The organism is Hymenobacter rubidus, assembly GCF_016734815.1.
In the GTDB taxonomy this organism is placed as follows: domain Bacteria; phylum Bacteroidota; class Bacteroidia; order Cytophagales; family Hymenobacteraceae; genus Hymenobacter; species Hymenobacter rubidus.
The window spans coordinates 1-91,139 of record NZ_JAERQF010000024.1 but is presented as its reverse complement, the minus strand read 5'-3'; the positions used below and the strand labels follow the sequence as shown (position 1 = coordinate 91,139).

Annotated in this window: 72 protein-coding genes and 1 pseudogene; 39 read left to right on the top strand and 34 right to left on the bottom strand. The window is 60.7% G+C overall.

Features of this window, described 5'->3' with window-relative positions:
- Positions 1–1,475: pseudogene (locus JKL48_RS15890) on the bottom strand (hypothetical protein); the annotation flags it as partial.
- A 411-nt stretch (positions 1,476–1,886) separates the two neighbouring features.
- Positions 1,887–2,909, bottom strand: a complete 1,023-nt coding sequence (locus tag JKL48_RS15885) for a T9SS type A sorting domain-containing protein (RefSeq protein ID WP_201984213.1) — start codon at positions 2,907–2,909, stop codon at positions 1,887–1,889.
- 458 nt (positions 2,910–3,367) lie between these two features.
- On the opposite strand from JKL48_RS15885, the gene JKL48_RS15880 reads away from it, so the two are divergent.
- From JKL48_RS15880 to fbp, 17 genes are all read left to right on the top strand, one after another.
- Entirely contained in the window at positions 3,368–5,071 is a 1,704-nt protein-coding gene (locus JKL48_RS15880; protein WP_201984211.1) for a glycoside hydrolase family 28 protein, read from the top strand.
- A 161-nt stretch (positions 5,072–5,232) separates the two neighbouring features.
- The gene (locus JKL48_RS15875; RefSeq protein ID WP_236668844.1) at positions 5,233–7,161 is read left to right on the top strand and encodes a glycoside hydrolase family 88/105 protein; all 1,929 of its coding nucleotides are present in this window, start codon (positions 5,233–5,235) and stop codon (positions 7,159–7,161) included.
- A gap of 387 nt (positions 7,162–7,548) precedes the next feature.
- Positions 7,549–9,234: a sodium/sugar symporter gene (locus JKL48_RS15870; RefSeq protein ID WP_201984209.1), complete on the top strand. Its 1,686-nt coding sequence runs from the start codon at positions 7,549–7,551 to the stop codon at positions 9,232–9,234.
- Positions 9,235–9,725: 491 nt separating this feature from the next.
- Positions 9,726–10,682: a pectinesterase family protein gene (locus JKL48_RS15865; RefSeq protein WP_201984207.1), complete on the top strand. Its 957-nt coding sequence runs from the start codon at positions 9,726–9,728 to the stop codon at positions 10,680–10,682.
- 357 nt (positions 10,683–11,039) lie between these two features.
- Positions 11,040–11,810 carry a 2-dehydro-3-deoxy-D-gluconate 5-dehydrogenase KduD gene (gene kduD / locus JKL48_RS15860; protein ID WP_201984204.1) on the top strand — a complete coding sequence of 257 codons (771 nt, stop codon included), beginning with the start codon at positions 11,040–11,042 and terminating at the stop codon, positions 11,808–11,810.
- 100 nt (positions 11,811–11,910) lie between these two features.
- Positions 11,911–12,741: a 5-dehydro-4-deoxy-D-glucuronate isomerase gene (kduI, locus tag JKL48_RS15855; protein WP_201984203.1), complete on the top strand. Its 831-nt coding sequence runs from the start codon at positions 11,911–11,913 to the stop codon at positions 12,739–12,741.
- Between the two features lie 39 nt (positions 12,742–12,780).
- Positions 12,781–16,011 (top strand): SusC/RagA family TonB-linked outer membrane protein, encoded by a 3,231-nt coding sequence (locus JKL48_RS15850; RefSeq protein WP_201984193.1) that lies wholly within the window; start codon positions 12,781–12,783, stop codon positions 16,009–16,011.
- 14 nt (positions 16,012–16,025) lie between these two features.
- Positions 16,026–17,825, top strand: a complete 1,800-nt coding sequence (locus tag JKL48_RS15845) for a RagB/SusD family nutrient uptake outer membrane protein (RefSeq protein WP_201984192.1) — start codon at positions 16,026–16,028, stop codon at positions 17,823–17,825.
- Between the two features lie 47 nt (positions 17,826–17,872).
- Positions 17,873–18,994, top strand: a complete 1,122-nt coding sequence (pelA, locus tag JKL48_RS15840; RefSeq protein ID WP_236668843.1) for a pectate lyase — start codon at positions 17,873–17,875, stop codon at positions 18,992–18,994.
- 51 nt (positions 18,995–19,045) lie between these two features.
- Positions 19,046–20,575, top strand: coding sequence for a tagaturonate reductase (locus tag JKL48_RS15835; protein WP_201984191.1), 1,530 nt, complete (start codon positions 19,046–19,048; stop codon positions 20,573–20,575).
- A 161-nt stretch (positions 20,576–20,736) separates the two neighbouring features.
- On the top strand, positions 20,737–22,389 hold the full coding sequence (locus JKL48_RS15830; RefSeq protein ID WP_201984189.1) for a UxaA family hydrolase: 1,653 nt from the start codon (positions 20,737–20,739) through the stop codon (positions 22,387–22,389).
- Between the two features lie 264 nt (positions 22,390–22,653).
- Positions 22,654–24,087, top strand: coding sequence for a glucuronate isomerase (gene uxaC / locus JKL48_RS15825; protein ID WP_201984187.1), 1,434 nt, complete (start codon positions 22,654–22,656; stop codon positions 24,085–24,087).
- Positions 24,088–24,229: 142 nt separating this feature from the next.
- On the top strand, positions 24,230–25,240 hold the full coding sequence (locus JKL48_RS15820; RefSeq protein ID WP_201984184.1) for a sugar kinase: 1,011 nt from the start codon (positions 24,230–24,232) through the stop codon (positions 25,238–25,240).
- Positions 25,241–25,337: 97 nt separating this feature from the next.
- The gene (locus tag JKL48_RS15815) at positions 25,338–25,976 is read left to right on the top strand and encodes a beta/alpha barrel domain-containing protein (protein ID WP_236668842.1); all 639 of its coding nucleotides are present in this window, start codon (positions 25,338–25,340) and stop codon (positions 25,974–25,976) included.
- Positions 25,977–26,054: 78 nt separating this feature from the next.
- On the top strand, positions 26,055–27,422 hold the full coding sequence (locus JKL48_RS15810; RefSeq protein WP_317191954.1) for an MFS transporter: 1,368 nt from the start codon (positions 26,055–26,057) through the stop codon (positions 27,420–27,422).
- A gap of 96 nt (positions 27,423–27,518) precedes the next feature.
- Positions 27,519–27,908, top strand: coding sequence for a nuclear transport factor 2 family protein (locus tag JKL48_RS15805; protein ID WP_201984178.1), 390 nt, complete (start codon positions 27,519–27,521; stop codon positions 27,906–27,908).
- 242 nt (positions 27,909–28,150) lie between these two features.
- Positions 28,151–29,158 carry a class 1 fructose-bisphosphatase gene (gene fbp / locus JKL48_RS15800; protein WP_201984176.1) on the top strand — a complete coding sequence of 336 codons (1,008 nt, stop codon included), beginning with the start codon at positions 28,151–28,153 and terminating at the stop codon, positions 29,156–29,158.
- Positions 29,159–29,246: 88 nt separating this feature from the next.
- On the opposite strand, the gene JKL48_RS15795 is transcribed toward fbp, so the two are convergent.
- Positions 29,247–30,278: a Gfo/Idh/MocA family oxidoreductase gene (locus JKL48_RS15795; RefSeq protein ID WP_201984173.1), complete on the bottom strand. Its 1,032-nt coding sequence runs from the start codon at positions 30,276–30,278 to the stop codon at positions 29,247–29,249.
- A gap of 389 nt (positions 30,279–30,667) precedes the next feature.
- Here JKL48_RS15795 and JKL48_RS15790 point away from each other — a divergent pair, with 389 nt between their 5' ends.
- Complete coding sequence (locus tag JKL48_RS15790; protein ID WP_201984171.1) at positions 30,668–36,322, top strand: hypothetical protein; 5,655 nt, start codon at positions 30,668–30,670, stop codon at positions 36,320–36,322.
- Between the two features lie 96 nt (positions 36,323–36,418).
- Complete coding sequence (gene plsY / locus JKL48_RS15785; RefSeq protein WP_201984169.1) at positions 36,419–37,066, top strand: glycerol-3-phosphate 1-O-acyltransferase PlsY; 648 nt, start codon at positions 36,419–36,421, stop codon at positions 37,064–37,066.
- A 12-nt stretch (positions 37,067–37,078) separates the two neighbouring features.
- Here the strand turns inward: plsY and JKL48_RS15780 are convergent, their stop codons facing one another.
- Entirely contained in the window at positions 37,079–37,705 is a 627-nt protein-coding gene (locus JKL48_RS15780; protein ID WP_201984167.1) for a hypothetical protein, read from the bottom strand.
- A gap of 44 nt (positions 37,706–37,749) precedes the next feature.
- On the opposite strand from JKL48_RS15780, the gene JKL48_RS15775 reads away from it, so the two are divergent.
- The 3 genes from JKL48_RS15775 to JKL48_RS15765 all read left to right on the top strand — a co-directional run bounded on the left by JKL48_RS15775 (position 37,750) and on the right by JKL48_RS15765 (position 40,048).
- On the top strand, positions 37,750–37,917 hold the full coding sequence (locus JKL48_RS15775; protein WP_201984165.1) for a hypothetical protein: 168 nt from the start codon (positions 37,750–37,752) through the stop codon (positions 37,915–37,917).
- 44 nt (positions 37,918–37,961) lie between these two features.
- Positions 37,962–38,537 carry a hypothetical protein gene (locus JKL48_RS15770; protein WP_201984162.1) on the top strand — a complete coding sequence of 192 codons (576 nt, stop codon included), beginning with the start codon at positions 37,962–37,964 and terminating at the stop codon, positions 38,535–38,537.
- 146 nt (positions 38,538–38,683) lie between these two features.
- The gene (locus tag JKL48_RS15765) at positions 38,684–40,048 is read left to right on the top strand and encodes a dipeptidase (protein ID WP_201984160.1); all 1,365 of its coding nucleotides are present in this window, start codon (positions 38,684–38,686) and stop codon (positions 40,046–40,048) included.
- A gap of 80 nt (positions 40,049–40,128) precedes the next feature.
- Here JKL48_RS15765 and JKL48_RS15760 read toward each other — a convergent pair whose 3' ends face one another.
- The 4 genes from JKL48_RS15760 to JKL48_RS15745 all read right to left on the bottom strand — a co-directional run bounded on the left by JKL48_RS15760 (position 40,129) and on the right by JKL48_RS15745 (position 43,359).
- Positions 40,129–40,782: a porin family protein gene (locus JKL48_RS15760; RefSeq protein ID WP_201984159.1), complete on the bottom strand. Its 654-nt coding sequence runs from the start codon at positions 40,780–40,782 to the stop codon at positions 40,129–40,131.
- Positions 40,783–40,951: 169 nt separating this feature from the next.
- The gene (locus JKL48_RS15755; RefSeq protein WP_201984158.1) at positions 40,952–41,536 is read right to left on the bottom strand and encodes an outer membrane beta-barrel protein; all 585 of its coding nucleotides are present in this window, start codon (positions 41,534–41,536) and stop codon (positions 40,952–40,954) included.
- Positions 41,537–41,778: 242 nt separating this feature from the next.
- Positions 41,779–42,423: a porin family protein gene (locus tag JKL48_RS15750; protein WP_201984157.1), complete on the bottom strand. Its 645-nt coding sequence runs from the start codon at positions 42,421–42,423 to the stop codon at positions 41,779–41,781.
- Between the two features lie 792 nt (positions 42,424–43,215).
- Positions 43,216–43,359 (bottom strand): hypothetical protein, encoded by a 144-nt coding sequence (locus JKL48_RS15745; RefSeq protein WP_201984156.1) that lies wholly within the window; start codon positions 43,357–43,359, stop codon positions 43,216–43,218.
- Between the two features lie 225 nt (positions 43,360–43,584).
- Here JKL48_RS15745 and JKL48_RS15740 point away from each other — a divergent pair, with 225 nt between their 5' ends.
- Positions 43,585–43,764 carry a hypothetical protein gene (locus JKL48_RS15740; RefSeq protein ID WP_201984154.1) on the top strand — a complete coding sequence of 60 codons (180 nt, stop codon included), beginning with the start codon at positions 43,585–43,587 and terminating at the stop codon, positions 43,762–43,764.
- An 80-nt stretch (positions 43,765–43,844) separates the two neighbouring features.
- Here JKL48_RS15740 and JKL48_RS15735 read toward each other — a convergent pair whose 3' ends face one another.
- From JKL48_RS15735 to JKL48_RS15715, 5 genes are all read right to left on the bottom strand, one after another.
- Positions 43,845–44,519, bottom strand: coding sequence for a sterol desaturase family protein (locus tag JKL48_RS15735; RefSeq protein ID WP_201984152.1), 675 nt, complete (start codon positions 44,517–44,519; stop codon positions 43,845–43,847).
- 33 nt (positions 44,520–44,552) lie between these two features.
- Positions 44,553–45,152, bottom strand: coding sequence for a shikimate kinase (locus JKL48_RS15730; protein ID WP_201984148.1), 600 nt, complete (start codon positions 45,150–45,152; stop codon positions 44,553–44,555).
- A 112-nt stretch (positions 45,153–45,264) separates the two neighbouring features.
- Positions 45,265–46,323, bottom strand: coding sequence for an ABC transporter permease (locus JKL48_RS15725; RefSeq protein ID WP_201984146.1), 1,059 nt, complete (start codon positions 46,321–46,323; stop codon positions 45,265–45,267).
- Between the two features lie 138 nt (positions 46,324–46,461).
- Positions 46,462–47,619, bottom strand: coding sequence for a BT_3928 family protein (locus JKL48_RS15720; RefSeq protein WP_236668841.1), 1,158 nt, complete (start codon positions 47,617–47,619; stop codon positions 46,462–46,464).
- Between the two features lie 215 nt (positions 47,620–47,834).
- A complete protein-coding gene (locus JKL48_RS15715; protein ID WP_201984145.1) occupies positions 47,835–48,371 on the bottom strand; it encodes a DUF1599 domain-containing protein in 537 nt (178 codons plus the stop codon).
- A 113-nt stretch (positions 48,372–48,484) separates the two neighbouring features.
- Here JKL48_RS15715 and folP point away from each other — a divergent pair, with 113 nt between their 5' ends.
- The 3 genes from folP to JKL48_RS15700 all read left to right on the top strand — a co-directional run bounded on the left by folP (position 48,485) and on the right by JKL48_RS15700 (position 55,202).
- Positions 48,485–49,381 (top strand): dihydropteroate synthase, encoded by an 897-nt coding sequence (folP, locus tag JKL48_RS15710; RefSeq protein ID WP_236668840.1) that lies wholly within the window; start codon positions 48,485–48,487, stop codon positions 49,379–49,381.
- A 187-nt stretch (positions 49,382–49,568) separates the two neighbouring features.
- Positions 49,569–50,399, top strand: a complete 831-nt coding sequence (gene cdaA / locus JKL48_RS15705; protein WP_201984144.1) for a diadenylate cyclase CdaA — start codon at positions 49,569–49,571, stop codon at positions 50,397–50,399.
- A gap of 396 nt (positions 50,400–50,795) precedes the next feature.
- Positions 50,796–55,202, top strand: a complete 4,407-nt coding sequence (locus tag JKL48_RS15700; RefSeq protein WP_201984143.1) for a beta strand repeat-containing protein — start codon at positions 50,796–50,798, stop codon at positions 55,200–55,202.
- A gap of 91 nt (positions 55,203–55,293) precedes the next feature.
- Here the strand turns inward: JKL48_RS15700 and kbl are convergent, their stop codons facing one another.
- The 3 genes from kbl to JKL48_RS15685 form a co-directional block, all read right to left on the bottom strand.
- The gene (gene kbl, locus JKL48_RS15695; RefSeq protein WP_201984136.1) at positions 55,294–56,541 is read right to left on the bottom strand and encodes a glycine C-acetyltransferase; all 1,248 of its coding nucleotides are present in this window, start codon (positions 56,539–56,541) and stop codon (positions 55,294–55,296) included.
- Positions 56,542–56,710: 169 nt separating this feature from the next.
- Complete coding sequence (locus JKL48_RS15690; protein WP_201984135.1) at positions 56,711–57,787, bottom strand: patatin-like phospholipase family protein; 1,077 nt, start codon at positions 57,785–57,787, stop codon at positions 56,711–56,713.
- 40 nt (positions 57,788–57,827) lie between these two features.
- Positions 57,828–58,265: a BLUF domain-containing protein gene (locus JKL48_RS15685; RefSeq protein WP_201984134.1), complete on the bottom strand. Its 438-nt coding sequence runs from the start codon at positions 58,263–58,265 to the stop codon at positions 57,828–57,830.
- Between the two features lie 133 nt (positions 58,266–58,398).
- Here JKL48_RS15685 and JKL48_RS15680 point away from each other — a divergent pair, with 133 nt between their 5' ends.
- Positions 58,399–59,391, top strand: coding sequence for an NAD-dependent epimerase/dehydratase family protein (locus JKL48_RS15680; protein WP_201984133.1), 993 nt, complete (start codon positions 58,399–58,401; stop codon positions 59,389–59,391).
- Between the two features lie 151 nt (positions 59,392–59,542).
- On the opposite strand, the gene JKL48_RS15675 is transcribed toward JKL48_RS15680, so the two are convergent.
- The 3 genes from JKL48_RS15675 to JKL48_RS15665 form a co-directional block, all read right to left on the bottom strand.
- Positions 59,543–60,409, bottom strand: a complete 867-nt coding sequence (locus JKL48_RS15675; RefSeq protein WP_201984132.1) for a TerC family protein — start codon at positions 60,407–60,409, stop codon at positions 59,543–59,545.
- 155 nt (positions 60,410–60,564) lie between these two features.
- Positions 60,565–61,914, bottom strand: a complete 1,350-nt coding sequence (locus JKL48_RS15670; RefSeq protein WP_201984131.1) for a CitMHS family transporter — start codon at positions 61,912–61,914, stop codon at positions 60,565–60,567.
- Positions 61,915–62,186: 272 nt separating this feature from the next.
- The gene (locus tag JKL48_RS15665) at positions 62,187–64,916 is read right to left on the bottom strand and encodes a TonB-dependent receptor (protein WP_201984129.1); all 2,730 of its coding nucleotides are present in this window, start codon (positions 64,914–64,916) and stop codon (positions 62,187–62,189) included.
- Positions 64,917–65,216: 300 nt separating this feature from the next.
- On the opposite strand from JKL48_RS15665, the gene JKL48_RS15660 reads away from it, so the two are divergent.
- Positions 65,217–65,897 (top strand): response regulator transcription factor, encoded by a 681-nt coding sequence (locus tag JKL48_RS15660; RefSeq protein ID WP_201984128.1) that lies wholly within the window; start codon positions 65,217–65,219, stop codon positions 65,895–65,897.
- Between the two features lie 159 nt (positions 65,898–66,056).
- Positions 66,057–67,331 (top strand): PorY family sensor histidine kinase, encoded by a 1,275-nt coding sequence (gene porY, locus JKL48_RS15655; RefSeq protein ID WP_201984126.1) that lies wholly within the window; start codon positions 66,057–66,059, stop codon positions 67,329–67,331.
- Between the two features lie 98 nt (positions 67,332–67,429).
- On the opposite strand, the gene JKL48_RS15650 is transcribed toward porY, so the two are convergent.
- The 5 genes from JKL48_RS15650 to JKL48_RS15630 all read right to left on the bottom strand — a co-directional run bounded on the left by JKL48_RS15650 (position 67,430) and on the right by JKL48_RS15630 (position 72,137).
- Complete coding sequence (locus JKL48_RS15650) at positions 67,430–68,338, bottom strand: alpha/beta fold hydrolase (RefSeq protein WP_201984124.1); 909 nt, start codon at positions 68,336–68,338, stop codon at positions 67,430–67,432.
- Positions 68,339–68,397: 59 nt separating this feature from the next.
- On the bottom strand, positions 68,398–69,996 hold the full coding sequence (locus JKL48_RS23600) for a T9SS type B sorting domain-containing protein (protein ID WP_201984123.1): 1,599 nt from the start codon (positions 69,994–69,996) through the stop codon (positions 68,398–68,400).
- A gap of 230 nt (positions 69,997–70,226) precedes the next feature.
- On the bottom strand, positions 70,227–70,388 hold the full coding sequence (locus JKL48_RS15640) for a T9SS type A sorting domain-containing protein (protein WP_201984121.1): 162 nt from the start codon (positions 70,386–70,388) through the stop codon (positions 70,227–70,229).
- On the bottom strand, positions 70,389–70,676 hold the full coding sequence (locus JKL48_RS15635; protein WP_201984120.1) for a hypothetical protein: 288 nt from the start codon (positions 70,674–70,676) through the stop codon (positions 70,389–70,391).
- Positions 70,677–71,045: 369 nt separating this feature from the next.
- Positions 71,046–72,137: a hypothetical protein gene (locus tag JKL48_RS15630; RefSeq protein ID WP_201984119.1), complete on the bottom strand. Its 1,092-nt coding sequence runs from the start codon at positions 72,135–72,137 to the stop codon at positions 71,046–71,048.
- A gap of 339 nt (positions 72,138–72,476) precedes the next feature.
- Here JKL48_RS15630 and JKL48_RS15625 point away from each other — a divergent pair, with 339 nt between their 5' ends.
- The 4 genes from JKL48_RS15625 (at position 72,477) to JKL48_RS15610 (ending at position 75,968) form a co-directional block, all read left to right on the top strand.
- Positions 72,477–73,217, top strand: coding sequence for a DUF3891 family protein (locus tag JKL48_RS15625; protein ID WP_201984118.1), 741 nt, complete (start codon positions 72,477–72,479; stop codon positions 73,215–73,217).
- An 81-nt stretch (positions 73,218–73,298) separates the two neighbouring features.
- On the top strand, positions 73,299–74,270 hold the full coding sequence (locus JKL48_RS15620; protein ID WP_201984117.1) for a YihY/virulence factor BrkB family protein: 972 nt from the start codon (positions 73,299–73,301) through the stop codon (positions 74,268–74,270).
- 65 nt (positions 74,271–74,335) lie between these two features.
- Positions 74,336–75,100, top strand: a complete 765-nt coding sequence (locus JKL48_RS15615) for a hypothetical protein (protein ID WP_201984116.1) — start codon at positions 74,336–74,338, stop codon at positions 75,098–75,100.
- 115 nt (positions 75,101–75,215) lie between these two features.
- The gene (locus JKL48_RS15610; RefSeq protein WP_201984114.1) at positions 75,216–75,968 is read left to right on the top strand and encodes a hypothetical protein; all 753 of its coding nucleotides are present in this window, start codon (positions 75,216–75,218) and stop codon (positions 75,966–75,968) included.
- A gap of 23 nt (positions 75,969–75,991) precedes the next feature.
- Here JKL48_RS15610 and rlmN read toward each other — a convergent pair whose 3' ends face one another.
- Both rlmN and JKL48_RS15600 read right to left on the bottom strand, forming a co-directional pair.
- On the bottom strand, positions 75,992–77,068 hold the full coding sequence (gene rlmN / locus JKL48_RS15605; RefSeq protein ID WP_201984112.1) for a 23S rRNA (adenine(2503)-C(2))-methyltransferase RlmN: 1,077 nt from the start codon (positions 77,066–77,068) through the stop codon (positions 75,992–75,994).
- A gap of 119 nt (positions 77,069–77,187) precedes the next feature.
- Positions 77,188–77,607, bottom strand: a complete 420-nt coding sequence (locus JKL48_RS15600) for a thioesterase family protein (RefSeq protein WP_201984109.1) — start codon at positions 77,605–77,607, stop codon at positions 77,188–77,190.
- A gap of 127 nt (positions 77,608–77,734) precedes the next feature.
- Between JKL48_RS15600 and mnmD the strand changes: the two genes are divergently transcribed.
- The 3 genes from mnmD (at position 77,735) to JKL48_RS15585 (ending at position 80,531) form a co-directional block, all read left to right on the top strand.
- Positions 77,735–78,370 (top strand): tRNA (5-methylaminomethyl-2-thiouridine)(34)-methyltransferase MnmD, encoded by a 636-nt coding sequence (gene mnmD / locus JKL48_RS15595; protein ID WP_317191953.1) that lies wholly within the window; start codon positions 77,735–77,737, stop codon positions 78,368–78,370.
- 306 nt (positions 78,371–78,676) lie between these two features.
- Positions 78,677–79,960 (top strand): DUF2157 domain-containing protein, encoded by a 1,284-nt coding sequence (locus JKL48_RS15590; protein ID WP_201984106.1) that lies wholly within the window; start codon positions 78,677–78,679, stop codon positions 79,958–79,960.
- Between the two features lie 22 nt (positions 79,961–79,982).
- A complete protein-coding gene (locus JKL48_RS15585; protein WP_201984104.1) occupies positions 79,983–80,531 on the top strand; it encodes a GDYXXLXY domain-containing protein in 549 nt (182 codons plus the stop codon).
- 159 nt (positions 80,532–80,690) lie between these two features.
- On the opposite strand, the gene JKL48_RS15580 is transcribed toward JKL48_RS15585, so the two are convergent.
- The 8 genes from JKL48_RS15580 to pheS all read right to left on the bottom strand — a co-directional run bounded on the left by JKL48_RS15580 (position 80,691) and on the right by pheS (position 89,153).
- The gene (locus JKL48_RS15580; RefSeq protein ID WP_201984103.1) at positions 80,691–81,518 is read right to left on the bottom strand and encodes an energy transducer TonB; all 828 of its coding nucleotides are present in this window, start codon (positions 81,516–81,518) and stop codon (positions 80,691–80,693) included.
- Positions 81,515–82,042, bottom strand: coding sequence for an ExbD/TolR family protein (locus tag JKL48_RS15575; protein WP_317191951.1), 528 nt, complete (start codon positions 82,040–82,042; stop codon positions 81,515–81,517). The genes JKL48_RS15580 and JKL48_RS15575 overlap by 4 nt, the downstream gene beginning before the upstream one ends.
- Before the next feature lie 155 nt (positions 82,043–82,197).
- Complete coding sequence (locus JKL48_RS15570) at positions 82,198–82,803, bottom strand: 5-formyltetrahydrofolate cyclo-ligase (protein WP_201984102.1); 606 nt, start codon at positions 82,801–82,803, stop codon at positions 82,198–82,200.
- Positions 82,804–83,027: 224 nt separating this feature from the next.
- Complete coding sequence (gene bshC, locus JKL48_RS15565; protein ID WP_201984100.1) at positions 83,028–84,629, bottom strand: bacillithiol biosynthesis cysteine-adding enzyme BshC; 1,602 nt, start codon at positions 84,627–84,629, stop codon at positions 83,028–83,030.
- Between the two features lie 104 nt (positions 84,630–84,733).
- Positions 84,734–86,047 carry a 30S ribosomal protein S12 methylthiotransferase RimO gene (gene rimO, locus JKL48_RS15560; protein ID WP_201984098.1) on the bottom strand — a complete coding sequence of 438 codons (1,314 nt, stop codon included), beginning with the start codon at positions 86,045–86,047 and terminating at the stop codon, positions 84,734–84,736.
- A 126-nt stretch (positions 86,048–86,173) separates the two neighbouring features.
- Positions 86,174–87,331, bottom strand: a complete 1,158-nt coding sequence (locus JKL48_RS15555; RefSeq protein ID WP_201984094.1) for an acyltransferase family protein — start codon at positions 87,329–87,331, stop codon at positions 86,174–86,176.
- Positions 87,332–87,393: 62 nt separating this feature from the next.
- Positions 87,394–88,014, bottom strand: a complete 621-nt coding sequence (locus JKL48_RS15550) for a Uma2 family endonuclease (protein ID WP_201984092.1) — start codon at positions 88,012–88,014, stop codon at positions 87,394–87,396.
- A gap of 47 nt (positions 88,015–88,061) precedes the next feature.
- Positions 88,062–89,153 (bottom strand): phenylalanine--tRNA ligase subunit alpha, encoded by a 1,092-nt coding sequence (pheS, locus tag JKL48_RS15545; protein WP_201984091.1) that lies wholly within the window; start codon positions 89,151–89,153, stop codon positions 88,062–88,064.
- Between the two features lie 97 nt (positions 89,154–89,250).
- Between pheS and JKL48_RS15540 the strand changes: the two genes are divergently transcribed.
- From JKL48_RS15540 to JKL48_RS15530, 3 genes are all read left to right on the top strand, one after another.
- Positions 89,251–89,919 carry a hypothetical protein gene (locus JKL48_RS15540; RefSeq protein ID WP_201984089.1) on the top strand — a complete coding sequence of 223 codons (669 nt, stop codon included), beginning with the start codon at positions 89,251–89,253 and terminating at the stop codon, positions 89,917–89,919.
- Positions 89,920–90,165: 246 nt separating this feature from the next.
- Entirely contained in the window at positions 90,166–90,489 is a 324-nt protein-coding gene (locus JKL48_RS15535; protein ID WP_201984088.1) for a hypothetical protein, read from the top strand.
- Positions 90,490–90,657: 168 nt separating this feature from the next.
- Positions 90,658–91,074, top strand: coding sequence for a hypothetical protein (locus tag JKL48_RS15530; RefSeq protein ID WP_201984086.1), 417 nt, complete (start codon positions 90,658–90,660; stop codon positions 91,072–91,074).
- The last annotated feature ends 65 nt before the right edge of the window (positions 91,075–91,139 follow it).

The following is a 91,139-nucleotide window of genomic DNA, read 5'->3' as shown; positions in this document are numbered from 1 at the left end:
GTGCCGGGCGTCGAGGTCGAGGGCGTGATGGCGCCGGTGGCATCGATGGTCAGGCCCGTGGCCGGGTTCACCGTGATGGTGCCCAGCGTGCTGCCCGTGCCAATGCCCAGAGCCACCGTGCCGGTAGTGGTGGTGCAGTAGCTCGAAGCCGCGTAGCCAATGTTGGCCAACGGGGGCGCTGTGATGGTCACCGTAGCGGTCGAGGAAGCTGCCGCGCAGCCGCCCGAGGCCGCGACCGTATTGGTAACAGTATAAGTGCCAGCGGTAGAGGTCGACGGAACAATGGCGCCGGTGGCGGCATCCAGCGTCAGGCCGGTGGTCGAGGTGAAGGTACCGGCCGTAGCGCCTGTGGCTAGTACGACAGGCTGGCTGGCTGTAACGGTCTTGCAATACGGCGTGCCGCCGTAGCTGAACGCGGCCGACTGCGAACCCGATATCGTAACCGAAGCCGTGCTGCTGCACGTTGAACTCAGGGTATAGGTCACGGTGTACGTGCCCGGCGTAGAGGTAGCAAGGGTGATGGTACCGGTAGTAGCGCTGAGGGCCAGGCCCGTGGTCGAACTGAACGTGCCGCCGGCCGTGCCCGTGATAGTAGGCGTGGGGTTGGTGCCGCTGGCGCAATACGAGGCGCTGCCGTAGCTGAAAGCGGCATTGCAGGGAATAGCGGAAGTAGCCGTTACCGAAAAGTCGTCAATGGCCAGGCCGTCATCGGCTCCGGCCGCATCGAAGTCAACGTAGCGGATGTAGAACGTGGCGCCAGCCGGAATGCTCAGCCCCGTAATGTTGCCCGTCACCACGGTGCGGTTGGCGGGGTCGTTGCCATCGTAGCCCGTGCTGGACGTCAAAGTGTTCACCGGGCCCGTGTAGTCCAGCGGGTCCACATCTACATAAGTGCCAGTGGTGAGCGAAGAGGCAGTGGTGCTGTACTGAAAATCCAGCCGGTCGGAAGCATTGCGCGGGGTGGTGGAGCCCGCCAGGCGGTAGGTCTCGCCCGTATAGCTCACCGCCAGACTGGTAATGGTGCCGCCCGTATTATTGGTGAACGCAAAGCCGTACTGCTCGGCCAAAGACCCGCTGCGTACGCTGCCAAAGGCCCGGTCGGTGGTGGCAGTGGCGCCGGCCCCATAGCTGTAGGTATCGCCCGTGCCTGAACTGCCTAACCCCGTGGAACTGATGGTGATGGGCGTGTAGGTGCTGTTGGCGGTGGTGCCGGTACCCACGTTTATTTCAACAAAGCCAAAGCCTGCCGGCAGCACCGAGCTGGCAGCGGCATTGTCCAAAACGTTGAAGTTCTGCGTGTACGCCGTGGTGCCTAGGTTGATAGGCGTAAGGGTAGTAGGAGTCTGAATTTGGCCCCACGCCAGCCCGGGTAGCAGCAGCGAGAGACAGGTGAGCACCCGGGGAGCATTTCTCCGGAAAAAGCCGGGCCGGGTCGATACTTCGGCCCCAGAGGGAGCGGGTATTTTTTGTAGCATGTACGGTGGGTTTTGAAAGGATGGAAAAGTTAAAGAAAGTGAAATGATAACGAAGTATCGAATTATCGGCCCGTAAAAAAAGGAACATGCATTTTATACTTGCGCAATCGTTCCCGGCAACGTTGCCAGCAGCGAATCTACAGAAATAATCAGGGAGATTCAATCGCGCAAACGTCTTGATTTGTTGAGTATTTCTTCCGCAATCAACGTGTGCGCCACGCGAACTGAGTTAAGAGCCCAATTCGGGTAGCGAAATACGGGGTTGCTATTCGGACACCATCGAAGAGCATTCGTTTAATATAAAGAAAAAGGAGGCATGGTCCGGCACCATTCGGGTAACCGTTGAGCCGTAAAAACAGAAAGCGCCCCCGGCATAACCGAAGGCGCTTTTGCTAGCAGAACAATGAAGAACTATTCTTTTACGATGCGCGCGCTGCTGCGCTGCGAACCGTCCGTGTACTCAACCAGGTACAGGCCTTTGGCCAAGGCACCCAGGTTAACCGTCGTTTCGGTAGTGCCGGGCTGGGCGGCGAAGGTGGTCACTTGGGCACCGGTGGTGCTGAATACCGTTACGCGGGCATCGCGGCTAGCGGCAGCGTGGGGCACGTTGAGGACGTTCTGAGCCGGGTTGGGGTACACAGCCAGGTTGGTAGCCACCGCATTGCGGGCGGCCAGCGCCACTTGCTTGCTCTTCAGGGTCACGTTGCGCAGTAGCACATAACGACCAATGCCGGTGCTGCCTACTCCAAAGTAGATGCGTACAGTCAGCGTTTGCCCCGAAGGAACAGCTAAGCCAGTGGCACCGTTGAGTGCCAAGCGGAACGTAGTAGCTGAGTTTGGAGCGCCGGCAACGTACTGAGGAACCAATGCCCCGTTGACGGCGGTATTGACGCCGCCGCCAGTGGAACTCAGGCCAAACGTAGCATTTGCGGTGCTTGGTAGTACCCCGGTAGGCCCTTTGCCACCCGTTACATCAGTCGAGTCAGTCGCGAAGTTGCTACGGGAATACACCGCTGCGACTTTACCATTTGCCGAACTGGCTACCGAAGCACTGAATAGAAGTGAGTCAACTTGCACGGCGGCTGTGGCCGTGAACGAGAATTGCTCATAGTAAATACGCTTGGGGGCACTGCCAGGGCCAGTTGATGGGGCCGTCGAACTCCAGCCGCTACCATCAGCCAGCACGCCAAATGCCTGACCAGCGCTTGAGTAAGGAGCGAATGCCGCCGCACCCGTTGGCACCTGCCCGTTGGAAATGACGTAGCGCTTAAATACCGGAGTACCCGGCGTAACGCCGGTTGAGCGCACGGCGGTACTGTCAGCATTGTTGCGTTTCAAGGGCCACTGCACAAATACCTGGGTTTGTGCGCTGGCCACTTCTGCCGTGCCTAAACCAGCCAGTAGCAGAAGAGCCGAAAGTAGATTGTTTTTCATCTAAAAAGTAAACTAAGGGTGAGAAATGGAATAGGGAAAACGGTTGAAAACCTTTGGTTGAGGCATCACCACAAGTATAAGCAAGGCATTACTCATACAATACTCATGCAAGCTGCCACCCTTTTACCGAAAAACAGTAAGTTTGGGTTTTTTTAGTTGCGCAATCGTTGCCGGGAACGTTATCAGAAAGGCCTCTATTTAGTACCTGCGTGGCATTATAGCGGGCTTTTCGGCAAATGATGAGCCTATGGAGCAGGCCGGTTTATAAGGTGTGCTGAATGCCGTTGAAAGGGCGATGCGAGAACGTTCCCGGCAACGATTGCACAAAAAAAGGTGTCTGCTCTTATCAGTACAGGAAAGTTCCGGTTCGGAACACGCCTAATATTGTATGGGGTAATAAAGCCCTTTCTCACATCAGGTGGCTGCGTTGGCGGGCGCAGTCTTATTCATCCCACCCAATGAAACAAACCTTGGCACTGCTGCTGGCAGGTTCGGCGGCCTTTGCCGCCTCCGCTTTTCGACCGGCCGATACTTCTAAAAGCCAGCTTTCGCTGGTTGGCAACTCCACGATGGCCGATATGCCCGACCTGCCCCCGGTGCTGCAAACCTCGTTCAAGAAAGACACCTTCAACCTCGCGAAGTACGGCGCGGTGGCCGACGGCCAAACGCTGAACACCGAGGCGTTCCGCAAAGCTATTGATGCCTGCGCCGTGGGCGGCGGCACAGTGCTGGTGCCGCGCGGCCTGTGGCTGACCGGGCCCATTGTGCTGAAAAGCAACGTGAACCTGCACCTGGCTACCGGCGCGCTCGTGCAGTTCACGGCCGACCGTAGCCAGTTTCCGCTCATCAAAACCAGCTGGGAAGGGGAGGATGCCATTCGAAGCCAGGCCCCGATTTCGGGCGTGAACCTGACCAACATTGGCATCACCGGCAACGGCACCTTCGATGGCGCCGGCGATGCCTGGCGGCCCGTGAAGAAGAGCAAGCTCAACGAAACGCAGTGGCAGAAGCTGGTGGGCTCGGGCGGCGTGCTCAACGACAAGAAAGACTACTGGTACCCCTCGGCGGCCTCGCTGAAGGGCAACCTGCTGGCTGCCGCCGGCACGCCCCGCAAGAGCCTCAACCCGGCCGATTTCGATGATATCCGGGACTTTCTGCGGCCCAACATGCTCAGCCTCACGCGCTGCAAGCAGGTGCTGCTCGAAGGCTTCACCATTCAGAATTCGCCGGCCTGGACCATTCACCCGCTGCTGTGCGAAAACCTGACCGTGCGCAACGTGACGGCCCGCAACCCCTGGTACGGCCAGAACACCGACGCCATCGACGTGGAATCGTGCCGCAACGGTTTGATTGAAGGCTGCACCTTCGACGTGGGCGACGACGGCCTGTGCATCAAATCGGGCCGCGACGCCGAGGGGCGCAAGCGCGGCGTGCCCACCGAAAACTTCACCATCCGCAACTGCCGGGTGTACCACGCCCACGGCGGCTTCGTGATTGGCTCCGAGATGTCGGGCGGCGTGCGCAACCTGTACGTGAGCAACTGCACCTTTATTGGCACCGACGTGGGCCTGCGCTTCAAAACCGCCCGGGGCCGCGGCGGCGTGGTCGAGAACATCTTCGTGGATGGCGTCGACATGACCGACATTGCCGGCGAGGCCGTGCTGTTCGATATGTACTACGCCGCCAAAGACCCCGTGCCCATGGCCGGCGAAAGCACGGCCCCGCCCGTCATTGCGCCCATGCCGCTGAATGAAGGCACGCCGCAGTTCCAGCACTTCCAGATTCGCAACATCACCTGCAAAGGCGCGACCACCGGCATCCTGGTGCGTGGCCTGCCCGAGATGAGCATCAAGGACATCAGCATCGAAAACGCGGTGCTGGAAAGCAAAAAAGGCTTGGTTTGCCAGGAAGCTGAGAATATTCGCCTGAAAAACGTGACCCTGCTCTCTACCGATACCGCGCCGGTAATGGAAGTGCAAAACAGCCACAACATCACCCTGGACGGCATCCGCTTTACCAACGGCGCCGACCTGCTCCTGCGCGTAACCGGCGACCGCAGCAAGGACATCCGCCTGACCAACACCAACACTAAGCTGGCCAAAAAGGACGTGCAGCTAGGCGACAAAGTGGCTAAGAAAACGGTGACCGTGGCGCAGCGCTAATTCAATTTCTTTACAAAAAAGGACGTCATGCTGAGCGCAGTCGAAGCATCTCTGCCGCGGTAGCAATCCAATCGAAAGGGTTTACTATTGCGGTAGAGATGCTTCGACTGCGCTCAGCATGACGTTCTGCTCTACACGATGACGCTCCATTAATGTTCGATATGAAACAACCCACCCGCTTTCTTGTGCCCTTGCTGGGCCTGTCGCTGCTCACCGAAACCGCTTCGGCCCAAACGGCCCCGAAGCCCTACTCGCAGCGCATGGCTGATGCCTTTATCTCGTGGAACCCTGATTCCATCGTAATCGGCAACGCGAAGGTCAGCCGCTGGAACTACGAGCAGGGACTGATGTACACCGCCCTGGAGCGCGTGTGGCAGCGCACCGGCGATGCCCGCTACTACACCTACATTCAGAAGGACCTCAACCGCTTCGTGCAGAAGGACGGTAGCATCCGCACCTATCGGGCCGACGAGTTTCAGCTCGACCACATCACGCCCGGGCGCGGGCTGCTGCTGCTGAGCCAGTTGTCGTCGGTGCCCGAGCAGGACAAGTACATCAAGGCCGCGCAGGTGCTGCGTAAGCAGCTCAGTGAGCAGCCGCGCACCAAGGAAGGCGGCTTCTGGCACAAGAAAACCTACCCCAACCAAATGTGGCTCGACGGCCTGTACATGGCCGAGCCGTTCTACGCCGAGTATAGCCGCCTGTTCAACCAGCCCGCCGGCCTCGATGACGTAGCCAAGCAGTTTGCCCTGATTGAGAAGAACCTCGTCGACCCCAAAACCGGCCTGCTCTACCACGGCTTCGACGAAAGCCGCGAACAGCCCTGGGCCAATAAAGCCACCGGCCAGAGCCCCAGCTTCTGGGACCGCGCCATTGGCTGGTACGCCATGGCGCTGGTCGACGTGCTCGACTACTTCCCTGCCAACCACCCGCAGCGGCCCGCCCTCGTCAAAGCCCTGCAACGGCTGGCGCCCGTGCTGGAAAAGTACCAGGACCCCAAAACCGGCACCTGGAGCCTCGTAATGGGCCAGGAGGGCCGCAAAGGCAACTACGCCGAGGCCTCCGGCAGCAGCATGTTTGTGTACGCGCTGGCCAAGGGCGTGCGGCTGGGCTACCTCGATAAGAAGTATGCTGCCGTAGCCAAAAACGGCTACGACGGCATCCTGAAAACCTTCGTGGCCACCGAGGCCGGCGGTGCGCTGGCTTTCAACGGGACGGTGAGCGTGGGCGGCCTGGGCGGCAAGCCCTACCGCGACGGCACGTTCGACTACTACCTCACCGAGCCGCTGCGCAAAAACGACTACAAGGGCGTCGGACCTTTCATCCTGGCCAGCACCGAGATGGAAATTGCGGCGGAAGATGCGCTGGGCCAGGGCAAAACCGTGGGACTGGACTACTATTTCAACCACGAAATGCGGAAAAACGCCCTCACCGGCGAGCCGGAGCAGTGGCATTATACCTGGGAAGAGCGCACGCACGGCGGCTTCTGGTTGTGGGGCAATCAGTTTCGCGAGCTGGGTGCCAAAACCGTGGCCGTGCCCACTGCGCCTACCGCGGCCACCCTCAAGTCTCTGAGCGTCTACATCATCGTCGACCCGGACTCGCGGAAGGAGTCGCCCAAGCCCAACTACGTGCAGCCCGCCGACAGCAAAGCCATTACCGAATGGGTAAAGGGTGGCGGCACCCTCGTGCTGCTGGCCAACGACACCGCCAACTGCGAAATCAAGCACTTCAACGAACTGGCCAAAAACTTCGGCGTGCAGTTCACCGACCAAAGCGTGAACATGGTGCAGGGCTCGCAGTTCGAGCAAGGCAAAGTGGATTTGACCTCCGGCAAAACCGTGTTCAAAAACGCTAAAACCGCTTACGTGAAGGAATTGTCGGTGCTGTCGGTGGCCACGCCGGCCCAGCCGCTGGTCACCAACAACGGCAAAGTCATTATGGCCACGGCCCGGCTGGGCAAGGGCAAGGTATTTATCCTCGGCGACCCGTGGTTGTATAACGAATACACCGACGGCCGTAAGATTCCCGCCACTTTCGAGAACTTCCAGGCCGGCAAAGATTTGGCCGGCTGGCTGTTGTCGAAGTAAAACGAAGCTGTTTAGAAAGTCAAAATCGTTGTCATCCTGAGCGCAGCGAAGGACCTTATCCCGTCAGAATAGGCGTTGTTCTGACGGGATAAGGTCCTTCGCTGCGCTCAGGATGACAGACGTGCAGGCAAATCAGACTTTCTAAACAGCTTCAACCTAACGCGAAACAAGTAAACAAAGCCGGCCGGGAAGAATCCCGGCCGGCTTTGTTTTGGGTGGCTGCGGAGGCGACTATCGGCAACGGTTCCGAGAACGTTTACGGCGGAAAACAAAGATTTTCCTTTCAGAAACGGTTTTTTTGCCGGAACATTACTTTCCCATAGCCTCGCCACTCTGCGCCTGCCGGCGTTTCGAATAGGCAGCTTTTAATTCCCACTTACTCGTTCAATGAACAAGCTCTCTACGATTGATTACATCGTTTTTTTCGTCTACTTCATCATAGTAGCCGGTTACGGCATCTGGATTTACCGCCGCAAAACAGGCCACGACGGCACCGTGGAGGGCGATTCGAAAGATTACTTTTTGGCGGAGGGCTCCCTGACGTGGTGGGCCATCGGTTCCTCGCTCATCGCCTCCAACATCTCGGCCGAGCAGTTTGTGGGCATGTCGGGCTCGGGTTTCAAGATGGGCCTGGCCATTGCCACCTACGAGTGGATGGCCGCCATTACGCTGGTAGTGGTGGCCACGTTCTTCATCCCGGTGTACCTGAAGAACCACATTTTCACCATGCCGCAGTTTCTCAGCCAGCGGTATAACGGCACGGTGGCTATGATTATGGCGCTGTTCTGGCTGGCCCTCTACGTGGTCGTGAACCTGACTTCGATTCTCTACCTCGGCGCCATTGCCATCAGCAGCATCGCGGGCCTGAACCTGAATTTCTGCATGTACATGCTGGCCGGCTTTGCCGTCCTCATCACACTGGGCGGTATGAAAGTAATTGGCTTCACCGACGTTATTCAGGTGTTCTTCCTGATTCTCGGTGGTCTGGCTACCACCTACCTGGCCCTGAATCTGGTGGCGGAGCACAACGGAACCACGGGCGTCATCAACGGCTTCAACTTGATGACCCACAACGCCGGCGACCACTTCCAGATGATTTTCAAGCGCGACAACCCCAACTATATCGATTTGCCGGGCCTCACGGTGCTGCTCGGCGGTATGTGGATTGTGAACCTGAACTACTGGGGCTGTAACCAATACATCACCCAGCGGGCCCTGGGCGCCGACCTGCCCACGGCCCGCGCCGGCATCCTGTTCGCTGCATTCCTCAAGCTGTTGATGCCCGTGATTGTGGTGCTGCCCGGCATTGCCGCCTACGTGCTGTATAAGCAGGACGTGTTTGGGTCCGCTGAGTTTGGCGCCGGCGCCAATTTGAACCCCGACCGCGCCTACCCGGTGCTGCTCAATATCCTGCCCACGGGCCTGAAGGGCCTGTCCTTCGCGGCCCTTACGGCCGCTGTGGTAGCCTCGCTGGCCGGCAAAGCCAATTCCATTGCCACCATCTTCACCCTCGATATTTACAAGAAAGTCATCAACCCCGGAGCCTCGGAAAAGACGCTGGTGAGCACCGGCAAAATTGCCGTAGTGGTGGCCATGATTTTGGGCGTGCTCATCGCACCGCACCTGGGCATCGACAAAAAAGGTGGTTTCCAGTACATTCAGGAGTACACGGGCTTTGTGTCGCCGGGTATTTTCGCCATGTTCATCCTGGGTTTCTTCTGGAAGAAAACCACCTCAAGCGCCGCCCTTTTCGCCACCATCGGTGGTTTCATGATGTCGTTGCTACTCAAGTTCCTGCCCGGCATGATGAATCTGTCGTTCCTCGCGCCCTTTGGCTTCGCTATCAAAAATGCCGAGGGCATCTACGAAATCCCCTTCCTCGACCGGATGGGTTTCGTCTTCATCTTCTGCGTTATTGCCATGATTTTCATCAGCCTGTTTGAAACCAGCCGGGGCAAGAAAACCAACGGCCTGGAAGTTGACAGCAGCATGTTCCGGCCGCAGCCCAGCTTCGTTATCGGCGCGGCCGCTATTGTGGTCATTCTCACCACGCTGTACACCATCTACTGGTAGTATATCCTTTCTGACTAACCATCCGCAAAAGCCCGTCTGCACTCGCTGACGGGCTTTTTGATGCAGATGCCTCGGCTAATTGATGCAGATGCCTCGGCTAAGTCGGGGCAAGGTTGATGGCAGTTGTCGATTTCGCGCCTTTGGTTTGTCCCCACCCTGTGCTCTCACATGGGGGCTGGCTTGGGCACGGCCACCTGATGGGCCTGGCGTTGTAAGGCCACCGGCATGATTCGGCATGTAGCAAACAGGGGCTCTGCCAAGCTCCTCTACGGCCAAGCTTCGATTGCATGATGAGCACTTGATTCCAATATTTTAATGCGGTAATTCGCGGGTTGCTTATTGAGGCGAAAGTTGGCTTATTCTGTAGTGGAATTGGTAAAACCAATGATGCAGGCGATGTAGATTTGGACTGATGGCGAATTAATCCGTAAGTTCGCAGTAGCTGGCCCAGCCAAGGGCGCCGGCTACTTCTTTTCCAATCCCACCCGTTTATGTATAAAGTTTTACTCTTCGTATTGCTGGTCAGCAGCCTCAGTGGCTTTGCCCAAACCAAGCAAATAGTCGTGGCCCAGGACGGCAGCGGAGCCTTTCGCACCGTGCAGGCCGCCCTCGATGCGGTACCAAAAAACAGCCGCGTCCTCACCACCATCGTCATCAAAAAGGGAATCTACAAAGAGAAGCTGAACCTAGCCAAAAAGCAGAACTTCGTGCGCTTGGTGGGCGAAGATGCCAACACCACCATCCTCACCTACGACGACTACAACGGCCGCACCCCCGCCAGCGGCGAGCCCCTGGGCACGTCCGAAGCCGCCAGCTTCCGGGTGTTTGGCAATGACTTTTCGGCCGAAAATCTCACCTTCGAAAACACCGCCGGCACGGTAGGGCAGGGGCCCGCTATGTGGGTGTACGGCGACAAGGCCCGTTTCGTGAACTGCCGCTTTCTGGGCTTCCGCGACACGCTGTATCCGTATGGGTACGGCAGCCGGCAGTATTATAAAAATTGCTACATCGAAGGCACCACCGATTACATTCTGGGCTCTGCAACGGCCTATTTCGAGGATTGCACCTTATTCTGCAAAGCGGGCGGTACCGTTATCATGGCTGCTTCCACCCCCGACAGCATCCGCTACGGATTTGTGCTCCAGCGCTGCAAGATTGTGGGCGATGCACCCGCCGACTCCTATTTCCTGGCCCGGCCTTGGAAGCCCTTTGCCAAAACCGTGCTACTCAACTGCGAATTAAGTGCCGCCATCCATCCCAAAGGCTGGGACCATTGGGGCAAGGAAAGCAACAAGCAGGACGCATTTTTTGGAGAATTCAAGTCCATCGGACCCGGTGCCGCGCCCAAGGCCCGCATCTTGTGGTCGCACCAGCTCACGCCTCAGCAGGCGGCTTTCTATACCCGCGAAGCCGTGCTCGGGGGGTGGGACCCTACGTTGGTTGAGTAAAGCTCCGTGGCAGTGTCGCCAAGGGATATTGCGAGCCTAAGGGCGCTATTTTTATAGAAAGCAGAAAATTATTTGAAAGGCGTATTTATTAGAAAAGTACAAATTATGATATGGGCTTCAAGTAGCGGTAGCGAAAATCGATTTTTTGCGTTTTCAAGCATTGAGGCCAAATAAATGCCCATGTAGTGGGCTGAGTTAGGACTATGGCATCGTTCCCGGCAACGATTGCACAAAAAAATATTGTCCAACTCTTGTTTTTGGATGATGCTTCAGGAAATCTTTATGAAGCAATGCTAGCTCCAAAGCAAGCATTGTGCACAAAATAGAGTTTCTAACGTCTTCGCATCATCCCTTTTTATGACTGCATTTTCTTCTGCTTTTAGTTTAGCTGGTAAGCGCGCCCTCGTTACGGGTTGCGACCGGGGTATCGGGCAAGCCATTGCCCTGGGGTTGGCCGAAGCCGGTGCCGATATCATTGGCGTATCGATACACATGCCCCCCGGAGGCGAAACCGAAACCGCTGTGCAGGCCCTGGGCCGCGAGTACAAGGGCTACCAGGCCGATTTCGGCAAGCTGGAAGAATTGCAAGGCTTTATCAAGCAGGTGCAGGCCGATTTTCCGGTGATTGACATCCTGTTCAACAACGCCGGCATCATTCGCCGCGCTCCGGCTGCCGAGCATTCTGATGAGGACTGGGACGCCGTGCTCAGTATCAACCTCGACGCTCCGTTTCGCCTGGCCCGTGCCATTGGCGGCCAGATGCTGAAGAACGGCTCGGGCAAAATCGTCTTCACGGCCTCGCTGCTCACCTTCCAGGGCGGCATCAATGTGCCCAGCTATGCAGCCAGCAAAGGCGGTGTGGGCAGCCTGGTAAAGGCCCTGGCCAACGAGTGGGCCGGCCGCGGGGTGAACGTGAACGCCATTGCCCCCGGCTACGTGGCCACCGACAACACCGCCGCCCTGCGCCAGGACGAGGAGCGGAGCGCCGCCATCCTGAGCCGCATTCCGGCCGGCCGCTGGGCGCTGCCCACCGACTACCAAGGCCCGGCTGTGTTCCTGGCCTCGGCCGCCAGCGACTACGTGCACGGCACCATCCTCACCGTCGACGGCGGCTGGATGGGGCGGTAGCTTTGCTATGAGGAATGAAGGATGAGGAATGAAGAATTGCTTCGCCTGATTCGTCCGCAACAATTCCTCATTCTTCATTCCTCATTCTTCATTAAAAAAGATGACCCAACGCTTTGCCATTGGTCCCCGCGAAACGGCTACCCTCAACACTGCCGGCATCCGGGAACACTTCCTGATTGAGAACATTTTCACGGCCGGCGAAATCGAGCTGACCTACACGCACTACGACCGCATGATTGTGGGAGGCGCGCAGCCCACAGAAATGCCTCTGACGCTGCCCTGCCCGGAGTCGCTCAAAGCCAATTTTTTCTTGGAGCGCCGCGAGCTGGGCGCCCTGAACGTGGGCGGTGCGGGAACTATCACGGTGGATGGGACGGTCTATGAACTGAACTACCAGGACTGCCTCTACGTGGGCATGGGGGCGCAAAACGTCACCTTTGCCAGCGCCGATGCGGCCCAGCCGGCAAAGTTTTACCTGCTGTCGGCACCGGCCCACCACACGCACCCCACCGCCCTGCGCACCCAGGCCGAAGCCACGCCCGTGGAAATGGGCGCGAAGGAAACCGCCAACGAGCGCACCATCTATAAATACATCTACCAGGAGGGCATTCAGAGCTGCCAATTGGTAATGGGCCTCACGCAACTCAAGCCCGGTTCGGTATGGAACACCATGCCCAGCCACACCCACGACCGGCGCATGGAGGCCTACCTCTACTTCAACGTGCCGCAGGGCCAGCGCGTGCTGCACCTGCTGGGCGAGCCCACCGAAACCCGCCCGCTGTGGGTGAACAACGAACAGGCCATTCTCTCGCCGCCGTGGTCCATTCACACCGGCTGTGGCTCGGCCGCTTATGCCTTCATCTGGGGCATGGCCGGCGAAAACCGCGAATACACCGACATGGACGCCGTGCCCTTGGACACGCTGCGCTAGCATAAGATTTTAAAAAACTCCCACCCAAATTTTTCACTCATGAAAAAACATTTTCTTCTGCTTTTGCTGCTGCTTCTTGGAAGCATCGGCTTGGCGGCGGCCCAGAGTCGTCAGATTAAGGGCACTGTGAAGTCGGCTGAAGGCGAAACCCTGCCCGGCGTAACAGTGCTGGTAGAAGGCACCACCAACGGCGCCTCGACGGGCGCTGACGGCGATTACAGCATCACGCTGCCCACCGGTAGCAACAATGCGACCATCCGCTTCAGCTACGTGGGCTATGTATCGCAGGCTATCAAAGTGGGTAGCCAGTCTACCATCAACGTAACGTTGGCTTCCGACAGCAAGCAACTCGATGACGTTGTGGTTATTGGCTTCCAAGCTGTTGAACGCAAAGATGTTACCGGTTCCGTGTCTTCGGTAGGCGCTCAGCAAATCAAGGATATACCCGTCAACTCGGCAGCAGAAGCATTGGCTGGCCGCCTGGCCGGTGTGCAGGTAACGGCATCAGAAGGCTCGCCGGGTGCCGATATCCGCATTCGGGTGCGGGGCGGTGGTTCCGTAACGCAAGACAACTCGCCGCTTTACGTAGTGGATGGGGTGCAGGTAGAAAACGCTTTGTCGGTGCTTTCTCCCCAGGATATTCAGTCAATCGACGTGCTGAAAGATGCATCGGCCACCGCCATCTACGGTGCCCGCGGTGCCAATGGGGTGGTCATCATCACCACGAAAAACGGCCGTGAAGGCAAAACCACAGTTGCCTACAACGGCTTCATGGGCATTCGCAAAATCGCCCGCACCCTCGATGTCCTCAAGCCGGCCGACTATCTGGATTACGCTTATGAGCGTTCGGCCCAGGCTGGTAGCGCTGGTCTGAGTACATTCAAGTCACGGTACGGAACGTCCAACTTCTACAGCGATACCCTGAACCAGTACAAGAACGCGCCTTTCATCAACTGGCAGGACCGGGTGTTTGGCCGTAACGCCTTGTACCAGACGCACAACGTTTCGGTGTCGGGCGGTACCAAAGGCACCACCTACAACCTGAGCCTGACCAATAACCAGGAAGAAGGCATTCAGCAAAGCTCGGCCTTCGTGCGCAACCTGGTGAGCTTCCGTTTCGACCATCAGGCAAGCGAAAAATTCCGTCTGGGCTTCAATTCCCGTTTTAATGACCAGGTAATCAGCGGCAACGGTACTTCCAGCTCGGGCTCGACCACCACGTCGCGCCTGCGGAGCGCGGTGCAGTATTTGCCCATCAATGCTACGCTGGCCAATGGCATATCGCCCGGCGATGACGTAGTAGACAACGACTTTTTCAGCACATCGGCCCAGCTCATCAACCCGCTGGTCGCCATCGAAAACGAGTACAAGCGCGACCGCCGCCGGCTGTTCAACATCAGCGGGTACGCAAGCTACAATTTTACCAAAAACCTGGCCTTCCGTTCCACTGCCGGTTTCGACAACAACAACAACCGGGTCGAAACCTTTTATGGCTCGCAGTCGCCCAACGTGTTCGGTAACCTCGGCGGGCAGCCTTCGGCTTCCATCGCCTTCTCGGCCCCGATTACCTTCAACAACTCCAACGTCCTGACTTACCGCTACTCCAAGGGGCAGCACAAGTTTGATGGGGTAATTGGCCAGGAGCTTTACATCCAGAACACCCAGACGCTGAGCATTCAAACCAACTACCTGCCGTCGAACATCACGCCCGAAAAGGCCATCAACAACATCAACCAAGGCGTACTGCCGTCAGCTACGGCCCTGCAGCCCAACCCCACTACCGGCCGGCCCATCGACTCGCGCTTGCTGTCGGGCTTTGGCCGCGTCAACTATTCGTTTGCTGACAAATACCTGTTCACGGCTACGTTCCGGGCCGATGGCTCGTCGAAATTTGCCGAGGGCCAGCGGGTAGGGTACTTCCCGGCTGCATCGGTGGCCTGGCGTGTTTCGAGCGAGGAGTTTATGAAGTCCTTTAAGCAGATTACGGACCTGAAGCTGCGCGCCAGCTACGGCCTGTCGGGCAACAACCGCATCAGCGACTTCCTCTACGATACGTACTTCACGTCGGGAGCCCAGTACGCTATGAACCATACCATCGTCAACGGGGTATCGGCAGTTGCCTTGGCCAACCCCAACCTGAAATGGGAAACCACGGCCTCCACCAACTTGGGCTTGGACATTGCCTTGTTCGACAACCGGTTGCAACTGACCGCCGATGCTTACTACAACAAAACGTCGGACCTGCTGCTGAACCTAAGCATTCCTTCTACCTCCGGCTACACCACGCAGCTGGCCAACGTGGGGTCTACTTCCAACCGGGGCATCGAGTTGCAAGCTACCGGCACCATCATTCGCACGCCAGACTTCAGCTGGACGGCCAACGCCAACATCTCGTTCAACCGCAACCGCGTCGAGAACCTGGGCGGCGGCACTTACCCGCTACAGTACTCGGGCTGGGCCAGCACGGCCATTTCGTCTGACTACGCTGTGCGGGTAGGCGAGCCAGTGGGACTGATGTACGGCTATGTGACCGACGGTTTTTACACCACGGCTGATTTCAAGGGGTACGATACCACGACGAAAACCTGGATTTTGAAGGATGGGGTGGCCAACGACGCAACGGTTATCGGAACGGCCGTATCGCCGGGACAACTCAAGTTGAAGGACCTGGATGGCAGCGGCACCGTGAACGAAACCGACCGTCAGGTGATTGGCAATGCCAACCCAAAGAATACGGGGGGCCTGAACCAGCAATTTTCCTATAAAGGGTTCGATGCCAGCATCTTCATGAACTGGAGCTACGGCAATAACGTTTGGAACGACAACAAAATCGAGTACACGACCTACCTGGCAAACTCGCAGTTTGCCAACGGTTTGGAAATTATGAAAGACCGGTACCGGACCATTGACCTCAAAACCGGTCAGGCCATCACCGACATAGCACAGCTCGACGCCCTCAATCAGAACGCCACGATTTGGGCGGCCCCGCGTCAGCTCATTCCGCACTCCTGGGCGGTGGAAGATGCTTCTTTCCTGCGCATCAACAACGTAACGATAGGCTATACGCTGCCCAAAGCCTTGATTCAGCACGCGAAGCTTTCCCAGTTCCGCATCTATGCCACCGTGAACAACATCTACACGTTCACCAAATACACCGGTTTCGACCCGGAAGTGAACACGCGCCGCGGTTCGCCGCTGACTCCCGGTGTGGATTATGCCGGCTACCCGCGCAGCAAAGCGTACCTGGTGGGTGTAAATCTTTCCTTCTAAGCCTTCGAATTCCCATGAAAAAAGCATTTATCCGGCCGGCTATTGCCGCCCTGCTGCTCATCAGCGGCGCCAGCTTGTTGTCGTGTAAGGATTACCTGAACGTGACTCCTACGGCCTACAGCACTTCCGAAGAAACCTTCAGCACCGTCGACGGGGCTACCACCGCCGTTATTGGCGCCTACGACATGTTGTCCGGCGATACGGGCTACGGTAACCGCCTGAGCAGCTATTTCCCCTTCGACTCCGACGAGATGGTGGGTTCTATTGGTGCTTCCGACGCCGGGCGTCGGGGCATTGCCCGCTACTCAGCCATTCCCAGCAACTCCGAGGTGAACAACCCGTGGGTTAACCTGTATCAGGGCATTGAGCGCGCCAATATCTGCCTCAAGTTTATTCCACAGTCATCCAAATACACGGGCGGGTCGTCCGCTGAGCAGGCATCCATGAAGCGCCTCTATGGCGAAATGCTGGCCTTGCGCGCGCAGTATTACTTTGAACTGGTACGGAACTGGGGCGACGTGCCCGAGCCCCGCACGGCCTCCGTGACGGGCCAGGATTTTAACCTGTACCGTACCGACCGTGACTCGATATACGCCCATCTCGTCAAAGACTTGGCAGTAGCGGAGAACCTCGTGCCGTGGCGCAGCGACAACGGTGCCATCAGCAACGAGCGGTTTAGCAAAGGGGCTATCAAAGGGCTGCGGGCTCGCATTGCCTTGTTCCGCGGCGGCTGGTCGATGGGCGTTGATGGGCAGGAGCGTCGGGCTGCTGATTACCTCGACTACTACCGCATCGCCCGCACCGAGTGCCTGGACCTGATGAACAACCGCACCCAGCACACGCTCAATGCAAAGTTCGATGCGCCTTTCCGGAGCATTGCCAACATTGACGGAGCGGCTGCCAATGCCGCCGACAATGCCCACGAAGTCATTTTTGCAATCGGCGCAGGGGGCGCCAGCGCCCAGTCCGACTCCAAGCTGGGCTACTACAACGGCCCGCGCCTGACCGGCTCGCCCACGTTCGGCCAGTCGAGTGGTGCCATCACCATCGTACCCACCTACTTCTATGCTTTCGACTCGACCGACACCCGCCGCGATGTGACTGTCACGCCCTACGTGATAGACGCTACCGACACCCAGAAAGGCGCTACGCTGCTGTCCACGACCGATGGCAAGTACCGTCGCGACTGGCGTTCACCGGCGTTGAGCAGCACCACGCTGCAATCGCTGAGCTTCGACTGGATTGTATTGCGCTTCTCCGATGTGTTGTTGATGTATGCCGAAGCCGAAAACGAGCTCAATGGCCCCAGCAGCAGCGCCGTAGCGGCGCTGATGGAGGTGCGTCGTCGGGGCTATGGAACGGCTACTGCCCCGGCAGTATCGACGGCTTCCAAAGCAGCATTCTTTGATGAGCTCACGAAAGAGCGGTTTGTTGAGTTCGGTGGGGAGGGCATTCGCAAATACGACCTGATTCGCTGGAACTTGCTTACGGCTAAAATCGCGCAGACCCGGCTCGACGTGACGGCTATGGCCGACCAAACGACGGCCAGCCGCTACTCCTACGTGCCGTTGAAAATGTACTTTACGTCTGTTACCGGCTCTACGTCGGGACTTCGCTGGGCGCGCTCGTTTTACAAGCCGGCGCCTGCCACCGCGCCTACCGGCACCACCGCGGTTAACTGGCGTTCGAGCATTACCACGGCATTTGTGACCACCAACTGGGCGGCCGGCTACACCCCGCTCAAGCAAGTATTGCCCATCCCGCAGACTGCACGGGACAACAACCCTAATCTGACGCAGAACGCCGGTTACTAACATAAACAGCCTTCGGTATCGGCGTCCGGCGCCTCAAATCACAGCACATGACTACATCACGCGGCTCGCTTTTGCTACTACTGGGCTTGGCAATGGGCAGCTCTTGCACCGCCCGGCCCCCGCAGGAAAAACCAGCCAGCCAGCCTGCAGCGGCTGCAGCCCCTGCGATTTCTGTGACCGAGCAGGCAGCCATGCAGGACAGCACCGCCGAAAAGATGCTGGTGTTCCAGCGCGCGATAGGTGGCTGGCCCAAGGCGGTAGGCAGTAAAAAAGTCGACTACAAGCACCCGCTAAGCCCGGCTGAGCGGGCTGCTACGCTGGCCGACAAAAACCGCAACGACGCCACCATCGACAACAACGCCACAAGCCGCGAAATCATCTACCTGGCCCAGGCGTACCAAAAAACCAACAACCCGGCCTACCGCCAGGGCGCCGAAAACGGCATCCGCTTTTTGCTGAAAATGCAGTACGCCAACGGCGGCTTTCCGCAGTATTACCCCGATTTCAGCAACTACCGCCACCAAATTACCTACAACGACAACGCCATGATTCGGGTGTTGGAAGTGCTGCGCAGCGTGGCCCGGCAAAAAGCGCCATTTACTGGCCTCGATGCCGCGCTGCCGGCGCAGGCGCAGGCTGCCGTTGACAAAGGCGTTGACTGCATCCTGAAAACGCAATACAAGCGCAAGGGCGTGCTGACTGCCTGGTGCGCGCAATACGACGAAAAAACGCTGCAGCCGGCTAAGGCCCGTGCCTTTGAACTGGCCTCGCTGAGTGGCGACGAATCGGTGGAAATTGTGCGGTTTCTGATGGGCGTAGAGAACCCATCGCCGGCCGTGAAAACGGCTATTGAAAGCGCCGTGGCCTGGTTCGAAAAGGTGGCCATCAAGGGCATGACCGTGAAGGAAATTGCCGCTCCGCAGGAGAAGTCGGGCCGCGACCGGGTGATGGTGCCCGAAGCGGGCTCCACCATCTGGGCGCGCTTTTACGAGCTGGATACCGACCGGCCCATTTACGTGGGCCGCGACAGCCAAGTGCATTACCAGCTCAGCGAGATTGAGAACGAGCGCCGCGCCGGCTATCTCTACGCCGGTACTTGGCCCGAAAAATTATTGACCAAAGATTACCCAGCCTGGCAAAAGCGGGTGAGTACGGGAGAGAAGAAGTAAGCCCCGACTCTAGTTTCGCCCAAGCACTAACCATTAGTCTCATTGTGATACATGGACACTCTGAATAAACAACGGGCCTTGGCCGCGCCCAGCACGACGGCCCCAGTGTCCTGGCCCACGGCCGAGCTACTGGCCCTCCCCGAGAAGGTACTGCAATTTGGCACCGGCGTGCTGCTGCGCGGCCTGCCCGATTTCATGATTGACGAAGCCAACCGCAAGGGCGTGTTCAACGGCCGCATTGTGGTGGTGAAGAGCACCGATGGCGGCGACGCCACCGCCTTCGAGCGCCAGGATGGCCTGTACACGGTGTGCATCCGCGGCGTTGACGACGGCAAGCCCGTGGAAGAAAACGTGGTGTGCAGCTGCATCAGCCGCGTGCTGTCGGCCAAAAGCCAGTGGGCCGAGGTACTGGAATTCGCCAAAAGCCCCGACCTGCAAGTCGTCATTTCCAACACGACTGAGGTTGGGATTCAGCTGGTGAACGAGGACATTCACCTCACGCCGCCGTCCTCGTTTCCGGGCAAGCTGCTGGCCGTGCTCTACGCACGCTTTGAAGCCTTTAAGGGCGACCCCAACCGCGGTTTGGTGGTGGTGCCTACCGAACTAATTCCCGACAACGGCCGCAAGCTCGAAGCCATTGTGCTGGAGCTGGCGCACCGCAACGACCTTGGCAGCGCCTTCATCGACTGGCTCGAATCGGCCAACTCGTTCTGCAATACGCTGGTCGACCGCATTGTGCCGGGCAAGCCCGACGATGCGACCTATGCGCAATTGCAAGCCGACCTCGGCTATAAAGACGACCTGCTGACCGTGGCCGAAGCCTACTCGCTCTGGGCCATTGAGGGCAATGACCGGGTGAAGGAAGTCCTGTCGTTTCATCCGGCTGCCGGCGTAGTGATTCGGCCCGATATCACATTGTTTCGCGAGTTGAAGCTGCGCCTGCTCAACGGCACGCATACTTTGAGCTTTGCCTTGGCCCACCTCATGGGCTGCACCACCGTGCGCGAGGCGCTGGAGGACGAGGGCCTAGCGCGCTTTATCCACAACCTGATGCTGGCCGATTTGCTGCCCGGCATCCCGTATAATGTGGATGAGAAAGTAGGCCAGCGCTTTGGCATGCAGGTGCTCGACCGCTTCCGAAACCCCTTTCTGGAGCACCGCTGGCTGTCCATTGCCATGCAGGGCACCATGAAAATGCAGATGCGCAACGTGCCCACACTGCTGCATTATTACCAGCAGCACAGCGCCGTGCCGCACTACATTGCTTTGGGCTTTGCGGCCTACCTGCTGTTCATGCGCAACACGGCCACCGGTCCAAGCACGGGCGAGGGCGAAGCCAACGGCAAGTCCTACACCATTCAGGACGACCGCGCCGGCTACTTTGCCGACCTCTGGGCCCGCTTTTCGCCGGAGGAACTGGCCACGGCCGCACTGCGCAATACCGCGCTCTGGGGCACCGACCTCACCCGCCTGCCTGGTTTTGCCGAGAAGGTGAGCCAGTACCTGACGCAGTTGTTGGAAGAGGGCGCCCCGGCTACCTTGGCGGCGTTTTTCACCAAAAAAACAGCTCTGGCCAATTAATTTCAACCAACCGGTCAACGTGCACATCTGCCGTCGGCGCAAAAGAAACGCCTGTCTGAGGAGTAATTCGACTGATTGAATTAGTTATGGTAGGAGCGACGCTTGCCTACGGCGACCGATGGTTCAACTTCGCTCCGCATAACGTTTTAAAGTAGAAAACTGTGAAACATCAAGTTGCCCGCATTCACCCCGCCGATAACGTACTGGTTGCCTTAGTCGACCTGCCGATTGGCACCGAAGTGCCTTGGGAAAATGGTTTTGTGACCACTAGCGAAGCCATCCCGGCCAAGCACAAGCTTGCACCCCTGGGCCTGACCGCTGGCCAGACCGTCACCATGTATGGCGTACTGGTGGGTACCGCCCGCGAGGACATCCGCCCCGGCGGCCGCCTCACCACTGCCAACATCAAGCACGCCACCAATAGCTACGACGAGCACGCGCAGAAGCGCGCCGCCTGGCAGGCCCCCGATGTAAGCGCCTGGCAGGAACGCACGTTCCAGGGCTACCACCGCGCCGATGGCCGCGTGGGCACAGCTAATTACTGGCTGGTGATTCCGCTAGTGTTCTGCGAGAACCGCAATATCCAAGTGCTGCAGGATGCCTTGATAACCGACCTTGGCTATGCCCGCCGCAAGAACTACCAGCCCGAAACCCGGAAGCTGGTGGAGCTGATGCAGGCCGGCCGCTCGGTAGAGGAAATTCTGAGCGCCGACCTGGCCGCTGGCGAAGACGCGGCTCGCAGCACGCGCCCGTTCCCGAACGTGGATGGAATTCGCTTCCTTTCGCACGAAGGCGGCTGCGGCGGCATCCGTCAGGACGCCCAAACGCTTTGTGGCCTGTTGGCTGGCTACATCACGCACCCCAACGTGGCCGGTGCCACGGTGCTCAGCCTCGGCTGCCAGAACGCGCAGGCCAGCATGCTCCAGGACGAAATTGCGAAGCGTGACCCGAACTTCTCGAAGCCGCTCTACATCCTCGACCAGCAGAAGCTTGGTACGGAGGAGAATCTCATTAGCACAGCCCTGCGCCAAACGTTTGCGGGGCTGATGATTGCCAACCAGGCCCGCCGTGAGCCTGCTCCGCTGAAGGCCCTCAACATTGGCTTGGAATGCGGCGGCTCCGACGGCTTCTCCGGCATCTCGGCCAACCCGGCCCTGGGCCACGTTTCCGATATGCTGGTGGCGCTGGGCGGCTCCGTCATCCTGGCTGAGTTCCCGGAGCTGTGCGGCGTGGAGCAAGAGTTGGTGGACCGCAGCGTAGAACCTGCCATTGCCGAGCGGTTCAGCAGCCTAATGAAGGCGTATGGCGACAGCGCCATTGCCGTGGGCTCGGGCTTCGACATGAACCCTTCGCCGGGCAACATTCGCGACGGTTTGATTACCGACGCCATGAAGTCGGCCGGTGCAGCCCGTAAGGGCGGTTCGTCGCCCGTAGTGGCCGTGCTCGACTACCCGGAACTGGTAACCAAGCCCGGGCTGAACCTGCTCTGCACGCCCGGCAACGATGTAGAATCGACCACGGCCGAAGTAGGCTCAGGGGCGAACATCGTATTGTTCACCACGGGCTTGGGCACGCCCACCGGCAACCCCATTGCTCCGGTTATCAAAGTAGCCAGCAACACAGCCCTCGCCAAGCGCATGCCCGACATCATTGACCTGAACACCGGAACGGTGATTGACGGCGAAGAAACCATCGAGCAAGCCGGCGAGCGCATTCTCGATTACGTCATCCGGGTAGCCAGCGGCGAAGAAGTAGCTGCCGTACGCCACGACCAGACCGACTTCATTCCGTGGAAGCGGGGGGTAAGCTTGTAATCAATTCGTGTCTGTCATCCTGAGCAGCGCGAAGGACCTTCTTGCCGAGGTACAGGTGGCAGTAATTATTTGCTACTGCTACCGTGATAAGGTCCTTCGCTGCGCTCAGGATGACAAATGCTACTTATTTGCGCAACCGTTTTCGTTAATAAATCCCGAAAGCAAGAGCCTTTAAAACCAATACGGCCCTAGCGGAGGCCTACCTTCGGGTCCCGAAGCATCTGCACTATCAGGGTTCCCACCCATCCTAAATTCTCGTTGCTTATGAAGCCTTTCCTCTCCGACGATTTTCTGCTGCAAACCGCTACGGCCAGCACACTCTACCACGAGTATGCCAAGCAGATGCCCATCATCGACTATCATAACCACCTGCTGCCCGACCAGATTGCGGAGGACAAGCAATTCGAGAATATCACCCAAATCTGGCTCTACGGCGACCATTACAAATGGCGCGCCATGCGGGCCAACGGCATTCCCGAGCGTTACATCACCGGCGATGCTTCGGACTGGGAAAAGTTTGAGAAGTGGGCCGAAACGGTGCCCTACACGCTGCGCAACCCCTTGTACCACTGGACGCACCTGGAGCTGCGCCGTTATTTCGGCATCACCGAGCTGCTGAATAAGGACAGCGCCCGCCGCATCTACGACGAGTGCAACGCCAAGCTGCAAACGCCGGAATACTCGGTGCAAAACCTGCTGAAAATGATGCAGGTGGAAACCCTTTGCACCACCGACGACCCTGCCGACTCGCTGGAGTACCACAAGGCGCTGGCCGCCTCCGGCTTTGCCGTGAACGTGCTGCCCACTTTCCGCGCCGACAAGGCAATGGCTCCGGAATCTGCCGCAGCATATAACCAATACCTCGATAAGCTGGGTGCAACTGCCGAAGTGGAAATCCGCACGTTCGCCGACCTCGAAAAGGCCTTGCGTCTGCGCCACGATTTTTTCGCTAGCGTGGGTTGCCGCTTGTCGGACCACGGCCTGGAGCAGATTTACGCTGCCGGCTACACCGATGCGGAAATTGACGCCATCTTCGCGAAAGTGCGCGGCGGCGCGGAGTTGACTGCTGATGAGTTGCTGAAATTCAAATCGGCCATGCTGGTGCTGCTGGCCGTGCTGGACTGGGAAAAGGGCTGGACGCAGCAGTACCACATCGGCGCGCTGCGCAACAACAACTCCCGCATGCTCCGTGAGCTGGGCCCCGACACGGGCTGGGACAGCATCGGCGACTTCTCGCAGGGCCGCGCCCTTTCCACCTTCCTCGACCGCCTCGACGGCCAGGACAAGCTGGCGAAAACCATCATCTACAACCTGAACCCGGCCGATAATGAACTGATTGCCACGATGATTGGCAATTTCAACGACGGCTCGGTGGCCGGTAAGATTCAGTTCGGCTCCGGCTGGTGGTTCCTCGACCAGAAGGATGGCATGGAGAAGCAGATGAATGCTTTGAGCAACATGGGCTTGCTTTCGCGCTTTGTGGGCATGCTCACCGATTCGCGCAGCTTCCTCTCGTACCCGCGCCACGAGTATTTCCGCCGCGTGCTCTGCAATCTGCTCGGCAACGACGTGGAGAACGGTGAATTACCCGCCGACCTGGAACTGCTGGGCACGATGGTGCAGAACATCTGCTACGGCAATGCCAGCGAGTATTTCGGCTTTGGCAAAGTGGCCGAAGCAGCGGCCGTAACGGCGTAATTAAGGCGTAATTAATTTATAAAAGCACGTCATGCTGAGCGTAGTCGAAGCATCTCGCGTGTGGTAGTAACTCAATCGTTGAACGATGCGAGCGAGATGCTTCGGCTACGCTCAGCATGACGTTCTTCTAAGTCCCCAAAGCATGAAGCAAGTTGTCACGTTCGGCGAAATCATGATGCGGCTGTCGCCGCCGCTGAACTACCGGTTCGCGCAAACCCAAAGCCTGGAAATCGTTTACGGGGGCGGCGACGCCAATGTGGGCGCCTCGCTGGCCAGCTTGGGCGTGCCTGCCGCTCACGTTACCTGCTTCCCGGCCAATGACCTGGGCCATGCGGCCGCCCAGCATTTCCGCGCCCTGGGCGTGAACATGGATGCCACCGTTTACAAGGGGGACCGTCTGGGGCTGTATTTTTTGGAAGTAGGCGCAGGCATGCGCGCCAGCAAAGTGGTGTACGACCGGGCCAATTCGGCCTTCGCGCACCTCGACCCGGCTGCGTTTAACTGGGATGAAATCCTGAAAGATGCCGGTTGGCTGCACTGGACGGGCATCACGCCCGCCATCTCGGCCACCACGGCCGAGGCCACGCGCCAGGCCATTGCCGCCGCGCGCCGCTTGGGCATCACCGTTTCGGCTGATGTAAACTATCGCCGCAACCTGTGGCAGTATGGCCAAACGGCGCAGGCCGTGATGTCGGAGCTGGTGGAAGGCTGCGACGTGGTGGTGTGCTCCGAAAACGACGCCGAGGACCTGTTTGGCATTGTCCCGCTGCCGGGTACCGACAACAAGTTCGTATCCGTGGCGCAGCAGGTGATGGCGCGGTTCCCACAAATCAAGCAGGTAGTGACTACCCGCCGCAAAACCCACAGCGCTTCGCACAACGGGCTGAAAGGTGTTTTTTACGACGGCCAGCAGTTCCTCGAAACCGTCACCTACGACATCAACCCTATTGTGGACCGCATTGGCGGGGGCGATGCCTTCATGGCCGGTTTTATCTACGGCTCGCTCACGTACAATAACCCGCAGCAAGCCCTTACCTTCGGGGTAGCTGCATCGGCCCTCAAGCACACCATCCACGGCGACATCAACCTGGTAACGGTGGCTGAAGTCGAAGAAATCATGAAAGGCAACACAAGCGGCCGACTACTTAGATAGTTAGCTATTGGCTGATGGCAGTTAGCTGTTAGCTTTTTCCGTTATTTCAATTATGCAGAACACTAACAGCCAACAGCTAACAGCTAACAGCTCAAAATTGGATACCCTTGCCACGCTGTTGCGCTACCCGGTAGTGCCGGTGTTTTACCACGCCGATGTGGCCTATGCGCAGCGCATGTTGCAGGCTTGCTACGCGGGGGGCATTCGGGTGTTTGAATTTACCAACCGGGGCGAGAATGCATTGGCCGTTTTCAGTGAGCTGCAAGCCTTTGTGCAGGAAAATTGCCCGGACATGGTGCTGGGCATTGGCACGCTTTTCACGGCCCAGCAGGCCGAGCAGTTCATTGCGGCCGGTGCGGCGTTTGTGGTGCAGCCCTGCGCCACGGCCGAAGTAGCCGAAGTGTGCCGCGCCCACGACATTCCGTGGCTACCCGGCGCCCTCACCCCCACCGAAATCTACCAGGCCAGCAAAATGGGCGCAGCCGTGGTGAAAATATTCCCCGGCAACATTGTAGGCCCAGACTATGTGAAAGCTCTGCGCGGCCCCATTCCCCACATCAAGCTCATGGTGACGGGCGGCGTGGAGCCTACCGAAGCCAGCGTCAGTGCCTGGTTTGGTGCGGGCGTGAATGCGGTCGGGATGGGCTCGCAGCTCTTTAAAAACGCCGACGATACCGATGCCTTATCCGCCAGCATCAGTGAGCTGATGCAGTTTGTCGAAACCCTGAAGAAATAAGACGTACCGGGCCGGGGCTTGCGCCCTGGTCTGTTTCCCGCCGCGAGTATTGCCCCTGGCTTAAAATTCCCGAACTCGATGATGCCTTCGCCCACCCAATTGCCGCCCGCTTCCCCGCTGGCGACGGCAAATGCCGCCATCGGCAAATACCGCTGGACTATTTGTTCGCTGGTATTTTTCGCCACCACCATCAACTACCTCGACCGGGCAGTTATCTCGCTGCTGAAGCCCTACCTGGAGAAGGAATTCCACTGGAATTCGGGCGACTACGCCAATATCGAGCTGGCGTTCAAAGTGGCTTATGCATTTGGCATGATGGGCGTGGGGCGCATCATCGACAAGCTCGGCACCAAAATGGGCTACGCCCTCTCTACCTTCCTGTGGAGCTTGGCGGCCATGGGCCATGCCTTGGTAACCACCACGTTAGGCTTTAGTGTGGCGCGGGCTTTTCTGGGCATCACGGAGGCCGGCAATTTCCCCGCCGCCATCAAAACCACCGCCGAGTGGTTCCCGCAGAAGGAGCGGGCGCTGGCCACGGGCATCTTCAATTCGGGTTCGAACGTGGGGGCCATCGTGGCTCCTATTGCGGTACCCTTTATCGCGGAAAATTACGGGTGGCAGTGGGCTTTCATCATCACGGGGGCACTGGGCTTTGTCTGGCTGGTATTGTGGTTTGTGGTGTACGAAGTGCCCGCCCGGCATGCCAAGCTCAGCAAAGCCGAGTTCGACTACATCCACACCGACGTGGACGATATGGCCGCCGTGGCGGTCGAAAACGAGGCTAAAATCACTTGGACCCAATTGTTGAAAGTCCGGCAGACCTACGCCTTCATTTTCGGCAAATTCCTGACGGACCCCATCTGGTGGTTCTACCTGTTCTGGTTGCCCGATTTCCTGACCAAGCAGTACGGGCTGAAAGGCACCCAGATTTCGCTGCCGGTGGCCATTGTGTACATTCTGTCGAGTGTGGGCAGTATTGGCGGCGGCTGGTTGCCGATGCGATTCATCAAGAGCGGTATGCCAGCTTTCCGGGCCCGCAAAATGGCCATGCTGTTCATTGCCTTCTGTGTGCTGCCCATTGTGTTTGTGCAGTACCTGGGGCAGATTGACATGTGGCTGGCCGTGCTGGTTATCGGCATTGCGGCGGCGGCGCACCAGGCGTGGAGCGCCAATATCTTCTCCACGGCATCCGATATGTTTCCCAAGCGGGCCGTGGCTTCGGTCACGGGTTTGGGCGGCATGGCCGGCGGACTCGGGGGCATCCTGCTCACGGCCTTGGTGCAGAAGCGCATGTTTGTGTACTACGAAAGCATCGGGCAGCTCAACAAGGCCTATTTCATCATGTTCCTCATCTGCGGCGGGGCCTACCTGCTGGCGTGGTTGCTGATGCAATTCTTTGCGCCCCACATGAAAATGGTGCGCTTCGACGAGTCGGATAATGCCTAGCCGCCGACCTTATTCTGGTAGTTAAAAACGGTTTGTCTCTGCCGTTGCCCTCCAGCAGCGCGGGACGCTACATGCCTCCTTCAGCCCATCACCCTTATGAGCAGCGTTGAGAATGACATCAAAGCATTGGAGCGGCAGCGCTTTGATGCTCAAGTAAGTAAAGACCTCGGAGTACTGGATAAGATATTTGCCGACGACTTGGTTTATACCCATTCCAACGGCTTGGAGCACAACAAGGCCGAATACCTGCAAAGCATTCGGGACGGCAGTAGCGAGTACCTGCATGTCGACATTGAAGCCCTGGCCGTGCGCCCCTATAATGACGGCAACACGGCGGTGGTGAACGGAACAGTCCTCATCACGCTGCCTGCCAAGCCCGACGGCAGTACCAATTCCACCCACATCAAGTATGCGGTGGTGTACATCAACAAGCCATCCCACGGCTGGCAGTTGGTGCTGTGGCATGCTCAGAAACAAGCTTTTTAGAGCGGTTGTCGGGTTGGTGTATAGTAGCGCGAACTGTGCAGTTCGCGTCCTAGAACGAGCTAGCGGCGCGGGGACGCGAACTACACAGTTCGCGCTACTGACTGTCGTCTGTATACCAACTTGAGAACCGCTTTAAATTAAGCGGTTGCGGAAATGAGCGGTGCATTTCGTGGCACGAGCTGCGCACCGGCTCATCCGTCACTTATTCTCATTTGATTATCGAAAAATTCTTACCCAACCCTATGTCTCCGTCTAAGGAAAATACATTGGCCACCCCGGTCGGTACCACGCTGGAACGCTACATCAACCGCAAACAGTCAGAATTCGCCTATGCGACCGGCGAGCTGAGCCAATTATTGCGCGACATTGCCCTGGCTGGCAAAATCGTAAACCGGGAAGTAAATCGGGCGGGTCTTTCGCGCATCACAGGTGCCATGGGCGAGAAAAACGTGCAGGGCGAGCAACAGCAGAAGCTTGACGTGGAAGCCAACATTCGCTTCGTGCGGGCCCTCACCAACGGCGGCGAAGCCTGCGCTGTGCTCTCGGAAGAAGACGAGGAGATTATTCAGACCGGCAACCATTACGGCAAGTACGTGGTGGCCATCGACCCGCTTGATGGCTCCTCGAATATTGACGTGAACGTCAGCATCGGGACTATTTTCAGCATTTACCGCCGGGTGTCACGCATTGGCGGGCCGGCCCGTAAGGAAGACTTTCTGCAGGGCGGCCGGGCCCAGGTAGCCGCTGGGTACATTTTGTACGGGTCCAGCACCATGCTGGTGTACACCACCGGGCACGGCGTGACGGGCTTTACCTACGAAAACTCGTTGGGTGAATTCTTTCTCTCGCACCCCGATATCAAAATTCCCCGTCAGGGCCCGGTATTTTCCTGCAACGAAGGCAACTGGTTTGATTACCCCGAGTTTGTCCGCACCTTCCTGACTACCTGCAAGGAGCGCCGCCTTTCGGCTCGCTACGTAGGCTCTCTCGTGGCCGATTACCACCGCAACCTGTTCACGGGTGGCATCTACCTCTACCCGCCCACCGTGGCCAAGCCCAGCGGCAAGCTGCGCCTGCTCTACGAAGGCTACCCCCTAGCTTTCCTCATTGAGCAAGCCGGCGGCATGGCCGTGACCGGAGCCGATGTGGTGCTTGACGTGCACCCCACCGCCGACCTGCACCAACGGGCTCCGCTCTTCGTGGGCTCGGCTGAGCTGGTGCAGGAGTTGCAGGCCGTGGCTGCGCTGTAGGACCCTATTGCTGCACCTAAGTAGTCAGCCTGACGGCCTTATTGAATTAGAGCCCTTCTGCACGAGAGCTTCAAAGCCCGAATCAGCTTTACTGCACCGGTGGCTGCTCCAGTACTTCGTTCTGCCACAGCAGCTGTTCGTTGCTGATGGGGTAGGGGACGCCGTTGCGAATGGCTTGGAATACGGCCTCGAACAGGCCCATGTAGTTGCCGGGAATGGATGGGTCGGGGGTGGTCGTCAGCGTGCCATCGGCTTGCGCCAGGGTGAGCTGGCCCTGTTGGCCGGGCTTTTCGTGGCCGTATTCGGGAGCGGTGGGGCCGATGCCTTGCTGCAACTGGGCTTCCTGCACGTCGGTGCGGCCTTTTTGGTAGCTGCCCAGGGTGCCGTGCAGCACGTAGGCCGGGCCGGGGGCTGCCACCAGCAGGCTGGATGTCAGCCACACGTGGAGGTTGTTGGGGTAGCGCAGGTGGAAATTGAAGAAGTCATCAACCCGGGTATGGGGCCGGTAGTGGCCACTGGTTTTCTCGGCGCCGAGCGGGCGGCCAAACAGGCTGATGGCCTGGTCGAGGATGTGCGGGCCCAGGTCGTAGAGCAGGCCGCTGCCGGGCAAAGGGTCTTCCTTGAACTTCTTAGGGTTCAGCGTGGGCTTGTACCGGTCGTAGCGAATGTGCACTTCGATGAGCTGGCCCAACTGCCCGCTTTCCACCACGCGGCGCACGGCGCCGAAGTCGCTGTCCCAGCGGCGGTTCTGGTAGGCCAGCAGGTGGCGGCCGGTATCCTGGGCCAGCGCCAACAGCTCCTGAAGCTGCGCGAGCGAGGCGGCCACCGGCTTTTCCAGCAGAACGTGCTTACCGGCGCGCAGGGCCTGGCTGGCCAGGTCGAAGTGGGTGTAGCTGGGCGTATTCACCACCACCAACTCGATGGCCGGGTCGGCCAGCAGCTCGGCAACGCTGCCGTAACTGCGAATGTGCGTGTAGTCGTGGTGCATGCGCTGCTCGGTGCGCTCCACCACGGCCTGCATGTCGAAGCCGGGGTGCGCGGCGAGAAACGGAGCCTGAAACAGCTTGCCCGACATGCCATAGGCAAGCAGCGCGGTGCGGATAGGAGAGGTCGGGGTCATGGCTCAAATGTAAAGCCGCGGGCCTTACTACAGCTGGCAAAACCTGGCTTGTGGCACGGGTGCGGTCCTCCCGGTTATTGGTAAATAGGCTGTAGTTCCGGGAATGCAAATGGAAAAGCGGCTGATAATCAGCGGCTGCGGCACAGTTTTTTCAAGGTACAGTAAATTGCTTTTTTGATTGTGCCTAACTTGTACCGGGTTTTTAGCGCAATGTTGGGCACTATCCTTCGTGCCAGGCGTTTGCGGTAGAAAAGCAGCCCGTCCGGCCGGGTACGTGTCGTTGCCTGCTAACGCACGCCTGAGGGACGGGTTGGGTGTGGCGATATTTACAAGATTGGGGCGGCCCGCGGCTTGCTGAGCAAGCCAAACTTCCAGGATAAACTGAGTCTATGAAGCGAATAGTTGTTCTCCTTACTGCCTGGTTAGGCGTGTTGCTCAGCAACACGGCAATGGTCCAGGCCCAGACGAAACCGGCGCCTCCGCCCGGCGACGCGGCCCCGCGCTACCAGCCGGGCAAGCTCTCCACCGACCCGGCCCAGTACATCAACGATGTGCAGAGCATGATGATTAGCACCAACAATGCCGCGGCCCGTGCCCTCGCCGTGCGCCTGAAGGAATTGTGGGCGTCGAACCGGCTTACTTCTTCGCAGCAGGCCCGCATTGTGGCGCTCTCGCAAACCATGCTGGCCAAGAAGTTTCGGCCCCGGCCGCACTTTGAGGCCCTGTTTGGCGCGATAGTGGGCGGCAAGCTGACCAGCAAGCTCAGCGACCAGCAGATGGACCAGTACCTCGACGTGCTGGGCCAGACGCTGGAAAAAGAAGCTCCGACCGAAACGGAGAAATTCATGTTCAGCACCAACCGTTTTCTCAACGGCGGCTACCTCTACCGTTCGGGCTACAACTCGCTGCGCGTGATGGGCGGCACCATTTCGTTTGCGTACTCGCCCAATACCGCGCCGGCGCCTTCCAACCTGGAATTTGGCGCCCCCGAGCCAGCCCCCAAGGAGGAGCCGCTGCCGGCCGCGCCCAAGCCCACCGCCAAAAAACCGGTAGCGGCCAAACCGGCCGCAAAACCTGCTCCCAAGCCCGCCCCCAAGAAAAAACCCAGCAGCGGCTGGGACACGGCCGATATGTGGTCATCGCCTTCGGCAAGCGGCTGGGGCGACTCCGACGACGGCTGGGGCACGCCCGTTAAGAAAAAAGCGCCGGCCAAAAAGCCCGCCGCTACCGCCGCCAAACCCACGCCCGGCGCGCCGGCTGCCAAGGACGCTGCGCCGGTGGCCAAAGCCTCCGATTTTGATGCGCCCGCGCCTTCCTTCACGCCAGCCCCAACGTATGACGAGTACTTGGCGCCGCCTGCCCGCGGCGCCGTGCTCGTGGTGAAGGATGCCGACTTGTCGATGTCCACAGCCGGCGACTCGGTGGTGCTGAAAAAGGTGAGCGGCACGGCCGTGCCCAGTTCCAACCGCTTCATTGCCACCAGTGGCCAGCTAGCCTGGACCATTAAAACCAACCCGGTCACGGCCGACATGACGGGGTTTGATTTCGATATCACGAAGCCGGAATTTAAAGCCCAGCCGGTGATGCTTACCTACCCGGCCGTGCTGGAAGCCCCGGTGAAAGGCGCGCTTAGCTACAAGAGCGTGCGGCGCAAGCCCGGTGCGCCCGACACGGGCTACCCGCGTTTTATCTCGCTCACCAACGATGCCCGCATCAAAAACCTCGGCGACAATATTCAGTACCGGGGCGGGCTTTCGATGGCCGGTGGCCGCATTCTCAGCGCCGCGCTCGATGGTTCGCTGTCCAACCTGATGGTGAGCCTCGACGGGAAGCCAAAATTCAAAGCCGCTTCGCGGGCCTATGTGCTGAGCGATACGGTGATTACGGCTACGCGGGCCGCGGTGACCATTTACGAAGGCGCCAAAGACTCGGTGACGCACCCCGGCGCCGAGCTGAAGTACTCCAAAACCAAGCAGCAGCTCAAGCTGGTGCGGGAGGAAGGCCTGTACAAGAACACGCCCTACAGCGACTCCTACCACCAGATGGACATTCGCACCGAAGCCCTGACCTGGAACCTGCGGCAGCCCGTTATCGACTTCGCGGTGCTGTCGTCGAAAAACCAGCGCAGCGCCGATTTTGAAAGCAAGGAGTTTTTCACCAACACGCGCTACCAGCAGCTCAAAAGCATCAACCGGCTGCACCCGCTGCAAATGGTGGTGGGCTACAGCCTGACCCACGGCGGCGTGCGCACCATCAACGTGGCTACGCTGGCTGAGGAGCTGAAAACGTCGGTGGCCAACATGCGTACCGACATGGCCGGCTTGGCCCGCGACGGCTACGTGGCCTGGAACTCGCAAACCGGCGACGTGACCATTCTGCCCAAAGGGCTGCACTACGTAGGCTCGGCCCGCGATAAGAAGGACTTCGACCACATTGCCATCAAGTCGCTGTCGGGCACGGGCCGCAACGCCACGCTCAACCTCAACACCAACGAGCTGCTGGTGCGTGGGGTGAACCGGTTCAACTTTTCCGACGACTCGGCCACGGTGTTTGTGCAGCCGGACAGCTCCATTATCCGCATCGGCAAAAACCGAAACATTGCCTTCAACGGCACGGTGGTGGCATCGTCGATGCGCTTCCGGGGCCGGGAGTTCAAGTTTGACTACGATGGGTTCTTCATCGACATGGCCAAAATTGACTCCATCGTCATTCGCAGCGAAACCAAAGATGCCAAGGGCAAGCCCACCGGCAAGCACGCCGACTTCGCTCTTACCAATAAAGGCAAGGTCTCAACCGGCCGCTTGTTCATCAACGACCCCAAAAACAAATCGGGCCGCAAGAAAAAGCCGCAGTACCCGGCCTTTGACTCCAAGAGCGGCGCCAACGTGTACTTCGGCAAGCAGGACGTGCTGGGCGGCGCCTACGACTCCACGATGGTGTTCGATATTCCGCCTTTCAAGCTCGACTCGCTCAACAAGCTAAGCAAGGCGGCGTCGGGCTTCGATGGGACCTTCCGCAGTGGGGGGATTATCCCCGACTTAAAAACCAAGCTCACCATGCAGCCCGATGGCTCGCTGGGCTTCAGCTACGATGTGCCCAAGGAAGGCTTCCCGCTTTACAAAGGCCGGGGCCGCGTGTACAACAAGGTGAAGATGGACGGCAAAGGCCTGCAGGCCGATGGTACCATCACTTACCAGTCGGGCACGTTCACCTCGAACCAGTTCGTGTTCTATCGCGACTCGGTGGTGACGGTGGGCAAAACCGGCGCCATAGCCGCCAAAAAAGCCGACGGCGTAGACGTGCCGAAGATGACGCTGCCCACTGGTTACCTCATGAACTGGAACGTGCGCCAGGATTCCATGTACCTGACCACGCCGCGCTCCGGCGACCCCATTCACCTCTACGGCGCCGCGCCCGACCCCAAAAGCAAAACGCCAGCGGCCGGCTATACCTTCAAAGGCACGGCTTTGCTCACGTCCAAGGGGGCGGGCGGCAACGGCCGCTTAGATGGCCCGCAGTCCTTTATCAAGTCGCCGGAATTCACCTTCAAGTCTGACAGCTACTCCGGGCGTCGGGCGGCGCTTAGCGTGAAGTCGGCCGAAACCAACAAGCCCGCGCTCACGGCCAACGACGTGGCGTTTGAGTATGACATGAAGCGCGGCTTTGCCGATTTCAAGCGCGAGGAAGGCAGCACGGCCAGCATCGACTTGCCCTACTCGAAGTTTAAAACCACGCTGAGCGGCGGGCGCTGGGACTTCAAGAAGAAGCTGGTGAAGCTGCGCGTGGCGGCCAATGCCGACTCCACCAAGTCGTACTTCTACTCCACCAATCCCGACCAGTACGGGCTGAAGTTCAAGGCTTCTACCGGCGTGTACGACTTGGCCAAATACCAGATGAAAGTGGGCGGCGTGCCCTACATCGCCTCGGCCGATGCCTGGGTGGTTCCCGATTCGGGCAAGGTGAGCATCGGGGCCAATGGCCGCCTGGGGCAACTCAAGCGGGCCGGCCTGCTGCTCGATTCGCTGGCCAAATTCCACAAGCTCTACAACGGCAACATCCAGGTGCTGTCGAAGGCGGCGTTTAGCGGCAACGCGCTCTACGGGTTTAAAACCGCGCGCGACTCGGTGGCCTTGAAGTTTAGCAACTTCCAGTCCGACTCAACTTCTTTGCTGGCCGTGAAAGGTAAAAAAGGGTTTCTGAAGAAGAAAGAGGACGTGGAAGGAGCCACGCCCACCGGTCCGCCCACCATTGCGGTGGCCAACGTCGATGCCAGTCTGAAGTTCAAAATCACGCCGCGCATCGGTTACCGGGGCGGCGTGCAGCTGAACTCCCAGCGGCGCGGCTTCGTGTTTGATGGCCAGGTGCAGCTGCAGTTTGGCAAGAACACCAACGCCGAATGGATTGCGGTGAAGGACTCCATCGACCCCAAAAACTTCAGCATGAACCTGGCGGGCATCAAAGCCGAGGACGGTACCCCGCTCATGACCGGCCTGTTCATGTCGGACCAAAGCAATAAGGTGTACCCGCTTTACGCGTCCACCGTGCCCAACCCGACCGATGTGCCCATTTTCAGAGTGGAAGGCAAGCTGCGCTTCGACAACAAGAAAGGCATCTACAGCATCTCGAGCACCGACCCGACCGACGTGAATGCCTACGAGGGCGCCGTGCTGACCTACCGCGATACCACCAACTCGCTGAGCTTCCGCGGGCCCATGAGCTTCATCAACTCCAGCAAGGACTACAAGATGATGGGCAGTGGCGTGGGCACGGCCAACCCCGACAGCGCCCGCTACAACATCAACGCGCTGATGGGCCTCGACATCGTGATGCCCGCCAAAGCCATCGACGCCATGGGCACCGAACTGGCCACCGTAACCAAAAATTCGCCCGAAGCCCTGGACGGTGGCACCGACGAGCTGTACAAGCTGGCCCAGTTCATCGGCGACAAAGGCGTGGAATCGTACACCATGCACAAAGGAGCGGCCGAGCCGCTGGCCAAGCTCTCGCCCAAGCTAGCGGGCCACACCATCTTGCTGAGCAAGGTGAACCTGCGCTGGAATGATAAAAAGCGGGCCTGGTACTCGGTGGGCCAGCTGGGCCTGGCGGGCGTGGGCAAGCAGAGCATGAACGCGCTGATTAACGGCTATGTGGAAATCCGGCGCGAAAATTCGACCGACCTGGTCGAAATCTACCTGGAGCCCGAGCCCCAGGTGTGGTACTACTTCAAGTACAACAACAACGTGCTGCTGACCAAGTCGCAAAACGAAACCTTCGATGCCGAAGTCGGCAGCAAAGCCAAAGGCGACTTCAACACCGCGACCAGCTACGGCGTCTTCCTGGGCGATTATTCGGACGTCGATGCATTCCGTGCGCACTTCCTGAGAGACTACCTGGGCCAGAGCGGCAAACTGGCCGCCCGCCCCGCTGCCCCCGCACCTACCGGCAATTTCGACGTGCTGGAGACCAAGGGCAAGAAGAAGAAAAAAAGCAAGAGCGACGATGCGTTTGGCGGCAGCGAAGCCGATGCCAATGCCAACCCCGGCAGCGCCCCGGCCGATGCTCCCGAACCCGTCGTGACCAAGAAAAAGAAGAAAAGCAAGAGCGACGACCCCTTCGGCGATGCTCCGGCCGACGAGCCTGCCCCCGCTCCGGTGGTGAAGAAGGAAAAAGTGAAAGAGAAGGAGAAAACAGCGGATGCGCCCGCTCTAACCAACACCCCGGCCGCCGCAGCCCCCACCACTCCCACCCCGACGCCCCCTGCCCCGGCCGCTACCTCAACGCCTGCCGCTACTCCCGCCGCTTCTTCGCCTGCCGCTGCCGACGCCACTCCTGCGGCTACTCCTGCGGCTACGCCGCCCGTTGCAGCACCAACGCCTGCAGCCGAGCCAACTCCCGACCCGGCACAGACCAAAAAAGAGGCCGACCGCCAAGCGAAGGAGGCTGAAAAGGAAGCCGAGCGGCTGAAAAAGGAAGAAGAGAAAAAGAAGAAGGAAGAAGAAAAGAAGAAAAAGAAGGCGGCCGACGACCCCTTCGGCGACAGCTAAGCGACTTGGTTAGCCAGCCACTGAAAAAAAAGAACGTCATGCTTCGACCAGCGCAGCATGACGTTCTTTTGTGCGATTCCTGCCTCAATGCTTTCCATGAACATCCTCTACATTGCTTTTGCCCTCCTCGTCGCCTACCTGCTCGGCTCCATCCCCACGGCCCTGTGGGTGGGCCGCCGCTTTTTTAATCTGGCCGACATCCGGGAGCACGGCTCCGGCAATGCCGGCGCCACCAACACCTTCCGGGTGCTCGGCCCCAAGGCGGGCTCGGCCGTGCTGCTCATTGATGCGCTGAAGGGCTTTGTGGCGGCTTATTTCCTGCCGCAGTGGCTGGTGGCGCAGGGCGCCATCGCACCCGAGCACGAACTGTACTACCGCTTGGTCTGCGGCGCGCTGGCCGTTGTGGGGCACATCTACCCGGTGTTTGCGCAGTTTCGGGGCGGCAAGGGTGTGGCCACCATTCTGGGCATGATGCTGGGCGTGGCCCCGGCTACGGTGGGGGTGTGCATCCTGGCTTTCATCGCGATGCTGCTGCTGTTCCGCTTCGTGTCGCTGGCCTCGATGACGGCCGGCGTGTGTTTCGCGCTGCTGCAGCTGCTGCCCCAGTTCCGGCCGCAACAGCCGTTTCTGGTGTGGGTGGGGTTCGGGCTGGCGGCGCTGCTGATATACACCCACCGGGCCAATATCGGCCGGCTCAGGAGCGGGACCGAGAGCCGCGTGCCGCTGCCGTGGGCGAAGAAGTAGGGCGGTAGCGGTCTATTCTTTCTCCAACTGATGGTATAGCTCAGTCAAATCGACCGGCTCGTCCTTGAGCATTAAGGAGGCTGCTGTAGCTGCTAGTAGCGCTTTGGCTTGCGGGACTTCGGTAGCTTTCATAATAGGGCAGTTGAGCACCAGCGCCTGGTTATAGCAGATGGAAACCATGTAAAGCTGCTTCACCACTTTGCCTTTGCCCCGGAATGGCGTATCAAATTCCCAAGCCATAAACAGGTGATTGCCAGGATGCGTGAAAGCCGTCTTTTCATTAGCAACCGGCACTTTCAACTCGTTTTTAAAGTAGCCGGATTCGTGTTGCTGGTAGCTTATTAGAAACTTCTTCATGGTCTCTTCGGGCAAGTCCGTCACGTCGCCGTTGCTTCCATAGGCAATGGTAGTGGCCTGCAGAATCTGGCCATCTACTGTGATAAAATTGGGCGCTTTTTCCGTGGGCGGTACGACGTTTTTGCCCACGACGCGTACGGTGAAAGCGTGGCGCGTGCCATTATACACTAGGATGGCGCCCGTTTTGGTTTGCAGCAAAGCGGGCTTGAAGTCTTCGCCTCCATCCTGGGCAAACAGCGTAGCGGGCGATAGCAAAAGGAGGAAGCAAAAGAGGGATTTCATAACGATAGATGAGGCTAAATGGACAGCAAGTTAGCGTTATAAAGTTGGCTTATGGTTCTGATACCGATGAGCGTAATGCCGGCGCCAACGCCAAAATCATTCAGCAATGGGCCATTGCCACCACCACCAACACCTTTTACCTACACCTCTTCGAGAGCCCCGAGAAAGGCTGGGCTTTGGCCTTGAAATTCGGCGAGGAGATGATAAAGTAGCTGCGGCTTGGTGCCAAAGTGTAGTGAGCGCTAGCTTCGTGGGCATGGTTCGTTTCTTGCTCGTGGGGCTGGTGTTGCTACTGGCCCGGCCCGTCGCTGCCCAGCGCTACAACGTCAAGCTAGTCGCCCCACCCGCGGGCTTCACCTGGCAGCCGCTGCCCGAAAGCAAGGCCGCGGCGCTGCTGCCCGCCGGCTGGTACTACAAAGCCGAGGGCCAGAAAGGCGGCACCACCTACTACCTCACGCAGGAAGAAATAGGGGAGAGCGGCGAATTCCAGACCGGCCTCTCGTTGCAGGTGGTGCGCAAGGCCAAAGCCAAAACCGGCCGCCCCGCCGCCGAATACGCCGAGCTGCTGATGATGCGCACCGGCTTCGGTCCCGGCAAGCAGTTGCTGGAAAAGTCGTCGGTAGCCGACGGCCCTTTCTACAAGCGCACTGTGCGCTACCGCGACGCCCCGCCCGAAGCCGAGCCCCGCGTGGTGTATCAAATGGCCCTGGCCAACGCCAAAACCGACACGCTCTACCTGCTCACCTTCGAAAGCCCCGAAAAAGAGTGGCCCGACGCCTGGAAGCTGGGCGAGGCGATGGTGCGCGAGTTGGTACTTGATTCGCGGCTGTAACGGCCCAAACGTATGTACCCCGAAGCTGCGCTTCGGCCCGCGTGGCCATCGTTCAGCGGGCCGAAGCGCAGCTTCGGGAGACTCGTTCCGGCCCAGCCCGCTACTTTTACCCCCGCATTCCCAACCATCCCAAACTTCGCTTCCATATGGCTAATTACCTCGCCGATAACCAAACCCGCTTCCTCAATGAGCTGATGGACTGGCTCCGCATCCCGTCCGTGTCGGCCGACCCCAAGTTCCACGCCGACGTGCTGCGGGCCGCCGACTACCTCAAAACCCGCCTCGAAGAAGCCGGCGCACAGAACGTCGAAATCTGCCCCACGGCCGGCAACCCCATTGTTTACGGCGACTACCTCGTGAGCCCCGAGGCCAAAACCGTGCTGGTGTACGGCCACTACGACGTGCAGCCCGCCGACCCCTACGAGCTGTGGACCTCGCCGCCCTTCGAGCCGGTGATTAAGGACGAGAATATCTACGCCCGCGGCGCCTGCGACGACAAAGGCCAGGTCTACATGCACGTCAAAGCCTTCGAAATGATGATGCGCGACGGCCAGGGCGGCGTGCCCTGCAACATCAAGTTCATGTTCGAAGGCGAGGAGGAAATTGGCTCCAACAACCTCGAAATCTTCGTAAAAGCGAACAAAGAGAAGCTCAAAGCCGACGTCATCCTCATCTCCGATACCGGTATGCTGGCCAACGACGTGCCCAGCATCGAAGTGGGCCTGCGCGGCCTGAGCTACCACGAAGTGACCGTGACCGGTCCCAACCGCGACCTGCACTCCGGCCTCTACGGCGGGGCCGTGCAAAACCCCATCAACGCCCTGTGCGAGATGATTGCCAGCCTGCACGACGCCAACGGCCACATCACCATCCCCGGCTTCTACGACAACGTGGACGAGCTCAGCGCCGACGAGCGCGCCGAAATGGCCAAGGCCCCGTTCTCGGAAGAGGAGTTCAAGCAAAGCATTGGCCTGCCCGATAGCTACGGCGAAAAAGGCTACAGCAGCATGGAACGCACCAGCATTCGCCCCACGCTCGACGTGAACGGCATTTGGGGCGGCTACACCGGTGAGGGCGCAAAAACCGTCATCGCTTCGCAGGCCCACGCCAAAATATCGATGCGCCTGGTGCCCCACCAAACCTCAGCCGAAATCACCGAGAAATTCCAGCAGCACTTCAGCAGCATCGCGCCCCAGGGCGTGACCGTGGAAGTGCGCCCCCACCACGGCGGCGAGCCCGTGGTGACGCCCACCAACTCCTTGGCCTACAAAGCCGCGGCTGATGCCATGGAAACCACCTTCGGCAAGCGCCCGGTGCCCACGCGTGGCGGCGGCTCCATCCCCATTGTGGCCATGTTCAAGTCGGAGCTGGGCCTCGATACCGTTCTGCTTGGCTTTGGGCTCGATAGCGACGCCATCCACTCGCCCAACGAGCATTTCGGCGTTTTCAACTTCCTGAAGGGCATCGAAACCATTCCGCATTTCTACCGCAACTACGCGGCGGCGCAATAGCATTACGCAGTTTCCAGCAAAGGCAACGCCCGGCATCTGTGCAGGTGCCGGGCGTTGCCTTTGCTGGATGTATTTCGCTGTTAATAGGCCCTGTTGAAAGAGTAAGTGAGGTATAATTGGAAGGCGCTGTTGCGCGCGTGGGGCTGAATGGTAGTTGAGCCGACGACGTTTGCATCCCGAACTTCCGTGAATGAGCCATTATAGCGAAAGCCAAAGCCCAAACCAGTCTTGCGCTCGAAGCCCAGGCCGGCCACGTAGCCTAAATCGGTTGTTCTGAGATTGTCGCGGTAGGTGGTGGAGGTGCTGGCGCTACTCTTGTCTTTTGCATACACCAAAAAGCCAATTTGCGGGCCCGCTTCCAGAAAGAACCCGTTGGCGGTGAGGTGAAAGGCCAGGGGAATATCCGCGTAGTGCAAACGGGGGGTTGTACCTAACGGGGCAAACGGTGGTTGCACCGCAGTGTAGTCGGCACCCTTTTGTGAGTAAAGTAATTCGGGCTGAAAGGCGAGCCGCTCATTGAGGGTAATGTTGAGGAAGCCCCCGGCGTGAACCCCGTAAATGCTTTCGTAGTCGGTAGCATTCACTCCAACCAAATCAGACAATGTACCGCCGACCTTCACACCATAGGACAAAGTGCCACTCGAACCTTGGCTGCGCTTGCGAATACTGCGTTGCGCATTGGCCGCTCCGGTAAGCCCCGTGACTAAGGCAAGAATGAGAATAATTTTTTGCATAAGCGGGAGTAGTTAAAGTAGCAGCGCAAAGCTACTGCCCAGTTGTCGTTGTATTAGCAGGCTTTTTGTCGTCTTTTTAGAAACAACAAGCCCGACCTCTGCACGAGAAGCCGGGCTTGTGATGCAATCAAGGCATGTTTGGGCTGATTAACGGCCTCGTCGCTACGCCTTAGCCACCAAACGAGTACCCCAGCGACAGCCAGAAAGAACTGGACTTGAAAGCGCCTCGTCCCAAAACCGTGCTCGCATCGCTTTTAAAGACATTGGATGCCCCGCCGTCGTAGCGTACTCCAATCGACGGGCCGTGGTTGAGTTGATAGCCTAGGCCCACCACGTAGTCGAGCACCACCGGGTTTACCTGCGTTTTTACGTTTTCTCCGCCTTCGTTCACGGCTTTCAGAGCAAAGTTGACTTCCGGACCAGCTTCAAAAAACAGGCCGCCGGCGTGGTAACGGGCCAGCAGTGGCACGTTGAGGTAGGTGACGTCGCGGCTGAGTAGGTCAAGGGCCGTGGCGTCAAAGTATTGCAGCGTGTAAAGCACTTCGGGGTGGAAAGAAACGGCCTCCGACAAGTAGGCATCGGCTGTCAGGCCGGCCTGGTAGGCCGAGTGATTGACGGGTGTGTACTCGTTGTTGCCAAGCAGGCTGGTGCGGCCGTAGGCCGCCGTGATGCCAATGGTGCTGGCGGGCTTCTGGGCATTAGCGGTGCCGACGGTGGCCACTGTCAGAGTCAGAACAGTTAGGATTTTTTTCATGGCAATTGCGATAGCTACTGAGAGGATAATGGATGAAAATGCTGGCCTTTTAGGCGAAGGCTGAGCTTTATACTACCTTCCACAACGGTGGGTTGCCTACACAGACGAGTTTCAACTGTTATCTCAAATGGCCTTTTCTGCCCTTCACGAACCCTTCATGTTGCGCCATATACAAAACCACCCGGCTTTTAACTGAGAAGCCGGGTGGTATAATGGAAAACGCAGCAGAAAGTAAAGCAGCCCTAGCGGACGCCCTTGCTCTTTTTGTATTTATGGTATTTCTGCGCCGAATAGGTCAGGTACACCTGAAAAACACCGTTATGTACTTCGGGGGGGGCCGTACCGTCAATCGGGTCTTTGTATACGCTCGTAAAGCCGGCATTGTAGCGCCCGCCAACGCCCAGGCCACCTTTTTTGGGCTGGTAACCAACTCCCAGCAGGTAGCCAAAGTCAAAGGTGCGGAATGCATCCCGTGAATTCAGCGTCCCGGCAGGAGTCGTCGACTTGGCCGTGAGCAGGTAGCCCAGTTGGGGCCCAGCTTCGGCAAACAAGTCATTCCAGCTGGCCCGAAATGCCACGGGCACGTCGATATAGTTCAGGTGATACGTGTCGTTTTCGTATACGGTCGCTGCCTGGCCCAGCATCCCTTTCATCGAATAAAGAATTTCGGGCTGTATCGAAAACGGGGCATTGAGGGCCAGATTGGCGAAAAATCCAGCATGGCCCCCATATACAAACCGTGTGTTTTGTGCTAAGTCGCCCACAAATGATGCTGCCGAGCCACCAGCTTTCAAGCCTACATACGATTCGTGGCGCTTATGTAGTTGGGCATGAGAAGCCGAGCTAAAAAGTGCAAGCGTAGCTAATGTGAAGAGAATTTTTTTCATATGTACGGGGACTGGGATGAAACTACGCCGCTCCATTAGAGAAGCACCGTGTGCGGCTTGAGGCGAAATGATTAGGAATAGCCAATAGGTGATTTACAAGCTGAGAAATAGCCCCGCGGGTGGCCCGCTGGTTTCCCAATCGGAAAAATACCACATTGCCAACGAGCTTCCAAAAAATCTGGTTTGCTATGTTCCGCTCATTGGGGCGAAAAGTTTCGAAAATCCTTAGAAAAAGCGATAAGTGCAGGCAACAAAAGAGGCGAAATTTTTACCGCAGGCCACGTGGTGTCTGCATCGAGACGACACGCAGGAAAACTACGAATGTGCAATGGTTTACGCGCTTTTGGGTAGTGGCTTTGTGGATTGTATAGCTGTTTCAATTGCTCGCAACGAAGCGCCCACCGGCCCAATGCCTCGTTGCGACCACCCGCTGGACCACTGCAGCCAGCTTTCGATGGTCGGCCTTGGACAGGAGCAGCCGCAGTTATCGGCGAAGGAGGAGGCCTGATTAGGGCAATGTCGGAATTAGGCGACAGTATAAACGATGTAGGGGCGGGGCATGCCCCCGCTCTTACATCGTTCGCGCCGTTGCGCTAGTTTGGTTCAATGACGGGCGGGGGCAGGCCCCGCTCCAACAGCCACTGACTCCGAAGCTGCTCTAAAATCTTAGGTACGTGGCGGCGCCAGCGGGGCGCCCTCGGCAGGCCGTACCCATGCCTTCGCATTCAATGGCCCCTCAATGCCGTAGCCATTATTGGCGCTACTGGTCGCACGTACATCGTGACTGACACTTTATACTTGGGTTGTAACTTCGGCGGCGGGCTGCGCCTCGCTGCCGTTGGCGAGCCAAGAGGTGCTGGCCGCCGCCTCGCCTGCTGCGGACAGCACAACGGCCCAAGTGCACGTAGTGAAGGCGTTGGGGATGGTTGTGCGCACGTTGCGGACGACCGAAAGAACCACTGGTACGGGAGGGGTTTTGCCCGACCTGACCGGCCTGACGGCAAAGTATATGCGGTGCAGCTTCAGGTGGGTAAAGAATTTGTGATGCGGCGCTTTGTTTTGGAGTAGGCACGCTCAACCTTTTGTGGTTTACCTCAGTATCAACCACTATCCGACGGTATGCAAAGCCGCGGCAACTTCTCACCCCTTCTTTTCTTTGCCATGAACGCCACTCGTCTTTCCCTATTTGCCTTTCTGGTGGCGCTGGCCACTACGCTGACTGGCTGCGAAGCCATCGGCGACATCTTCAAAGCCGGTGCTTATACGGGCATCATTGCGGTGTTCATCGTGGTGGCGCTGCTATTTTTCATTGTGAACAAAATGCGCGGCCCCCGGACCTAACTGGCCCGCAGTTCGGCACAAAAAAGGGCGGCCCCATTCCGGAGGCCGCCCTTTTTCGTTTCCCAATAGCCCAACAAAAGCTATTCGCTTTTCTTGCGGTCGGGCATGGTGCCGATGATGTGGTCCCAGAGGGTGCTGCTCACCCCAAAAGCTACCTCATCCTGCCGGTAGTGGTGCTGGCTGTGGTGCGTCCACCACACTTTCAGAAAGTTTTTGGGGGGCGAATACGCGTGAATGGCATAGTGCACAAACAGGTACATGGCGTATCCAAATGTGAAGCCCGACAACAGCCCAAACGCATAGGAGCCGAAGCTAAACCGGAAAATAAAGAACAGCAACGACGCCACGAACACCGTGATGATGGGCGGCATGGCCAGCCGGGTCTTGTCCTTGGGGTACTCGTGGTGCACGCCGTGCATGGTGTACTGGAACTTGGCCCGGCCCGGCGTGGTGGCCGGAATGTGGTAGAGGTAGCGGTGCACCAGGTACTCCACGAAGGTGAAGGCAAACAGGCCCACCAAAAACAGCCCCAACGCCGACAGCCCCGACATAAAGCCGCGCGTGAGGCCGTAATATAAACTCAGAGCAGCTGTGGCAATGAAAATGCTCACCGGCAGCGCAATGTGCGTGTGCGACAAGCGCTCCAGCACCGGGTTCTGAAACAACTGCGCCGAACCTTTGTGCTTGGGCCGCACCGGCGCGGCAGCCGCCGAAACGGACTGAACGGCCGGTTCTTCAGTGGAGATGGATTGCATAGGAATAACGAACAACAGACGAAAGAAACAAAATTACGACGCCGGGGGCAATGCGCCGGGCAAGGCAAACCCGGCCGCTGCTAGCTGGGCCACCACGGCGGGCAGCGTGCAGGCAGCCGCGCAGCGCAGCCGCGCCTGGGCATAAAACCCCCTTCGCGCGGCCAGGGTTTCATGCAGCCAGGCTTCGGCCCCGCCGGCAGCCACCAGCAGGGGGCGTTTGGCTACCTCCTCGGCGGGCAGGCGGGCGGCGAGCACGGCCACCGGTACGTCGAGCCAGAGGGTAGGGCCGGCCTGGTTGAGCAGCGTCATGTTGTCGTGAAAGCAGGGAGTGCCGCCGCCCGTGGCCAGCACCAGCGGCGGCCCCGAGCGGCCGAGGGCTTCGCGCAGCACAGCCGCTTCAATCTCGCGGAAACCAACTTCGCCTGCGGCGGCAAAAATCTCGCGAACGCTCTGGCCCGTCCGGGCCTCAATTGCAATGTCCAGGTCCAGAAACGGCCGGTTGAAGTGGGCCGCCAACTGCCGGCCCAGAGTGGTTTTGCCGGAGCCGGGCAGGCCCACGATGCTCAGGTGGCCAGAGCCGGTGGGTAGAAGGGTTTTGTCGGCAGAAGAAGGCCGTTCTGGGTTGTCTGTCATCCTGAGCGCAGCGAAGGACCTTATCACGTCCCAGCCGTTTGAATTACCGCAATCTGTTCTGCCATGATAAGGTCCTTCGCTGCGCTCAGGATGACAGAATTTGTAACAAACACTACCCCAGTTTCACACGCGGGTCGAGCACGGCGTAGAGGACATCTACGGCAATATTGATGACCACAAACAGCGCGGCTACGAACAGCGTAGAACCCATCACGACGGGAAAATCGAGGTTTTCGACGGCGCGGAGCGTTATCGTGCCCAGGCCTTTCCAATTGAAGATGTATTCGATGAAAAACGCGCCCGCCATGAGCGAAGCCAGCCAGCCCGATACGGCCGTGACCACCGGGTTCAGGGCATTGCGCAGGGCGTGGTGCAGCACGGTAGCGGTGCGGCTCAGGCCCTTGGCGCGGGCCGTGCGGATGTAGTCCTGGCCCAGCACATCGAGCATGCTGGAGCGGGTGAGTTGCGTGATGATGGCCAGCGGCCGGATGCCCAGCGCCACGGCCGGCAGCAGCAGGTTGCGCAGTGCCAAATGCCGCTCGCCCGTGAATGGGTCGGTTTCGTACAGTTGGCCCGTCAGGCTCAGGCCCGTCCAGTGGCTCCAGTAAAAGCCGAAGGTGACGGCAATGACAATGGCCGCTACAAACGACGGCACCGAAATACCCAGCACCGAGGTGCTCACCAGCACCCTATCGAGCCACGACTGGGGCCGCAGCGCCGCCACCACGCCAAAGGCCACACCGCCCACGCTGGCAATGAGCATGGCCGCCAGCGCCAGCCACGTGGTGCCGGGGAAATAGTCGAGCAGAATGCGCAGCACGTCCTTATTGCTCTGGAAGGAGCGGCGCAGGTAAGGTGTTTTCAGCACCACTGCGCGGCTGCCCAGCGGCAGCACGGCCACCCCACCGTAGCGCGCCCGCCCGGCCGAGTCGCGCGGGTGCAGCCCCAGCGGCGATACGTCGTTGAGGTAGCCCAGCAGGCGAGCGGGGAGGGGCTGGTCGAGGCCCAGGTCGGCGGTGATGGCGGCTTTGGTGGCCACGTCGGAGCGCTGGCCGGCCAGCAGGGCGGCGGGGTCACCGGGCAGCACGTTGAACAGAATAAACACCGTGCACGCCACGCCCACCAGCACAAGCAGGCCCTGGCCCAGGCGACGGAGAATAAAGGAAAACATTCTTTAGGTATAGGGAAAAAGACCGTCCTGCTGAGCGCAGCCGAAGCATCTCTACCTCAATACTAATTAATTACTTGCGCGGTAGAGATGCTTCGGCTGCGCTCAGCAGGACATGTTTGCTAATTGTTTAGCAAAAACTTATTGCAGCTTTTCCTCCACTTTCCCAATGCTGGGGATGTCGTGGTAATGGTATTTGCCGCGCACCACGCCGTCTTTGAGTAGCACGAAGCCGGGGTTGGAGCGGATGATGGATTTCAGGACCGTGGCGTCGGCGTAGTAGAAGGGCACCGCGAAATTGGCGTTGTGCCGGAACACGTCGAATTCGGCCGGGCTGGCGCTGGTGATGATGAGCGGCGTGATGCCCCGGCGCGACTCCTTGGCGTCGTCCAGCAGCTTGTTGATTTGGTCATACCGGTCGCGGTCGGCCTTGTCGGTGTTCTGGATTATCAGCACCAGCTTGTTGCCGCGCAACAGCTCGGGGGTGTAGTCGCCGTCATCATTCCACACCCGGAAATCGGTGATTTTGGGCGCGTCCTCGGGGTTGAGGGCCACCATGCTTTTGTAGGTCCAGGTCGAGTCGGGGTAGGTGGTGAACTCCTCGGTTTTGCCGCCTTTCTCCATGATGTACTTGTAGCGCAATTGGGCACTGGGTTTCATCAGCTTGCCAATGTCGTTGCCGACTTTGTAGGGCAGAAAATCGAAATACGGCAGGTGCCCCAGCGCCCGCACCCCAATGCCAATGGCAATGGCCGAGGCAAAGGTCATGACCATGATGCCCACCATGCCCTGCACAAAGGCGTGACGCAGAAAGCGTTGGTTTAGAAACACCACCGTCCAGAGCAGCAGCAGAAACAGGTCTTTGAAAAACGAAGTCCAGGGCTTCAGCTTGATGAAATCGCCGAAGCAGCCACAGTCCGTCACCTTGTTGAAAGCAGCTGAGTAGAACGTGAGGAAGGCAAAAAATACCAGCAGCGCCAGCAGCGCCCATAGCACCACTTTCAGGTGCCAGCGCAGCAGCAGCGCCACCCCCAGAATCACTTCCAGCGAGCTCATGACGATGGAAAGCGTGCGCGAAAGCCCTCTGAACCACAGGAAAAATCCGGCCAGGCTGGGCACCGAAGCCGCAAAGACCTCAAAGTATTCTTCCAGCTTGTAGGCAGTGCCCACCGGGTCGTTCAGCTTGATGAGGCCAGAGAAAATGAAAAGCGCGCCGAGTATAAACCAGCACACACGGGTGAGGGTGCGCAACGGGTGCGGAGCGGGGGCAACGGCGGTAACGGAACTGGGGACTGACATAGGGAGCAAAGGTAAGCTGCGTGCAAAACGCGCGGGCAAGGCGTTGGGTTATTGGGCGGCAGTTGGCAAAAGAACGTCCTGCTGAGCGTAGTCGAAGCATCTCTACTGTGCAAGTAATCCAATCGACAGGGTTTACTATTGCGGTAGAGATGCTTCGACAAGCTCAGCAGGACGTTATGCTTTCTAGTTTCTAGCCAACAACTACTAACATACAACTACTCCTCGCCGCGCAAAATCAGGGCAAATACGGCGTAGTTCAGCATGTCGCGGTAGCTGCCTTCCACGCTTTCGCTCACCAGGGCGGCGCCGCCGATGTCTTCGAGTTGCTTCACGCGGTGCAGCTTCATCAAAATCAGGTCGGTGATGCTCGATACGCGCATCTGGCGCCAGGCTTCGCCGTAGTCGTGGTTTTTGGCCAGCAGGAGGCGGCGGTTTTCGGCGGCTTCGGTGTCATAGGCTTCGGCCACGGCCTCGGGCGCCATGTCGAGCGGCGTATTCTGGGGCAGGTGCAGCTGCATCAGGGCAATGAGGCAGTAGTTGATGATGGCCACGAACTCCTCGTTCACGTCATCGGCCACCAGCTGCACGCCGGTTTCCTGAATGGTCCGAATGCGGTTGGCCTTGATAAAAATCTGGTCCGTGACCGAGGGTAGGCGCAGAATGCGCCAGGCCGTGCCGTAGTCGTGGGTTTTGGCCAGAAACAGGGTCCGGCAGCGGGCCAGCAGCAGGTCGTAGTGGTCGGGGGTGGTCAAGTGGTGAACTGGTGAGTGGTGAAATGGTGAGTTTGGAATCCCGTCTCACGCCGCAAGTTCGGTCCATTAGACGGATATTGGCGCTTTCGCCACTTTGTGCTGCCCATAATAGTATGATGTTGTCACCCACCGCTAAGCCAGCTGTCGACTCACCAGTTCACCAGTTCACTAGCTCACTGCTCAGCCCCCACGGCCGCCTGCTGAGCCTGCACCGGCCGCAGGTAATGGGCATCCTCAACCTCACGCCCGACTCGTTTTTCGCCGACAGCCGCGTGGCCTCTGAAAAAGAGCTGCTCGCGCGCGCCGAAGCCATGCTCAAAGCTGGGGCGGCCGTGCTCGACCTCGGGGCCTACAGCACCCGACCCGGCGCCGAAGACATTTCGGCCGACGAAGAAGCCCGCCGCTTGCTGCCCGCCGTGGAAGCCCTGCGCCGCGAGTTTCCCGCCGCCTTTCTTTCCGCCGATACCTTCCGGGCCGGGGTAGCCGAAGCTGCCGTGCACGCCGGGGCCGACCTGGTGAACGACGTGGGCGGCGGCACCCTCGACCCTGCCATGTTTGCCACCGTGGGCCGCCTGCGCGTGCCCTACGTGCTGATGCACCTGCGCGGCACGCCCCAAACCATGGCCCGGCTCACGCACTACGAGGACGACATCGTGCTTACGCTGCTGCGCTATTTCCGCGATGGTCTTGCCGCCCTGCGGCAGGCCGGCGCCGTGGACGTGCTGCTCGACCCCGGCTTTGGATTTGCCAAAACGGCCGCCCAAAGCCACGAGCTGCTGCGCCGCCTGCCCGAGCTGCGCGCGCTGGGCCTGCCGCTGCTGGCCGCGTTGTCTCGCAAGAAAATGGTGTACGGCCCCTTGGGCCTGGGCCCCGAAGCCGCCCTCAACGGCACCACGGCCCTGCACATGGCGGCCTTGCAAGGGGGCGCGCGCCTGCTGCGCGCCCACGACGTGGCCGAAGCCCGGCAAACGATAGAATTATTTGCGCATACCTTTCCAATGGCGGAATAAAGGCCGTAATTTGAGGAGCGAAGGGCCTGCCGTGCAACGGCAGCGCTTTATTGTTGTCATCCCGAGCGCAGCGAAGGACCTTCTCACGCTAGCGAAGTGCCTACGGCAAGCCGTTTTTCGGTGAGCCGGTCCTTTGCCGCGCTCCGGATAACAGACGCTCTGCCTTGTCCTCTCATTTATCCCGCCCATGACCGGCCCGTATCCCATCAATTTCCTGCATTTCGGCTGGATTGACGCGGCCGATGTGCTCCTGGTGACGGTGCTGCTCTACCAGCTCTACAAGCTGCTGCGCGGCTCGGTGGCCCTGAACGTCGCCCTCGGGCTGATATCGTTCTATCTGCTCTACCTGGTGGTGAAAGCCACGGGCATGGAGCTGCTGACCAAGATATTGGGACAGTTTATGAGCGTGGGGGTGCTGGCCAGCATCATCCTGTTTCAGCAGGAAATCCGGCGGTTTTTGCTGAACGTGGGCAAAGCCACGGCCCTGGAGCGCGTGCGCGGCTGGGCCCGCGGCCGCCCCACCGATGCCGCGCCGCTGGCCGTGGGCCCGTTTGTGGAAGCGGCCAAAAGCCTGTCCAATAAGTACACCGGGGCCCTCATCTGCTTCGCACAGGTGTCCGACCTCACGGCCTTCGCCGAATCGGGCGACCGGCTCGACGCCGAAATCAGCAAGCGCCTGCTGCTGTCCATCTTCAACAAAACCTCGCCCCTGCACGATGGCGCCGTGATAGTGGCCAATGGCCGCCTGCAAGCCGCCCGCTGCATCCTGCCCGTGAGCGAAAACCCCGACGTGCCCGCCTCCCTGGGCCTGCGCCACCGCGCCGCCATTGGCCTGAGCGAAATCACCGATGCCGTGGTGCTGGTGGTGAGCGAAGAAACCGGGGCCATGAGCCTGGTGCGCCACGGCGAGGTGCACCGCAACCTGGCCACCGGCGAGCTGCGCGCCCGCCTCAACGAATGGCTGCTCAGCGAGAGCCCCGCAAAGGCCGCCCCCCTGAAATCGGGCGCCGCGGTTTAACCTAACGGCTTGAAAGCCGGCGAAGCTGGTGGTGGCCTTACGGAACTTAATTGGGAAACAAAGCGGGAGGTTGATATCGTGTCAAAACACATATAAGTAGGTAGTAAGAAGCTGATTATATGTTGGTTGATTAAGAAATTGCAATCAATGTGTTCATTTTAGATGAATGAAGTATGGGACCCTTGATTAGGTTCCGACCTTTTTTGGTTTTACTTTTCTTCAACTATTCCGGGTCTGTCCAGGGAGAATGCTGCCTTTAGTACAGTAATTTCCTTGCTTAAAGCGTGAGCCATCCACCACGCCCAGGGCCCGGCATTTGTTGCGTCTACCACCCATTGCTGTCCACTATTTTACCCCTACCCGCCCGCCGTATTCATTCACTTTACCCCTTTTTTTATGTTCAAACCAATACCTGGTGAGCAGCAGGGCCTGCTGCTTCGTACCCTTTCAACACCCAAGTGGCTGACGAGGCTCCTGAGTGCGGGACTATTACTTGCCGGCTTGGGCGCCCAAGCCCAGACCACCGTTTTTAGCGAAACCTTCGAGGCCGCTACCAACTCCTTCACCATCGTCAACGGCACCCAACCCAACGCGTGGTATGTGGGCACGCCGGGCGGCAACGGCCCTACCACTACGGGCACCAAGGCGGCCTTCATCAGCAACGACGCGGGCGTCACCAATGCCTACACCATTACCGCGGCCTCGGTGGTACATATGTACCGCGACGTGACTTTCCCGGCGGGGCAGACCATTCTGCAGCTGGGTTTCGACTGGATGGCGGGCGGCGAAAGCACGTTCGATTACATTCAGGTATTCGTGGTGCCTACCACGGTAACACCTGCGGCGGGCACCCAGCTGGTGAGCGGCACCGGCGGGGCCGTGCAAATAGGCGGCAACATCAACCTGCAAGCCACATTTGGACGCACCAGCTTTCAACTTCCAGGCAGCTTAGCTGGCACTACCCAGCGCTTGGTGTTTACCTGGCGCAACGATGCTTCGGTGGGCACGCAACCCCCGGCCGTAATTGACAACGTGGCGGTAACGGCCCAGACGGCTAGCCCCATTGGTGGGGCTTTGACCATCAACGACGCCCTGCCCACGGGGGGGACCAACTTCCACAGCTTCACCGATGCGGCGACCCGGCTGAACCTCGATGGCATTAATAGCCCGACGACTATCACGGTCCTGGGCGGTCCCTACACCGACCAGTTTCTGCTGAATGACGTGGCCGGCACCAGTGCCACCAACACGTTGGTCGTCAACGGCGGCGGGCGCACCATCAAGTTTGGCAGCACTTCCTCGACCCAGCGGGCGGTGGTGCAGCTCAACGGCACGGACTACACGACCATCAACAACCTGAACATCGACGCGACCAACGGCGGCACGCCCGGCACCTACGGCTACGGGGTGCTGCTGACCAACGCGGCCGACAACGACCGAATTACTAACTGCACCATCAACGCCGATATCGCCACCACGTCGAGCAGCTTTGTGGGCATTGCGGTGACCGGTTCGACCTCGAGCGCCACGACCAGCGGCAACTCGGCCAACAACCTGACCCTGGAAGGCAATACGGTGAACGGCGGCTACTACGGCATCACGCTGTATGGCAACAGCACCACCTCCTTCAACACGGGCAATATTCTGCGCAACAACAACGTGCGCGACTTTTATTTCTACGGCGTGTACGCGGGCTATCAAGACGGCCCGCAGTTCATCGGCAACGACATAAGCCGCCCGCTGCGGACCAATGGGAGTTCGTTCTATGGAATCTATAACTTCTCCTGCCGCGGGGCAGCCATCGAGAAGAACCGCATTCACAACCCCTTCGACGGCAGCCTTACCAACACCAACTCCGTTTACGCCATTTACTTGTCGAATGGCACCACGCCTACCGCCACGACGACCAACGACGTGGTAAACAATGCCATCTACAACATGAATGGCAACGGGCTGCAGTACCTGATTTATAACCTGGGCTCAGCTTATAGCCGGATTTACAACAACACCATTACCTCGGACAACCAGGCGGCCACCACGGCTTCGGTCACCTACGGCATCTACAACTCGGCGGCAACTGCGGATGTACGCAACAATATTGTAAACATCACCCGCACCGGCACGGGCACCAAGTACGGCCTGTACTACTCTACGGCCCCTGCCACCAGCAACTACAACGACATCTACGTGCCCGTGGGCAACGTGGGCTACTTCGGCGCGGCTTTTGCCACGCTCACGGCCTGGCAGGCGGCCAACAGCAATGCCTTCGACCAAAACAGCGTGTCGGCCGACCCCGTGTTTGTGAACCCCGCTACCGGTAACCTGACGCCCGCCAACGTGGCCCTGAACAACGCCGGCACGCCGCTGGCCCGCGTAACGGACGACATCACGGGCGCTACGCGCAGCACCACGCCCGACATTGGTGCCTACGAGTTCACGCCGGTGGCGGTGGACGTGGCGCCCGTTGCGCTGATAGGGCCTGCGGCGGGCACGACCTGCTTCAGCCCCGCCGAGCCGGTTATCGTTCAGATTCGCAACGGCGGTACCGCTGCGTTGGACTTCGCTACCAATGCCGCCACCGTGACGGTGACGGCAACGCCTCCCACTGGCGCGGCCATCCCGTTCACCACCACGGTGAGCACGGGCACGCTGGCCAGCGGCGCTACCCTGAACGTGACCCTGCCCGGCACCCTGAACATGACGGCGCTCGGCACGTATTCGTTCGCCATCACCGCTTCGGTAGTAGGCGACCTCAATACGGCTAACAACGTGCTGACGCCGGCTCCCACCCGCACGGTGGTGGCTCCGGTGGCCGGTACGCTCTCGCCAAGCAGCACCAGCATTTGTGTGAGCGGCACGGCTTCGCTCTCGCTGGCCGGCTCGGCCAATGGCAGCATTCAGTACCAGAGCAGCACCAGCGCCACCGGCACCTTTACCGACATTGCCGGCGCTACTTCTGCTGCGTACACCACACCGGTGCTCACCAGCACCACCTACTACCGCGTGCGCACCACCTGCAACACCAACACGGTATACAGCAACGTGTCAGCCATCACAGTAAACAACCCGGTGATTTCGGCCGCTCCCACGCCGCTGACTACCTGCGCCGGTGGTACGGCCACGCTGACGGCCACGGTGCCCACGGGCGTGAGCGTGCGCTACTACACGGCTGCCACGGGCGGCACGCTAGTGGGCACGGGCAGCCCCGTTGTGACCCCGGCCATCACCGCCAACACGACCTACTATGCCGAAGCCTTCACCGGCGGGCAGGAAAACGTGGGCCCAGCAGCTTTCAACAGCACTGGCCAGACCCCGCAAACCGGGGGAGCGCTCTACTTTACTACCACTGCCCCGACGAACCTCACCAATGTGACGGTGTTTCTTAATGCCGGACAGGCGGCTGGCACGGTCACCATCGACCTGTTTGCGGGCAACACCACTGCCGGGACGGCGCTCCAGACCAATGCTTTCGCGGTGCCAGCGGGTCCTGCTACGGGCGTGGCCCCATACGTGGTGACGTTGAACTATCCCATCCCAACTGCGGGCCAGTACACGCTGTACCTACGCACCGCCACCCAAGGCGGCTTGTTGCGCGACCCCTCGGGCTCTAATACCACAAGCTACCCTTACACTTCGCCTAGCGGGGTTGTGACCATCACGGCTTCCAGTCTGAGCGGCTACTACTATTATTTCTACAACCTGCAGTTTGGCTCGGAATGCAAGAGTGCTACCCGCACGGCGATTCAGGTGAATGTCACGCCGGGCCTGGTAGCTTCGCTGCCGGTAGCCGCCTTTACCAACTGTGGCCGCAACCCTTACCAGCTGTCGGGCAGCATCGCCGGTACGGCCACGGGCGCGGTGTACACCAGTACGGGCACGGGCGTGTTCACGCCCAATGCCACCACGCTGAACGCCACCTACACGCCCTCGGCGGCCGACGTAGCGGCCGGCTCGGTGACGATTACCCTCACGCCAACCGGCCCGACGGCACCCTGCACCAGCACGGGCCAGGTCGTGCTCACTATTCAGCCGGCGCCCAACGCGGCCTTCAGCTACCCGACCGGCACCTATTGCACGGGCTCGGCCACGACCATTACGCCGGTGCTTGCCACGGGCGCCACGGCCGGCACGTTCTCCACCACTGGTTTTGGCCTGTCGCTGAACTCCACCACGGGCGTCATCAACCTGGCCACCACCACCAGCGACGGTACCTACACCATCACCAACACGGTGATTGGCACGGGTGCCTGCAGCACGGGCGTGGTGTCGACCACGACGGTGACCATCAACTTCGGGGTGGCCACGCCCACGCTCACGGCCACGCCGCAAACCGGCGGCGCGGTGCTGCTCACGGCCACGGCGCTGCCGGGGGCGACCTACCAGTTCTACCGGGGCATCACGCCGGTGGGCACGCCAAGCACAAGCAACACCCTGCTGCTGAACCTGGGCGCGCAAAGCGGCAGCTACACCGTGGTCGTGACCTCGGCCGCGGGCTGCGCTTCGCGCGCCTCGGCCGCCGTTTCGGCCGTGGTGACGGGCACCCAAACCGCCAGCCTCAACGGCGTGAGCCTGCGCGTGTATCCGAACCCGACGCCCACGGGCGAGCTGACGCTGGAGCTAACGGGTGCCAACGCGAAAGCTTCGCAGCTGACGGTGCTCAACGCCCTGGGTCAGGTGGTGCACACGGGCGCACTGGCTCCGGGCCTGCAGGCGCTGAATCTATCCCGGTTGGCGGCTGGCGTCTACACCGTGCGTGTGCGGACAACAGAGGGCGTGCTGACTCAGCGCATCGTGCGCGAGTAGCCCGCTTCGATTGCAAAAAAGCCCCGCCGGCATTGCCGGCGGGGCTTTTTTCGTGCGTTTTAGCTTGGGAAAGCCGTTTGGCAGGCGGGACTCAGGGCGTGTTGGTTACCACCTGGCCGGTGGCCGATTGCGCCGCCCCCGGCTCTTTCAGCGTGCCCAGTTCCTTGCCCACGGCGATAAAGGCGGCAATGGCTTTGTCGAGGTGCGCGCGGGTATGGCCGGCCGAGAGCTGCACCCGGATGCGGGCTTGGCCCTGCGGCACTACGGGGTAGTAGAAGCCCACCACGTAAATGCCCTTGTCGAGCATTTTGGCGGCGAATTCCTGCGCCAGCTTGGCGTCGTAGAGCATGACGGGCACGATGGGGTGTTGGCCGGGACGGATGTCAAAGCCAGCCTCCGTCATCTTTTCACGGAAGTATTGGGTGTTTTCTTCGAGGCGGTCGCGCAGCTCGGTGCTTTCGGTGAGCAGCTCCAGCACGCGCAGCGAGGCGCCCACAATGGCGGGGGCCAGCGTGTTCGAGAACAGGTAGGGCCGGCTGCGCTGGCGTAGCATGTCGATGATTTCCTTGCGGCCCGAGGTGAAGCCGCCCATAGCGCCACCCAGGGCCTTGCCCAGCGTGCCAGTGATGATGTCGATGCGGCCCATCACGTTGCGCAGCTCGTGGGTGCCGCGGCCGGTTTTGCCCAGGAACCCGCTGCTGTGGCACTCGTCCACCATCACCAGGGCCTGGTACTGGTCGGCAAGGTCACAGATTTTGTCGAGCTGCGCGATGGTGCCGTCCATCGAGAACGAGCCGTCCGTGACGATGATGCGGTGGCGCGTGCCCTTGGCCTGGGCGTCCTGGAGCTGCTTTTCCAGGTCGGCCATGTCGTTGTGCGCGTAGCGGTAGCGCTGGGCCTTGCACAGGCGCACGCCGTCGATGATGCTGGCGTGGTTCAGCGCATCCGAAATAATGGCGTCCTGCTCGTTGAACAGCGGCTCGAACACGCCGCCATTGGCATCGAAAGCGGCGGCGTAGAGAATGGTGTCCTCGGTGCCCAGAAACTCGGCCAGCTTGGCTTCCAGCTCCTTGTGAATGTCCTGCGTGCCGCAAATGAAGCGCACCGACGACATGCCGTAGCCGTGGGTATCAATGGCTTCCTTGGCCGCTTTGATGACCTCGGGGTGCGAGCTTAAACCCAGGTAGTTGTTGGCGCAAAAGTTCAGTACTTCGCCGGCTTCGTCGGTTTCAATCTCGGCGCCCTGGGGCGAGGTGATGATGCGCTCCTTCTTAAAAAGGCCGGCGTCTTTTATTTCCTGAAGCTGTTGGGTGAGGTCGGGCTGGAGGGTGGCGTACATGGTTGGTGAGGTGGTGAATGGTGGGGTAATGAATGTAAGGACGTCATGCTGAGCGTAGTCGAAGTATCTCGCGGGCTATCACTAATCAATAGGGATACAACGATTGAGTTACTACCACACGCAAGATGCTTCGACTACGCTCAGCATGACGTTCTATTTTTGAGGGCTTTCAACGATTGAAAAACGCCTGCGCGCCCTTTCGGCCACTATCCATCAGCTGCTTTTTCTGGGCGTCTGAAATGCGCTTGATTTTCGGACTAAAGTTCAGAAAATCGATGCTGATGGTGCGCGAGTGGTCGGCGGGCAGCAGGGGGTTGAGGTTTTCGAGGGCGACGGTGTAGAGGGCGCCCACGTAAGTGTTAAAGTCGTGGATGTAATAGGGCGCCAGCTGCTGGCGGCCGGCTCCGGCCGAGTCGAGCGGAATCTGCTCGGCGCGGTCGAGGCGCAGGCCCAGGGTTTCGGGATTGAAAACGTGGCCGCGGGCGTCCGTAGGGCCGGTGAGGCCGGCGGGCAGGTAGCGCGGGTAATCGAACAAATCGATGGGGTAGTTGGCCAGCAGGCCGCCATCGACCAGTACCTGCACGGATTGGCCAGGGGCGGGTTCGCCGGTCATCACGTTGTTCTGCGCATCGAGCAGCACGGCCCGGAAATACAGCGGAATGCTCATGCTGATGCGCACGGCATCGGCCACGCGCATGGTGGGCGTGGTTTCGTAGCTGAACACCTGTACCCGCTGGGTGGTGAGGTTGGTGCCCGTGGTGTAGAGGTCGCGGAAGCGGGTAGGTTCCTTTTGGGCCAGTGCATGCAACTCGGCCAGCGTGAGGTGGGGCTGCTTGGTTTTGCGGGCCACCAGCTCGCTGAGGTAGGTGCTGAATTCGTCGCCCCGGTACCAGCCGTACTGCGTGATGAGCCGGTGCGTGCCCCCGAAAAAGATGAACCGGCCGTCGTTCAGGCGCTGCACGGGCGTGGCGTTCACCACATCAATAACTTCCTGCGCGGAATAGCCCACCGCCAGTAGCGCGGCCTGAATGGCGCCGGCCGAGGTGCCGCCCACGCGGCGGATGTCGTGCAGCACGCCGCGTTGCTCCAGCTCTAGCAGGGCCCCGCCGTAGGCAATGCCCCGAATGCCGCCGCCTTCCATCACCAGGTTGCGGTAGCGTGGCGCGGCCTGCGCCTGGGCGCGCCGAGCCGGGCCGGCCAGCAGCACACTCAACCCAACAAGCAAGAAAACCAGGCGGAAGCTCATTGCCCCAAAGATACCGCCGCGCTTGGGCTGTGGGCGGCGCTTACTGGTCCGGGGCGTGGTCCTGCGCAAACTTGCGCAGCAGCAGGTTCACTTTTTCCGATGGGGGCGCGGTGAGGCCTACCGCGACGGGCACCGGAATGGTGCCGATGATTTTCTCAATAAACGCGGCGTCGGTAGGGGCGTAGGCCATGGGCCATTCGGCAAATGTGCGCGCTTCGACCAAGCCGTAGGCCAGCGTGTGCACGTCGTAGTGGCGTGGGTCGTCGTTGATGCGGGCGTAGAGGTCGCTGAGGGCTGGCTCGGGACCTTCCAACACTTGCAAAAATTGCTCTTTGGCAAAGAGCAGCAGTCCGGTCAGGTGAGCTTGCTGATTGTGCAGGCGGGCTTTGCGGAGCAACGAGGTAAGGGTAACCTCGTGCACGGCGCGGGAGGCGTGGCTGTGGTAAAGCAGCGAATAGAGGGGGGCAGATTCGGGCATGGAAAGAAGTGCCTTGTGCAGGGTAGCGGAGCATCGTGGACCAAGCTAATACGTAGCAAGCGGCGTTCCGGCTACGGCAGGGCCGGTATCTTTGCGGCCATTCCTGCCCTCCCACCCTTATTCCCTCCCCCGCATGACCCCAACTTCCATCGACCCCGATACTGCTGTTCTTCCCGGCTCCGTGCTGGTTATTGGCGCCTGTGGCCAGCTCGGCCTGGAACTGGTGGCCGCCCTGCGCCAGCGCTACGACCCACGCTTGGTGGTGGCCGCCGACGTGCGCCCGCCCAAGAACCCCGAACTGCTGGCCGGCGGCCCGTTTGAGCTGCTCGACGTGCTCGACCGCACCCGCCTCGACAAGCTCATCCGGCAGTACCGCCCCAAGCAGATTTACCACCTCGCCGCCCTGCTCTCGGCCACGGCCGAGAAAAACCCACTCTTCGGCTGGCAGCTGAACATGGACGGCCTGCTCATCGTGCTCGAAGCCGCCGTAGCCCACGGCGTGGCCCAGGTGTACTGGCCCAGCTCCATTGCCGTGTTCGGGCCCGACACGCCGCGCGACCACACGCCGCAGGTCACCATCATGAATCCCAACACCGTGTACGGCATCAGCAAGCTGGCCGGCGAGCAGTGGTGCGAGTGGTACCACCGCAAGCACGGCCTCGACGTGCGCAGCCTGCGCTACCCCGGCCTCATTGGCTACAAGAGCCTGCCCGGCGGCGGCACCACTGACTACGCCGTGGACATCTACCACCGCGCCGTGGCCGGTTCAACCTACGAGTGCTTCCTTGAAGAAGACACGTATTTGCCGATGATGTACATGCCCGACGCCCTCAAGGCCACGCTGGACCTCATGCATGCCCCGGCCGAGCAAATCAAAGTGCGCACCTCGTATAATTTGGGCGCCATGAGCTTTTCGCCGGCCGAAATCACGGCCAGCATCCAGCAGCATGCGCCCGGCTTTGTAGTCACTTACAAGCCCGACGGCCGCCAGCAGATTGCCAATTCCTGGCCCGCCAGCATCGACGACTCCGCCGCCCGTCGCGACTGGGGCTGGCAGCCCGATTTTGACCTGGACAGGATGACGGCCGACATGCTGGCGCATTTGAAGGAGATGCAGCCGGCGTAAATTCGGTTCAGGCGGCAAGCCGAACAATTAAGAACGTCCTGCTGAGCGCAGCCGAAGCCTCTCTCCCGCGGTAGTAGACCCAATCGTCGGGCTAGTTACACGGTAGAGATGCCTCGGCTGCGCTCAGCAGGACGTTCTTCAGTTTCGCTACTTACGCCTGCTGCCGGACTTCTTCCGCCGCTCGCGTTGCGGCGGCGCGGTTGCCGCCCGGCCGCTGCGGCCAGTTGAACAGCAGCGACGTAGCCCACGGGACTAAAAAAGCCGCCACCGTGAGCACGGTAATGGCCACGTCGGCCGCTTCGCTGTCGAGGGCGGTGCTGAGCGGGTGGCCGGGCAGGAAGTGGCCCACCAGCGAGAACAGCAGCTTCAGGCCCAGCAGGCCGATGACCACGAAAGCGGCTGTTTCCAGAAACGGGTACTTGCCCATGAGCAGCACAAACGCCTGGGCCACCAGCCGCATGGCCAGAATGCCGATGAACACGCCCACGCAAATCAGAATCAGGTTGTCGGTGAAGGCCACCACGGCAAACACGTTGTCGATGGAAAAGGCCAAATCCATCAACTCAATGAGGGCCACTGTAGCCCAGAACTTGCCAAACAGGCCCAGTGTGTGGCGATAAATCCAGCTTTTTTCTTTGTCGATGGTTTCGTCGTGCTCGGGTTTGGCCTTGAAGTAGCCGTAAGTCAGGTAGAGTAAATAGAACCCGCCCAACGGTTTCAAAAACCAAAACTTGATGAGAAACGACGCAAACACAATGCACACTCCCCGGAATACATAAGCTCCGATGATACCGTAGCGCAAAGCCTTGTGCCGCTGCTCTTTGGGCAAGTCGCCCACCATGGTGGCCAGCACGGCCGCATTATCGACCGAAAGCAGGCTTTCGATGATGACCAGGTTGCCCACAATAGCCAATGAGGCCAGCGGGTTATTGATAATTTGCTCGATGTATTGGTTCACGGCGCGGAAGCTGGGGTAGCTGGATAACGAGGCGGCAGGCGGAAAGATGCCAGCGGGCATCAAGTACAAAAGAACGTCATGCTGAGCGCAGCCGTGAAACCTCACCCCCAGCCCCTCTCCAAAAGAGAGGGGAGCCAGGCGATTCAAAACTACGCTAGACCGGTGCCCCCTCTTTTTTGGAGAGGGGGTCAGGGGGTGAGGTTGACGCCTGCAAATCAGAGCGAAATAATGCCCAGTAGCAGCGAAGTTATCAGCATCACCAGCACCGTGCCGCCGGCCCACTTCAGCGTGAAGCGCTGGTGCGCCCCGATATCGACGCCCGCCAGGCCCACTAGCAAATACGTGGACGGCACCAGCGGGCTCAGCAGGTGCACGGGCTGGCCCAGCAGCGAGGCCTTGCCCATGGTGGCCGCCGAAATGCCGAACGCCGACGCGGCTTTGGTGAAAAACGGCAGAATGCCGAAGTAAAACGCGTCGTTCGACATGAAGAACGTGAGTGGCGCGCTCACCAGCCCCGTCAGCACCGGAAAGTGCGGCCCCAGCGACTGCGGAACCAGCGCCACAAACGACTGCGCCATGGCGTCCACCATGTGCGTGCCGCCGAGAATACCGGTGAAAATGCCCGCCGCAAACACCATCGCCGCCACCGACAGCGCATTGCCCGCGTGCGCCGCAAACCGCTGCCGCTGCTGCGACAGATTCGGGTAATTCAGCACCGCAGCCAGCGCAAACGCCAGCATAAACAGCACCGGCAGCGGCAGCAGCTCACGCACCAGCGCCACCATCAGCCCGACGGTGAGCAGGGCGTTCAGCCAGAGTAGTTTGGGGCGGCGCAGGGCTTTTTCTTCGAGCGAAATCTCCAAATCCGGCACTTCGGGCAGCGCTTGAGGCAGGCCGGCAGCGAGGCCGTAAACGACGGCTTTGGTTTCTTTTGATTCATTCAGATGCGCCAGACCCAGCCGTTTCCGCTCGCGCTTGCCAAAGCGCCAGGCCACGAAAAACACCCACACCAACCCCGCGCCCATCGCCGGAATGAGCGGGTTGAAAAGCTGGGTGCTGTCGAGGTGCAGCACGCTCATGGCGCGGGCGGTGGGGCCGCCCCAGGGCAGAATGTTCATCACGCCGCCCACCAGCATATTCATGCACGTCAGTATCAGCGGGCTGATGCCCAGGCGGCGATAAAGTGGCAGCATGGCCGTGACGACGATGATATAAGTCGTGGCCCCGTCGCCATCCAGCGACACCAGCAGGGCCAGCAGGGCGGTGCCGACGATGATTTTCAGCGGGTCGCCGTGGGCCACGCGCTGGATGCGGTTGATGACCGGGTCGAACAGGCCGGCGTCCGTCATCAGCCCGAAGTACATGATGGCAAACACCAGCATGATGCCCGTGGGCGCAATGTTCTTGATGCCGTCGAGCATCATCGGCCCCATTTGCCCACCGAAGCCGGTGAGCACCGCAAACGCCACCGGCACCAGCAGCAGCGCCGTAATGGCCGAAAGACGGTTCGTCATAATCAGCACCATGAAGGTGAGAATCATGGCAAAGCCAGCGAGTGCGAGCATGATGGTGGAGTGGTGGATGGGTGGAGTGGTGGATTGGCGAATAGAAAAGAACGGTCATGCTGAGCGGAGTCGAAGCATCTCTACCGATTCGTTGCGCGGCTCACCTCCACAGGCAACGAATTCGTCCCACCTCATTCGTTGCAGCGAATGATTTACTGCGGCGGTAGAGATGCTTCGGCTTCGCTCAGCATGAAGTTCTTTTTTAGTAGCACATGCTTTAGCTTGTGCGGCGTTGCACGTTCTGGCGACTGCACAAGCTAAAGCATGTGCTACTAGAAGCTAAACCGCAATGCCGTGAAGTAATACGCGCCCATGAAGCCGAACTGCGAGGTGAAGCGCGTGTAGGGCGTCTGGCCCGAGGCGGTGAGCGAGGGGAAGGCGATTTCGTCAGGGTAGACGTTGAAGAGGTTGTTGGCGCCCAGGGTAAGGCCCACGCGGGGCGTGAAGGCGTAAGTGAGCGAGGCGTCGGTGATGACTTTGGCCGAGAAAGTCTGGTCCAGCTCGGGGGTGCTCTGGATGGCGGTTACCTCGCCGAAGCGGGTGGCGCGCACCAGGCCTTCGATTTTCTTGAAGCGGTAGTTGGCCGAGCCGATGAATTTGGAGCGCGGCTGGGCCACTTCAATCAGGCCAATCATCACGCGGTCGACGAGCGGGGTGCCCAGGTTGGCCAGCGAGGGGGGGGTGCGGACTTCGCCCACCACTTTGGTCGAGTTCAGGGCCATGGCCAGGTTGAGGCCCATTTCCTGGTCGCGGTCCATCTTTTTGCGGTAGCTGGCCACCACGTCGAGGCCGCGGGTGCGGGTGTCGAGGGCGTTGGAGAAGAACTGCACCTGGGCGTAGCCCGAGCCGGCGAAGGTGGGCGCCAGGGCCGGCTTGGTGGCGTCGAGCTGGCCCGAAATCACCACCCGGTCGGTGATGTCAATCTGGTAGGCATCGGCCGTGAACACGAGGTCGGGCGTGACCTGGGCCGTGAAGCCGAGGTTGTAGTCGAGGGTGGTTTCGGCCTTGAGCTGGCCCACGCCCAGCTTCTGCACGTAGGGGTTGTCGTTGCGCAGGTGGGCAATGGGGTAGGAGTCGAACACGCCGTTGAGCGTCAGCCACTGGGCATCGGCGTAGTTGGAGTAGTAGAGCTGGTGCATGGATGGCGCCCGGAAGCCCCGGTTGAGCGAGCCGCGCACCGAAAACATCTCCGAGAACTTGTAACGGGTCGAAATCTTGCCGCTCACGTTGGAGCCGAAATCGGAGTAGCGCTCGAAGCGGCCGGCCACACCCACCAGCCAGTTGTCGGTGATGTCGCTGAGCACGTCCACGTACACGCCCACGTTGTTGCGGGTGCGCTCCACGGCGTTCACGGCCGCAATGCCTTCGCGCCCGCTGCTGCCCACGTCGGGGTTGTTGGTAGTCACGGGGCCTTTTTTCCAGGAGGCTTCGTCGCCGGCCAGCAGCTGGTAGTTTTCCACCCGGAATTCGCCGCCGTAGCTCAGGCTGAACGACTTGAGGCCGCCGATGGCGAAGCCCTTCGATACGTTCACGTTGGCCAACGCCTGCCCGAACTTGTTGGTGCCGGTGTAAAACTCGGTGGGCGAGGCGCTGCCGTACGAGGGGTTCACCGTGTGGTTGGCGTAGGTCTTGATGATGTTCTGGCCGCCGCCGAGGCTGAAATCGAGGTTCCAGCCGCTGGCCGTTTTGCGGCGCAGCCCCACCGTGGAGGCCAAATCCTGCACCGTGGCCGGGAATACCGGGTTGTAACCGTTCGGGAAAAGCGAGAGCACCGCCCGCGCCTTGTTGCTCGGGTTGCGGAAGAAGCCATAGGCCGTCATGTCCTTGTAGGAAACCCCGCCGAAGGAATACAGCCGCCATTTTTCGCCCAGCGCCACCTCGCCGTTGTAGAAAAACTGGCCCATGGTGTTGCGGGCCGTGCCGTATTTGGTCACGTCGCGGTTGAAGTTGTTCTGGGCCACCAGGGCGTCGTCGGTGGCTTTGTCGGAGTTGTACACCCGGCCGGTGTAGTCGCCCGAGCGGTCGGTGGGGTCGTTGTGGTGGCCCTGCACGGTCAGGTTCAGGAAGCCGTCGCGCTTGCCCACGGGCAGGCCGAAGTTCAGGCCCGTGTCGTAGGTGGCGCCGTCGCCCTTGGCCGTGATGCCGTAGTTGCCGGTCACCACGCCGCCGCGCGGGTTGGCCTTGAGCACGATGTTCACGATGCCGGCAATGGCATCGGAGCCGTACTGGGCCGCCGCGCCGTCGCGCAGAATCTCCACCCGCTCGATGGCGGCCGTCGGGATGGCGTTCAAATCGGTGCCCACCGAGCCGCGGCCCACCACGTTGTTCACGTTCAGGGCCGAGGACTGGTGGCGGCGCTTGCCGTTCACGAGCACCAGCGTCTGGTCGGGGCCCAGGCCGCGTAGCGTAGCCGGGTCCACGTAGCTCGTCACGTTGCTGATGGCGTGCTTGGTGGAATTGAACGAAGGCGCCGTGAAGTGAATCATCTGGCCCAGTTCGGTCTGGCCGGTTTTGGTGATTTCTTTGGCCGTGAGCACATCCACGGGCACGGGCAGGTCCACGTTGGTGCGGGCCTCGGAGGCCCGGTTGCCCACCACAATCACGTCGGCGGTGGTGTGAGTGGCCGTTTTCATGGGCACGGTGAGGGTGCTGGCGCCGGCAGGCACGGGCATCTCACGCAGCTCGTAGCCCACGTAGGAAATTACCAGCACGTCGCCGTCGTCCACGTCGAGCTTGAAGTTGCCGTCGCCATCCGTGGTGGTGCCGCGGTTGGTGCCCTTAATGGCCACTGAGGCAAAAGCCAGCGGGCTTTGGTCATTGCCATCCAGAATGCGGCCGGTGAGCGGCCGGCGCGCCAGCGGGCTGGAATCGTTTGGGGCTTTGGCTACAGCTGTAGCCAGCGAAGCGGCGGTGGCCGGGGCCGTCGCCGCGCAGGCGGCCAGCAGCAGCGCCGCGCCCGCCGTCCGGGCCGAGAGGGGAGAGGAGGGTAGGATTCGCTTCATGGGAATTTTGGGAAAGTGGGAATGTTTTCGTGGTTTATGGAAGCGAAGTAGCGCGGCGATTTAGAATACATTTGGAAGAAATCGGAATTTTAAAAAATAAGTGAGGGAGTGCTTACTAATTTGATTTCTGAAAAGGGATAAAGCCTGTCATCCTGAGCGCAGCGAAGGACCTTACCAAGTTCGTGAAATGCTTATCCAGTCGTGACAAGGTCCTTCGCTGCGCTCAGGATGACAGGCTTTATGGCTTCGTTGCTCCCCAAACCGCCCTACCTTGCCGCTCATTCCCAGCGAAACCTTTAAATGAAACTGCTCCTCGTCGAAGATGAACCGGCCCTGCTGGCCAGCGTGGTGAGCTACCTGCAGGCCCAGCACTACATCTGCGAAGTGGCCACTACCTACGCCCAGGCGCAGGAAAAAATGCTGCTGCACGACTACGAGTGCATCGTGCTCGACCTCACCCTGCCCGGCGGCGACGGCCTCGACCTGCTGCGCGAGCTGCAAAAGCACCAGAAGGCGGCCGGCGTCATCATCACCAGCGCCCGCGCCGCGGTCGACGACCGCATCACCGGCCTCGAACTGGGCGCCGACGACTACCTGCCCAAGCCCTTCTACCTGCCCGAGCTCAGCGCCCGCATTGCCGCGCTGGTGCGCCGCCGCCACTACCAGGGCACCAACCTGCTGCAAGCCGGCGAGTTAAGCGTGGACGTGCCCGCCCGCCGCGCCGCCGTAGCCGGCAAGCCGCTGACGCTCACGCGTACCGAGTTCGACCTGCTGCTGTTGCTGCTGGCGAATCAGAGTCGCGTCATCACCAAAGGCGCCATTGCCGAGCACCTGTCCGGCGACGCGGCCGAGCAGTTCGACACGTTCGAGAATGTGTACGCCCACGTCAAAAATCTCAAGCGCAAGCTCACGGAGGCGGGCGCGCCCAACTACATCCGGATGGTGTATGGGCTGGGGTATCGGTTTGATGTTAATGGTTGATAAGGAACACGCCTGTCATCCTGAACGCAGCGAAGGACCTTCTCACGTCGGCACGATTTGCAGTAATCCAAATGGATGCAGACTATTCAAACGTGAAAAGGTCCTTCGCTGCGCTCAGGATGACAGACGAATGTTCTGCTAATTGTTGACCACCCCTGAATGAAGCTCTTGGCCCGCACCACCGTTTACTTTCTCATCTACGCCAGCGTGGTGGCCGGGGCGGGCACGTTCGTGTACTACGGCTTCATCCGCAAAATCTACTACGCCTACGTCGACCGTACCCTGAGCCGGCGCAAGCTGCGCGTGGATAAAGCCCTGCGCCTGCACCTGCGCACGCCCGCCGACCTGGAATTCTGGCACCGCCTCGACCACAACGTGGAATTCAAGGCGCTGAAGCAGCCCGGCTCACGGCCGGTTTTCAGCGTGCGGATGATGTACAATGAGTTGACCGGTACCGTGGTGCCCTACCGGCAATTGGCGGCGCCGGTGATGTTCCAGGGCCGGCCCTACCGGCTGGAGCTGCGCACCACCATGCTCGACAGCCAGGAACTGCTGGCGCGCATTGTGCAGGCGGGGGCGCTGCTGTTTGGGGCCTTGCTGGTGGGGCTGCTGGTGCTGCAGCACGTGCTGGCGCGGCGGCTGTGGGCGCCTTTTTACCGAACATTGGGCGAGCTGCAACGCTACAAGCTCGACCAGCCAGAGCCGGTGCATCTGGCCCCTGCGCGCATCCCCGAATTCAAGGAGCTGAACACCGCCCTAGGCCGGCTCCTCAACCGCAACCAGCGCATCTACCGGCGGCAGCGGGAGTTTACCGAAAATGCGGCCCACGAGCTGCAAACGCCGCTGGCCATCCTTCGCACCAAGCTCGATATGCTGGTGCAGGCTCCCGGCCTGACGGAGGAGCAGGCCGGCCACATCGAGCCGCTGCTCGACGTGACGCAGCGCCTCACCCACCTCAGCCGCAGCCTGCTGCTGCTGGCCCACCTCGACCAGCAGCTGTTCTTCCCCACTGAAACCGTGGATTTGGCCGCTGCCATCCGCACCCAGCTGGGCCACCTGCGCGAGCAGCTGGCGGCCACCCACCTGCGCCTTGAAACCGACCTGGCGCCCGACCTGCCCCTGGCCGCCAACCGCTCCCTCATCGACATTCTGGTGAGCAACCTGCTCAGCAACGCCATTCGGCACAACGTGCCCGGCGGCGAGGTGCGCGTGCAGCTCACGCCGGAGCTGCTGGTGGTCGAAAACACCGGCCGCCCCCGCGCCCTGCCGGCCGACCAGCTATTCGTGCGTTTCCGACCGGGGCCCGAGCGCCCGCCCGGCAGCGTGGGGCTGGGCCTGGCCATTGCGCGGCAGATTTGCGAAACGTACGGGTTTTTGCTCAGCTACCACTACGAGGAGCCCGGGCGGCACCAGCTGCGGGTGCGGCTGGGGTAAATCATCGGTCATCCTGAGCGTAGCGAAGGACCTTATCACGCCTGGATATTTTGCCGTAATCTCAACCGACGCAGGCGTGATAAGGTCCTTCGCTACGCTCAGGATGACAGACGGGCTTCGTCCAAAAGCCCTGCCATCTCCTCCAAAATAGCCGCCCAGTTTTCCAGATACAGCATGTGGCCCTGGCCCGGCAGTAGGTGCACGGGGGCGTCGCCCAGCCGCTGGGCCAGGTAAGGGATGTTGCCGGGCGCCCACACGCCATCGGCCAGGCCGTGCCAGAGGCGCACGGCGCAACGCGCCTCCTCGATGCGGAAGCCGGGCGGGCGGCACCAAGCCTGGGCGTCGTCGTACACGCCGCGGCCGTGGTTGGCAAACCCTTGCACGGCGGCATCGCGCAGCAGGGGGCGGAAACGGGCGGTTACGCAGGCTTCTTCCGCAAACATTAGGCGGATAAACCAGTCGATGGTGCGGTCGGGGTGGCGCTGCCACTGCCGGCTGAGCCACAGGAACGTGGTTCGGTTCAGCCACGGGAAGCCGATTTGGCCCCAGCGCAGGAATTTCCACAGCGGCGAGAGGTGGCGGTAGGCGGCCCGCTCGCCCAGCGGCAGGCAGGTGCTGAGCAGCTGCGCCGCCGCCACCCGCGCCGGGTGCTGCGCCGCGAGCGCCAGCGCGTGCACCCCGCCCACCGACCAGCCCATCACGCCCACCGGGTAAGCAATGCCCAGCGCATCGAGCAGGGCTACCACGTCGTCGGCAAAAGAGGGGAAGGTGAGGGGTCGGTACACGCTGGACTGGCCCACGCCGGGCCGGTCGGGCGCCAGAATCTGCAGCTGCAGGCGGGCCAGCAGCGCCGCGTCGTCGGGGATTTCCAGGCCGCTGGAGCCGAAGCCGTGGTGAAACACCACCGCCCGGTGCGCGGGGTCACCGTAGCGCGTGAGGCCCAGCGTGCGGCCATCGGGCAGGCCGATGGTCAGGGGCGTGGGGCTTCCGGCGGTGGGAGGGGGCATGGGCCGAAAGTACGGCCGAGCACAGCATTCCGGGCATAGCCACCGGACACCGGAACCTGCTAGCGCACCAGCGTGAGGGTGCCGCGCCGGTGGCGGGCCGTGCCCCGGCAGTCGGCGTAGTCGAGCAGGTAGAAGTAATCGCCGCCGGCCGCGCCGGTGCCGTCCCAGCGCAGGGCCGGGTCGGTGGCCTGAAACACGAGGCGGCCCCAGCGCGAGAACACGCGCAGCCGTCCGCCGGGCACGGGAGCGCGCACGGGCCGGAACTCGTCGTTCAGCCCGTCGCCGTTGGGTGTGAACACGTTTTGGTCGGTGAAGTCGGCCGTGGTGCCGCTCACCGTCACGGCCCGCGTCAGCACCCGGCCATCGGCCAGGGTCAGGCGCACGGCGTAGGTACCGCCCTGCTGGTAGCGGTGGGCCACAAAGGGGCCGGTGGCCGCGTTGGCCGCCCCACCGGCGGGCTCGCCGAAGTCCCAGCGCAGGCCAACCGGGTCGCCCGCGCTGCTGGCCCAAAACTGCACCGAGTCGTCGGGGCAGATGGCTTCGTAGTTGAGCGCGGCCGGCGCGTAGAGCATGTTGGTGATGACGTTGGGGAGGGTGATGCTGGGTACCGCTCCAGGCCGGTAGGCATAACCTTCGGGCTCGAAGCCGCAGCCTGCCCCGACTATATCGGGGTGACGCACGACGGCCGCGTGGTTGCTTCGGAGGGCCCCTGTGATGCGATTGATGGGGATACGCAAATAAAAGCGCGAGGCCCAGAGCGTGCCATCGGGGGCTAGTTGCAAGCCCCCGCATTCTACATCGTCGTCCGGCTCCGTTGGGGTCGGCGCGGCCTGTGACACCCAATAGCGCGAGGCGTCTACGGCAGCCTCCGTGGGCAGGGCCAGATTAAACTGCCACAACTCTTCGAAGCGGCGGGGAGGCAACGGCCGCGTCGGGTACTCGGTCGTGTAAAGCAGCTGCGAATTGGGCGAGAAGGAAATGGAAAATGTAACCTCCGCGTTGCGATGAATGACTCGTTCATGGCTGACCTCCCCAGTGGCATTATCAAAGTCATATACACACACGGCAAACGGCTGGGCGGTGCTCTGCGTTCGGGCACCGCACGCCACTTGCCGGCCATTGGGAGCGGCTTTTAGTTCCGCAGTTGTGGGAGGCAGTGCCTGGCCGGCCAAGGAAACCACGGGAGTTGGCCGGATACCTTGCGGCGTGAGCAAAAAGGCTTGAAAGCCGCGCCCGTCCTCGTCGCGGGTGATGACCCAGAAGTCGCGGTTGTTGGCGTGGCGCACCACCGTCAGGCGCGGGCTGTGCGTAAGGCCCAGCACCAGCCCTTTGCGCGCCACATCCCCATACCCACCGTTTAGCCGCCCGTCTATCAAGGCATAGGTAAGCGCGAAGGCCTGCTGACTGGCTTCGGCGGCCCCTTGGGTCCAGTAGAAGGCATAGTATTGCTGCGCCGCTCCGGGTGCCGGTACCAAAGCCAGACCTTGGTATTGAGGCCGGGCATCGGTGTTCGTCCAGCGGCTGTCGGGGTCTACCAAAGCACCGTTTGGCAGGGCCTGTTGGCGCCGGTCCATTAAGCCCAGCATGTTGCCGTAAGCCAGAAGACGGCCCTGAAAATCACTTAAAGCAGCCGTACCAAAGAGGTCGTTGTACTTCACTCGAAAGGCGCAGGTATCAGGGGGGCCTGGCCTGGGAGCGAACGAAACCTTAACGTTTCCGGCCGCAAACGGCGGCCCAGCCAAGCACCATGTCCAGAACTCCCCTTGCGCGCAGGCCGGCGTTGCATAGCGCCCCAGCAAGAAAACCAGAAGGAATAAGCGTTTCATGATGAGTACCAAAACAGCAGGACGGGGGCAGCGCCTAAAACAGTACCGCCCCCGTCGCCGATTTATTCTTTTTGCAAGCGCTGAGTCGTCAGCTTTTGGCCATCAAACAGCTGCACTTGGTACAGGCCAGCGGGCAAATCATGCACGTCAAACGTCGTGATGCCGGTGGTAGAAGTGGCCTTCTGGTCGAGCACCGTCCGGCCTTGCAGGTTGAGGACTCTCACTCATTGATACCGCGTCGGCGTGTCGGGTTGCACGGCCACGGTGCCGGTGGTGGGGTTGGGGTACAGCTGCACGGCTGGCCGGCTGCTGGCACTGGGGCCGGCGGTGGGCGGGCTACCGGCCGTAAAGCAGTTGTAGACGCCGGCCTTGGGCACAAATACACGAGCGACCGTGCAGCTTGCGAAACCCGAGCCGGCCGCGCACGGGCTGGTTACGAGTACGTCCATGTCGAAGTAGCCTTTGTTGAAATTCGAGGTGAACGGCCGGGTAGTAATGGTGGGCGACGACACGGAGCCGATGCTAGCCGTTGCGCCGGGATAGGTGGTACCATCGGGGTAAGTAAAGTTATAGGGCTGGTTGCTAATGTATTAACTCAAACCGGGCGTCCCGCTAAATGTGAAAGTAGCGACGCCGCAATTGTTGTACTGCACCGTTGCCGTTGGGCAGGTGGGGTTGATGTTGCCAATTTGAAAGGTTTGGGAAAGCACCGGCCCAGGCCCGCCGCAATCCGATGCTTTGGCTTCCACGTTCACGGTGACGCTGCCCACGTTGGGCGTAACAATTGGAACAAGTCGTCCATTGTCACCGAAAGGGCTGTCCTGAGTAGCGGTATTGGCGTTGCTAATCAGGTAAGCCCCTGCCGTATTACTTGTGAGGTATCAATGGTATGCAACGCTGGTTTCACCCGTTGGTGGTGTGACGCCGTTAATCGATACAGTTTTCTGACTGGTTGACGGGCATACCCCATCAATCTGCATGTTGGTCGGCTGGGCCGGAGCGCGGCGCATGGGTAGCGTAAGCGTACGGGTCGCGCTAAGCGTGGTACCACAAGGGTTTGCCGAGTTCACGGCCGTTACGGACACCGTCACACTTGTTGCCGTATTAGGCACGTTGGCCAGATTCAGCGTGGCCGAGGTACCGCTGATGCCGGTAATCTGGGCCCCGTTGTTGGCCGTAACGTTGTAACCGGTCGCCCCGAAGGAACTCCCCCAGTTTAGGGTATACGGCTGGTCGCGGCAATAGTCGGCAGGGGTGCCCGATACCGAAATCGCGCCGACCCGGCGGTTATAGTAGCGGATGTGAATGTTATCGGTGTCGTCGCCCTGCGTAAAGCCACAGGAGTAGCCCGTGCATTCCAGCCACACGTTTGTAATGAGTTCGCCCTCTTGCGCCGTGTTAGCGGGCGCTTGCAAGCAGCCCAGGTTAGGATAAGGCACAGCCGAGAAGTTGGTGTTGCCGCTGGCTTGCGTGGCCTGTCCATTGGTAGGCGTGATAGGGGCGGTGGTGTAGGGCACCCGGTCGTAGAAGTAAAGCCGGATTTTGGAAAAGTCGCCGGACGTCACGTCCTGCCACTGCTCGGTGTATTCATTGCCGGTTTCCGTGTAGTAATGTACGGTCCAGATAAAGTTGGGCCGGAAACGGCAATCGGTCGAGTTACTGTTGCCGACGCAGTTGCTTTCAAACTGGAACTGATAGGGCTGGCTCTGGATGCCGTGGGTGGTGGGGTCTACCACGTTGGGGCATACATCCAGCGGGTCGGCCCGGTAGTTGGTCTGGGTGTCGGGCACTTGGCCGTGAAACTGAATTCTGTTGGAAATCAACACGCTGCTAGCCGACTGCGCCGGACCAGCTACGGCCGACGGCCTGACAAGACTTGGTAGTCCTTGTGCCCACGCCCCCGAGGAGGCGAGCAGTAGCCACGCCAACGCGGCCAGCAGCTTGTGATAGATGACGCGGTCAATTTTTTTCATGATGGAAAGGTGAAAAGGTAAAAGAATGTACAAGGATATATTCTTCCCCACCGCCAAAAAAGGAAATAACAGGCGGTTTGGTGACATCGGCTTTTCGGCATCATACCCCTCGTGCGGCTTCGGAAAGCAGTACTTTATTTTTATTAATCCCCCCCCCTATATTTCAAGTGCTTAGTGTAGTGGCCCGCCGCCGGTGACAGCCAAAAAATGGGTCATTTGTGACATCTGGCGTGGTCAAATTGCGGAGCCCGAAACCGAGCCGTCACGCCAACGGGCTTCGCAACCTGACCGGCAGGTTGGCGGTAACAGACTTAGTTCGTTGTCCCACCCCTTTGCCCCATGATAGTCAACTCCACCCCCGCCGGCTGGCAAATCATCTACCAGCAGGCCCACGCCCTGCTGGCCATGCAGTTGGCCTGGCACTGGCCGCCCACCCTGCCGCCCGACCGCTGGGTGGGCCTGCTGGCCGCCATCGCGCAGCACGACGACGAGCAGGAAGCCTGGCGCGGGCGCGGCGGGCACTACGGCCTCACGGCCGCCGGGGCCCCGGCCAACTTCACCCAGAAGGAATTTTCGATGGAGCAGGCGGCCGGCGTGCTGGCCGCCGCCCGTTTCCAGGGGCGCTGGCGCAGCCTGCTCACCAGCCTGCACCTGAGCTGTTTATACGAGGGGTTGCGGGGTGAAGAAAAGGAAATCGATGCGTTTCTGGACGACCTTAGGGCCCGGCAGCAACAGTGGCAAAAAGAACTGAAAATCAGCAAAAAGCAAGCCGGACAGGCGTACGACCTGTTGCACTGGTGCGACCGGCTCTCGCTCATTCTCTGCCGCCACGAAATCCCGGAAATGGGCCGGGCCGTGGAAATTTCGCGCGGGCCCGACGGCACCATTCACACGCTGGCCCAGCCGGTGGCCGGCGGCGCGGTCGTCATCCAGCCCTGGCCGTTCCAGGCGGCCGAAATGGAGGTGAGCGTGGAGGCCAGCGTGCTCACGCAACTGCAGTTCAAGGACGATGCGGAGCTGGCGGCTGCCCTGCGCGCCGCGCCCATCGAAACCTTGCGCTGGACGCTACGGGCGGCGTAGCCCCGCAGAAAAGTTGGCGTGGCTCCCCAACGCAGCCCCGAACCGGCCGTATTAGCAAGACACGCTGCTTTTTCACTCTGCATGGCCACGCACTACAAATTCTCCGACATCCTCGCCGTTATCAAGTCGTCGGCAGCTGAATTCAGCAACAACAATTCGTTTCGGCACGCGGCGGCGCTGTCGTACTACACCATATTCTCGCTGCCGCCGCTGCTGCTCATCGTCATCACGGTGGCCAGCGCGGCGTTTGGGGGCGAAGCCCTTACTGGTCAAATTTACGGGCAGCTGAAGGGCTTGGTAGGCGCCGATTCGGCCAAGTTCCTGCAAGACAGCATTGCCAAGTTCACGGTGCAGCAGCGCGGGCCGGTGGCCACGACCATTGGCGTGGCCACGCTCATTTTTGCGGCCACCACGTTTTTCGTCACCCTGCAGGAAAGCATCAACGACATCTGGAACCTGAAGGTGAAAACGGCCGGCATTGGCATTGGAGCTTTCCTCAAGCAGCGCTTTCTGTCGTTTGGGTTGATACTGAGCGTGGCCCTGCTGCTGCTTATCTCCTTTGTGGTGAGCGCCGTGCTCAGCGTCTTCACCGGCTGGTTGCAGCGCCAGATTCCCGAGGTGGGCATCATCGTCATCCGCCTGGTCGATTTTGTGCTGTCGTTGGGCGTAACCACCCTGCTGTTTGCCCTGATTTACCGCTTCCTGCCCGACGCCGTCATCCGCTGGAGCGACGTGCTGATTGGGGCCTTCATCACGGCGTTGCTCTTCGTGATTGGCAAGTTTGCCATTGCGTTCTACATCGCCAAGTCCGACCCTGGCTCGGCGTTTGGGGCGGCGGGCTCGGCCATTGTGCTGCTGCTGTGGGTCAACTATTCGTCGCTTATTATCTTTTTTGGGGCCGAATTTACCCAGGAGTTTGCCGATGCTTTCGGGCAGAAAGTGCAGCCCAAGGCCCACGCCGTGCGCGTGAAGCTGGAAGAAATAGCCCCCGGCGAATCGAAGGAAGAAATAGCTACCGGCCGGCCGCGCTCCACGGGCAGCTGGAAATCATAAGGGAAGCCAGGGCCACAGTTGGCGGCCGCGCCGCATCTTTGCTTTCCTACATACTTCCCTTGCGTATGCTCAAATTCGTTGCCGGCCCAATGCTTGTGTGCCTGCTCGCCGCCGCACGGCCCGAACCGGTGCGGGCCCAAGCAGGGCCACCGGCAAAGGCCGACTCGTCGGCCCGCGCTTACACCGATGTGGGCAACGGCGACCGCCTGTTTGTGGTGCCCACGGCCCGCAACCTGCGCCGGGGCGAGGGCTACGCCCAGGACCTGGAACTGGTGGTTGTGGGTGCCAGCTACGGCCTCACCAATAGCTTCTCGCTGGGGGCTTTCGTGTCTGTCATTCCCGGACAGGGCACCGATAACATTGCGCTGCTCACGCCCAAGGTGAGTTTTCCGGTGGCCAAAAAGCTGCGGGCCGGCATTGGCTCTTTCCTAATTGCCAGCCGCTCCGGCTCCGGCGCCATCACCTACGCCAACGCCACCTACGGCACCGCCGACGCCAATTTAACCCTGGGCGTCGGCTACGGCGCCACCCGCCGCAGCGGCTTCATCAATACCCCGCTGGTGCTGCTGGGCGGGACCAAGCGCGTTTCCCGGCTGGTATCGCTCCTAAACGAAACCTACCTCATCTACGACCGGGCTTTCCTGGATTTGGGCACCTTCAAGCTGGTGGCTGGCATTGCGGGCGTGCGCGTGGCCGGGCCGCGCTTCGGCGGCGGCCTTGGGCTGTTGTATGCCTTCGGGCAGCTCCAGGATTCAGACTACTTCAACGGCTCGGCGCGCTACTTCCTGCCCGTGGGCGAATTCACGGTCCGCTTCGGCAAGATAAAGTAAGGGGCCACGTAGGGGTTTGGTTGGCTGAGCAAGGCGTGCGCCTTCCTGGTGCTGCGTCGCCGCGCCGGGAAGGCGCACGCCGCATCATTACGGCTCCGGCTCTTACCTTTCCCGCATGAAATGTCTACCCTTATTTTCTGCCTTCGGGCTGCTGGCCGTGGCCAGCTCCACCCACGCCACTGCCCGGCCGCAGCCAGCCCCGGCCGATACCGTAGCCGGCCATAGCCGCATGGTACGCAAGCTCAGCGACGCCATGTGCACCGGCGTAACCAACGACCACACCACCAATTTTGCCCAGCTGAGCCCGCCCGCGGCCATGCAACTCACGCAGCAGCTCTTCGTGCAAGCCATGAAGCAGGACAGCGCGGCGTTTCTGGCCATCATCACGGCTGGCAGCAAGCAGGGCCAAACTGCTCAGCAGGTAGGGCAGGAGCTGGGCAAAGACGTGGTGGTGCGCCTGGCCCGCATCTGCCCGGCGGCCATGCCGCTCGTGCTGCGCCTGGGCGAAACGGCGCAGGCACAGCAGGCTGCCAAAACGAAGCTGCCAACCACTACCGATACCGAAAAAAAGGTGCTTCAGCCGTTGGCCAACCACCTATGTGCCCAGCTCGATGCGGCCACTGCCAAACAGGCCTTCGAAAAAATGCCCGTTGCGCAGCGCGGAGCCTTGTTTATTAAATTAATTCAGCAGGAATTTCTGGCCAACCGCACCAAGCTGCTTACCTACTACAGCAAAGCGCAGCTGGACGACGACCAGCAGCGTGAAGAAATCGGCAAAAAAATAGGGGGCCTGATGGTAGAGCAGGGAACGTGCGCCAAGTACCTGGTGGTAGTGGGCATGGATTACATAAACGAAAGCAAGCCGTAGCGAGCCGCTAAGCCAAGCCTGCGTTACACCTCAACCTTTTCCTTCACCGCCAGCTGCCCACAGGCGGCGTCAATGTCTTTGCCGCGCGAGCGGCGGATGTTGGTTTGCACCCCGCGGTCGGCCAGGAATTTGTGGAAGGCGGTGATTTTATCGGCCTCCGCGTTCTGGTAGCTGGCGTTGTCGATGGGGTTGTACTCGATGAGGTTGATTTTGCAGGGCAGCCACTTGCTGATTTTCAGCAGCTCGGCCGCGTCGTCCAGCCCGTCGTTGAAGCCGTCGAACACGATGTATTCGTAGGTGACTTTGCGGCCGGTTTTCTGGTGGTAGTACTGCAGGGCTTCCTTCAGCGCGGCCAGCGAGTTGGCTTCGTTGATGGGCATGATTTCGTTGCGCTTGGCATCCGTCGGGGCGTGCAGCGAGAGGGCCAGGTTGGCCTTCACGTCGTCATCAGCCAGCTTTTTAATCATCTTGGCAATGCCGGCCGTGCTGATGGTGATGCGGCGCGGGGCCATGTTCAGGCCGTCGGGGGCGGTGATGCGGCGCACGCTTTCCACCACGTTGGCGTAGTTGAGCAGGGGCTCGCCCATGCCCATGTACACGATGTTGGTGAGCGGCGTGCCGTACTGGGCCTCGCACTGCTCCCGAATGCGCACCACCTGGTCGTAAATCTCGGCCGCGTCGAGGTTGCGCTTGCGGTCCATATAGCCCGTAGCGCAAAACTTGCACGTCAGTGAGCAGCCCACCTGGCTCGAAATACAGGCCGTCATCCGCGTGTCGTGCGGGATGAGCACGCCCTCCACCACATTGCCATCGTACAGCCGGAAGGCCGACTTGATGGTGCCGTCGTTCGAGAGCTGCTTGTTCTGCACCGTCACGCCGTTGATGACGAAGTGCTGGTCGAGCAGCTCGCGGGTAGCTACCGAGATGTTGTTCATCTCCTCAAACGTGGCGGCGGTGTTCTTCCACAGCCACTCCGTTACCTGCTTGGCGCGGAAGGGCTTCTCGCCGTGCTCCACCATAAAGGCCTTGAGCTCGTCGGGCGAGGTTTTGCGAATATCACGCTTTTTGACAACGGGGGCGAGGGGCAGTTCCAGTAACATAGGGCAAAGATACAAGCCAGCAGGGCGTTGGGTTCCCGAGCCGGTTGTCATTCCGAGCGCAGCGAGGAATCTGGGTAGTTACCGCTGACTCAGATTCCTCGCTGCGCTCGGAATGACAATTAAAACCGGGCCGCCAGCTCCTCCGGCAGCAGGCGCAGCTTGTGGATGTTGTAGTCGAAGCAGAGCATGCCGGTTTTGGCGCGGGCCACTTCCTTACCGGACTTGTGCACGTGGTACACCACATCGAACCCGTACTTGTTGGGGTCGGCGGCGGCTACGTCAATTTGCAGAACGTCGCCTTCAAAGGCTTCGCTCTTGTATTCCACGGCCACATCGACCATGATGAGGCCCAGCTTGGTGTCGGCATCGAACTCGGCGGGAAAATGGTTGGCCTGCAGAAACTGCGTGCGCGCCTGGTGCAGCAGGGCCAGCAGCGCATCGTAGCCAAGGTGGCCGCCGTAGTTGAGGTTGATGGCCGCCACCGGGGCTTCGGTGCTGAAAGAAAAGGTGTCGGGAAGGGCTACTTTTACGCGGTTCATGGAGGGGAAAGATGAGCAGATGACTTGGCGACTCAACAAATAAGAACGAACGATGAGCCAACAACAACTTTCTAATAATTCAAAGATAGAGGTACGACGGACTGAAGACGGCTCAGCTACGCTTTATGTGCCGGCGCTGGACGAGCATTACCACTCCCGGCACGGCGCCCGGCAGGAATCGGAGCACGTGTTTATTGGGGCCGGGCTGGTGCCACTGCTCGATGCTGGCCGGGGCCAGCCCTGCACCCGGCCCCTGCACTTGCTGGAGGTAGGCCTCGGCACCGGCCTCAATGCCCTGCTCACGCTGCGCACGGCCCGGCAGGCCGGCGCCGCCGTGGCCTACGACGGCCTCGAAACCGTGCCGCTGCCCGCCACCGTGGTGGCCGCCCTGACGCCCAAATGGGACGGCACACCCGCCGAAACAACGCTGTTTGGCCAGCTCCACGCCGCGCCCTGGGGCCAGGTCCACCCGCTGGCCCCCAGCTTCTTCCTCACCAAGCTGCACCAGCCCCTGGAAGCCGCCAAGCTGCCCGCCAACTATTACGACCTGATTTATTTCGACGCCTTTGCCCCCGAAAAACAGCCCGAGCTGTGGCGCGAAGCCATTTTCGCCCAGCTCTACGCCGCCGCTGCGCCCGGCGCGGTGCTGGTGAGCTACTGCGCCCAAGGGCAGTTTCGGCGCAACTTACGGGCCGCTGGCTGGCGCACCGAAAAGCTGCCCGGCCCGCCCGGCAAGCGCGAAATGACGCGGGCCGTGAAGTAAGGAAAGCACTTTTCTTCTACATTTATTCTGCTATGGCCTCTGATTCAACCCTGGAAATTCATTGCCCGGCCTGCCGGTGGGAGCCCGAGGTCACATCCCGTTGGATGTGTACGTGCGGCTGCCTGTGGAATACCTTTGACACGGCGGGCGTGTGCCCCCGCTGCCGGCATCGCTGGCACGATACGCAGTGCCTCAGCTGTGCGGCCTGGGCGCCTCACGTCGACTGGTACCACGGCCTGGACGAGCAGGTGGCCGTGCTAATTGAAGAGGCGCTGCCCGCGTCTGCCAGTGCCCGTTGCACTTCCCATGAGTCGTAAGTTCCTCGAAAACGAAAGCCCCGGCTGGGTCACCGACGGCCTCATCAGCGAAGCGCAGCGGCAGAAGCTGCTGGCCCGCTACCCGCCCGAAGCGCAGGCCCTGGGGCTGCTCCCCATCCTGGGCAGCGTGCTGGTGGGCCTAAGCGGGCTGAGCGTGGTGGCGGCCAACTGGCAGGCCTTGCCCGCTGCCCTGCGGCTGGCGCTGCTGCTGGGCAGCCTGCTGGGCAGCTACGGCGCAGGCGCCTACTTCCTGCGGCGCGGCAATGCGGACCTGGGCCACGGCCTCATCGGGCTGGGCCTGCTCTTGTTTGGGGCCAGCATCATTCTCACCAGCCAGCTCTACCAGCTGGTGGGCTACGACGCCAGCGGCCTGCTGGCCTGGGTGGTGGCGGGCACGGCCCTGAGCTACGTGTACGGCTCGCGCCTGCTGGTGCTGCTCACGGTGCTCATTGGGGCGGCCGTGCAAACGTATTGCGTCGAGTCGCTGGGTAGCTTCAGCTACGCCACGGCGTGGCTGGTGGTGGGCGGGCTGGGCTACTACTGGTGGCGCCGGCCTGGGGTGGTAAGCAGCCACGTGCTGGCCGTTGGGCTGCTGTGGCAAGCGGGACTGCTGGTGATTGCGCTGCACGCCAAAATCACCTGGTTTTTTGTGCCGGCCATGCTGGTGTATGCGGCCGGCGACTGGCAGCCGAACCGCAGCGGTGGCCGGGCCTTGCAGGCTGCCCCGCTCACGGCGGCATACATTTTTATGTTTGGGCTGGCCACCTTCGGCGAAACGGATGCCTACGCCAACGTGCTGCGCCCGCCGCTGCTGCCTTACCTGGCCGCGCTGGGGGCAGTATTCGCCCTTTCGGCGGCGGGGAAGCGGGTGCAGGGCCGGCTGGCTTCGCTGCCCGACTGGCTGTTGCTATTGCCCGGCTTCTACCTGTCGGGCGGGCTGCCGCTGGCCGTGGCCACGCTGGTGGTGCTCTACGCCCACGCCGGCTCGGTGCTGGCCCGCGCCCACCGCGACCAGGATTCCGACCAGCTCACCATTGGCGCGGTGTTGTTTGTGGCGGCGACCATGGTGGCCTACTTCAAGCTGACCTGGGGCTTTCTGGATAAGTCGGTGTTTTTCCTGCTGGGCGGCGTGTTGCTGCTGAGTCTGAGCTGGTACCTGCGCCGCCGCACGGCCCGCTTGGTGGCGGCCAATGCGGCCGCTGCCCCCAGCCAGCCACTAGCAACCCCAGCCCAACCGGGTGACGAGCCCGCGCCCACCGCGCCCACCGAATGATTCACCCCGCAACCCTTCCCGCATGACTGACCTGCTGACCTGGTTCGCGGCCCCGATACGTCGCCGGCCGCTGGTGCGCCTGCTGGTGGCGGCGCAGGTGCTCTACGTGCTGGGCGTGGCCGGCGCCGGCTACGCTACCACCGAGCTGGGCCAGCACATCATGCTGACTACCACGCCCATCGACCCGCGCGACTTGCTCTACGGTGATTTTGTGCGCCTGCACTATGGCATCAGCGAAGTGCCGCTGCACCTGTGGCACGGCGAAGAAGCCCCGCGCCGCCGCCAGTCCATCTTCGTGCTGCTGGCTACCGGCCCCGATAGCCTGAGCACGGCCGTGGGCGTCTATCCGCAGGCGCCAAAGCCCAGCGTGGGGCAGGCCGTGCTGCGCGGCTGGGTAACGGAAGTGTATCGCAATTCGCTGTCGTTGCGCTACAACCTGGAACGCTACTACGTGCCCGAAGGCAGCGGCCTGCGCCTCGAAAAAGCTGGCCGCCTGCACCCGCTGCAGGTGCGCGTGAGCATTGCGCCCTGGGGCCAGGCCCGCATCACGGACGTGGATGTAGCAAAGTAGCGGGGCCATTGCAGCGGTTCAGCAAGTACTAAGAACGTTACGCAGAGCGCAGCGAAACATCTTTACCGCAGTAGTAACTAATTACTTACGAGGTAAAGATACTTCGCTGCGCTCTGCATGACGTGCAAGCGGCATTTCCCCGCTTTATTAACAGTCCGGTTACTGGATTTTGAAGCTAATGGGCACCGTAAACGACACATTCACTTCGCGGCCGTTTTGCTTGCCGGGGATGAATTTGGGCAGGGTTTTAATGGCGCGCAGGGTTTCCGCATCAAGGGTCGTGCTCAGGCTTTTCACAATTTTCAAATCGGTTACCTCGCCCTTGGTATTCACCGTAAAGCTGGCGTAGACGCGGCCTTCGGTGCCGTTGCGCAGGTCGACGCTGGGGTAGCGCACCGCCCGCTGAATAGCGGCCACAATGGCCGCCTGCCCGCCGCCGCCGGGCAGCTCCGGCATCTGCTCGACGTAGGTGTAGGTGGTTTCCTTAACGACGTCGGTACCAATTTCGTGGGGGCCGTCCACGCTCTCGAGGGGGCCCAAATCGACCGGGCCGGCGCTGCCTTCGCGGGTCACGCTCGAAATAGCGGCTTCCTGCAGGGCGGCCTGTTCGGGCACGTCGTCGGTGGCTTGCGGGTCGGGGGCCACAACGGGCGGCGTAAACCGAATGGTGGCCACCCGCGGCTGCGCAGGCGGCGCCACGGGCGGCGGGGCCACCGGGGGCGGCGTTGCCGTGGTGGGGTCGAGCGGCGGGGCCATCGGGTCGGCAGTGAAGGTCCGGGGCGGCACCACGGCCACGTCTTTTTTCAGCAGCTGCGCCACCAGCGGAAACACCAGCAGCAAGGCCAGCAGGGCCGTGGCAATAATGAGGGCCCGCGTCATGTGGCGCTGGTAGAGGGCACGGAGCTGGTAAGCTCCGTAGTGGCGGTTGCGACCATCGAACACGATGTCGTCGAGGCTGGCCGTGGCCAGCTGGGCATTGGTCATCATAAGGCAGCGGTTTTAAGGAGGGTGAGGTCGTCGGGGGTGATGTTGACCAGCGCGTATTTCTTCTGCTGGGTGATGTTCATCTCATCGAGAATGTCCACCATGTCCTTGTATTTGGAATCCTCGCCGGGCTTGATGAGCACCACCAGGCCGGCCTGCTGCCGCTGCCGCTCCAATACCACCTGCCGGATACCATCGGCCGAGAAGGTGGTGGTTTTCAATTCCGGCACCGCCACGGTCTTATCTTCGGGCGCATTCAGGCCGAAGAAATAATGCACTCGGTGGCCCTTGCCCAGGATAATGGTCATGGCCTTTTTCATGGACACCGGGGTGCGGATGTCGCTTTTCACCGGCATTTGCAAGTCCATGGCGTAGGGCTTGGCGAAGGTGGTGGTGAGCATGAAGAAGGTGAGCAGCAGAAACGCCAAATCCACCATCGGCGTCATGTCGATGCGCGTCGACATCTTCTTGGCGCGGCGCTTGCCGGCTTTGGCAGGCCCGGCGGTCTGGGGTTGGATTTCGGCCACGGGTTCAGTCCTTTTCAGGTGATTGATACCCGGCCAACGCGCGGCGCTATCGCCTTATTGTAAGGGAATTATAGCTAAAATTTAATTTTTTGCGGCCACACTAGGCCCGCAATTCCAACGTTTTATCGGGTTGCCCTCACCGCAGTTGGCACAGCTCAGAAGTGCCACACCCGGCCCGGCGTGATGTAGGCCGTGAGGGGCACGTCGGTGGGCAGCACATCGGCAATGCGGCGCACGGGCGGCTCGTTCAGCAAGTTCAGCCCGATGAACTGGGTGCCCGGCCGGCACTGCGCCAGAAACCGGTCGTAGAAGCCGCCGCCGTAGCCCACGCGCTGCCCCGCGCGGTCCACGGCTAGCAGCGGCACCAGCACGGCATCGAGCACGCCCGGCAGCACCTCCGGGGCGGTCACGGCATCTGGCACGGGCTCGGTGATGCCCCAGCGGTTTTGGGTGAGCTGGGTGTCGGGCGTCAGCTCATAATGCTTCAGCGACATGCCGTCGGGCTGCACCACGGGCACTGCCAGGCGCAGGGGCAGTTCTTCGCCCCACACCCAGCGAATGAAAAACCATAGGTCGGGCTCATTCCGCTTCTCTAAAGGCAGAAACAAGTGCAGCCACTGCCACTCCGCCACCGGAAACTCGCGGAACAGGTTCTCGCGCAGCTTGTTGCTGCGGCGGGCCACCTCGCCGGCATCCAGCGCCATGCGGCGGGCCAGGGCAGTGCGGCGCAGGTCGGCTTTGGTGGAGGATATTCCAAACATGGCGCAAACTAGCCATTCGGCCGCTGGCCACGCGTGCTGGCCGCAGTTTAGCGCGTAGCGCGCAACTGCTGGCCCCACCGTAACGCGAGTTTGTAACTCGCTGCCGCAAAGCGACAATCCCATCAGCTCATCTCATCCAACGGCGAGTTACAAACTCGTCTCACCTATCGGCCAGCAGTTACGCGCTGCGCGCTAAACTGCGGCCAGCGCGCGTGGCCAAGCGGCTACTCCTCCTCCAGCACCGTGAACTGCAGCGCCAGCGGCTCAAAGCCCTCAATTAGCTGCTCGATGAAACCGGGGTTGTTAATCAGAATGCTGAGCACATTCTCGCTGCGCTCCTGCAGGCCGCCGCCGGGGAAAAGCTTGTCTTTGAGGGCCGTGAGCTGGGCGTAGGCGGTTTCGTGCTTCATTTCGGCGGCCTTGCTCAGGCGCTTTTCGAGGCCGGCGAGGCCACCGGCGGCTTTCTGGGCTTCGGCGGCCACGGTTTTTACCAGGGTGGGGTCGAGGCGCTGGGCCAGGTCCTGCACTTGCTGGAAGGCGGCGGCCAGGGCCTGCTGCTGCTCCTGCAGGCTGATTTCCTCCTGGCCTAGGGCGGCGCCCACTTGCTTCTTCAGCTCCGGCAGCGGCCGGAAAATCTCGCGCCAGGTAAGGCCCAGCTTCTTCAGCTTGCCCGCGTTGGCGCGGCTGATGTACTCGGCCGAGTTGCGTGGCAGCACGATGGGATAGGGCACCCCAAAGGCCGCAAACACGTCCTTGAGCTGGAACCAGTACGCCACCTCGGCCCCGCCGCCGATGTAAACCAGGTTCGGCAGCAGCATTTCCTGGTACACCGGGCGCAGCACCACGTTGGGACTGAACTGTTCGGGGTGCGTCTGGGCCAGCTCCAACAATTCGGCCTGGCTGTGGCACTTGGCCGTGTTGCGAATGGTCACTTCCACGCAGTCGGCGCCGCTGGCGTCGGGTTCCAGGCGTTCGCGCTTGCCTTCATCGGTGATGAAAAACAGGTTGATGGGCCGCGAGTACACCTGCGGCTTGTAGCCGGCGGCGGTGAGGCGGGCGTTGGTGGCCTGCACGGCGGCGTTGGACGCCTGCTCCCGGATTTCCTTGGTCAGCAGCGGCACCAGGGCTTGTTTCAGGGCCGGGCGGTCAGCGTCCAGCGTCACCAGCCCGAACGCGCCGAACAGCGCATCGGCCAGCTTGCGGGTGGCCTCGGCCAGGTTGTTGGAAGTCGAATACGCCTTGTGAAAAGCCGCGGGCACCTCGGGCGGCAGCTGGCTCAGCAGCTGCTCGCTGAGGCCGTCGAGTGGCAGGCGGCCCACGGGCCCGCCGGTGCCGGCCGCATCCCACGAATACGTTTTACCAAAGAGCGAGAAGTGGTTGATTTCGGCGAAATCATGGTCCTCGGTGGCCATCCAGTACACCGGCACAAAATCGTACTGCGGGTACTTTGCCTTCAATTCCCGGCTCAGCTTGATGGCCGAGGCAATTTTATAAATAAAGTACAGCGGGCCCGTGAGCAGGTTGAGCTGGTGGCCCGTGGTCACGGTGAAAGTGGTGGGCTCGGCCAGCAGTAGCAGGTTGGTTTCGATGGCCGGCTCGGGCTCGGGGGCCAGGCCGTATTGGTCGCGCAGGGCGGCTACCAGGCGCTTACGGGCTTCGGGGGTGTAGCTGGCCTGCTTTTCTTCGATTTGGGCCGCGAAGTTTTCCAGCGAAGGAAAGCGGTGGTAGAACGGCGCCAGGGCGGGCTTCTGGGCGATATAGTCGGTTAGCAGGCCCGAAAAGGCACCGGTTTCGGCGTAGGGCAGCGTGGTACAGCGAGTGGGCATGGGGGTAATACGAGCGGGGCTGGATTCGGTGCGAACCCGTGCCAGTGGCAAAAGTCCGCACAAAACCCGGCCCCGGCCGAAATGTTCCTTTTAGCCGTCCTGGATTATACCAGATGCCCGTACAGGTCGAAGTCCGACGCCGAATCAATCTTCACATTCGCAAAGTCGCCCAAGCGCACGAACGTGTCTTTTTCCACGGCCACCAGCACTTCGTTGTCCACTTCCGGCGAGTCGAATTCCGTCCGGCCCACGAAATGGCCGCTTTCCTTGCGGTCGAACAGCACCTTGTAGGTCTGGCCCACGCGGGCTTCGTTCAGCTCCATCGAAATGCCCTGTTGCAGTTCCATGATGGCGTCGGCGCGCTCCTGCTTCACCTCGGCCGGCACGTCGTCCACGAGGGTGTGCGAGTGCGTGTTTTCCTCGTGCGAGTAGGTGAAGATGCCCAGCCGCTCAAAGCGCGTCTGCTCCACAAAATCATACATTTCCTGGAAATCCTTTTCCGTTTCGCCGGGGTGGCCGGCGATGAGCGTGGTACGCAGCGCAATGCCCGGCACGCGCTGCCGAATGGTATCGACCAACTCAATGGTACGGCGCTTGGTGATGCCGCGGCGCATGGTTTTCAACATGGCATCGGAGCCGTGCTGCAGGGGCATGTCAAGGTATTTGCAGATGTTGTCGCGCTCGGCCATCACGTCCAGCGCGTCCAGCGGGAACTGCGAGGGGTAGGCGTATTGCAGGCGAATCCAGTCGATACCGTTCACGTCCGAGAGGTTGCGGAGCAGGTCGGCCAGCTTGCGCTCGCCGTAGGCTTGCAGGCCGTAGTAGGTCAGGTCCTGGGCAATGAGAATCAGTTCTTTGGTGCCCATGCCGGCCAGGCGCTTGGCCTCTTTCACGAGGTCCTCGATGGGCCGGTCGACGTGCTTGCCGCGCATTAGCGGGATGGCGCAGAACGAGCAGGGGCGGTTGCAGCCCTCCGCGATTTTGAAGTAGGCGTAGTGGCGCGGCGTCGTAATCAGGCGCTCGCCGATGAGCTCGTGCTTGTAGTCGGCGTTCAGCACCTTCAGCATCTGGGGCAGCTCCAGGGTGCCAAAATAGGCGTCCACCTGCGGGATTTCCACTTCCAGCTCGTCCTTGTAGCGCTGCGAGAGGCAGCCCGTCACGTAGAGCTTTTCGAGGCGGCCGGCCTCCTTCTCGTCGGCGTAGCGCAGAATGGTGTCGATGCTTTCCTGCTTGGCGTTGTCGATGAAGCCGCAGGTGTTGATGATGACGATGTTGGCGTCGGACTTCTCGGCCTCGTGCGTCACATCGAATTGATTGGCCTGCAGCTGGCCCATTAGGACTTCCGAGTCCACGATGTTTTTCGAGCAGCCGAGGGTGATGACGTTAACTTTATTCTGGGTCTGATTTCTAACTTTCACAAGCGCTGATTTAAAGGAATTAACCGTGATTTCGCTGCTGCGGTAATGGGAGCAAGGGCAGCAGCGTCGGCGGAAAGGGGCTGCAAGCGCGAATAGGATAGATTGCCGGCCAGCCGAACCCCAAAATTACGACGTAGCCAGTCCCCGACCACCAGTAAGCGCCGCATAAATGCCCGGCGCCAACTTTCGCAGCAGCGCACCAAGACCCACGCTCACAGCCACTACCAGCAAGGGCAGGAGCAGGTAAGTGAGCAAATGGATGTGCGGCACGGCCCGCCCATAGCGCAACGCCAGTTCGGTGGCATAGTTCACGAAGGGCACGTGCAGCACATAAATCATGAACGAAAAGCCCGTCAGCCACCGAAACCAGGCTCGGGCCATGCACCAGCGCACCAGCCCGTTCAGCCCAAACCAGGCCACCAGCATGCCGCTGGCCTCGCCCACTTTGTACAGCGCCAACATGCTCAGCGCCAGCGGCAGCGAAAACGGCGGCCCCACGTGAAACGCCAGCCAGGTTTTGAGCAGGCACACGCCCAGCCACAGCCCCGCCACCAGCCCCGGCCGGAACCAGCCGGGCGGCGTCAGCACATCCTTGCCGCGCAGCGCCAGCCACGCGCCCAACCCAAAAAACAGCGGCCCCTCGTCCTGAACCAGTGGCACGGGCACCATGAAAAACCACGCCAGCCCCGCCACGCTAAAATAAATGGCCGGCTTGCGCAAAACGGCCACCCGCAACCACGGATACACCAGATTGAGCACCAGCAAGCTCCGCAAAAACCACAGCTGAAATGGCGCGGGCTCCACCAGCCAGCGCTGAACCAACTCACCCGCCGTGAGCTGACTGAGCTGCTGCCGCGGCCAGAACGGGCTAATTCCGGCATCAATCACCGCTTGTTGGGTGACAAGAAACTGCTCGAGGGCCCACAGCACCGCCAGCCACAGCCCGCTCCACAGCACGTAGGGCAAGCCTATCGTGCGCAACCGCCGCCGCACCCGCTGCCCGTGCGGCTCCGCACCTTCGCGTCGGGCGAAGAGGTAGCCCGAAATGGCAAACAGAATGGGAATGCGAAACCGCAGCAGCCCGTTGGCCAGGAAATATTGCAGCCAGGTGCCCGGCCCCAACGCTTCCTGTACCGGCGTGAAGGGCTGCAGGTAGCGCGGGTGCAGGTTGTAGGCGTGCACGTACACCAGCAGCACCATGGCCATCAGCGACCAAAACCGCAGTTTCTGGCTCAGGAAAGGGTCGAGCGGAGTGGGAGCGGCGGGCGGGGCGGATGGCGACATACTGGCAAAGAGACAACAAAATGCCCCAACGTTGCCACCTCGCCGGGGCGACACCAACCGCTTTAGCTCAGGGTGCGGAGGGCAAAGGTGAAGCCCGGCAGTACGTCTTCGCCGCTCAAGGTTTCAGCAAAGTTTCGGACCTCCACGCTGCCGTTGGCGCGGAACACGCGGGCGGTTTCCGTCTTCGGGTCGATGAGCCAGCCCAGGCGCAAGCCGTTGTCCAGGTACTCCTGCATTTTTACCACGATGTCGGAAATGGTATCGGTTTCGCTCAGCAGCTCTACCGCAAAATCCGGGCACAGCGGCACGTGCTTGCGGCGCTGCTCCGGCGTGAGGGCCTCCCAAGCCGCTTGGCTTACCCAGGCCGCATCGGGCGAACGCACCGCCCCATTGGGCAGCCGGAAACCGGTAGATGAATCGAAAACGACACCCAAACCAGAATCTTCGGCCCAGCGGTCGAGGCGGGAAGTCAGGCGGGAATTGCGGCGACCCGATTCGCCTCCGGTTAATGACATAAGCTCGATGGTGCCGTCGGCCCGGCGCTCAAATTTCTGGTCGCGGTTCTGTTGGCAAAAGGCATAGAATTCGTCTTCGCTGAGGCGCTGCAGGTACTCGGCCAGGGTCTGGCGGCCAGCGAGGGCCACGTCCGGGGCGGGCGGCGAAATGGAGTGCATAACAGTCATAGCATCAACAACAAGCGCGAAAGAACAAATGATTCACCCCCGGCTTTCTACAATGCCTCGAACTGCCGCAGGAAGCGCATGTCGTTTTCCGTGAACAGGCGCAGGTCCTTAATCTGGTACTTGAGCATGGCAATGCGCTCGATGCCCATGCCCCAGGCGTAGCCGGAGTATTTCTCGGGGTCGATGCCCGCGTTTTCGAGCACGGCGGGGTCCACCATGCCGCAGCCGCCGATTTCGACCCAGCCCGAGTACTTACAGATGTTGCAGCCTGCGCCTTTGCAAATCAGGCAGGTGATGTCGATTTCGGCGCTGGGCTCGGTGAAGGGGAAGAAGCTGGGGCGGAAACGAATGTTGATGTCGGCCCCGAACAGCTCCTGCACGAAGTAGTACACCGTCTGCTTCAGGTCGGCGAAGCTCACGCCTTCGTCAATGAAAATGCCCTCCACTTGGTGGAACATCATGTGCGCGCGGGCCGAAATAGCTTCGTTGCGGAACACCCGGCCCGGCATCACCCGGCGGATGGGCAGGGGCTCGGTTTCCATCACGCGCACCTGCACCGTGCTGGTGTGGGTACGGAGCAAGTGCGGCAAATTGGGCGCCCCGGTGGCAGCATCGCCAGTAGCGCCCGTGTCCGCCGCGCCGGCCGCGTGCGATACCGGGGCCACGAAAAACGTGTCCTGCATATCCCGCGCCGGGTGGTTTTCGGGGAAGTTGAGAGCGGTGAAGTTGTGCCAGTCGTCCTCAATTTCGGGGCCCTCGGCCACGGCGAAGCCGATGCGGCCGAAGATGCGCAGCATCTCCTCGCGCACCAGGCTCAGCGGGTGGCGGGTGCCCAGGGCGTTGGGCACCGGGGGCAGGGTGTAGTCGAAGTCGGGGTTGGCGGGGGCGTTGTCGGCGGCGGCTTCGGCGGCCTGCTGGGCTTCGTCGAAACGGGCCTGGGCCTGCTGCTTCAGGGCGTTGAGCTGCTGGCCCACGGCGCGCTTCTCCTCGTTGGGCACGGTCTTCAGCTGGTCGAACAAATCGGCCAGCTTACCCTTGCGGCCGAGGTAGCTGATGCGAAAAGCATCGAGGGCGGCGGGATTATTTAGTTCGGCCTTCGTAATTTCGGCCGTAAGAGCGGCAATGGATTCCTGCATCATAGGCCGCAAAGTTACGGCAAGGGCCCGGCCCTGGCCGAACGATTCATAAACACATTCAGTTAACCTGCCTAATATTCATTTACCCAACTCCCTCCCCATGAAACGTGTACTATTTCTTCTGCTACTCATCGGAGGCCTAGCCACTTCCGCTTTCGCTCAGGGTGGCTGGGATACCCCCGCCAGCGGCTGGGACACGCCCAAGAAAGCGCCGGTTAAAAAAGCCGCTGCCAAAAGCACTGACGCGGGCACGGCCAGCAAAAAAGCCGCGGCTAAAGGTGGCGCCGCAGCCACTCCCGCTCCCAGCGCCGAAGAACCGGCCGCTGCTACCCCCGATGCCAGTGCTGCCGCGCCGGCCGCTGCCGAAAAAGGCATTGGCGGTGGAGGTAGTGGCTCGGCGCCGGTTGGTGGCCAGAGCATTTCCATTGCCCCTGGCATGCCGGTGATGCTGCAAAGCGGCCGCAACATCATGGCCGAGGATGCGGCGGCCACTCGGGAGCGCCGCCTCAACCGCAAGCCGCGCCGCGAAAAACCCTGGCCTCCGCGCCCGGCTGCTGCCGTAACTGCTGCTCCTGCACCGGCCGCCGAGCCCGCGCCTGCCCCCGCCGAGGCCCCAGCTGCCAGCGCTGCGGGCACCAGCACCAAGGCCGCGGGTGGGGCCGAAGGAACGGCTTCTGCAGTTCCGGCAAAAACGGCCAGCAAAGCTGCCAGCAAGCCTGCGCCGAAACCTGTTAAGAAAGCCGCACCTGCTGCCGACCTCGGCTGGTAGAACAATTGGTGGCTTCGTCAAGAAGCCGGAGCAATAGACAATTTTTACGGCCCGGTTGGTCTACATAAGGTAGGCCGGCCGGGCCGATTTGCTGGCATGCCTGCGCTGTTAAGGGCTCTTGAGGCTAAAAAGGTGGGACGAGCGGCCTCCTTTGGCGGAGCATTTCGCGTATGTCCTGTGTCGACGGCCGGATGTACTGTTCCGCCCCGCTCCTGTCCCGTATCCTCATCTTTATTTCCCCTCCCCATGTCCAGAACCCTGTTTTCCCTCCTGCTGACGCTGGCCGTGGTGGTTGATGCCTCGGCCCAAACGACGCCAACTGCCTCGGCCACCACGGCACGTACCAAAACCACCACCCGGCGCCCGCTAAAAACCGCACCCCACCCCACACAGAAAACGAGCGTTAAAAGCAGGACTGCTGCCGCCACGGCCGCCCCGTCTGATAGCCGGGGCGAGAACGTATATGCCGCGCCGGGCATGCCCGTGAACGTGGAAACGGCCAACCAGCCAGCCGCCACCCAGCCCACGCCAGCCAAGCGCAAAGGCAGCACCACCCTCACGCCGCGCTAAGGCCGGAGTTAGTCGATAAAACGGTCCGATTGGTCTGCGTTTGCGCACCAGTCGGACCGTTTTGCATAGGGGGTTTGGGGCAAAGTAAAAGTTGGCATGCATTTGGAATAACACCCTTCCAGTAACGCACAATAACTTTTCCAACCGCTCCCTTACCGCTCTTCAGCCATGGTTCGCACCTTCCTCACCCTCGCCCTGTCGATGTTCCTGCTGGCCGAAGCCAGCGCCCAGACCCAGCCGGCCGCCGTCAAAAAAACGACGGTTAAATCGACCAAAGCCTCGGCGCGGGTTGCTGCCCGCAAAGCCAAGAAAGCCCGCCGCGTAGCCATCAAGTCGGCGCCGGCTGCACCGCTCGCCAACGACGGCTGGCCGGCCATCGATGAGACGCAAACAGCCGTCGCTTCGACCACTACCGGCGGCTGGGACGCCACGCCGGCCGCCAGCTCGCGGGGCGAAATCGACAACCAAAACGTGTACGCTGCGCCCGGCATGCCCATCCACATGCGCACTGGCAACGGCTTGGTGCCCTACAGTGTGCGGCCTCCCCGCAAGCCCGCCACCACGCAAACCACCCTCGGCAATTAATTTAGCCGAGCCGGGCCTCGCCAGCAAAACCTCTGGCGGACCCGGTTTCGTACCTTCGTCGGCTT

Coding starts and splice junctions, on each gene's coding strand:
- kduI (WP_201984203.1), top strand. CDS start 11,911: ATGACCCAACGCTTTGCCATTGGTCCCCGCGAAACGGCTACCCTCAAC.
- JKL48_RS15620 (WP_201984117.1), top strand. CDS start 73,299: ATGGCCACGCACTACAAATTCTCCGACATCCTCGCCGTTATCAAGTCG.
- JKL48_RS15810 (WP_317191954.1), top strand. CDS start 26,055: ATGATGCCTTCGCCCACCCAATTGCCGCCCGCTTCCCCGCTGGCGACG.
- JKL48_RS15665 (WP_201984129.1), bottom strand. CDS start 64,916: ATGAAGCGAATCCTACCCTCCTCTCCCCTCTCGGCCCGGACGGCGGGC.
- JKL48_RS15760 (WP_201984159.1), bottom strand. CDS start 40,782: ATGCAAAAAATTATTCTCATTCTTGCCTTAGTCACGGGGCTTACCGGA.
- JKL48_RS15700 (WP_201984143.1), top strand. CDS start 50,796: ATGTTCAAACCAATACCTGGTGAGCAGCAGGGCCTGCTGCTTCGTACC.
- JKL48_RS15540 (WP_201984089.1), top strand. CDS start 89,251: ATGAAACGTGTACTATTTCTTCTGCTACTCATCGGAGGCCTAGCCACT.
- JKL48_RS15555 (WP_201984094.1), bottom strand. CDS start 87,331: ATGTCGCCATCCGCCCCGCCCGCCGCTCCCACTCCGCTCGACCCTTTC.
- JKL48_RS15670 (WP_201984131.1), bottom strand. CDS start 61,914: ATGCTCGCACTCGCTGGCTTTGCCATGATTCTCACCTTCATGGTGCTG.
- JKL48_RS15650 (WP_201984124.1), bottom strand. CDS start 68,338: ATGCCCCCTCCCACCGCCGGAAGCCCCACGCCCCTGACCATCGGCCTG.
- JKL48_RS15885 (WP_201984213.1), bottom strand. CDS start 2,909: ATGAAAAACAATCTACTTTCGGCTCTTCTGCTACTGGCTGGTTTAGGC.
- JKL48_RS15675 (WP_201984132.1), bottom strand. CDS start 60,409: ATGCCCGCTGGCATCTTTCCGCCTGCCGCCTCGTTATCCAGCTACCCC.
- pelA (WP_236668843.1), top strand. CDS start 17,873: ATGACTACATCACGCGGCTCGCTTTTGCTACTACTGGGCTTGGCAATG.
- JKL48_RS15765 (WP_201984160.1), top strand. CDS start 38,684: ATGGCTAATTACCTCGCCGATAACCAAACCCGCTTCCTCAATGAGCTG.
- JKL48_RS15530 (WP_201984086.1), top strand. CDS start 90,658: ATGGTTCGCACCTTCCTCACCCTCGCCCTGTCGATGTTCCTGCTGGCC.
- JKL48_RS15730 (WP_201984148.1), bottom strand. CDS start 45,152: ATGACAGACAACCCAGAACGGCCTTCTTCTGCCGACAAAACCCTTCTA.
- fbp (WP_201984176.1), top strand. CDS start 28,151: ATGTCTCCGTCTAAGGAAAATACATTGGCCACCCCGGTCGGTACCACG.
- JKL48_RS15690 (WP_201984135.1), bottom strand. CDS start 57,787: ATGAGCTTCCGCCTGGTTTTCTTGCTTGTTGGGTTGAGTGTGCTGCTG.
- JKL48_RS15625 (WP_201984118.1), top strand. CDS start 72,477: ATGATAGTCAACTCCACCCCCGCCGGCTGGCAAATCATCTACCAGCAG.
- cdaA (WP_201984144.1), top strand. CDS start 49,569: ATGACCGGCCCGTATCCCATCAATTTCCTGCATTTCGGCTGGATTGAC.
- porY (WP_201984126.1), top strand. CDS start 66,057: ATGAAGCTCTTGGCCCGCACCACCGTTTACTTTCTCATCTACGCCAGC.
- uxaC (WP_201984187.1), top strand. CDS start 22,654: ATGAAGCCTTTCCTCTCCGACGATTTTCTGCTGCAAACCGCTACGGCC.
- JKL48_RS15680 (WP_201984133.1), top strand. CDS start 58,399: ATGACCCCAACTTCCATCGACCCCGATACTGCTGTTCTTCCCGGCTCC.
- JKL48_RS15740 (WP_201984154.1), top strand. CDS start 43,585: ATGAACGCCACTCGTCTTTCCCTATTTGCCTTTCTGGTGGCGCTGGCC.
- JKL48_RS15795 (WP_201984173.1), bottom strand. CDS start 30,278: ATGACCCCGACCTCTCCTATCCGCACCGCGCTGCTTGCCTATGGCATG.
- JKL48_RS15630 (WP_201984119.1), bottom strand. CDS start 72,137: ATGAAAAAAATTGACCGCGTCATCTATCACAAGCTGCTGGCCGCGTTG.
- plsY (WP_201984169.1), top strand. CDS start 36,419: ATGAACATCCTCTACATTGCTTTTGCCCTCCTCGTCGCCTACCTGCTC.
- rlmN (WP_201984112.1), bottom strand. CDS start 77,068: ATGTTACTGGAACTGCCCCTCGCCCCCGTTGTCAAAAAGCGTGATATT.
- JKL48_RS15720 (WP_236668841.1), bottom strand. CDS start 47,619: ATGTCAGTCCCCAGTTCCGTTACCGCCGTTGCCCCCGCTCCGCACCCG.
- JKL48_RS15660 (WP_201984128.1), top strand. CDS start 65,217: ATGAAACTGCTCCTCGTCGAAGATGAACCGGCCCTGCTGGCCAGCGTG.
- JKL48_RS15610 (WP_201984114.1), top strand. CDS start 75,216: ATGAAATGTCTACCCTTATTTTCTGCCTTCGGGCTGCTGGCCGTGGCC.
- JKL48_RS15850 (WP_201984193.1), top strand. CDS start 12,781: ATGAAAAAACATTTTCTTCTGCTTTTGCTGCTGCTTCTTGGAAGCATC.
- pheS (WP_201984091.1), bottom strand. CDS start 89,153: ATGATGCAGGAATCCATTGCCGCTCTTACGGCCGAAATTACGAAGGCC.
- JKL48_RS15725 (WP_201984146.1), bottom strand. CDS start 46,323: ATGTTTTCCTTTATTCTCCGTCGCCTGGGCCAGGGCCTGCTTGTGCTG.
- JKL48_RS15570 (WP_201984102.1), bottom strand. CDS start 82,803: ATGTTTGGAATATCCTCCACCAAAGCCGACCTGCGCCGCACTGCCCTG.
- folP (WP_236668840.1), top strand. CDS start 48,485: ATGATGTTGTCACCCACCGCTAAGCCAGCTGTCGACTCACCAGTTCAC.
- JKL48_RS15835 (WP_201984191.1), top strand. CDS start 19,046: ATGGACACTCTGAATAAACAACGGGCCTTGGCCGCGCCCAGCACGACG.
- kduD (WP_201984204.1), top strand. CDS start 11,040: ATGACTGCATTTTCTTCTGCTTTTAGTTTAGCTGGTAAGCGCGCCCTC.
- JKL48_RS15870 (WP_201984209.1), top strand. CDS start 7,549: ATGAACAAGCTCTCTACGATTGATTACATCGTTTTTTTCGTCTACTTC.
- JKL48_RS15590 (WP_201984106.1), top strand. CDS start 78,677: ATGAGTCGTAAGTTCCTCGAAAACGAAAGCCCCGGCTGGGTCACCGAC.
- JKL48_RS15535 (WP_201984088.1), top strand. CDS start 90,166: ATGTCCAGAACCCTGTTTTCCCTCCTGCTGACGCTGGCCGTGGTGGTT.
- JKL48_RS15875 (WP_236668844.1), top strand. CDS start 5,233: ATGAAACAACCCACCCGCTTTCTTGTGCCCTTGCTGGGCCTGTCGCTG.
- JKL48_RS15790 (WP_201984171.1), top strand. CDS start 30,668: ATGAAGCGAATAGTTGTTCTCCTTACTGCCTGGTTAGGCGTGTTGCTC.
- JKL48_RS15550 (WP_201984092.1), bottom strand. CDS start 88,014: ATGACTGTTATGCACTCCATTTCGCCGCCCGCCCCGGACGTGGCCCTC.
- JKL48_RS15865 (WP_201984207.1), top strand. CDS start 9,726: ATGTATAAAGTTTTACTCTTCGTATTGCTGGTCAGCAGCCTCAGTGGC.
- JKL48_RS15735 (WP_201984152.1), bottom strand. CDS start 44,519: ATGCAATCCATCTCCACTGAAGAACCGGCCGTTCAGTCCGTTTCGGCG.
- kbl (WP_201984136.1), bottom strand. CDS start 56,541: ATGTACGCCACCCTCCAGCCCGACCTCACCCAACAGCTTCAGGAAATA.
- JKL48_RS15585 (WP_201984104.1), top strand. CDS start 79,983: ATGACTGACCTGCTGACCTGGTTCGCGGCCCCGATACGTCGCCGGCCG.
- JKL48_RS15615 (WP_201984116.1), top strand. CDS start 74,336: ATGCTCAAATTCGTTGCCGGCCCAATGCTTGTGTGCCTGCTCGCCGCC.
- JKL48_RS15805 (WP_201984178.1), top strand. CDS start 27,519: ATGAGCAGCGTTGAGAATGACATCAAAGCATTGGAGCGGCAGCGCTTT.
- JKL48_RS15580 (WP_201984103.1), bottom strand. CDS start 81,518: ATGATGACCAATGCCCAGCTGGCCACGGCCAGCCTCGACGACATCGTG.
- JKL48_RS15820 (WP_201984184.1), top strand. CDS start 24,230: ATGAAGCAAGTTGTCACGTTCGGCGAAATCATGATGCGGCTGTCGCCG.
- JKL48_RS15780 (WP_201984167.1), bottom strand. CDS start 37,705: ATGAAATCCCTCTTTTGCTTCCTCCTTTTGCTATCGCCCGCTACGCTG.
- JKL48_RS15755 (WP_201984158.1), bottom strand. CDS start 41,536: ATGAAAAAAATCCTAACTGTTCTGACTCTGACAGTGGCCACCGTCGGC.
- JKL48_RS15750 (WP_201984157.1), bottom strand. CDS start 42,423: ATGAAAAAAATTCTCTTCACATTAGCTACGCTTGCACTTTTTAGCTCG.
- JKL48_RS15880 (WP_201984211.1), top strand. CDS start 3,368: ATGAAACAAACCTTGGCACTGCTGCTGGCAGGTTCGGCGGCCTTTGCC.
- JKL48_RS15685 (WP_201984134.1), bottom strand. CDS start 58,265: ATGCCCGAATCTGCCCCCCTCTATTCGCTGCTTTACCACAGCCACGCC.
- bshC (WP_201984100.1), bottom strand. CDS start 84,629: ATGCCCACTCGCTGTACCACGCTGCCCTACGCCGAAACCGGTGCCTTT.
- JKL48_RS15770 (WP_201984162.1), top strand. CDS start 37,962: ATGGTTCGTTTCTTGCTCGTGGGGCTGGTGTTGCTACTGGCCCGGCCC.
- JKL48_RS15600 (WP_201984109.1), bottom strand. CDS start 77,607: ATGAACCGCGTAAAAGTAGCCCTTCCCGACACCTTTTCTTTCAGCACC.
- JKL48_RS15845 (WP_201984192.1), top strand. CDS start 16,026: ATGAAAAAAGCATTTATCCGGCCGGCTATTGCCGCCCTGCTGCTCATC.